Origin of the sequence: Kitasatospora sp. NPDC056651 (assembly GCF_042792155.1) — a bacterium.
GTDB lineage: Bacteria > Actinomycetota > Actinomycetes > Streptomycetales > Streptomycetaceae > Kitasatospora.
The window spans coordinates 1-83496 of sequence record NZ_JBHTWX010000021.1 but is presented as its reverse complement, the minus strand read 5'-3'; the positions used below and the strand labels follow the sequence as shown (position 1 = coordinate 83496).

The window sequence follows — 83496 nt, the reverse complement described above, 5'->3', positions numbered from 1 at the left end:
CGCTCCCGCAACTCAGCAAGATCATCACGCCTAACGCCCACGGTCCTCGCAACTCCCACAGATCGCGGGTGTTGCGAGGACCGTTAGAACCCAAGGACGGCCCTGGCCTTCCGGGTGGCGACGGTCCGCAGGTTCGCGTCGATGAACGGGATCACCTGGCCGAGGTGGAAGTTCTCCCAGTTCTGGGCCCCGGCAGGGGTGTTCTGGTCGCGCCAGTTGGCGTACCAGCTGCGGGCGCCGCCGTCCGGGATGACGGTGATCATCGCGTTCGAGGTGGTCAGCGCCGGGTAGGTCTGGTTGACGGGGTCGTCGGGCGCGCCGTGCAGGAAGTACAGCACCGGGTAGCGCTTGGCCGGGTCGCGGTAGTAGCCGCTCGGCAGAATGATTTTGATGTGGTGCGGGCCCGCGACCTCCCGCGTGGTCACGGTGAGGAGGAAGTCGGTGGGGCCGCCCACGGCCGGGGCGACCTGGGTCAGGCCGAACCCGTCCGCCATCGGGGGCGGCGTTCCGGCGCCGCCGCCGGCCCTCACGGTGCCCGCCGCGCCCGCGGTGCCGGTCAGGGCGGCCAGGAGGGCGGCCACCAGGGCCACCACCGCCGACCGCCACCGGCTCACTGTCCTCGTCACGGTGTTCTCCTTCGTGTGCTGGTCATCGGAGGTCACCGGACGACCGTCGCAGCGGTCGATGACAGGGCGATGACGCCTGCCGTCCGGGTATGAAACACCCGCTCGAATCATGCGATGGATCGTCATGTGTGTTCCAGAAAGGGCGACTTGTGGCTCGATGAGCCGGCTTCGGGGTTCGTCGTTCCCGTCCCGCGGCCGCTCCGGCGGGGCTAGGGTCGGAACACGGGCGGACGCGTGCCGGGGAGGAGCGAGCATGGTGGGCATCGAGCCGGCGGTCGGCTTCCCGTTCGCCCGGGCGCCGCGCGAGGCCGCCGCGGAGGTCCGGTCGGGCGACTCGGCCGGCCCGGCCGCCGGTGCGGGAACCGCCGGGACCACGGTGTCCGGGAACACCTTCCACGGGCCGACGGCGGTCTCGACCGGCGATCACAGCCGCCGGGAGAACCACGTCGGGGCCTCATGACCGGTGCGGAGCCGAACACCGGCCCCACGTACGGCTTCCACGGGCCCACCGCGATCAGCTGCGGCCCCAACAGCGTCCAGAACAACTACTTCGCCCTGCGTTTCCCCGACCAGGTGGAGACCCAGGCGCAGCGGCTGGGGGACGTGGTGCTGGCGCAGTGGCTCCGGGAGTCGGCGCTGCGCGGGGTGCGGGGTGCGGAGTCGATCCCGGTGCGGTGGCGCGAGAGACCGGACGGGCGGTTCGGTGACCATCCGGATCCGTCGGCGCTTCCGGGGGCACTTCCGGTGGCGGGTCCGGGGGCGGTTCCGGTGGCGGGCAACGCCGCGGATCCGGGCGCGTTCGCCGACGCGTTCCTGCGTCTGGGGCAGCGCAGGCTGGTCGTCCTGGGCGGCCCCGGCAGCGGCAAGTCGACCATGGCCGTGCTGCTGGTGGTGGAGCTGCTGCGGCGGATGCGCGAGGGGGATCCGGTTCCCGTCCTGCTGCCGCTCGCCTCCTGGCGGCCGCGGGTGGAGCACCTGGAGGCCTGGCTGGAGCGGCAGTTGCTGCGCGAGTACCCGTACCTGAGCGCGGGTACGGTCCGGCTCCTGCGCCAGGGCGGGCGGATCCTGCCCGTGCTCGACGGTCTGGACGAGCTGCCCGCCGACGAGCGGCCGCTGGCACTGGAGTGGCTCAACACGCTCGAGGTCGGGAACCCGCTGGTGCTGACCTGCCGGACGGAGGACTACGCGGCGGCGGTCGATCGCGCCGAGGTGCTCCGTTCGGCCACCGTGGTCGAGGCCGAGCCGCTGACCGCGGGGGAGGCCTCGGCGTACCTGCTCGGCAGCGCCACGCCGCAGCACCAGGAGCGCTGGCGCCCGCTCGCCGCCGCCCTCACCGCGGACCCGGACGGCCCCGCGGCCCGGGCCCTGACGGTTCCGCTGATGCTGTGGCTGTGCCGCACCGCCTACCGCCGTCCGGACCCCGGGCGGCGGCCCGAGGAGCTTGCCGAGCGGTGGCGTCTTCCGACGCCCGAGGCGGTCGAGGGCCATCTGCTGGACTCGCTGGTCCCCTCGGTGTACCCCGTGGGGCCGCTGCCGCCGCCCCAGCCCGGGCGCAGGGCGGCGGGCCGCTGGTCCCGGGAGGAGCGGAACCGGGATCCGGAACGGGTGTCCCGTTGGCTCGGTTTCCTCGCCCGCCACCTCGAACGGCGCCGCGGGCCGGGCCTCGCCTGGTGGGAACTGGGCACCAGCGTGCGGCCGGTGCCGCGCGTGCTCCTCGTCGGGCTCGCGGCCGGGGTGTTCGTGACCCTGCTCAACGGCGCCGTGAGCTGGCTCGAACACGGGTTCGCCGTCGCGATGCTGGACGGGCTGATCAACGGAATCCCGGCCGCCGTGACCTTCGGACTCCTGCACGGGATCGGCTTCGCGTCCCGGGGCGCGGCCCCGGAGCCGTCACGTGTGCGGATACGTCTTCGGGAGAGGGCCGGGCAGGCCCGGGCCAGGTCCGGTCGCGAGATCCTCGCACGCGCCGGCGCCGCGCTCGTGGCGGGGCTGGTGGGAGGAGCCGCTCTCGGTCTCATGGAAGGGGTCGGCAACGTCATGCGCTCGGGGAACGTGAGCTACCTCAAGGCCGGGCTGGTCGCCGCGGTGTACTACGGGCTCATCTTCGCCCTTTCCGGCGTTTCCACCGCGGTGCTGATCGCCTGGCTCGAAGCCCCCGTCACGATCGCGTCCGCGCCCGAACCCCGCGACCTGCTGGGCTTGAACCGTAGGGCCGTGCTCCTGCTGGGGCTCGTGTACGTGCCGGTGTTCGGCTGCCTGGTCTCGGTCGGACGCCTGCTCGTCATCGGGCTCCTCCACCACGGCCTCTGGGGCGTCAGGATGGTCTGGGACGACGAGACCGCGGTCAGGGCCGGAGTCCTCTCGACGCTCGGGATCGGGATCGGAGCCCTGTTCAGCCTGAGCGCGTGGGGCCAGTGGATCCTCTTCGCACGGTTCTGGCTGCCGCTGACCGGACGGCTGCCCCGGGCGACGCTGACCTTCCTGGAAGAAGCCCACGGCCGCGGTGTGCTGCGCAAGGACGGCGCCGTCTACCGGTTCCGCCACGACCGGCTCCAGCAGCACCTGGCCCGGAGCGCCGGCCGGCGCCGCCACTGAACCGCTCCGCGGTGGACCTCGACGCGATCGTCATTCCCGGTGACAGGTGGCAGGTGAGCGGGGGCCGGGGTCAGGCCCCGCTCTGCGACCTGGCCCGGTAGGTGCGCTTCTTGGCGAGGGCGCCGCAGGTCTTCATCGAGCACCAACGGCGGGCGCCCGCACGGGAGGTGTCGACGAACGGGGTGCCGCACGCGGGGTTTCCGCAGATGCGGACGCGTGTGCGGTGTTCCGAGCCGCAGAGCTCGATCAGGTCCCGCGCGACCATGGAGAGCACCCCCGCGACCCCGTTCCCGTGCCGGCGCACGGTGGCCGCGTCGGCCGAGAGTTCGGGTACGGAGGCGGGCTCGGCGGCGGCGCTGTTGATCAGCGCGATGTCCTCGGGGGCGGGCGCGGTCTCGTCGGCCAGGGCCCGGCCCGTGCGCTGGATCGCCTCGCGCAGCCGCCTGGCGCGGTCGAGGTCGGTTTCGGCGCAGGACGGCGCCACCGTGGTGCAGCCGCTCTCCACGCTCCAGCGGCCCAGGTCCTGGGGCCGGGCCAGCCGTTCGAAGGGCGTGTCCGTGCCGCGGTCGGCCAGGGTGCCGGCGAAGGCGAAGCAGAGCCGTGCGTCGTCGAAGCGGAAGTCGGCCTTGGCGCGCTGGCGCCCTTCGCGGCGACCGTCCTTGTCATCCATGTCCACCACTTTATGCGGTTGACATTGTGTCGGGCAAGCGCCTAGCTTCAAAGTCCACCGCTTGAACCGGTGGACTTTGAAGGTCTTCCGTCGCATCACGAGCCACCAGGAGGCCGCGTCCATGCGCGCCGCAGTCATCGAGGAACTCAACAAGCCGCTCGTCATCCAGGACGTACCCGACCCCGTGTGCCCGCCGGACGGCGCGATCCTGCGCGTCGGCGCCAACGGGATCTGCCGCACCGACTGGGCCCTGTGGGCCGGGAACTTCTGGACCGGCGGGCCGAGCGTCAAGCCCCCGTTCGTCCTCGGCCACGAGTTCGCCGGCACCGTCGTGGAGGTCGGCCGGGACGTACGGGACTGGCGGGAGGGCGACCGCGTCATCTTCCCGATGAACCCCGGCGAGGGCTCCTGCGAGATGTGCCGCAGCGGCAACCAGCAGGTGTGCGAGCACGTGGACTCGCTCGTGCCCGGGGTCTCCTACTGGGGCGCGTTCGCCGAGTACGTCATGGTCCGCTTCGCCGACGTCAACCTGGTCCGGGTGCCGGAGTCCGTCGGCTTCACGGACGTCGCCGCCCTCGCCTGCCGCTACATGACCGCCTTCCACGGCGTCGTCGACCAGGCGAAGGTCCGCGGCGGGGAGTGGGTCGCGGTGTACGGCGCCGGCGGCGGCATGGGCCTGTCGACGGTGGAGATCGCCGCCGCGACCGGAGCCAACGTCATCGCGATCGACATCACTGACGAGAAGCTGGCGGCCGCGCGGGCCCTGGGCGCGGTCCACACCGTCAACGCGGCGAAGGACGACCCGACGGAGGCGGTGAAGACCCTCACCGGGGGCGGAGCACACGTGTCGGTCGACTCCGTGGGGATCGCCGAGGCCTGCCGCAACTCCGTCCTGTCCCTGCGCACGCGGGGCCGCCACCTCCAACTCGGGCACACCACCGCCGCGGAGAAGGGAGACGTCGCGCTGCCGATCGACGTCATGATGGTCAAGGAGCTGGAGATCCTGAGCGCCTTCGGCATGCAGGGCCAGCGGTTCGGCACGATGCTGAACATGATCGCCGCCGGCCGCCTCTCCCCCGGCCGGATCGTGACCCGCACCGTAGGCCTCCACGAGGCGAGCGGGGTGCTGGAGTCCCTGGAGACGTACGGACCGACCGGCGTGGTCGTCATCGACGACTTCCAGGCCTGAGCCGTCCCGCCCGACGCCGCCGCGAGCGGCACCCCCATGGAAAGAAAGCAGGCACGACCATGCCCGTTTCCCGTCTGCTGATGGACCGGGAACTGAGCCGGGCACTCGACGGCGTCCCCATGACGCCCAACGGTGCGTTCGACCTCACCGACATCCCCGCGACGCGCGCGGCCTTCCGCGCACAGGCCGAGTCGACCGCCGCGAGCGAACCCGACGACCCGTCGGTCACCACCCGGGAGTACCGCGTCAGCCGCGCCGACGGCCCCGACGTGCCGGTCCGCCTGCTGCGTCCCGCCACCGCGCCGGGACCGCTGCCGGTGATGCTCTGGTTCCACGGCGGCGGCCAGGTACTCGGCTTCGCCGCCCAGGACGACGCCTGGCTCAAGCCGTTGTGCTCGCAGCTCGGCTGCGCCGTCGCCGTGGTCGACTACCGGCTCGCCCCAGAGACACCCGCTCCCGGCGCCGCCGAGGACGGCTTCACCGCCTACCAGTGGCTCGTCCGCGAAGCGCGGGATCTGGGCCTGGACGGCGCCCGGATCGGCATCGCGGGCCAGAGCGGCGGCGGAGGCATCGCCGCGGCCACCGTCTTGCTGGTCCGGGACCGCGGCGGCGCGGCACCCCTGTTCCAGTCGCTGACGTACCCCATGCTGGACGACCGCAACTCGACCGCGTCGAGCCACGAGATCACCGACATCGGCATCTGGGACCGCTCCACGAACCTCCTGGCCTGGCAGGCGATCCTGGGGGACCGCACCGGTACCGACGACGTCTCCCCCTACTCGGCACCCTCCCGTGCGAAGGACCTCGGCGCGCTGCCGCAGACCTTCATCGCGGTCGGCGAACTCGACTGCTTCCGCGACGAGGACCTCGACTACGCCGCGCGCCTGCGCGCCCACGGCGTCCCGGTCGAACTGCACCTCTACCCGGGCGCCTACCACGCCTTCGACCTGCTCGCCCCCGAGTCACGGCTCGCGGCCGCCTTCCGGCAGACCTGGCTCGACTACCTCGCCCGCCGGTTCCAGGACACCTCCGCCCCGTGACGCACTCGGGCCGGCTCGTACGCCGGTGCCGGCCCCGACCGAGGTCCTCGGCCGGGGCCGGCCTGTCCCGGAGCCCGGCCGAGGATTCCCGGAAAGATTTTTCGACCCACCTGCAACCCCCGGCGGGGACAGACGTCCATCAGGGTGAAGGCACGGAGAACGAGACCGGCGGAGCCGGGGGGTTCGTCCGCTCACGAGGAGTGGAGCCGGTCGTCTTCACCCGACAACACCGTCAGACACATGTCCCTGGGGGGTCACGTCATGAGCACGTCCGTCATCAACCGTTTTGCGAAGAACGACCGCTCCTTCGCCGGCCGCCGCCGCATCGCCGCCCTCGCCGCCACCGCCGTCCTCGCGGGCGGCGTCCAGGTCCTCGCGATGAGCGACACCGCCTGGGCCTGCGGCGCTCCGTCCAAGTCCACCGCTCCGTCCAAGTCCTCCGCTCCGTCCGCGACCGCACCCGCGGTCCGGCACGAGGGCACGGCCGAGGTCGGGTTCTTCATGACGCCGTCGCTGGCCATCACGGCCGGCGGCCCGAAGGTGGAGATCCCGATCGAGGCCGCCAACTTCACCGGCGCACCGTACCGTTCGGTCACGCCCGCGCTCTCCCTCTACAACGAGAAGGGCGCCCCGCTGCGCGGCGACTACCTGACCGTGGAGGAGGGCGGTCCCAAGGGCTGGGAGAAGGTGCCCCTCGTCCGCGGCTGCGACCCGGGCCTGTTCGCGATCGGCAGGCACGGCGAGCCCGTGGCCGACGGGCGGGCCACCCACTTCACCTTCCGGGTCGGCCTCTCCGCCGGAGCTCCGGCCGACCTCCGCGAAATCCGGGTCGGCATCACGGCGGACACCGAGGACGGCGGGCACGCGCCCTGGGTCTTCAAGACCATGTCGGTGTCGCTCCCCACGCCGAAGCCCCAGCAGTCCACCGCCACCGCGAAGCCCACCACCCCGGCCAAGCCCAAGCCCGTACCCACGAAGGCCGCCGAGCCGGCCGAGCCCGCGCCCACGAAGGCCGCCGAGCCGGCCGCCGACCGCACCCCGTCCGCCGCGCCGGCCACCACCGCGCCGGCCGGTACCCCCGAGCTCGCGCACACCGGTGCCGCCGAGACCAACACCTTCCTCGCCACCTCCTCCGCCGTGCTGCTCGCCCTGGGCGCCGGCGTGCTGCTCACCGTCCGCCGCCTCCGCCGTCAGCGGTAGTCGGAGGACGGGGACGACGGATGCGGTGGGGTACCTACGGGTAGGGGTTGCTGTCACAGAGGATGCCGCGCTCCTCTCCGTCCTCACCGGTCCGGGCCCCGGACTCGGACGATGTCGAGGGCCGGGGCTCAGATCATGTGCATGCCGCCGTTGACCTGGATGGTCTCGCCGTGGACGAAGCTCGCCGCGGGGGAGCACAGGAAGGTGACGACGGAGGCGACTTCCTCGGGCCTGCCCAGCCGGCCCATGGGCGTGCTGGAGAGCGCGTCCTCGCCCCGGGTGGCGACGTAGTCGCGGGTCATGGGGGTCTCGATGATCCCCGGCGAGACCGTGTTGACCCGGGCGTGCCCGCCCAGTTCCCAGGCGAGGCTACGGGAGAAGGCGAGCAGGGCGCCCTTGGTGGCGGCGTAGTGGGCGTGCCGGACGCTGCCCCGGTGGCCTGCCATGGAGGCGAGGTTGACGATGGCGCCGTGCTTGTTGAGGTGCGGCAGGACGGCGCGGGTGAGGAAGAAGACCCCGTCGAGGTTGACGGACATGACGGTCTTCCACTGCTCGTCGGTCATGTCGGCGACGGCCTGTTCGGGGTAGATCCCGGCAGCGGGCACCAGGAAGTCGACCGAGCCGAACTCCTCGACGGCGGCGTCGACGAACGCGGTGTTGCTCTGCGCCGAGGCCGCGTCCAGGTGCCGGGTCAGCACCCGGCCCCCGCCGGTCCCGAGTGAGGCGGCGAACTCCTCCAGGGCCGCGGGGTGCAGGTCGCCCAGCGCCAGGTGGGCGCCGGCCGCGTGGAACTGGCGGGCGACCTCGCGGGCGATGCCGCCGTTCGCGCCGGAGAGCAGCAGGGTCTTGCCGTGGAAGGGGGTGGGGTCACTCGGCGGTGTCATTCTCGTCCTCGCGAAAGAGTTCGGGGTGTTGTACCAGTTGGAGGCGCGTGCGGCGGATGTGTCCGGTGAGGAAGCGTTCGGCGTCCTCGGGGTCGCCGCGCCGGATCGCCTCGATGATCAGGCGGTGTTCGGCGTGGATCAGCTCCCAGCCGGTGGTGTCGGTGATCCGGGCGAACGCGCGGCGGTAGTGCTGCGTGGTGTTCCAGAAGCGGTCCACCATCTCGGTGAGCTGGCCGACGGGGCAGCCGGCGTAGGTGAGCAGGTGCAGCCGGCGGTCCAGGACGAGGAAGCGGTCGACGTCGGTGCTGGCCTCGATCTGCGCCGCGAGGTCGGCGAGTTCGGCGATCTGGACCGCGGTCAGGTGCGGGATGCTCTCGCTCAGCGCGAGCGGTTCGAGCCGTTCCCTGATCTTGTAGACCCCCTCGCACTCGCGCATGTCCATCTTGGAGACCCAGGCGCCGCTGTTGGACTTGACGACGGTCAGTCCTTCGGCGGCGAGGATCCTCAGGGCCTCGCGGACCGGCAGGCGGCTGGCGCCGAGCCGTTCGGCGACCTGTTCCTGCATGATCCGCGCCCCGGGCGGCAGTTCGCCGTTCAGGATGGCGGTGCGCAGGTGGTCGGCGACCCGCTGGCTGGCGACGGCGGAGGCGCTGGGTCCGGTTGTCGGGTTCTGGGGCACGGCGGGTTCGGCTCGCTTTCCGGTGCGGGGGCGGTGTTCAGTCGGAAGGCTGCCACAACGGCACGGGCGCGCCGTCCCCGCACCTCTTGCCGTGCGGATAGGAGACCAGCTCCAGCTGCATCCCCCAGGGGGTGAGGAAGTAGACCCAGCGCTGGCCCTCGCTGGGGCCGCTGCTCGCGGTCGGCTCGCCGAGGATCCGTACTCCGTGGCGGCGCAGGTGGTCGACGGCGGCGTCGAGGTCGGTGACGTAGAAGGCCAGGTGGTGGCCGCCGATGTCGCTGTTGCGGGGCTGGTCCGTGTGTCGGCCGGGGGCCTCGTACTCGAAGATCTCGAAGTCGGGGCCGCCGGCGCAGCGGAAGAAGCGCAGCTCGCGCATGACGGCACGCGGGTGCACGTTCAGGTGCTCCGCCATCCAGGTGCCGTCGGAGCGGAACGGCCCGAGCGAGTAGACGTACCGGCAGCCGATCACCTCGACGAAGAACCGCGTCGCCTCGTCGAGGTCGGGGACGGTGAAGCCGATGTGGTCGACCCGGGTCAGCCCCGGCAGCCCGTGCCGCGGGGTTTCCTCGCCCCGTTCTCGCGATGAATGGATCCATTGGTCTGGCATGGATATCACCCTGATCCGCAACAGGCGCCATAGTCAAGGGGTTTCACCGGCACCGGAACATCACACTCCGGTAACGAGGGCTTGGCTATGGATCCATTCGCTGCGACAGTGCTGGTCGAAACACCAAGGGGAGTTCACATGCCTACACACCGGAAGCTGGCCGCGGCATCGCCCTGGACACAGCTGACAGCGACCCGCAAGGACTGGCAGGACGCCGACCCCGCGCTGCTGACCTCGATGTTCGCCCAGACCCTGCTGATCAGGACCTTCGAGGAGTACGTCCTCGACCTCGCGTCCCAGGGACTGGTCCACGGCCCGGCCCACTCCAGCATCGGCCAGGAGGGCGGCGCGGTCGGCTCCGTGCACGCGTTGACCAGCGCGGACTTCGTCGGCGGCTCGCACCGGGGACACCACCAGTTCCTCGCCAAGGCCCTGGGCCACGTCGCCCCGCACGGCATCGACCCGCGCCGACCGGTGAGCGACGACGTCCGTACCGTCCTCACCCGCAGCCTCGCCGAGATCTGCGGCCTGGCCCGCGGCTTCTGCCGGGGCCGGGGCGGATCCATGCACCTCCAGTGGCGCGAGGCCGGGGCGATCGGCACCAACGCCATCGTCGGCGGCGGCGTCCCGCAGTCCGCCGGGTTCGCCTGGTCGGCGCGGCAGGCCGGCACCGACGCGGTGTCGGTCGCCTACTTCGGCGACGGCGCGGTGAACATCGGCTCCGTCCTGGAGACGATGAACCTCGCCGCCGCCTGGAAGCTGCCGGTCTGCTTCTTCATCGAGAACAACCGGTACGCCGTCTCCACCCACGTGGACGAGGTCACCGCCGAACCCCGGCTCTCCGCACGCGGCCTGGGCTTCAACATCCCGGCCTGGCAGGTGGACGGCATGGACCCCCTCGCCACCCACCTCGCCATGCGCGAAGCCGTCGCACACATGCGCGCCGGCGACGGCCCCACCATCGTGGAGGCCGAGGTCTACCGCTACTACCACCAGAACGGCCCATTCCCCGGCAGCGCGTTCGGCTACCGCACCAAGGACGAGGAGAAGGAGTGGCGGGCCCGCGACCCGCTGGCCCTCCTCGCCGAACGGCTCACCGAGCGCGGCATCCTGGACACCGCGGCCGTCGAGGAGTGCACGGCGCGGGCCAGGGAACTGCTGGCCGGCATCGGCGACGAACTGCTGGAACCCGACCCGGACGGCAAGCCCGGAACGCGCCGGATCAAGCCCGCCGAGTGGCCCGACCCGTCCTTCCGCGACGTGGGCGTACGCGGCGACCTCTCGGAGTTCGACGGCGTGCGCCAGGCCGACCTGGACACCTTCACCGGCGCCACCGCCGACCGCAGGTTCATCGACGTCGTCTCCGAAGTGATGCGCCGTCGGATGGCCCAGGACGACTCGATCGTCGTCATGGGCGAGGACGTCCACCGTCTCAAGGGCGGCACCAACGGCGCCACCAAGGGCCTCGCCGAGGCCCACCCCGACCGCTGCCTGGGCACGCCCATCAGCGAGAACGCCTTCGCCGGACTCGGCTGCGGCATCGCGCTGGACGGCCGCTACACACCGGTGGTCGAGTTCATGTACGCGGACTTCATGTGGGTCGCGGCCGACCAGATCTTCAACCAGATCGGCAAGGCGCGGCACATGTTCGGCGGCGACGGCGACGTGCCGCTCGTGCTGCGCAGCAAGGTCGCCATGGGCACCGGCTACGGCTCCCAGCACTCCATGGACCCGGCCGGCGTCTTCGCCACGGCACCCGGCTGGCGGATCGTCGCCCCCTCCACCCCCTTCGACTACGTCGGCCTGATGAACTCCGCGCTGACCTGCAAGGACCCGGTCGTCGTGCTGGAGCACGTGGACCTCTACAACTCCACCGGCACCGGCCCGGTGGACGACCTCGACTACTGCCTGCCGGTGGGCAAGGCCGCGGTGCGCCGCACCGGCTCGGCCCTCACCGTCGTCTCGTACCTCGCGATGACCGGCCACGTCCTGGAGGCCGTCGAACAGCTCGGGCTGGACGCCGAGGTGATCGACCTGCGCTGGCTGGACCGGGCCAGCCTGGACTGGGACACCCTCGGCGCGAGCATCCGCAAGACCAACAACGTGCTTCTCGCCGAACAGGGCCCCCTCGGCACGTCCTACGGCGGCTGGCTGGCCGACGAGATCCAGCGCCGCTACTTCGACTGGCTCGACCAGCCGGTCCAGCGCCTCACCGCCGGGGAGTCCTCGCCCAGCATCAGCAAGGTGCTGGAGCGCGCGGCCATCGCGCGGACCCCGGAGGCCGTCGCCGCGCTCCGCCGGGTCACCGAGCACTGACCCCGACCCCACGTGACCCAGGAGGGTTCCCCATGGCTGAACTGTTCCGCATGCCGGCGGTGGCCGCCGACGACACGACGGGGGTCCTGTCCGCCTGGCAGGTGGCGGAGGGCGCCGCCTTCGCGGCGGACGACGCGCTGATCTCCGTCGAGACCGACAAGGCGGAGGTCGACGTTCCCGCCGAGCGCCCCGGCGTCCTGCTCAAGACGCTGTACGAGCCCGGCGCCGAGATCGAGGTGGGCACCCCCGTCGCGGTCCTCGGCGCACCGGGCGAATCCGTCGGGGACCTCGACGCGCTGCTCGCCGAGCTGGGCGTGGCCTTCGCCGGCGGGGCGGGCGTCATCCGTCCCGAACGCCGGACCGTACCGGACACCCCGGCCCCGGCTGCTCCCGGCCCCGGCCCCGGGACCGCGCCGGACGCCGGACCGCGGCCCCCCGCGCCCGCCGCGCCCGCCGCGCCCCCGGCGACGGGAGCCGGACCCGCGCCCGGCGCGCGGCTGTTCACCAGTCCGCTCGCCCGCCGGCTGGCCCGCGAGGCCGGGCTGGAACCGGCCGAGCTGACCGGCACCGGCCCGGGGGGCCGGATCGTGCGCCGGGACGTCGAGGCCGCCGTCGCCGCCCGGCCGCACCGGCCGGAGCCGAGCACCCCGCCCCGGGAGCCGGCCGACCGGGCCGCGCCCCCGGCTCCCCCGCAGGTGCGGGCCCCGGCCGCCCCGGCCGCCCCGGAAGGCGCCGGCCACCAGGACATCCCGCACACCCGGATGCGGCGGGCCATCGCCGCACGGCTGACCGAGAGCAAGCAGCACACCCCGCACTTCTACCTCCGCGCGACCTGCGAGGTGGACGAACTGCTCGCCTTCCGGCAGCGGATCAACGCGGCGAGCCCGGTCAAGGTCTCCCTCAACGACATCCTGGTCAAGGCCGCCGCGCTCGCGCACACGGCCGTACCCGAGATGAACGCGACCTGGCACGCGGACGCCGTACGCCGCTACGAGAGCGTGGACGTCTCGATCGCCGTCGCCACCGACGGGGGACTGCTGACGCCGGTCCTGCGGGGCGTCGAACGCATGTCGCTGTCGGCGGTCGCCACCGCGACCCGGGACCACGCGGAGCGGGCGCGCTCCGGCACCCTGCGGCAGGCCGACCTGGAAGGCGGCTCCCTCACGATCTCGAACCTCGGGATGTACGGGGTCGAGGAGTTCGCCGCCATCATCAACCCGCCCCAGGCCGCCATCCTGGCCGTCGGCGCGGTACGGGACGCGGCCGTGGTCCGCGACGGCGCGGTCACGGCGGTCAAGGCGATGACCGTGGTCCTCTCCGTGGACCACCGGCCGGTGGACGGCGCCGTCGCCGCCCGCTGGCTCGCCGCCTTCACCGGCGCGCTCGCCGACCCGATCCGGATCGTGATCTGAGCCCGTCCCCTCCCCGCCGGGCGGTGCCGCAGGCTCCACCCCCCACGCCTGCCGCACCGCCCGGCCCCCGGCCGTGGTCCCGCCCCCGCGGATCACGGACCCCAGGCCGCTGACCACGGACCGTCTGGACCCTCCCTCACTCCCCTAAGGACACCGATGTCTTCGCCCCCCGCCCCCACACCCCGCGACACCCTCGGCGAGCTGGACAGACGCAACCTCCGCCGGCTGATGCCGCTGCTGCTGGCGGCCTACATCATGTCGTTCCTCGACCGGACCAACATCGGTCTGGCCAAGGAACGGCTGGAGGTCGACCTCGGCATATCCGCCGCCGCCTACGGGCTCGGAGCGGGCCTGTTCTTCCTCACGTACGCGGTGTCCGAGATACCCAGCAACCTGGTCATGCACCGGGTGGGCGCCCGCTGGTGGATCACCCGGATCATGCTCACCTGGGGCGTCATCTCGGCCTGCATGGCGTTCGTCCGGGGAGAGAAGTCCTTCTACGCGATGCGGCTGCTGCTCGGCGCCGCCGAGGCGGGCCTGCTGCCGGGCATCCTCCTCTACTTCACGTACTGGTTCCGCTCCGGCACCCGGGGCCGGGCCATCGGCCTGCTGCTGCTCGGGGCGTCGATCGCCAGCGTGCTCGGCAACCCGCTGGGCGGCCTGCTGCTGGAGATGGACGGGATCGGCGGCTGGCACGGCTGGCAGTGGATGTTCGTCATCGAGGGCCTTCCCTGCGTCCTGCTGGCCTTCGTCGTCCTGCGGTACCTCCCGGACGGCCCGGCCACGGCCCCGTGGCTGACCGCCAGGGAGGCGGCGCTGGTCAGCGAGGCGGCGGCCCGCGAGCAGGAGGAAGGTGCCAAGGCCGCCGGGACCAGCTCGGGTTCCCTGCTGACGGTGCTGCGCGACAGGCAGATGCTCATCGCGATCTTCGCCAACTGGACGCATCAGGTGGCGCTCTACTCCGTCGTCTACTTCCTGCCCGGCATCATCGGCGGCTGGGGACACCCGTCACCGTTCACCATCGGGCTGCTGACCAGCCTGCCCTGGGTGACGGCCGCGATCGGTGCCGTCATGGTGCCACCCCGTGCCACCACACCCCTCCGCTCCCGCAACTTCGTGGTGACCGGCCTGCTGATGATGTTCGTCGGGCTCGTCGTCGCCACCGTGTCCAGCCCCGTGATCGCACTGCTCGGCTTCTGCTTCACCGGCCTGGCGTTCTTCGTCGTCCAGCCGCTCCTGTTCAACTTCCCCGGCACCCGCCTGGAGGGCAGGACCCTCGCCGGCGGCCTGGCGCTGCTCAACACGGTCGGCATCACCGGTGGCTTCGTCGGCCCCTACGTCATGGGCTGGGCCGAGGAGAGCACCGGCAACCACCTGGCCGGCCTGTGGATCTCCATCGTGCTGCTGGCCCTCGGCGCCGCGGCCGCCACCCGCCTGCGGTTCTCGCCCAAGGGCGGACGGGGCGAGGAGGGCTGACCCCTGACGTGCTGCCGGGTCAGCACCCGCGGGCCCGGCACGGGAGTGGGTCCAGCCCCACCCCACCGTACGGACAGACCCATGTCGGGCCCGTTCCGTGATCCGTAGCGTCAGTGGCACAACGACACGAGGGAGTACGGACCATGGCGAACACCGACGATCCCACCGGCGCGGCCACGCGGCTCGGCGACTCCAGCACCCGTGGCGCGCTCGACACCGTCAGGACCTGCGTCACGCTGTTCGGCGCGATCGGCGCGATCGTCCTCGGCACCGTCGCGGTGATGGCGTTCACCGGCCACGAGGCGACACCCTTCATGTGGATCCGGGGCGCGATCCTGTTCCTGGTCACCTTCCTGCTCCACCGGTACGCGAACCGCGCCGCGCGGGGCGACCACCGGAGCTTCGACCGGCTGCGCACCCTGTCCGCCGTCATGCCGATCGCGATCATCGCCGTGGACCTGGTCCCCGGCCTCTGCCCGGCCTGGTACGCGGTGATCCAGGGCCTGTCCGCGCTCGCCCTGGTCGCGGTCGCCCTCCTCACCCGCGGTGCCGCGCTGAGCGCCGCCTTCCCCGCCCCCGCCAGGAAGAAGTGACGTGCGCAGGACCTGCCTCCTCCGCACCGGATGGCCGGACCGCCCGCGGTGTCCGGCCGTCAGGCGTACCTCGCCGACTCCCGAACCGGTCCCGGCTGCCACAATCGATCACCGCTGCGAAAGGAACTGGCCGATGAGCGGAGCGTCGAGGGGCAACCTCGCGGGGTGGGTCGGGGAGATCGGGCGCGGGCTGTGCCGGTCCGTCGTGCTGACCGGGCTGACCTGCGTGATGGTCCTGGTCACCGTGCCCGTGGGCTGGGCCGGCTCCGCCCTGGCCTACTCCTGGTCGGACGAGATGACCGTCCCGCCGGCCGTCCGCGCGCTGGCCGTGGTCGGCGAGACCCTCCTGGTGGTGCTCTGGGTGGCCGTGGCCGCGTGGACGGTCCACCCGCTGACCAGCCGGGCGCTCGCCCGGACCGCCCGCCGGTGCGCGGCGAACTGGCTGGGCCTGGACGTCGAGGTGACGTACCGTACGGTCCCGCCGGTGACCCGGATGGCCACCGGCTTCTGGTGGGACGGCCACGAGTACCACAAGTCCGAGCGGGAGGCCCGCCGCCGGGCCAGGGTGCACGCCCGGTTCCACGACCCGCAGCTGCACTGGGACGGCGTATGGGCGCTGGCGGCCGCGGTCACCGTGCTGCCGGTCGCCGCGCTGCCGCTGCTGGCGCTCGGATACGGCGGCTACATGGCGGTGACGCCCGGTCTGACCGGCTACGGCGTCGCCCTGGTGGCGGCCGGCCTGGCCGGCGCCCCGTTCGCGTGGCGGATCCTCGGCCCGGTCGGACAGCGGCTCCTCGGCCCGGTGCCCAGCACCCGCCTCGGCCGGCAGGTCGAGGAACTGAAGGCCATCCGGGCCGATCTGACGCAGACCCAGGCCGCCGAACTGGAACGGATCGAGCGCGGCCTGCACGACGGCGCGCAGGCCCGGCTGGTGGCGATGGGCATGTCGATGGGCGCCGCCGAACGGCTCGTCGACACCGACCCGCAGGCCGCGAAGGCGATCCTCGCCGATGCCCGCGCCACCTCCGTCACCGCGCTGGACGAACTGCGCTCGCTGGTGCGCGGCATCAACCCGCCGGTGCTCACCGAACGCGGCCTGGTCGACGCCCTGCGGGCGCTGGCCCTGGACTCCTCGGTGAAGGTCGCCGTGCGCAGCCAGGTGCCCGCCCGGCCGGAGCGCCCGGTCGAGTCGGCGGTCTACTTCTCCGTCGCCGAACTGCTGGCCAACGTCGCCAAGCACGCGCGCGCCGAACGCGTCACGGTCGAACTCGGTTATGCGACACGGATACTCACTGTTACCGTGAGCGATGACGGAATCGGCGGAGCCACCGCCTCCACGGGGTCCGGCCTGACCGGCGTCGAGCGCCGCGTCGCGGCCTTCGGCGGGCGCCTGGAGATCGACAGCCCCGCCGGGGGACCCACTCGTATCACCGTGGCGGTGCCGTGCGAATTGTCATAGCCGAAGACCTCTTCCTGCTCCGGGACGGGCTGGTGCGCCTCGTCGAGGCGTACGGGCACACCGTCGTCGCGGCCGTCGGCTCCGGGCCGGACACCCTGGAGGCCCTGGTCGACCACCGGCCGGACGTGGCGATCGTCGACGTCCGGCTGCCGCCGACCTTCTCCGACGAAGGGCTCCAGGCCGCCCTGGCCGCGCGCCGGACCGTCCCCGGTCTGCCGGTGCTGATCCTCTCCCAGCACGTCGAGCAGTTGTACGCCCGGGACCTGCTCGCGGACGGGCACGGCGGCATCGGCTACCAGCTCAAGGACCGGGTACTGAACGCCGAGCAGTTCATGGACGCCGTCCAGCGGGTCGCCGACGGCGGCACCGCGCTCGACCCGACGGTCGTCGCCAAGCTGCTGGGCCGGCCGATGCGGGCCGACCCGCTGGGCACCCTCACCGAGCGGGAGCGCTCGGTGCTGGCGCTGATGGCCGAGGGCCTGTCCAACGCGGCGATCGCGGCCAGGCTGTTCCTCTCCGACGGCTCGATCAGCAAGTACACCACCACGATCTTCGCCAAGCTCGGCCTGGCCGAGGACGACGACACCAACCGCCGGGTCCGGGCCGTCCTCGCCTACCTGGGGGCCGACGGCCAGGACGAGCAGTGAGCGCACGCCCCGGCGGCCCGGTGCCCCGGCGGCCATGGAGGCCACGGCCGACTCGCCGGTCGTCGGCCCGTCCCGCGAGCGGGGACAGACCGACGGTTCTCAAGGAAGTCGGCTGAACCAGCGCACGATGGCCGCCGTGCCGGCGACGTTGGAGCCGAGGTGCCTGGAGCCGGCGAAGTCCGGGGTACCGAGGTCGACGACCTCCGCGTTCGCTCCGTGCGACCGCAGCGCGGCCTCGCAATGGTCGGTGTTGGCGTTGGCCGCCTGCTCGTCCGCGTCGGCCGCGTACAGCCGGACCGGGACGCGTGGTGCCCAGTCGCAGGTGCCGTCGGCGACCCGGAGTGCCTTGGCCAGACGGCCGGTCGGATGGCGCAGCATCTCGAAGCCGCGTGGGGTGAGCAGTGCGTCGATGGTGTCGGGCGTGCCCGCGAAGAGCTGCGGGCCGGTGTGCGAGCCGTCGAACAGCGACTCGATCGTGCGGTCGTACGGCGCCTGGAAGACGTCGCCCGGGGAGTCGTACAGATGGTGCAGCCGGTTCCACGCGACCAGAAGGTACGCCGCGTACAGCACACTCGACTTCGGTTCGAGAGAGCCGTCGAGCAGTGCCGGCAGCTCGGCGGACCGGAAGTCATAGGCGCCGCTGACCGGTGCGACGGCCCGGAGCCGGAACCACCGGTCGTCGCCGGCCTGGAGTGTCCGGGCGAGTCCCATCGCCGCCGAGGCCCCCTGGGAGAACCCGGTGACCAGCACGTCGTGGCCCAGCGCACGGCCCGTGCCCGAGACGAAGGCACGGGCGGCCCGGAGCATGTCCAGGGAGGCGGTCGTCTCCGACGGCACGTCCATCCAGGGGTGGGGCCCCGGGCCGGCGCCCAGACCGACGTAGTCCGGGGCGACGGCGGCGAACCCGGCGGACGCGTACGTGAGGGCGGGCGAGGACACGAACCCGGCCGTGACCATGGAGGAGGGGGCGTCGGAGCGGTAACTGGTCGTGCCGTGGGTGAACGACACCGTCCGCAACTCGTGTTCGCCGCCGCGGGGCAGCACCAGCAGCCCGCTGGCGGTGATCGGCCGACCGTCGGGGTCCACGGTTCGGTACACCAGTCGGTAGGCGTCCACTCCGAACCGGACCGTGCTCGCGTCGTACCTGGCGCCGGCCAGTGCCGCGGCGACGTCCTCCTTCGTGGCCAGGGTGGTCCTCTGCTGAGCGGAGACCAGCCGCCCACGGTCGCTCGGGTGCGCCGGGTCCGCCGACGCGGCCCCCGTCGTCACGGTCGCGGCGGCCAGGACGGCCAGGGCCGCCCCGGCGTTCAGCCGACGACGCGCGGACCGTAATCTGCCTGCCTGGTAGGTGGGTTCCATGTCGCCGACGCTACGTACGGTGACCCTCGTGCCACAGTCCGGCCAGCAGGCGTATCGGTCCTGGGGTTGTCCCTACCGCGAACAGTGGCGCCCTCAGGCGCCTGCCTAGGAAGAGCCCGCCGGTCGCGAAGCGTGGTTCACGGCTGGGTCCCCGGCCCGGACCGGGGACCGTCAGCACACGGGCCCGGACCTCGCTGCCCCACCCTGTGCCCCGGTCGCTCCAGTCGCTGGGACGCGGCTGGGCACCTCGCGCTGTCGTGGCCGCGGGGCCGCTGCGGTCTGCGGTCTGCGGTCAAGGTCGCGCGGGTCGCGGGCGGGTACCGGCGGCGCGGGACCCGCGCCGCCGGGGTGCGGCGGGGCTGTGAAGCGGTGTCCGGGCAGGTCGGCGGCGGCCGGGCGCGCTTGCCCGGGCGGCCGTGGCGGTTCCGGTGCCGGCCCGTGCGTGGCCGCTCCCTGCGGTGCCGTCCGGCCCGGTTGCCCACGGCCCGGCGTGTGTCATCCCGCGTTCCGCGGCCCGGCAGCCGGCGCGGACAGCGCGTCGAGTTCGTGGCCGATCGCCTCGCGCCAGGCGTCATGGCGCGGTCCGAGCGCGTGTGCGGGATCGCGCCAGTTCTCCGCGGGATACAGCCACACCGGGCGACGGACGAGATCCGGGCTCTCCCACTCGAACCGGGGCCACACGTGCGCGTGCAGGAAGCCGTCGGTGTTGCCGAGGATCTCCAGGTTCACCCGCCGGAACCGCGGGTCCAGGCGCCGACAGGCCCGCTCCACGGCCTCACCCAGCCGGTCCATGTCCGCCAGGAAGGCCATTCGCCTGCTCCGCGGAAGATCGGACAGGCGCTGCACGTCGGGCTCGTCCGTCAGCAGAACCGAATACCCCGGCAGGAACTGCACGTCACCGATCACCGCAAACCCCGCGTCAAGCCGCCGCAGCACCGTGGGGTTCACGCCTCTCAGGGCGCTGCCGATCCTGTCGTCCCGCCAATCCTCAGCCATGACAGCGCACCCTACACACGTGTGGTCACCCGGGTGTGGCCGCCGCCCTGTCGCAGGGCTCCGCTACGGTGCCGTCCATGACCAACCACCCCACCGCCGTCGCGGGTGCCCACTGGGACCACCAACTCGCCCACGCCTTCGGCGTCCTGATCGGCCGTCCCCTCGCGGAGTTCGACCCGGAAGCGGTCTACGTCGCCCGCGTCGGCGGCAACTACCCCGACGAGAGCGGCCTTTGGGCCGAGCACGCCTGGGTTCGCCCGGCGGCGCTGCGCGGTGAGGAGCCGTTCGTGTCCGCGCTCCACCTGTTCGACGAGGCCGAGGGCACGCCGGTCTTCGACCCGAGCGCATCCGTCTTCGAGTTCCGGCCCGCCGACGGCACGGCGGAGCTCCCCGAGGGCTTCGCCGCCGCCGTCAAGGCCGCCTGCTTCAGTGGCCGGCTCCTGCGCGGCGCCGACCTGGCCCCGCTGCTGGAGCGGTACGGCGTCGACCTCACCGCCCCCGGGTTCGCGGGCACCTGGCAGGTCTTCGCCGCCGTGCTCGTCAGTGACGGCACGCTCCTGGACGCCCTGCGCGCGGCCTTCGCCACCGGCCGCACCCCCGAGGAACTGACGCCCTTCACCGCCGAGCCCGACGAGGAGTGGATGCGGGAGCTGGCCGCGATCCCCGATCCCGCACTCCGCGCCCACCTGGGCTACTTCTGCACCGATGGCGACGAGGGTCTGATGCCCGTCCTGGACGACACCACGGCCCATGGCCTGGAGCACGCGGGCTGCGAGGCGGTCGTGGGCTGGGAGGACGGACACGGCCAGGTCGAGGTCACCGTGATCCGGCTCGGCGACCTCGTCACGGGCGCACGCCGCTGAGTGTCCTCGCCGACGGTCGCCGACGGTCGGCGTCCCGGTCGGCTCGAACAGGAGGATCGAGGCGCCGGACGGCCCCGGCTGGCCGTGGACCGCCCGAAACCCTGCTTGTCATGGCTGCCGCTGGAATTGATGATGTTGCCAGGGGAACCCCGCCGGCTCGGCGGAGGAGTGCATGCTGGGGGTGGAGATGACGGCGGCGGATGTCGTCCCGGGTGCTCCGTGGGACGAGGGCGTGCCCGCGAAGGACCGATTCGAGTGCTGGCGGGACCTGATGGGACGGACCCGGGAGTGCGATGCGACCAGCGCTCACGCAGACAGCTTCGAGGCGCAGCTGCAGCGGTCGGAGCTGGGGGCGGCGACGATGTTCTGGACATCGTTCCGCTCGGCCCGCTTCGTCCGCAACGAACGGATGGTGAGGCGCTCGCACGGCCCGGAGCTCTACCACCTGTCCCTGATGACCTCCGGCGCGGCGGCGTTGAAGCGCGGGCAGGACCAGCGAGAAAGACCCAGGTCCGGGGAACTGTGGCTGACGGACAGCACCACCCCCTACGACGTCCGGCTCTTCGGCACCGGCGCCGAGGACGCCCACGTGGTGGGACTGGGCATCGACATCCCCCAGCCACTGCTGCCGGTGCCGCACCGCCTGGTGCGCAGCCTCCTCGGCCGGTCACTGGCCGCGAACTCGGGCTCCGGTGCGCTGCTCACGGACTTCCTGCCAAGACTGGGCCGCCAGGCCCACACCCTGCGGCGGGCGGAGGCCTCCCGGCTCGGGACGGTCGTCGTCGACCTGGTCGCCGCCTGGGTCGCCCAGGAACTCGACGCCGCCCCCGCGCTTTCCCAGGAAGCCCGGCGGCGAGCCCTGATGGAGAGCGTCCGGGCGTTCATCCGGCACAATCTCCACGACCCCGGCCTGACCCCGGCCGTGATCGCCGCCGCCCACCACATCTCCGTCAGCCACCTGCACCGTGTCTTCACCCACGAGTCGCAGGGCGAGACCGTCGCCGCGGCGATCCGCACCCAACGGCTGAGGAAAGCCCGCCGCGAACTGGCCGACCCCGCGCTGCGCACCGTCCCGGTGCACGTCGTTGCCACCCGCTGCGGCATCCCGCGGGCCGCTGAGTTCAGCCGGGCCTTCAGGAACGCCTACGGGCTCTCGCCGCGTGAGCATCGCCACCGGGCTCTGACCGGGCCCGGCGATGCGTAGCCGCGGAACGTACGGACCGGCGCGGTGGGCGCCCGGGCCCGGTCTCCGCTTGCCCGTCTCGCTGCCCGCCGCCCAACCGGGCGCGCGACCTCGGCCGCTCTCTCCGGTCGTGACGGCGGGGGTGCGGTGCGGGCGGACGTCCTGCTCGGAGGTCCGCACCCCCGACTGACCCGCCGACTCCCGGATGCCCCAGGAGACAGCCGTGTCCGCCCCCTGGTCGGCCCGGCCGTGCCCGTGGTTTCGGTTGGCGCTCCGATGCCGGTTGCTCCGGGGGTTCAGAGCCAGCCGCGCTGGGCGGCTTTGATGCCGGCTTCGAAGCGGCTGCTGGCGCCGAGGCGTTCCATGATCGCGGACATGTGGCGGCTGACGGTGCGTGAGGAGATGCCGAGGCGCTGCCCGGCGGTGTCGTCGGTGAGGCCGGAGCCGAGCAGGCGCAGCAGCTCGCGTTCGGTGGGGGAGAGTCCGGTGCGGGTGTCCTCGGGGTGGGTGGCGCCGAGGGGGACGGCGGTGTTCCAGGCCTGTTCGAAGAGGTCGGTCAGGGCGGCGAGGATGCCGGGTTCGGTGATGTGCAGGGCGCCCTTGCGGTTGTCCTCGGGGTCGATGGGGACGAGGGCTTCTCGGCGGTCGATGATGACCATGCGGGGTGGGATGGTGGCTGCGGTGCGGACCTCGCCGCCGTGGCTGAGGAGCCACTGGGCGTAGGTGGCGACGTGGGGCTGGTTGCGGGTGGAGTCCTGGTAGAGGGTGCGCATGGCGATGCCGCGGGAGAGTGCCTCGGTGTCGGTGGGCCGCGCGGTGGCGAGGTCCTCGGGCCGCTGGTTGCCGGGCTGGCTGGCGAGTGCCTCGGCGGTGGCGTCGTGGCCCATGCGTTCCAGCCGGGCCTGGATGGCGTCGAGGCCGAGCAGGCGCTCGCCGTGGGCGGCGCGGTGTTCGGCGCGGTCGGCGACCATGCGGGCGACGGCCGCCCTCGATGCCGCTAACTGTGCCTGGCGGGAGGCGAGTTCGGCTTCCTGAGCGGCGAGCATGTCGGCCAGGCCGATGTCTGGGCTGACTGCGCGCAGCTCGCCGGGGCGCTCCAGGGAGGCCCGTACGAGGGTGAGGCGGCCGAGCTCGTCGAGGTGCTCGTGGACGTCGGCGGTGCTCAGGCCGCAGTGCGCGGCGATCTCGTCCACGCCGTGGGCGGGGTGGTCGAGCATTGCCTGGTACACGGCGGTGGCCCCGGCGGTGAGGCCCAGTACTTCCAGCATGTCGCGCCCCCCGGCACTCGTTGGCCGTCCCCCGGTCGGGCGGCCCGGCGTATCCAAACAGAGGCGCGACGGCCCGCTCAAGGCCCGGATGGGGGCCTTCGGTGGGATTTGCGGGTTCTTGAGAAGGGTTCCTGATGCTGCGTGCTCATGTCCGTGTATGCAGAGCCAAGAAATCTTGGCATGCACTCGTCATCGTGTCGAGGGTTCGCCAGGCGACCGGGCGCCAGCGGAAAGCCCTTCCAGTCGCACCGGAGAGCGACGAGAGTAGTGATCGCCGCCAGGCAGGCCCGACAGAAACGGCCCGGCGCGGCAACCGGACGCAGCGTCAACCGCGGGACGCCTCGACCGGATCGGCACACTTCTCCCGTCAATCCCAGAAGGGCCCAGTCATGATCCGCACTCGTATCGCCCAGGTCGCCGCGGTCGCCGCCGTCTCGCTCACCGCCCTCCTGGCCGTCCCGGCCACCGCCTCCGCCGCTGCCGACACGGCCCCGGCCACCGGCGCCACAACCACCGCCACCGGCTCCGACGGTTTCGGCTGGAGCGGCGCCCCCACCGCCACCACCACGCCCGCCTCCACCGACAGCTTCAGCTGGGGCGGCTGAGAGCCCCCGGTGGAGATCGTCTATGCCAGCCTGAAACGCCGGCAGCCGGCTGCGGCGGCCGGGGCGACGGGAGAGGCCGAGGCGGCTGAAGCCGTGGACGCCCTCTGGGCGCACGCCGAGCCCGCCGACGGACTCCAGCACGCCAGCGCACAGCCCGCCGGCGACCGGATCGACCTCCTGCTCTACCTGCTCAGCCGCGACCCGTTCGACCCGTTGGGCCGGCTCGACCCCGCCGCCGCCGTCTTCCGCGCACACGGCCTGATCGCCCGCAGTCACCGCACCTCACCGACGCTCAGGCGGCGCTACCTGCCCCCGGAGCCCCCGCAAGCCACGGACCACACTGCCCGGTGACGGCCGCACCGGCTGTGCATCCGTCGCACCGCCGGCTGAACACTTCCGCCCTCGCACTGCCGCGCCGCGCGGCCCGTGACGGCGTCCGCCGAACCGAGCCTCCGCCCTCGGTCGGCAACCGCCCTCGGTCGGCAATCGCTGCCGGACGACATCGATGCGCCGGCGCCTGAACTACCCGCTGCCCGCCACCCCGACCCATGTCAGGCGTGCGCGTAGCGGTCCGACTCGCCCACACCTATCGCTCTGGAGATCCCACATGTCCCGCGTCCGTACCCGCCTCGCCTCCTCCGCCGCCGCCGTCACCCTGGCCGCCTCCGGCCTCGGCATCCTGGCCGTCCCCGGGGCCCACGCCTCGGCGCTCACCGACGGGATCGTCCAGACGGCCACGAGCCAGCTCGACAACGACGCCTGCGGCAACGGCGGCTACTACGCCTCCGGCACCGACCAGCACCTCAGCTGCTCCGGCGGCTACCAGGCCCACGCCTGGTGCGCGGACTTCGCCGGCTGGGTGTGGCAGAAGAACGGCGTCCAGAACCTCGGCATCCTGAACGACCTCGCCAACAGCTTCCAGACCTACGCGGACAAGTACCAGGGCGGGCTGTCCAGCACCCCGCACGTGGGCGACGCCGTCTTCTTCCACCCGAACGCCTTCAGCGGCACCGACTACGACCACGTCGCGATCGTCACCGCGGTCAACGGGGACGGCACCATCGACTACATCGGCGGCAACCAGGGGAAGACGAGCCCGAAGACGGTCACCCGCAACGCCCACATGCCCTCGCGCCCCGGCTCGGTGGTGTGGGAGACCCGCGGCTACAACGTCAATCTCCAGGGCTACGCCAGCCCCGTCGGCGGGAAGACCACGCCCCCGCCGGTCACCGACCCGGTCGGTTCCCAGGTCTCGGGCATCGCGCCGGCCACCGTCTACAACCCCGACAACGGCACCGCCGAGATCTTCGCCATCGGCACCGACGGCGTCCTCTCCCACGCCTACATCACCAACGGCGGCCAGTGGACGGACTGGTACCCGATCGACCCCTCGTTCCACTTCACCGGCAAGCCCACCGCCGTCTACAACCCGAGCAACAAGACCACCGAGGTCTTCGCCATCGGCACGGACGGCGTCCTGTCGCACGCCTACATCACCAACGGCCAGTGGAGCTCCTGGAGCACCATGAACTCCAACTGGCGCTTCACCGGCTCCCCGACCGCGGTCTACAACCCGTCGGCGAACGCCGTCGAGCTGTTCGCGATCGGCACCGACGGCAAGCTCAACCACCAGTACTACGCCGGCGGCCACTGGTCGGGCTGGATCACCATGGGCGACGCGACCTTCATCGGCTCCCCGACCGCCGTCTACGAGTCCGACCTCAACTCCGCCGAGGTGTTCGCCATCGGCTCCGACGGTGTCCTGTCCCACAGCTACAGCGTCAACGGCTCCCGATGGAGCGACTTCGCCCAGCTGGACCCGAGCTACCGCTTCACCGGCGCGCCCGCCGTCGTCTACAACCCGAACAACAGGACCGCCGAGGTGTTCGCGATCGGCGCCGCCGACGGCGTCATGTCGCACGCCTACAGCGGCAGCGGCGGCCAGTGGAGCGGCTGGAGCACCCTCGACGCGGGCTACAGGTTCGCGGGCGTGCCGTCGGCGGTCTACAACTCCACCACCAAGGCCGTCGAGCTGTTCGGCACCGGCACCGACGGCGTCCTCAACCACAAGTACTACCTGGGCAACTCCTGGTCGGCCTGGGAGTCGCTCGGCAACTGGAAGTTCGCCGGTGCGCCCGCGACCCTCAACGAGCCGAACACCAACGCCACCGAGGTCTTCGCCATCGGCCAGGACGGCACGGTCGGCCACGCCTACACCAGCAACGGCAGCCCCTTCAGCAACTGGTACGCCGTGGGCACCCGGAAGTTCAACACCCACTGATCCCGGGCCATCCTCCACCGCGGCCGGGTCCACCCGGGCCCGGCCGCCGTGGCCGGTTCATCCGACCCCACGATCAACCGGCCGGCCGACAGGCCACCTCGCAACAGGAACCTGGACACCGACCGAACCGCACGGAGGCCGTCACCCTACGGTGACGGCCTCCGCCGCTGTCCCCGGGCCGCGGGGAAGAGTGTCCATCCCGACCAGGCCCGGGCCGGCTGCGCCCACTCCACCCCGTGCTCGGTGCCGGCCATGGGGCAGCAGAGGGGACAGGGGTGAGGGCCGCCCTTGTCCTGCCGGCCCTCGAAGCTGTGGTGCGGGTCGGATGCCGCTCAACCGGAGTTCACGCCGGTCAAGACCGCCTGTCAATCGGTCAAGGTCACCTGTCAAAGGACATGGGCACCGGACACGGGCACCGCCACCGACCTGCGGTCGCTCATGCGTCGCGAGACGGGCGTCACGCCGTCGGCCGTCGGAATACAAGCGCCGGTTCGGGCCCGAGGCACGCTGACGGCCGGGACGCCGGCCCGGTTCGCGCACAGCAGCCGATCCGCCGGGACGCGGGAGGAGCGCGGCGTTCGCGGACCGGCCACCGGGAGCCATAGGTCCCGCCACCGGCAGGCAGGTCGGCTCGACCCGGTGTTCAGCCCTCCGGGAAGAACCGTTCGACGGCCGGTCGCAGCCGGGTCGTTTCGAAGTCGTCGGTGGGAAGCGCGAGTTGTTCCAGGAGCAGACCGTTGATGATGGTCAGCAGGTCCGCGGCATCGGCCTCGGGGGCCGTGGACCCGGCCCCGCGCAGTTCGCCGGCGAAGGCCGCCCGCTGGGCGACTCCCCAGGCGTCGAGGGTGGCCTGGAGCTGGGGGCGGCGGGCGGCTTCCAGGAAGAACTCGTACCGGGCGATGCCGGAGTCCCGGTCGCGGGCCAGGGATCCGGTCACGTACCGCACGATGCGGGTGATCCGCTGCGGAACGTCGACGTTCGGCAACCGGTGGAACAGCGCGTGCACCTCCTCGATCTGCCGGGTGGCCAGACGCCGCATGGCTTCGTCGAGCAACTGGTCGAGGGTGCCGAAGTAGTAGCGGGCGATGCCGTGGGTGGTGCCCGCCTCCGCCGCGATCGCCCGGTGGGTCAGGGCGCGCGCGCCTTCCCGTGCCAGCAGCCGGGTCGCGGCGTCCAGGAGGGCTTCGCGGCGGGCGAGCCCTCGGTCCATCTGCGGCTCACGCGCGGGCGTTGTCACGGAGCTCATCGTACCGGCGTGGGCGGCGAGCGATTTTCTCCATATGGAGAAAACCTCTGCTACGGTCAACCCATCAGGCACCACCGTCGATTACGGAGGAACGCTGTGACCAGCACGATCATCACAGGCGGGCGGGTGCGCACCCTCGATCCGAGCGCACCCGAGGCCGAGGCACTGGTCCTGTCCGGCGGGCGCGTGCTCGCCGCGGGTGACCGGGACGACATGGTGCGGGCGGCGGGGCCCGGCGCCCGCACCATCGACGCCGAGGGCGGCGTGGCCATGCCCGGCCTGATCGACACCCACCCGCACGTCGCGCACTTCGGGATGCTCGCGGGCGGACTCGTCGACCTCACCGACGCCGTCGACCACGCGGACATCGTGGCGCGCATCCGGGCCAAGGCCGCGACCACGCCGCCGGGGGAGTGGATCATGTGCACCCCGGTCGGCGAGCCGCACTACTTCATCCGCCGCTCGGAACGGGACCTGGCCGAACGGCGCCTGCCCGACCGGTGGACCCTCGACGCGGCGACCGACACCCACCCCGTCCTGATCCAGGCATGGGCGCCGCGCATGCCCAACGTGGTCGCCTTCAACAGCGCGGGCCTGCGCGCCGTCGGGCTCACCGCCTTCATCCCCGACCGGGTCTGCGACGTCGAGATCGACAAGAACGAGGCCGGCGACCTCACCGGGATCCTGCGCGGACCCGTCACCAACTACTACACCTACGACCCCTTCTGGGGTCAGATCCTCACCAAGCTGCCGAAGCTCAGCATGGCGAACGCCGTCGCCGGCACCACCGCGGAGCTGGCTCGCTACACGGCGCAGGGCGTGACCACCGTGTACGAGGGCCACGCGATGGAGCCGGAGCACATCGGGCTCTACCGGCACCTGCGCGCGACCGGCGCCCTGCCCCTGCGCGTGCAGGCGACGCTGGACGTCGAGTCGGTCATCTTCCACCCGTTCGACCCCCTGTCGCACGAGGAATTCGCCGACCGCCTCGAACAGTTCGCCGCCCAGACAGCCGACGGCGGCGACGACGTGCTGCGGCTCGACGGGCTCACCCTCAGCCCCGGCGGCCCCTGCTTCTCGGGCCACTTCGCGACCTACGAGTCCTACCAGGACCCCTTCGGCCGCCCCACCCGCGGCAATCGGTTCGTGTCCCTGGAGAAGGAGGAGACCTTCGTCAGGTTCTGCGCCGCCAACGGCATCCGGGCGAACCTGTGCGTCGGCTCCTACCGCGAGCACGACGACTTCCTCGACATCGCGGAACGCGTCGTGCGGGAGCACGACTTCCGCGACCGGCGCTGGATCCTCCAGCACGCCATGACGATCACGTCGCAACAGGCCCGCCGCTACGCGGACCTCGGCTTCCAGGTCACCACCAGCGCCGGATTCGCCTGGGGCAAGGGCACGATGTACGGCGAGCGCATGGGCACCCACGTCTGGCGCGACCTCGAACCGCTGCGCCGTCTCCTCGACACCGGGCTCGACCTGGCGGGCGGCTCGGACTGGGGCCCGAAGAACCCGTGGGAGCAGATCGAACTGGCGCAGACCCACCGCTTCGCGGGCAGCGACCACCGCAACGACGGGCCTGACCAGAAGCTCACGCGCATCGAGGCGCTGCGCATGTGGACGACGGGGGCGGCGAAGGTGCTCGGCTGGTCCGGGATCGGCTCGCTCACACCGGGAAACCACGCCGACATCGCGATCGTCGACCGCGATCCGGTGACCTGCCCGGAGGACGACCTCCCCGGAACCAGGGTGCTGCGCACGCTGGTGGGCGGCCGGACCGTCCACGACAGCGGCGAGCTCTCCGGTCCGGCCGAGGAGACGCCGGCAGTGACCTCATGAGACCCGACGCCACGGATCGGGTGCTCGCCCGCATTGACGGCATGCGCGAGGAGATGGTGGCCACGCTCGCCGAGGCCGTCTCCATCCGCAGCGTCAACCCGACCTATCCGGACCAGGACCACGACGAACCGGTCGGAGGCGAGACGGAGGTCTCCCGGCTGCTGGCACGGCAGTACCGGCAGGCCGGCGCGGAGACCGAGCTGTTCGGCGAGGTACCCGGCCGGGACAACGTGGTCGGTGTGCTGCGCGGCGGTGGCGGCGGGCGCTCGCTGATCTTCAACGGCCATGTCGACGTCGTACCGGCGGACGACTCCGCGCGCTGGTCCCACGACCCCTTCACGGCGTTCACCGACGACACCCACGTCTGGGGCCGGGGAACGGTGGACATGAAGAGCGGACTGGTCGTCCAGGCCTTCGCCGCCAGAGCACTCACCGAGACCGGGACACGCCTGCGCGGCGACCTGGTCCTGCAGGGCGTGGTCGGCGAGGAGAACCTCGAACACCACCTGGGAACCTCCGCCGTCCTGGACCGCGGCCACACCGCCGACGGGGCGATCGTCGCCGAGCCCACCGGCGCCGACCGGCCGTTGACCGTCATGCCGGCCACCCCCGGCGTACTCGCCCCGGCCTTTCGGCCAGGACCATCGTCCGCACATCCTCGGTGGCCGACTCGAACTCGACCTCGCCACCCTCTCTCTACGGCAGGGGGTTTCGGAAGCCCACACCCGCACGTCCACAGAGGCCGTGCGGTGTGGTCGGCGCCTGAGCCTGCATCGCGTCTCACTCCCTCTTCCCGCCCTCCTTGCCCTCCGCCTCGGGCAGCGCGGGCCGCTCCGCGCCCTCGATCCCGGTCCCCCCGCGCAGGTTCTGCATCCGGTCCATCAACGCCTCAAGACGGCTGATCGGCAGCGTTTCGAGGAACGCCGAGAGATCGCCCCCGCTGAGGAACTGCGGAACGGGTGCCTGGGCGATTTCCCTGAGCATCTTGAGCACCATGACGTTCTCCAGGCCGAGGGACTCGATCTCGGCCTCCAGCGGCAGCCTCAGACGCCGCCGCTCCGCTTCCACCCGCACCTTGTCGATCGCGTCCTCGCGTTCCGCGTTCTCCAGTTGCAGCGCGAGCTTCTCGCTCTCCATCTCCTCGTTGGCCGTCCGCTTGAGCATCTCGTTGAGCGTCTCGTCCTCGGCCCGGAACTCGCCCAGGTGGGTGCGCGCGGCCTCCACCCCCCAGTCACGGAGTTCGTTCTCCACCAGGGTGGCGAGTTCGAGCCGGTTCTCCCGGTAGTTCTTCACGAACTCCAGCACGGTCGACGCGGTGGCGATCTGGTTGAAGTACGAGGTGACGATGGGACCCAGGACGCGTTGCACGAAGCGCTGGACGGGCAGCCGGTTGGGGTCGAGGCCACCGATGTCCGAGATCAGGGCTCCGCCGTTCCTCCGGACCAGTCCGGGAGCGGACTGGGCGGGAATCCGGATGACCTGCTTCACATCCACGAACAGCCGGTAGCCCTGCACGGTGACCGTGATCCTCCCCAGGTGCACGTCGTAGTTGTCCTGCTTCTCGGGCGTCTTCTCGTCCCACTCCAGGACGAGGAGGTTCGTCGGGATCAGCATGACGCGGACGAAGTACGGGTTGAGCGCGGAGACCGTTCCCCCGCTCAGGGTTTCCTCCTGCACCCCCCGTCGGCCACCGTTGCGCAGGAACACCCAGGGCAGGTGAAACCCCTGATGGCCCGGCACATGCGGCCCCGCCTGGTCGTCCTTCCCCGGATTCGCGCCGTCGAGCGTGATCACCACGCCGGTCCGGTCGGCGGGAATGGAGATCAGCTTCAGGTGCCTTGCTTCCAGCGGTCCGCCGCGTGCCGCCACATTGTGCGTGCTGATGACGTCGAACAGGGCCGGGTTGATGTCGTAGTAGGCACCGCCCTGGAGAACGGCGAGCTGCTTGCCCTGCTGACCGCCGCCGGCGAGGAACCGTTCGCCGTCCTGGAAGTCGTCGCACTCCACATGAGGACCGAAGAGCGCCCCGGGCGGCCGGTTCCCGCCGGCCTTCGCGTCGACCAGGCCGATGGTGCCCGCCGGGATGTGTACCCGGTCCACCAACCTCACCTGGAACAGCTCCGTGTTGATGGAGTAGGACTGTCCACCTGCGAGCACGCCGACCTGTGCGCCCTGTTCCCCGCCGTTCAGCAGGAAGTTCACACCGTCCTGGAAGTCGTCGCAGGGGACCGGCAGTGCCAGCGCCCGGCTCCCCGGCCGGGTCCGGCCCGCCTTCGCCGTGACCAGACCGATCTTGCCCTCCGGCACCTGCGTCCGGGGGACGATCCGGACCTCGTGGACGAACGGTGTCATCCAGTGGCGCCCGGGCAGGAGCGTGCGGGCGAGAACCCCGTGGGTGTCGTGCGGGGTGACCAGCGGGAAATCCGGATGGGTCGCGCCGGTCCGGCGCCGCACGATGCCGATGTGGCCGGGTGGCACGTAAAAGAGGCTGGTCCGGCTGATGATACCGGAGACCACCAGGAGGAGCAGGACGACGACGACGATACCCATTTTCCATACCTCTGCAGCGGTGATGTAGACCAGGAGGACGAGGAGCAGACAGCCCTTGGGGGAATCGGGCTTCTCCTTCCTGCTCTTCTCCTTGAGCGTGTCCGTCTTCCGCGAGACGCGGGGGTAGAGAGCCAGGATGCCGAAGACGTTCACCGACGCTTGGATGTAGAGCGCCAGTTGATCGTCGATAGCCCGCGAGCACAGCGCGGCCAGGCACCCGGTCAGGTAGATCGCCAGATCCACCCGGTCCGCCCACTTCACCGGCTCACCTCCTGTCCCCTCTGCGCAGGTGCACGGCCAGAACCGTGGAAGTCCACTCGTCGTACCAGTGGTTGAACGGCTCGTTCTGCGGATTGCGCAGCGTCGGGTAGTACGCGCCGCGGGGGCCGGGCCCCGCCCGCTCCGTCAACTCGTGGTAGAAGCGCGGCACCAGCGCGTCGGCGGAGCTGCGCCAGCCGCAGGCAACCGACAGCGCGAGGAAGTCCGCGTGCCGGTTGCCGCGCACCGCGGCCCGTTCCGCCTGGGCGCTCCAGCCTTGCCGTCCGTGGGTGTGGTCGGCCCACATGCCGTCGACGCGGGCCAGGACCTCGGCGGGGATCCGGCGCGCGTGGCGGGTGCCCAGCCAGCCCTCGTCGAGACGGCCGGCCGCCTCCAGCACGATGGCGGTGGTCTGGAGGTCCGCGTGCACGAAGTTGTGCTCGGCGAGATAGCCGTCGAGGCGTTTGAGGGAGACGGCCTCCGGCACCCGCACCGCCTGCACCGCGGGCCGCTGGAGCGGAGCCGGGAACAGGGAGGACATCTCGTCCGGCGAGCTGCCGTTGCGGGAGGCGGTGTCGATGTCCCGCAGCCGCCCGAGCTCCGCCGTGCTCAGCAGCCGGCCGTCCCGGGCGTCGGCGTACCAGGTGTGTGCCAGGAGGTAGTTGCGCTGCCCGTCGAGCAGGACCGGGAAGAAGGGGCGCTGGTGGTGCATCGCCTCCAGGATCATGTCCGTGATGTCGTCGGAGTCCTGGGAATGCGGTGACATCAGCACGATCACGGCCGTCGCGAAGTCCAGTTGCTGGCGCCTCACCCAGACATGCGAGTCCCCGGCCCTCAGGTCCGCGACCGACCAGACCCGCAGTCCGGCTCCTCTCACCTGGTCGGCGAGCGCGTGGGCGTACGCCGTGTCGGCCTTGTCGTAGCAGAGGACGACAGCGGGCCGGTCCGGCGGCACCAGGGGCCGGGGCGGCGAAGGCTGGGCCGACGCGATGTTCTCCGGGTGTCCCGGTGCGACGGATCCGCCGGGACCGTGCCGGACGCTCTCGCCGCGGATGGTGGCGACAAGTTCGTCGACCTTCCGCTCGTAGTCGGCGGCGTCCGGGGTCCTGAAGTCGCGCCAGACCCGGCTCGCGGCCAGGGGCGGGAGAGGGGCGTCCCCGATCAGCAGCGGAATGAGCCGCAGCTGCCGCCGCGCTCCGGCCGTGACCAGGGCCGCGTACTCCTCGCGGGCCCAGGGCGAGGTGCGCGAGGCCGGGCTGATGATGACCAGGGCACACCCGGCGTCCTCGATCGCGGCCTCGGTGTAGTGCACGCCCACGTCACCGGGCAGCACGTCCCACTCGTCGAAGAGGACGGTCAGGGCGCTCTGCCCGAGACGGGCTGCCAGCGCCCTCGCCCAGTCGGCGTCCTCCCTGGCGTAGGAGAGGAGCACATGGGTCATACGGCTTCGCCCGGCGGCCGTACCGCCCGCACCAGCGCGGCGAGGCTCGCGTCGTAGGGCGCACTGCCGGGATTCCGCAGGTCCGCGGGCCGGCGGATCCTGGCGAAGGGCGGCAGCTCCACGTCGTCCACGAGCACGGGGATGAACCGCCGTCCACCGGTGTGCACGCGCTGGAGCAGCACCGCGTACTCGTCGCGGATCGCGGCGTTGTTCATCGTCGCGCTGCTGAAGAGCAGGATCCCGTTGGCCGTGACGCGCAGGGCCGCTTCCTTCTCCAGGCTCTCCACCAGACCCGGGCCGATCCACTCGGCCAGAAAGACCCGCAGCCCTTCGGCACGCAACCGGGTGGCAAGGGTCTGCGCCGCCTCGGCGTCCACCTCTGCGTAGGAGACGAACGCGTCGTACCTGTCGCCGGGTTCGGCGGCGCCATCGGGGGCGGGTTTCACCGCGGGCGGGGGAGCCGGAGGACGCCGCAGCCGTGACAGCCGCTCACGCACATCGAGTCCGGTCGAGAGCACGGTGGCCCCGGCCGTGAGCAAGGCGGCGGCTGCGCCACCGATGGCGATCGCCAATTCCCATGACCCCATGAGCTGAGGCTAGCCCCTCATCCAGGAGCCGCCGGTGCTTTTGCCATTACTGAGCGTCTTCGAGGTGGCCGCCGACCCGGTCCGGTGATGGTTGGGCGAGGTCGCAACGGGGGAGACGGTCCGGGCAGGTCGATCGAGGCGTCCGACGTCTCAACGACGTTGCTTGAAAGCTTTATTGATCATCCGTCATGCTGCGGCCGACCTGCCCCGGACACTCGCGGAGTGGGCGCCATGCTCATCGTCACCCGTAAGAGTGGCCGGCGCCACGAGTGCCGCCCGTCTCGCTGTGTGATGGTGGTACCGGTGTACCCGCGCGAACACGTCACCCCGGCGAAGACCGCCGCCTGGTTCGGGATCCCGCGAAGGCCGTACCAACGGCCCAGGGACACTAGGACGAGCGATCGTCGTGGCCCGGCGCCAGGCCGGCTGCCCGGGTCATGCCCCCGGAGCCTCCGTCACGGGCAGGCACTCGGCGAGCAGGTCGACGACGTCGCGCCAGGCCCGCTGCGCGTGCCGTGGGTGGTAGCCGACGCCGGGGACCGTGGGGTGGTCGACCGTGGGGTGGTGGAAGGCGTGCAAGGCGCCGCCGTAGACCGTGAGGCGCCAGTCGACGCCTGCAGCCTGCATCTCGGCGGTGAACGCGTTCCGTTGCGCGGGCGGCATGATCGGGTCTTCCGACCCGACCCCGGCCCACACCGGGCAGCGAATGCGCGCCGCCTCGCCCGGCCGGCCCGTGGTAGTTGCGTTGACCGTCCCGATCGCGCGCAGGTCGGCGCCGTCGCGCCCGAGTTCCAGCCCGACGGCGCCCCCGGTGCCGTAGCCGACGACGGCGATCCGGTCGGGGTCGGTCCGCGGTTCGGCGCGCAGCACGTCGAGCGCGGCATGGCCGATGCCCCGCATCCGGTCCGGATCGGCGAGCAGCGGCAGGCACCGGGCCAGCATCTCCTCGGGGTCGCTCAGGTAGCGCCCGCCGTGGAGGTCGAAGGCCAACGCTACGTATCCCAGTTCGGCGAGAGCGTCGGCCCGGCGGCGCTCGACGTTGCTGAGCCCCGTGCCCTCCGGTCCGAGCAGCACCGCGGGCCGGCGGTCGGCACCCGCCGGGAGAGCGAGGTGGCCGGTCATCGTCAAACCGTCCGCCGGGTATTCGACCGTGCGCGTCGTGATCGTCCTCATGGGATTGGACTGTAGTGATCGTCGAGCCCGGTCCGGCCGGTGTTCTGCCGCTGGCAGAACGGCGCGCGCCCGTCTGCGTGCCGACGGCTTCGGCAACGTCGACGTTGCCGAAGCCGTCGACGAAGCCGCCGAACTGAACAGGCCGGACCCGCGGACGTCGAAGGGGAGGTCAGCCGGCCGTCCGCGCGCGGGCCAGCTGTGCGCCGGCGGCGGTGAGCCAGTGGGCCGCCCGGTGGCGGGCGTCGGCCGGGTCGCCGGACAGCCCGGTGAGGGTGAGTGCGCCAGCGCCAGGGTCGGAGGCCTCCCCGGCGACGACCCGGGCGGGGACGCCGGCCCGCTCCGCGCGGGCGAGGACCTCGCCGACCGCCTTGCCGAGCAGGCTGGTGCGGTCGAACCGGCCCTCGCCGGTGATCACCAGGCCGGCCCCGGTGAGGGCTTCGTCGAGGCCGGTCAGCTCGGCGACCGCCGCCGCGCCGGGGACCATCCGCGCACCCCAGGCGGTCACCAGGCCGTAGGCGGTGCCGCCGGCCGCGCCGGAGCCGGGGAGGGCCGGGTCGCCCCCGAGCAGGTCGGCGAAGCGGCGCAGCCCCGCCTCCAGGACGGCGATCCGGGCCGGGTCGGCCCCCTTCTGCGGCCCGTAGACCGCGGCCGCCCCGCTGGGGCCGAGCAGCGGGTTGGTCACGTCGGTCAGCAGCCGGACACCGCCGGGCGGGGCGGCGCGCAGGGCGGTGCGGTCGAGCCGGGCGGCCCGGGTGAGGGCGCCGCCGCCGTCCGGGAGGTCGGCGCCGGTGTCGTCCAGCAGCCGCAGGCCGAGGGCGGCCAGCAGCCCGGCGCCGCCGTCGGTGGACGCGGAGCCGCCGAGCGCGACGGTCACCTGCCGCGCGCCGGCGTCCAGCGCGGCGGCGATGGTCTCGCCCGTGCCGCGGGTGCCGGCGGTGAGCGGGGCGAGGGCGTCGCCGAGCAGCGGCAGTCCGCCGGTGTCGGCGAGTTCGACCAGCGCGGTGCCGTCCGGCAGCAGCGCGTAGCGGCCGGTGACCGGCCCCCCGTCGGGGCCGGTGCAGTCGGGGACCGGGTGCGGGACGGCGCCGGGGAGGGCCGCCACGAGCGCGTCGAGGGTGCCCTCCCCGCCGTCGGCCATCGGACGGAGCAGCAGTTCGTCGTCCGGCCGCACCGAGCGCCAGCCGGCGGCCAGCGCCCGGGCGGCGTCCCGGGCGGTGACGGTGCCCTTGAAGGAGTCGGGCGCGACGATGACCCTCACGGCGAGGCCAGGTGCGTCAGGTGCCGCTCGATCAGGGTGCGCAGCGTCAGCTCGCCCGGGGTGTCCCAGATCTCCTGGTTGAAGATCTCGACCTCGATCCAGCCCTCGTACCCGGCGGCGGTGACCAGGTCGGTGAGGGCGCGGAAGTCGATGTGGCCGTCACCGACGTGGCCCCGGCCGAGCAGGGCGTCGGCGGGCAGCGGCAGGGTCCAGTCGCACACCTGGTAGGAGGCGATCCGGTCCTCTCGACCGGCGCGGGCGATCTGCTCGCGCAGCGCCGGGTCCCACCAGACGTGGTAGCTGTCGACGACGACGCCGACCTGCCGGGCGGGGTGCGGGGCGGCGAGGTCGAGCGCCTGGGCCAGGGTGGAGACCACCGCCCGGTCGGCGCAGAACATCGGGTGCAGTGGCTCGATCGCCAGTCGCACACCGAAGTCGCCCGCGTGCGGGGCGAGTTCGGCGAGCAGGTCGGCGACGGCGGCGCGGGCGCCGACCAGGTCGCGGCTGCCGGCCGGCAGGCCGCCGACGACCAGGACCAGGGTGTCGGTGCCGAGTTCGGCGGCCTCCTCGATGGCCTGGAGGTTGTCGGCGAGCGCGGCCCGGCGCCGCTCGGGGCCGTCGGCGGTGAGGAAGCCGCCCCGGCAGAGGCTGCTGACGGCGAGTCCGGCGTCCCGGCACAGCTTCGCGGAGCGGGTCAGGCCGGTCTCGGCGACCTTGTCGCGCCAGAGCCCGATGGCCGGGATGCCGGCGTCCACGCAGCCCCGCACGGCCTCCGGAAGGCTCCAGCCCCGGGTGGTGATCTGGTTGAGCGACAGCCTCGCGAGGCCGTTCGCCGGGCCGGCGCCGCTCATGCCGCCACCCCCGCGACGGCGAGCAGCCGGCGCATCCGGTCGGCCGCGAGATCCGGGTCGGGGAGCACCCCGGCGGCGTCCGCGAGCCGGAACAGTTCCACCAGGTGGGGCAGCGAACGCCCGCTCTGCGCACCGCCCACCATGGTGAAGTGGTCCTGGTGGCCCGCCAGCCAGGCGAGGAACACCACACCGGTCTTGTAGTGGAAGGTCGGCGCGGCGAACAGGTGCCGGGCCAGCGGCACGGTCGGCGCGAACAGCTCCTCGTAGCGGTCGAGGTCGCCCTCGTCGAGCGCCCGCAGCGCCGCCGCGGCGGTGGCCGCGATCGGGTCGAAGACGCCCAGCAGGGCGTGGCTGTGGCCGTGTTCGTCGCCGCGGATCAGCTCGGGGTAGTGGAAGTCGTCGCCCGTGTACATCCGCACGCCGGCCGGCAGCGCGCGGCGCAGGGCGATCTCCCGGTCGGCGTCCAGCAGGGAGATCTTGATGCCCTCGATCCGGTCGGCGTGCGCGCCGATCAGCTCCAGCACGGTCGCGGCGGCCGTGTCGAGGTCGGCGGAGCCCCAGTAGCCGGCCAGCGCCGGGTCGAACATCTCGCCGAGCCAGTGCAGCAGCACCGGCCGCTCGGAGGCGGCGATCAGCCTGCCGTAGACCTCCAGGTAGTCCTCCGGGCCGCGCGCGGCGGCGGCCAGGGCGCGGCTGGCCATCAGGATCGGCTGCGCGCCGGCCTCCTGGACGACGGTCAGCTGCTCCTCGTAGGCGGCCCGGACGGCGTCCAGCGGGTGGGGGCCGGGAGCGAGCTGGTCGGTGCCGACGCCGCAGGCCAGCAGGCCGCCGCAGGCGCGGGCCGCGGCCCCGGAGCGGGTGATCAGTTCGCGGGTGGCCGGCCAGTCGAGGCCCATGCCGCGCTGGGCGGTGTCCATCGCGTCGGCCACGCCGAGGCCCAGCGACCACAGGTGCCGGCGGAAGGCGAGGGTGGCGTCCCAGTCGACGGCGGCGGGTGCGCCGGGGGCGTTGTCGCCCAGCGGGTCGGCGACCACGTGGGCGGCGGCGAAGGCCGTCCGCGAGCGGGCGGGGGCGGGCGGGGCGGGCAGGACGGCGGGCTCGCGCAGCCGGAGCCGGCCGTGGCCGGGCAGGTCGATCTCGGTCATGGTGTCAGCGCATTCGTCTCGTCGGCGGGCGGCTGCGGGGCGGTCGGTACCCCGGGGGCCGGGTGCTCGGTGGCCGGCCGGGATGCGGCCGGCGGGCCGTCACAGGGACAGCTCGGGGACGTCCATCCGGCGTCCCTCGCGGGCGGAGCGCAGGCCGAGTTCGGCGAGCTGCACGCCCTTGGCACCCTCCAGCAGGTCCCAGTGGTACGGGGAGCCGGTGGTCACGTGGCGCAGGAAGAGCTCCCACTGCGCCTTGAACCCGTTGTCGAACTCCTCGTTGTCCGGCACCCGCTGCCACTGCGCGCGGAACGGCTCGGTCGCCGGCAGGTCCGGGTTCCAGACCGGCTTGGGGGTGGCCGCGCGGTGCTGGAAGCGGCACTCGCGCAGCCCGGCGACCGCGCTGCCCTCCGTGCCGTCGACCTGGAACTCCACCAGTTCGTCGCGGTCCACCCGGACCGCCCAGGAGGAGTTGATCTGGGCGGTGATGCCGCCCTCCAGCTCGAAGACGCCGTAGGCGGCGTCGTCGGCGGTGGCCCGGTAGACCTGCCCGCGCTCGTCGGTCCGCTCGGGGATGTGGGTGGCGGTGTGCGCGTACACCGAGCGGACGGGGGCGATGATGCCGTCCAGCACGTAGCGCCAGTGCGGGAACATGTCGAGGACCATGCCGCCGCCGTCCTCGGCGCGGTAGTTCCAGGACGGCCGCTGGGCCTGCTGCCAGTCGCCCTCGAAGACCCAGTAGCCGAACTCGCCGCGCACGGAGAGGATCCGGCCGAAGAAGCCGCCGTCCACCAGCCGCTTGAGCTTGCGCAGGCCGGGGAGGAAGAGCTTGTCCTGGACGGCGCCGTTGCACACCCCGGCGTCGCGGGCGAGGCGGGCGAGGTCGAGCGCGGCCTCCAGCGACTCGGCGGTGGGCTTCTCGGTGTAGATGTGCTTGCCGGCGGCGATCGCGGTGCGCAGCGCGGTCTCCCTGGCGGGGGTGACCTGGGCGTCGAAGTAGATCTCGGCGAGCGGGTGGGCGAGGGCCTCGTCGAGCGAGGTGGTCCAGTGGGTGAGGCCGTGCCGGTCGGCGAGGTCCTTGAGCTTGTCGGCGCTGCGGCCGACCAGGATCGGCTCGGGCCACAGCGTGTCGCCGTCGTCGAGCGGCAGGCCGCCCTGGTCGCGGATGGCCAGGATGGAGCGGACCAGGTGCTGGCGGTAGCCCATCCGGCCGGTGACGCCGTTCATGACGATGCCGATCACCCTGCGGGGCATGGGGTTCTCCGATTCGTTGCTGGTGCGGGGAGCACGTGGTGCGAGGGGCGTGCTGTGAGGGGGCGTGCTGCGAGGGACGTGCTGAGAGGGACGTGCTGAGAGGAGCATGCTGCGGGGCCGCGCGGCACAGGGGCGCGGCGCGGCATCACGCGGTGCGGTGTTCGTCCTCGGCGAGGACGGGGTGGGCGAACGGGTGCCCGGCGGTGTAGCGGGCGAGCTCGTCGGCGGCGGCGGCCGCCATCCGGTGCAGCTCGCCGCCGAGCGAGCCGGCCACGTGGGGGGTGAGGAAGACGTTCGGCAGCTCGTAGAGCGGGGAGTCGGCGGGCAGCACCTCCGGCTCGGTGACGTCGATGACGGCGTCGAGGCGTCCGGAGGCGGCCTCGCGCACCAGTGCTTCCTGGTCGACCAGGGAGCCGCGCGAGGTGTTGACCAGGGTGGCGCCGTCGCGCATCAGGGCGAGCCGGCGGCCGTCGATCAGGTGCCGGGTGGCCGGCAGTTCGGGGGCGTGCACGCTCACCACGTCGGAGGCCGCGCAGAGTTCGTCCATCTCCACGGAGCGGGCGCCGAGCCGGGCGGCCTCGGCGGGGTCGACGTACGGGTCGTGCAGCAGCAGGTCCAGGTCGTGGGGGCGCAGCAGTTCCATCACCCGCCGGCCGATCCGGGAGGCGCCGACGATGCCGACGGTGCGCCGGTAGTTGCCGGCCGCGGCGTACGCCAGCTGCCAGTCGTACGGGGCGCGGCGGCGCCGGTACTCCTCACGGATCGGCAGCAGCCGCTTGTTGGCGAGCAGGACGACGGCGACGGTGTACTCGGCGACCGGCAGGGCGTTGGCCCAGGCCGCGGAGGTGACCTGCACGCCGCGGCGCCAGCAGGCCTCGGTGACGTGGTGCTTGACCGAGCCGGCGGCGTGGATGACGGCGCTCAGCCGCGGGGCGGCGGCCAGCACCTCCTCGTCTATCGGCGGGCAGCCCCAGCTGGAGACGATCACCTCGGCGTCGGCGAGCGCGGCGCGGGCCTCGGGGGTGGTGAAGTCGTCCAGGACGAGCGCCGGGTCGAGGTCGGCCAGGGCGGTGAGCCGGGCCATGGTGTGCGGGTCGATCAGGCGCCCGGCGAGCTCGCGGTGCATGGCGAGGACGGCGCGGGGGCGGCGGGCGGGCCGGCCGTCGGGCACGGTGGTCTCCCGGTCGGGCGTAGGGGCGGTCACGGTCATGGCGGTGGTGCCGGTCTCGGTGGTGGTGCCGGTCTCGGCGGTGGCGGGGTTCGGGTTCACTTGACGCTCCCCGCGGTCAGACCGGCCTTCCAGTGCCGCTGGAGCAGCACGAACGCGAGCACCAGCGGCACGACGGCGAGCAGCGAGCCGGTGATGACCAGCGGGTAGTACTCGGGGAAGGCCTTGGTCTGGGCGTTCCAGCTGAACAGGCCGAGGCTGACCGGGAAGAGCCGGTTGTCGGAGAGCATCACCAGCGGCAGGAAGAAGTTGTTCCAGATGGCGGTGAACTGGAACAGCAGCACGGTGACGAAGCCGGGCATCACCATCCGCAGCCCGATCGACCAGAAGGTCCGCAGCTCCCCGGCGCCGTCCATCCGGGCGGCCTCCAGGACCTCGTTCGGCACGTAGCCGGCGCAGAACACCCGGGCCAGGTAGACGCCGAAGGGGTTGACCAGCGAGGGCAGGAAGACCGCCCAGAAGGTGTTGACGATGCCGAGCTCGGAGGCCAGCAGGTACATCGGCAGTGCGAGCGCCGTGGTGGGCACCAGCACGCCCAGCAGCACCAGGCCGAACACCTTCTCCTTGCCGGGGAAGCGGTAGACGTGGAAGGCGTAGCCGGCCGCGACGCACACCAGCGCGCACAGCAGCGAGCCGATCCCGGCGTACAGCAGCGAGTTCAGGTACCAGCGGAAGTAGATGCCGTCGCCGGTGGTGGCCAGGTCGTGCAGGTTCTGGCCGAGCCGGAAGTTGTCGGCGTTCAGGGCGTTCCCGCCGAGCAGGTCGGCGGTGTTCTTGGCAGAGGCGGTGAGCAGCCAGCCGAGCGGCCACAGGGTGTAGACGGTGGCCAGGACCAGGGTGCCGTTGACGGCGGCCTTGGAGAGCGTCCAGGGGCGGCGCGGCCGGCCGGCCCGGGGTTCGCGGCGCGGCGGGGCGCCGCTGGGGCGGGTGGCGGTGGTGGTCATGCGTCGGCCTCCCGCCGGCGTTCGGTACGGCCCCGGGTGAGCCGGGTGACGGCGAAGGAGAGCCCCGCCGCGGCGAGGGCCAGCAGCACCGAGGCGGAAGCGGCGAGCCCGTAGTCGTGGCGTTCGAAGGCGGCCGTGTAGGCGTACATGTTCGGGGTCCAGGAAGAGGTGACGCCCGGTGAGGTGCCGTAGAGGATCATCGGCTCGGTGAACAGCTGGAGCGAGCCGATGACGGTGAACAGGCCGACCATGGCGATCGAGGGCCGGATCAGCGGCACCTTGATGTTCAGGGCGGTGCGCAGCGGTCCGGCGCCGTCGACGACGGCGGCCTCCAGCACCGAGCGGTCGATGGCCTGCAGCGCGGCGTAGAAGATGACCAGGTTGTAGCCGGTCCACTGCCACAGCGCCATGTTGACCACGGCGGGCAGCGGGTGGCCGAGCGGGTCGGGCTGGGTGCCCAGGGCCTCCAGCGCGTCCAGCACGGGGCTGATGCCGGGGGTGTAGAGGTACATCCACAGCAGCGCGGCGATGATTCCGGGCACGGCGTGCGGGATGAACAGCGCCAGCTGGAAGAAGCGCCGGGCGCGGGCCAGCGTGGAGTCCAGCAGCAGGGCCAGGACGAGCGCCAGACCGGTCATCAGCGGGATGTAGATCAGGCAGTACTGGGCGGCGGTCAGGAAGCCGTCCCGGAAGGCCGCGTCCGACAGTGCCCGGGTGTAGTTGCCGAGCCCGGTGAACACCGTCTCGGCGTCGCCGAAGCCGAGGCCGGAGCGGCGTTCGGTGAACAGGCTGAGCCGGATCGCGTAGCCGATCGGGATCAGCGTGCACGCGGTGAAGAGCAGGAGGAACGGGGCGAGCAGCACGGCCGGTGCCCCGTACCGCCCGCGTCGCCGCCCGGCGACGCGGGCGGTACGGCCGGGATGGGCGCCGGAGGTCACTGGGCGACCTTCAGTCCGCGGTTCTTGAACTCGGCGAGGGTGGCCTGCTGCGCGGTGTCGAGCGCCTGGTCGATGGTGCCGCTCTTGTCGGCGACCTTGCCGAAGGAGTCCTTCAGCGAGCCGTTGGTGAGGCCCATCGCCGGGCCCCAGGTCCAGCCCGGCTTGATCGACTTGGCGGCGTCCGAGTACAGGGCGTAGAGGTCCTGGCCGCCGTAGAAGTCGGTGTTGAAGGCCTGCTTGGCGACCGGCACCAGCTCGGTGGCGGCCGGGTAGGCGGAGGAGGTGCCGGAGGAGATCCGGGCCTTGAAGCCGTCGGCGGTGGTGGTCGCCCAGGTGGCGAACTCGACGGCGGCCTTGGCCTTCTTGCTGTCCTTGGACACGGCGAAGGTGGTGCCGCCGAGCATGCCGCTGGCGGGGGTGCCGTCCCAGCTGGGCATCGGCGCGGCCGCCCAGGTGCCGTTGACCTCCGGGGTGGTGCCGACGTTGGCCTTCAGGACGCCGCCGCCCCAGGTGGCGCCGAGGTAGCCGGCCGTCTCGCCCTTCTGCAGGGAGGCGGTCCACTGCTGGCTGAAGGACGGCATGACGCGCACGAGGTCCTCGTCGGCCAGCTTCTGCCAGTACTCGGAGACCTTGCGGGTCTCCGTCCCGGTCAGGTCGGCCTTCCAGGACTCGTCGGCGGCGGTGAACCAGTGGGCGCCGTTCTGCCAGGCCATCGCCTCGAGGGTGGTCGGGTCGTCGGGGAAGAAGGTGGCGATGCGGGTGTCGGGCTGGGCGGCCTTCAGCTGCTGCGCCGCGGTGCGGAACTCGTCCCAGGTCTTGGGGACGGTGATGCCGGCCTTGGCGAAGAGGTCCTTGCGGTAGTAGTAGACCTGGGGGGAGGCGTCCAGCGGCAGGGCCCAGGTCCGGCCGCCGAGCGAGGTGAGCTCGACGGCCTGCGGCAGGTACTTGGCCTTGAGGTCGCCGCCGACCAGCTTGCTGATGTCCTGGACGGCGCCCTGGCTGACGAAGTCCGGCAGCTGCGGGTACTCGACGTTGAAGACGTCGGGGGCGTTGCCCGCCTTCACCGCGTTGGAGAGCTTGGCGTAGCCGCCGGCCGCGCCGGCCGGGATCTCCTCGAAGGTGACCTGGATGTTCGGGTGGCTCGCGTTGAACGCGGCGACCACGTCCTTGGTGCCCTTCGCCCAGCCCCAGAAGGTCAGGCTGACCGGCTTGCCGTCGTCCGCGGCGGTGCTCGCCGCCCCGTCGCCGCTGCTGCCGCAGGCGGCCAGCAGGGTGACGCAGAGCGCGGCCGAGGTGGCCGCGGCGGCGGCGCGGAGGGCTCTGCGCCGGGAGAGGGGGGTCGAGCGCATCGGTGGGCTCCTTAGGACGAGGGTGCGCGGGGCCCGGAACGGTCGGCTCCGGCCGGGACTCGCAGGGTGGGGGCGATTGGCTGTCATCCTGAGCAGGTCGGCGATCGGAGTCAAGAGATTTGGATCAAATGATCTGACCTGATCGACCCGCCGGGCCCTCCGTGTCCCCGTCATGACCACCGGAAATGGCGAAAAATCGGGGCAACGGTCCGCCGTTGCGCCAACATCACAATCCGATCAAGCCGCTCATTTGATCGTGTCAGCTTGACGAATGATCAGGTGCTGCCTAGATTCCGGCTCACCACCCGATCACGGAGGACCTCATGCGCCTGCCCCCGGAGGACCGCGACCTCAGCCCGCACACCGGCTGGACCAGGGAGCACTGGGTGGCGGTCGCCGACGGCCTGCTGACCGCGGTCCGCCCCCACGCCAGTCCCGCCGGGGCGCTGATCGACCTGCCCGGCCCCCGCCCGAGCCGCTCCGGGCGCCGCTCCGACGGCCTGGAGGGCTTCGCCCGCACCTTCCTGCCCGCCGCCCTGCGGGTGGCCGGCGCGGGCGGCGCCGATCCGCACGGCCTGCTGGCGCACTACGCCGCCGGACTCGACGCCGGCACCCGCACCCCCACCGGCGAGCGCGACCTCGCCGACGGCGACCGCGAGTCCTGGCCGCTGATCACCGACCGGGGCCAGGCCATGGTCGAGGCCGCCTCCATCGCCTTCGCCCTGCGCCTGACCCGCCCCTGGCTCTGGGACCGGCTCTCCGGACCCGTCCGCGACCGGGTCGGCCGCTGGCTCGCCGACGCCCTGCACCGCGTGCCCAACGACAACAACTGGCAGCTCTTCCCGCTGTCCGTCGGCGGCTTCCTCGCCGAGGCCGGCATCGCCGAACCCGAGGCCCGCGCCGCCGTCCGCCGCGGGCTGGAGCACATCGACCGCTGGTACCTCGGCGACGGCTGGTACACCGACGGCCGCCCCCGCGCCTTCGACCACTACAACGGCTGGGCCCTGCACCTGTACCCCGTCCTGCACGCCCACCTCGCCAGCGACCGGACCCTGCGCGCCGAGTACGGCGAACGCCTCGCCGCCCACCTGGCCGGCTACGCCCACACCTTCGGCGCCGACGGCGCGCCCGTCCACCAGGGCCGCTCCCTCACCTACCGCTTCGCCGCCACCGCCCCGCTCTGGGCCGGGGCCCTGACCGGCCACACCCCGCTCGCCCCCGGCACCACCCGCCGCCTCGCCTCCGGAGCCCTGCGCCACTTCCTCGACCGCGGCGCCGTCGACGACCGGGGCCTGCTCACCCTCGGCTGGCACGGACCCGACCTCCGGCTCGTCCAGGACTACTCCGGCCCCGCCTCCCCGTACTGGGCCGGCAGCGCCTTCCTCGGCCTGCTGCTCCCGCCCGGCCACCCGGTGTGGACCGCGCCGGAGGCACTCGCGCCCGTCGAGGAGCGCGACACCGTCCTCGCCCTGCGCGGGCCCGGCTGGCTGGTGCAGTCCACCGCCGCCGACGGCCTGGTCCGGCTGCACAACCACGGCAGCGACGACCAGCCCGCCGACGCCGTGGGCCCCGACGACCCGTACTACGCGCGGCTCGCCCACTCCACCGCCACCGGGCCGGCCTTCGAGGGCCCCGCCGACAACCACCTCGCCCTGCTGACCGACGCCGGACCCACCGAACGCGGCCGCGTCCACCCGCTCGGCACCGGGCCCGGCTGGGCCGCCTCCCGCTGGCACCCGCGCGTCGGCGGCCGTGAACTGCCCGGCGTCACCGTCACCTCGCTCACCCTGGCCCACGGCGCCGAGGAGTTCCGGGCCCACCTGGTCACCGGCGGGCCGGCCGGCACCCCGGTCACCCAGACCGGCTGGGCCGTCGCGGGCACGCGCACCGAGCCGCACCGCGCCGGCGTCCGGGCGGACGGGCGGCTCGCCTCCGAACTGCACGCCCTACACGGCTTCACCGCCGCCGACAGCGTCCGGGTCCCCGGTGGCACCGCCTTCGGCCCCGAGGCGGCGCTGCCCCGGCTCACCGGCGAACTGCCCGCCACCGGCCCCACCCTGTTCGCCTGCGCCGCCCGCCTCACCGCCGTCCCCCAGCCGCCCGCCCTCGCCGGCACGCTCAGCCTGGAGGCGCGGCCGGACGAGCGGGATCCGCAGGCCGTCGAGCTGACCGTCCGCCCCGCCGGCGCCCCGGCCCTGCGGATCCGCCTGGCACCGGCCGCCGTCACCGTCCACCCCGCCGAAGGGGACTGAACCGCCGTGCCCCTCGCCCTCGCCACCCTCGGCCTGCCCGGGCTGCCGCTCGACCGGGCCGCCGCCCTCGCCGCCGAGCACGGCTGGCACGGCCTCGAACTGCGCTGCGCCGACGACCAGCCGGTCCGCCTCGCGCTGGACGCCGACGAACGCCGCCGCGCCGCCCGCCTGCTGTCCACCGCCGGGGTCCTCCCGCTGACCCTCGCCTCCTACGTCGGCGTCGCCGCGCCCGGGCCGGACGCGCCGGTGCTCGCCGCGCTGACCGTCCACCTGCGGCTGGCCGCCGACCTCGGCTGCCGCCACCTGCGGGTCTTCCCGCACGGCGGCCCCGGCCCGGCGGCCGAGGCCGACGAGCGCGCCGTCCGCCGCCTGCGCGCGGCGGCCCCGCGGGCGGCGGCCCTCGGCGTGCGGATCCTCGTCGAGACCCACGACTCCCACCGCGCCGGGGCAGCCCTGGCGCCACTGCTGAACCGGGTGGACCACCCCGCGGTCGGAGCGCTCTGGGACCTGCTGCACACCTGGCTGGCCGGCGAGACCCCGGCACAGACCCACCGCGCGCTCGGCCCCCACCTCGGCTACGCGCAGGTCAAGGACGTCGCCTCGGCGGACGACCTCACCCCGCTGCCGCTCGGCACGGGCGTGCTGCCGATCGCCGACTGCCTGCGCCTGCTGGCGCCCGGCACCTGGGCGGCCTGGGAGTACGAGGCCCCCTGGCACCCGCGTGCCGCGCCCCTGGCACCGCAGCTGGGCGGCGGGGCGCGCCACCTGTCCGCGCTGCTGGCGGGCTGAGGCCGCACACGGGCTTCTCCGGCGGGCGCCGCGCCCTCACCCCAGGAGCGCGGCGCCCGCCCGCGGGGCCGTCCGCTCGGCCCCGCAGGAGGCGCGCACGCGCAGGACCGGGAGCAGCGCCGTGCGGTGCACCGGCAGCTCGGCGCCCGCCGCCAGGCGGCGCAGCAGCAGGTCGACGGCCGCCGCGCCCACCGCGTGCTTGGGCGGGGCGACGGCGGTCAGCGGGGGCGCGGCGAGCGCGGCGAAGACGTCGTCGTAGGCGACCAGCGCCACGTCCGCGGGCACCGCCAGGCCGTGCGCGCGCAGCAGCGGCGCCAGCCGCAGCGCGTCCTGGTCGTTGTGGACGAGCACCGCCCGGGTCCCGGACCGCACGGCCTCGGCGATCCGCGCCACCAGTGGCTCGGGATCGGCCGGCAGGTCGCCGGGCCCGAGCATGTCCAGCGTCGGCAGGTCGGGCAGTCCGAGCAGCCGGGTGCCCTCCCGGTACCCGGCCCGCACCTCGGCGGCCGTCCAGGAGTCGCCGCGGGCGGCCAGCAGCACGCTCCCGTGGCCGAGCCCGGCCAGGTGGCGCAGGGCGCTCAGTACCCCGTGCCGGTGGTCGGAGGCCACGGTGTCCAGTCCGGACCCGGGGCCGTCCGGCGTGGGGGAGCGGCGCTCCACCAGCACGGCGGGCACCGGCAGGGCGTCCAGCCAGGCGTAGTCCTCGGCCGTCCGGCCCGGGACCAGCCCCGGGGCCAGCAGCAGGCCCTCGGCGCCGGACTCCAGCAGGCGTTCGGCCTGCAGCCGGTCGCCGCCCGCTCCGTACGGGGCGATGCCCAGGACCAGCCGGGCCCCGGCGGCCGCGGCGGCGGCCCGGGCCCCGGCGATCACCTCGTCGAAGTAGGAGCCGACCGAGGGCACCAACAGGCCGAGGGCGCGGCCCTCCCCGGGGCCGGGGGCGAGCGGCGGCCCGGCGCCGTCCGGGCGTTCCAGGGAGACGAAGCCGTGCGAGCGGGAGAGCCGGCCGGCGTCGGCGAGCGCGGCGACGTCCCGGCGGACCGTCACGGCCGGGATGCCCAGCCGGTCGGCCAGTTCCGTGAGGCGGACCCGCCCGCCGAGCTCGCCGACGGCCGACACGATCAGCCTGCGGCGCTCTTCCCCCGAGATGGCCATCCTGGCCTCCATCTGTCGTGCCCGCCGACGCGTCGTCCGGAAGCGGTCAGCCGATGATTTTCCGATCGAAGAGTATCGTTCGATCGAAAATTGATCAATAATGCCGATGATCGCCGATCGATTGACCGTGCGATCACAGAACTCCTAGGGTGACCACGGTGGCCGCCGCCGATCCGCCCGCAGCCACCCGCGCAGCCGTGCGCCCGGACCCACCGAGGTCCCACCCCCCTCACTCCCGCTCCCCTCCCGCGGAGGACCCGATGGCCGACCAGGCCCCCCACCCCGCCCTCACCACCGACGGCGACACCTTCCTGCGCGGCGGACACCCGCACCGGATCGTCTCCGCCGCCGTCCACTACTTCCGCATCCGCCCCGAACAGTGGACCGACCGCCTCACCCGGCTGCGCGCCATGGGCGTCAACACCGTCGAAACCTACGTCGCCTGGAACTTCCACCAGGCCACCCCCGACCGCGCCGACTTCACCGGCGACCGCGACCTCGCCGCCTTCGTCCACGCCGCCGGCGACCTCGGCCTCGACGTCATCGTCCGCCCGGGCCCCTACATCTGCGCCGAATGGGAGTTCGGCGGCCTGCCCGGCTGGCTGCTCGCCGACCCCGCGATGCGGCTGCGCCGCCTCGACCCGCCCTTCCTCGCCGCTGTCGACGCCTGGTTCGACCACCTGGTGCCCGTGCTGCTCCCGCTGCTCTCCTCCCACGGCGGCCCGGTGGTCGCCGTCGCCGTGGAGAACGAGTACGGCAGCTACGGCAACGACACCGCCTACCTCGAACACCTGAGGGACGCCCTGGTCACCCGCGGCGTCGACGTCCTGCTGTTCACCGCCGACGGCGCCGAGGACGGCTTCCAGCTCGGCGGCCGGGTGCCCGGACTCCTCACCACCGGCACCTTCGGCTCCCGCCCCGAGGAGTCCCTCGCCTGCCTGCGCCGCCACCAGCCGGTCGGCCCGCTCGTCACCATGGAGTACTGGTGCGGCTGGTTCGACCACTGGGGCACACCGCACCACGTGCGCGACGCCGAGGACGCCGCCGAAGTCCTCGACGCCCAGCTCGCCGCCGGCGCCTCGGTCAACCTGTACATGGGCCACGGCGGCACCAACTTCGGCTGGTGGAACGGCGCCAACCACGACGGCACGAGCTACCAGCCGGACGTCACCAGCTACGACTACGACGCCCCGGTCGGCGAGGCCGGCGAACTCACCGAGAAGTTCCACCTCTTCCGCGCGGTGATCGAACGCCACCTCGGCCCCAACCCCCACCCGCTGCCGCCGCTGCCCGCCCGCCTCACCCCCCGCCGCGCCCCCGTCACCGCGAGCCGCCCGCTGCTCGGCGCCGACGGCGCCCTCGGCGAACTCTCCACCGCGCACCACCTCCCCGAGCCCAGCCCGATGGAGCGACTCGGCCAGAACCTCGGCCTCATCCACTACCGCACCCGCCTGCGCGGCCCGCTCGCCCACGGCGAACTGCGAGTGGACGGCCTCGCCGACCGCGCCCAGGTCTTCCTCGACGGCGAACCCCTCGGCGTCCTCGACCGCAACCACCCCGAGCAGGCCCTGCCACTGCGGGTGCCCGAGGGCGGCGCCGTCCTGGAACTGCTCGTCGAGAACCTCGGCCGGATCAACTACGGCCCGCTGCTGCACGATCCCAAGGGCATCACCGGCGGTGTCCGCGTCGACCGGCAGTACCAGTTCGGCTGGGAGGCACGCCCGCTGCCCCTCGACGACCTGACCACCCTCGCCCTCGGCGCGCCCTCCACCGCCGACGGCCCCGGCTTCCACCGCGCCGAACTGACCGTCGACACCCCCGCCGACGGCTTCCTCGCCCTGCCCGGCTTCACCAAGGGCATGGTCTGGCTGAACGGCTTCGCGCTCGGCCGCTACTGGGACCGCGGCCCGCAGCGCACCCTCTACGCCCCCGCGCCGCTCTGGCGGGCCGGCGCCAACGAACTGCTGATCCTCGAACTCCACCGCCCGGGCGACCACGTCGAACTGGTCGAGGGCCCCGACCTCGGCCCCGTCGTCCCCGAGGAGCGCTACGGCTCCTGACCCCTCCCGCCCCGCGGGCGCCGGTCCCGGCCCCGGCCCGCGCCCGCGGGGCCCCGCACCGGCCGTCCCCCCGGTGACCGAATGGTAGGTTCCTGTCCACCTCGACAGACCGGCCCACCGACAGACCGGCCCACCGACAGGGAGTGCCATGCCGATCCCGGCGGACGATCGCCGCGCCCGCATCCTCGACACGGTGCGCGGCCTGGGCACCGTCCGGGTGGTGGACCTCGCCGAGCGGCTCGGCGTGCCCGCCGTCACCGTCCGCCGGGACGTCGCGAGCCTCGCCGACGCGGGCCTGCTCCGCCGCACCCACGGCTCCGTCTCCTTCGGCGGCCCCGCGGACACCCCCGCCCCTGCCCTCGCCCCCGTGCCGCCCCGGCCCGCCGAGGCCCCCACCCTGGGCCTGCTCGTCCCCGCCGTGGTGCAGTACTTCGACGAGGTCATCGCCGGCGCGCGCACCGCCGCCGCCGAGGCCGGCGTGCACCTGGTCCTCGGCATCTCCTCCTACGAAGCCAGCGCCGACCGCGTCCAAGTCGACCAACTCCTCGCCTCCGGCGCCCAGGGCCTGCTGCTCGCCCCGAACTGGACCGCCGCCGACCACCCCGAGGACCACGCCTGGGCGGCCGAACTCCCCGTCCCCGCCGTCCTGCTGGAGCGACGCCCGGCCCCCGGCAGCCCCGCCGCGGCCCTCGACGCGGTCGGCTCCGACCACCGCCACGGCGTCCTGCTCGCCCTGCGCCACCTCACCTCCCTCGGCCACCGCCGGGTCGCCCTGGCGGCCCGCACCGACACCTGGACGGCCCACCAGGTCCGCCTGGGCTACGCCGACGCCTGCCGCACCCTCGACCTGCCCGCCGAACCCGTCATCGACGTCCGCACCCCGGCCGCCGGCGTCGACACCGTCGCCGCCCGGCTCGCCGAGGCGGTCGCCGACGGGGTCCGCGCCGCCCTCGTGCACAACGACCAGGACGCCCTGCAACTGCTGCCCCTGCTGCGCGCCCGCGGCGTACGGATCCCCGAGGACCTCGCCCTGGTCACCTACGACGACGTGTTCGCCGCCCTCGGCGCCCCACCGCTGACCGCCGTCGCCCCGCCCAAGCGCGCCGTCGGCGCCGCCGCGGTGGACCTCCTGGTCCGCCGCCTGGCCGCCACCGGCCCCGCCCTGCCGGTGCACCACCTGGACCTCCTGCCGGACCTGACGGTGCGCGAGTCCTCCGGAGCCTGACCGCGCCCGGGCCCCCGCGGTGTCACGCCGAGCGCGGCAGCCGGAGCACGGCCCGGTCCGGGACCGGAGCCCGTCGCCCGCTCCTCGAACCCGACCCGCCTCGCCGGTGAGGGAGGTCTCCAGCCGCCGCGGGGGCGCTGCGGTAGAGGCCTTCATCGCAGAACGCGTCGTCGAAGGCGAAAAGCCACAGCTGCTGACCGGCGGCGAACTGCGCGCGTGCGACGTCGGTAGCACCAGGGGTGACGCGGGTGCGGAGTTCACCGACGCCGATGCTTTCCAGACGGTGGAATCGTGCGGCGTCGGTGGCCAGGTCGAACTTCTTCATCCAGGCGATGGACGAGGCTCCCCTTTCTCGCCGCGCGGGATTGACGGCTTCGGGTAGCGGACACCACAGCGATGGGACGGCCAAGCGGTCCGACGCCTTCCGGCGTACGCCGGCCACGAGGCCGCCCACGCCGCCGCGGCCGATGCCCCGGCCGAGCGGCAGCACGCGCGCGACCGCCCCGCCGCCACCCGGGCCGAGCGCTACGACACCGTCCTCCGGCACACGCCGCGCCGTGAGCGCCACCGCCAGGACGTCGCCGCATGCGCCCACCCGGGGCCGCCCACCAGGCCGCACGGAGCCCGACTGCCCTGCACCCCTGGGGCCGACGGCCGATACCACTCACACCGCACGCCGTGCCCGGCCGCCGAGCCCCACCGACCCTCGGGGGCTACGCCGCCGCCTCGTCGTCGATGTGCTTGAGCCGGCTGCGGGCGATGACCCGGTACGTGCGACCCGACCGCCGTTCGGCCGAGCCTCGCCGCCGGCCCGACCTGCCGGCCCGACCTGCCTGCCCGACCGGGTCGGCCTCCAGGGCCTCGCCGCCGCCGGCCGACCGCCGCTGGCGAGGCTGCCGGTCGGGTTCCCGGGCCGACTCGCCCCGCTCAGTGATGGTTCTCGTAACGGGGGACGAACTCGCCGCGCCAACGCTCGTGCAGGCGCTCGGCCCCCTCGATGCCGACACCGGCCGGGTCGCCGTGGTGAGCGTGCCGCAGTTCCACGTCGGCCCGGCGCCTCCCGAGTCGTAGGCGCACGCATGCGGCCGGGCGGCCGGCAACGTGTCAGCGCATGTCAAGCAGCTTCAGGTCCGCGGCCCGGACCGCCTCGGTGGAACTCTGCACGAGTACCGACATGCCGCTCGATTGGGTCGGATGGCCAATCGGCACCCGCAGGGCCGGCGGACACGAAAGGGTGCCCCGCGCGTGGATCCGTGCGGGGCACCCGCTCGTGCGCTGGAGGTCAGGCGGGGCGGATGTTCTCCGCCTGCGGGCCCTTCTGGCCTTGCACGACGTCGAAGGTCACCTTCTGGCCCTCCTGGAGTTCGCGGAAGCCCTGGGCCGCGATGTTCGAGTAGTGGGCGAAGACGTCGGGACCGCCGCCGTCCTGCTCGATGAAACCGAAGCCCTTTTCGGCGTTGAACCACTTCACCGTGCCGGTAGCCATGCGCTTCTCCCTCGGGGGAACTGATCGGGTCCCACGGTTGCGGGCCCGGAGGTGATCGCCTTGGTCCGGAGAGACGCTGAACAGCAAAAACGCCCACGGATGCAACCGCAGACGAGAACTTCGGCACCACGACTACTTGATCAAAACGTTACACCGCAGGGGCCCCCGTAACCAGGGAGCCGAGAAAGACACGCGGCGGCGTAGCCGTTGCGCCCACACAGGCGCCTCGGCCGACATCGTGCCGCCAACCGCGTGCACGGGGCCGGAACCCTCCGCTGCCCAGGTGCGGCAGGCGGCACCGGCCGACTCCCGGGAGGTAGCCCGGCTGCCCGGACTGGCGCGTCCCGCTCGACGCCGACGCCGACGCCGTCCCGCGCGGCCTGTCGGCCGCGCCGGGCCCGGACATGCGTGGAGGCCATGTCCGCCGCCCGGGCCGGCGTCAGCCGCCGGGTGGCGTCGGTGCCCGCCCCGGCGGCGTGCCGGAGCCCGTTGTGCAAGCCGATGGCAGGCCAGTGCGACGCTGCACGCCGCTCTCGCCCAGCACCCCGCTCCGGCGGACGCGCTGTCCTGGCGATCATGAACGAGGCCAGATGACGAGGGCTGCCACAGTGAGGGTGCTGAGGTGGACGTGGGCGCGTCCATCGAACCTCGCGGCGACGGCACAGGAAGACCTTGAGCCTGTTGATCGCTCGTCCGACGGTGTTGCGTTTCTTGTACCGGTCCTGGTCGAAGCCTGGCGGCCGACCGTCGGCACTGCCGCGTCGGGTGCGGTTGACCGTCTGGCCGGCCTTCTCTGGAATGACGTGTGGGATACCGCGTGCAGGACCCCGTTCACCACCTGCCGGGGATCCCGGCACCGCCCACACCGCCCGCTGCTCACCGGCAGCAGTGACTCGATCCGCGCTCACTACTGTCCGCGTACTCGTTAAAGTGCTCAGTCGGGTGCGGATGAACGGGCTCTGTCGCTGATCTTGTGACGTCTAACCGAGCGAGTCCATCAGTGTGCACAGCTCATTCATGAACCGGCTCGGCGGCGAGGGCCTGAACTGGGCGTCATTCCACTGGTGCCACAGGCCTCCGGGGGCGAGGAAGCGGCTGGCGTGTTCGGTTCCGGCCTGACTGTCGATGTGGAGGAGCGCGCTGATGGCCCAGTGCTGGTCGTACTGACAGTCAGGCTGCTGGAGATAGCGTTCCAGGTAGGCCGACAGGTGCAGGGCGTCTTCCTCCGTGCAGAAACGTGCGAGAGCGAAGCAGTAGCCCTGACCGGAAAAGCACAGCTGGCTGGCGACAAGCAGGTCACCCAGAACGTCCCGGAAGTGCTGACGGCGGTCCACACCGATCAGCCAGGCAGCGGTGAGGCGGGAGCGCCATTCGCTCTCCAAGAGGACTTCGAGTTCCCCATCGGTGATCGCCTGGGCGGCTGAGCGCAGTGACTGGAGGAAGGGTCTGCGCTCACACTCGTCGTCACGGGTGAAGTTGGCGTGGAGGAGGTGGAGGTAGCGCCCGGTGTCGTTGGCTGTGGGCTTGACGTAGCGCTCGATGACGTCGAGCAGTTCGGGGTCCGAGGAACGAGGAAAGCGCATGACAGCATCTTCCCGTTCGCCGTTGGTCTGCGGCCAGCCGATTCCGGGGTCCGGCTCGGTGGGCGCCGTGGGCTCATGTGCAGGTACTCCTCAGGCTCGGAGGAGGATCCGGGTGCGGAGGAGGTCGAGTTCGGCCCTGCCGTAGCCGGCGCGTTCGAGGAGCTTGACCCTGGTCACCTGGCCTTCGACCTGGCCGGAGCTCCAGGGGCTCGACCCTGCTCCAGTAAGCGGACGTAGGAGTTGACCACGCTCCGGTCTCCTGGGAAGCCCTGGTCGCGTACCTCCCGGTGGAGCCGGCTGGCGTTTCGGCATCCCTGGGTGAGGCGCTGGTAGATGCAGGGCTTGTCATCGCCCAGCAGGGTCCGGCGCTGGGTGACCTTCACCGGCAGCTCGTCGGTGTCCGCCGCTTGGGCGTATCGGCGGACGGCGTGGTGGTCGAGGTCCAGGTTGGCTCTGTTCACGGGAACGGACAGCACATGTTCAGCACTTCGGGAGTCGGTTGACTGCCTGCCGGAATCGAACTACACGGCTGCCAGCGGCCCTTCAGGTCGCGCTCAGGCGAGCGCCAGTCGTTACCCGAGTGACAGTGCCGCACCCAGCCCCCAAAGCTTCTGCAGTCGGCAACCGACGCCGGGATGGCTCCGACGTCGGACACCACCCAGAGCTCACCGCGGTGGGGTCCTGTCGTCACCAGCAGCCGGAACGATGGCCCGTCCTCGGCTCCGAGGACGACGGACCCACGGGTGAAGACGGCATCGATGCGTGGATCGTCGGCATCGGCCGTCTCGTCATCCTCCCACGCCCATGCCTCATCCAGAGGGAACGGTTCTCACGGGTGCCGCAGGCCCATGTCCGGCCAGCCCGCCGGCAGCCAACCCAGCGGCTGAAGGCCGCCATCCTCCGGGGGACCGAGGCTGCTGCCGTTGCTGATCTCCGCGATGAAGGTCCGGTAGGGCTCCGGAAGCGTCACCCGGTTCTCGGCCTCCCAGGCCGCGACTCCATCGTGGCCCAGGGCCGGCTCGCGCCACTCAGGTGCGAACGCCGAACGCAGGAAGTCGAGCGTGGCCTCATCGGGACGGTGATCAGGTGTGGTTGTCACGCGAGCATGCTGGCATGGCCGTCCGACATCTTGATCTTGCGGCGTGGATTCAAGCGGTGCTGCCCACTCTGGCGAACATCGAACAGGCGCTGACCGTAGCGACTCCCGAAGCGCTGAACATGTGCTGTCCGTTCTCGTGAACAGAGCCAGGAATCGAGATCCACCAGGTGTGGATCTCCCTGCGGGTGGCCACCGACGTACTTCCTCTCCTGGTCAACGCCTGCTCCGAAGCCTGTGTGCAGGCTCTTCCCACGCCTCCGGGGGACTACGTCCGAACCCCCCCACGTGGGTGGGCCCGGGATTGCCCAACCCACGGGGGACTACGCCTGACTTCCCGTCACGGGTGTGAGCCGCAGCTGAGGTGCCCGATGTAGCCACTCATGGTGTGCGGACACTCAAGAGGAATAGTGCGTGGTCGAAATGACCTCCCGCCAGTAGGAAGGGATCAGGACGCTTCTCCGTCCAGTCGGCTGAGGAGCCCATCGAAGATCTGCTCGCGGGCGACCTGTCCCTTGGCCGCGGCGTCGTCCCGTTGGCGCTCGAGGGTGGGGCGGAATTCGATGGTGGTCACGAAGAACGTGCAGGACTCACAGATCGACTCGAAGTGGCAGTCCATCTCGACGGTTCGCACACCCCGACCACTCCGACACCGTCCACCAGGAACTCCTGGCCAAGGCAGCCGACTTGGTCGAGTCGCTCGGCCTGCACCACCGCATCACCCGCCTCGCCGCCGAGGACACCAGCGCCTCGATGGCCAAGACCTTCGACGTCGAGGTCTGGCTGCCCAGCATCGACGGTTACGTCGAAGTGAGCTCGGTGTCCAACGCCCAGGACTACCAGGCCCGGCGCGGCAACATCCGCTACCGCCCCGCAGCAGGCAAGGCCGCCTACGTGCACACCCTCAACGGCTCCGGGCTGGCCACCAGCCGTCTGGTGCCGGCCCTGCTGGAACAGCACCAGCAGCCGGACGGCACCGTCACGGTACTGGAGGTGCTGCGGCGCAGGCGCGGGCGCGGGCGCGAGTCCTTGGCCCCGGCAACAGCCGGATAGCCGGACCGGACGCCGACGCCCCACGTCCGGTCCGGCGACGTGCTGTCCGGGCAACCACGGCCGCGGTGGCCCGGACAGCCCTTGGGCACAGCGTACGGAGCGCCCGCCGGGCGGGAAGGCCGACAGCATGACGGAGACTCCGGTGCGCGGTTCCTACGGGATCGGCACGGTGCCGATACGCGGCTCGTGCGGCTGGTGGCCAACCACTCGCTCGCCCTGCTGGAGGCTGAGGAACGCGGGCTGCGCGAGACCCTGGAACGGGAGTTCCCGCTGCTCGACGACCAGGTGCTGGTGGACGCCCTGACTTTCTGCGACATGACCACCACTCCCGACGGCATGCCCACCAGCGCCGGCGAGCGGGTCGTGGAGATCCTCGCCCGCTACGGAGCCGACACGCTGGTGGGACGGTTCATCCACCGCGCGCAGCCGGAGATCGAGGCAGCGGTGGCCCGCACCGAACACCGCGTCACCGCCGCGGCTCAACCGAGGTAGGGGCACCTGCCGCTGAGGTAGTGGCCGATCTGCTGGCGCATGCTCGGGTGGATGTCGTACTCGTCCAGGTCGCCCGGCCTCACCCAGCGCACACCGTCGGCCTCGTCGTTGACCGTCGGGGTACCGCCGATCGGGCGGCCGATGTACGCCACCTCGAACTGCTGGCGGGCTTCGCCGTTGCTGCTGTACACGACGATGTGCTCCGGGTTGGAGTAGACGCCGAGGAGCCCGGTGATCTCCGCCTTGATCCCGGTCTCCTCCTCACACTCGCGCACCGCGCAGTCGGCCGCGGACTCGCCGATGTCCTGCTTCCCGCCGGGCAGTGCCCACTGCCCGGTGTCGCGGCGGCGCTGCAACAGGATCTCACCGGCCTCGTTCTGCACGAGCAGGTTGCTCGCGGGCACCAGCGAGTTCGCGGCCGGTGCGTCCGGATCGCCGTAGTACTCAGTCCTGCCGGCCACGAGGCTGGCCTCCCTGCGCGTCGTCGGTCCACGGCCGGGCCAAGTCCCAGACCGCCTCGAAGCTCGAAGCGTAGCCGCCGAACCAACCGAGGTCGCCACCCTTCCGGAGCTGCAACAGCGGGTTGGCGGACGCCGGCTGACCCCACACGTGCGGGTTGACCAGCAGGTCGTCGTCGTAACGGAACAACGAGTTGTAGAGCGTGGTGTCGTGCAGACGGATCTCACAACCGGGCGTGCCCAGCAGCGGCCGGTAGCAGGTCAACGAGGCGCCGGTCTTCGCCGCGAGCGCGTCGCCGATAGCGGTGTCCTTTGGCTCCGGCCCCGGCGGACAGCGTCTGCCAGGCCCGCTTGGGGAGCTTCTTGGCCAAGGTGTCCGCGCGGAACTTCCCGGCTCCGGTGGTGACCTCGTGGGTGCAGGCCACGGCGAGCACGTATCCGGTAGCGCGGGTCTCCACGGCGGCGCGCTGGGCGGTGGCCCGCAAACCGGCCGTTCTGCCGCAGATTTGAGCTGATGCCCCTCGTCCCGCCCAACGGGTTATGGCCCAGATCAGGGCAGCCGCTGACCCGAAGTGGGCAGCAACAGCAGTGTTGCACTTCCTGGTGATGGGTCTGCCCCTCCAACCCCCTGCCCACCCGGCACAGGCGCCGCACGGCGTCGCGCATCGGGACGATCGGGGGTGCAGGTGCTGGGGGAAGGTTCCTCCCGCTGCTTGGTGGCGGCCATGCGTGCTGTCAAAACCGAGCCTCAACGGGCAGCTGGCGGGGCGGAGGTGACCGCGTCCGGCGAGAGCGGGCCGCTGGCTGACCAGGCCGTGGTGGTCACCCGTTCCATGGCCGGCAGCCTGACAGCCCTGTCCCGCAACGAGATGAACGACCTGATCGGGCGGGCAGGCGTCCTCCTCGGTGTCCAAGCGCACCAGACCTGAGGAACTCGGCATCCGCATCACCCCCGACGAGTTCGCCAAACTGGTCTCGGAGTACCTCCTGGCGGCCTGACAGCGAGGGCGGTCAGCGAAGCGCACTGCATCCCTCTGGAAGATGGTTGTGCGGTCGGAGGGCCACCGCAGGCGGCCGGGCCCGGAAGCGACGGGGACGCGCGTGGGGCTGAGCTGGTGGGAGTCCAGCCGTGCCGGGGCATAGTACGGCTGCTCCGCCCGGTGGCCCGGGCTACCGTGGCGGTAGTGCGGAGGCTACGCGGGGATGCCCCCGCCGACAGGCGCCGAGGGGGATTCGGGGGTGGGCTGATCGTCCTGGCTTTCACGGTGCCCACCGAGTCGTTCGCAGCGCCAGCGCTCGGCCCATCGGGGGTGGAGCGCGTGGAGGAGGGATTCCTGGTGGGCGAGTTCGCGCTCCGTCGGACCGCCGCCGAAGGGGTGATCGCGGGCCCGGGTGTAGGCGGTGTAGCGGGTGGCGTCCACGAAGACCCAGTAGAGGAACTCGTCGCTGTCGCGGGTGTCCCGTTCGGAGAGCAGTTCCCCGCGCTCGAAGTAACCCTGGGACAGGGTGCCGTCCGGTCCCACCGACAAGCACCCGCTCGGGCCCTCCAGGTACTCGAAATTGGGGACAGCGTAGGGAGGCACGTTGATGATCGCGCACAGCCGTTTGATCTCGGCTTCCAGGAAGGCCTGTATCCGGTCGCGTTTGTCCATGCTCATGTCGCCGCCTTCTGCTCGGGACGTGATCGCTGATACTGCGCGGACGGGCGTGCCGCGGTGCCCGGAGTTCGCGCTCACCAGTCGCGCTCGGAACCGTAGCCGGAACACCTGATTATCGTCAATCTGACATTAAGGCGGGTCGGTCGAGGCCCGGTCGTCATCGGGCGAATCTGCCGGGGTGGCCGGCCTCCAACTCACTGACCTGCGCCTTCAGCGCGGCGGTGACTCCAGAGCCCCCGAATTACGCGGAGCGCAGGCCCGTCAGGGCAGTTGCTTGGGCCGGCGGGGCGCGACCCGGACCTTGGCTGCGGCCTTGGCGCCCTCGGTGACGGCCTGGAGTTCAAGGCTGAGAAGGTTGACGGCCGTGGAGTAGAGCTGCAGGCGATCTTCGAGGACTCTCGTGTGCTTCAGCAGGTCGCTGTACTTCTTTTTCAGCGCCTGGTGGGAGTCCTGCTCCCGAACGTGCGTCACCTGTTTGACTTCGTCTTCCGCTGCCCGGGCCTGGAAGAGGTCTTTGAGGTCGCGGCGCTGGTGGGTCAGGTGCGCAGCTGGGTCTGCAGTCGTCGGCGTCCGGGGTGACAGGCGGATCGTCAGCGTCGCCGCGGAGTTGACATGCAGCTGTGTCCGGGTTGAGGACGCAAGTCATACCTTCGCCGTGGTGGATCTGCAGAAGCGGGTTGCCGATCAGGTCCAGGGCTTGGTGCTCGTTCTTGAGTACGCGGCCGGCGAACTCGCGGTTTGCCGCGGTGACCGTGCGCGGTAAGCGTCGGCTGCCGGTCCACTGACATGCTCGCCCGCGGTCAGTGAGGATTCGTCCTCGGTGAGGCATTCGAGCCGGTAGAGCCAGTCCTGGAAGGCGTACTCGTCCGGGAAACCGGACTCGTATGTGCCTACTGACTTCGGCTTGTCAGGGTGATGTTGGGGGTCGAGGGTCAGGCCGGTACCGGCTATGAAGCCGTCCTCGGCTGGTTCCTGAGCGGTCACCTCCAGTGCCGGAAATCCGCTGGCCACAGCCGCCCCCGGCGGCCAGACTGCATCGGTGAACTCCGTGACCACTTCTCGTGGCCCACTCCGCCTGGCGCCGCCGGACCCACGCAGCGAGTTCCTCGTCCCCGACTTCGAGGACATGGAGGAGCTGATAGCCGAACTGGTCGTGCCCGCGAACGCACCGATGGCCGTGATGAGCGCCCTGGGGACCAGCCGTGAACTGCTCCGGTTCTCCTTCTACCGGTACGAGTTCGCCACCGTCGCGGTCACCCACTCGCTGGTCGCGCTGGAGCTCGCCCTCACCGAGGGGCTGGCCGACCGCGGGCCACTGCCGGACCTGGTCGAACGGGCCGCGGGGGAGGGCCGCCTTACGGCGGACCTCGCCGATGCGCTGGACCGAGCGCTGGCGCTGCCCAGCGATCTCGCCAGGGCCGAGCGGACGAGCGCCGCGTGTCACCCCAGCGGCGCAGTCACCAGCGTCCGGGCCGTCTTCGACGCGGTGGCCGCACTTCTCGGGCCAGTGGCGGAGCCGGCGGACGCGAACGATGACTCCCTGGTCCGGCTGCGGGACGAACACCGGCGCATGCGGTTCCCGCCGGGCTTCCAGGGCGCGGAGCCGGCCGGGGTGGATCTGGTCCGCGTGGATCTCTGGGTGGCCGGCCTCGTCGACCGCGAACTGAAGGACACCCTCGACGAGACCTGGACGGGCGAGCTCTGGGGCTCCATCAACGCCCTCGACAAGGCAATACCCCTGATGCACGAGCCCTACTGCGCTTCCTATTTCACCAAGCTACGGAGGTTGGCGATGGCCGTCGTCGAACGCCACGTCCCTGGGGCCGTCGGAATGCCGCGAGGGACCGGAGGCCCGGTCGAGCGGGAGCCGGAGCAGGCGGACCGCGACGGCCGGGAGTCCCTGGTCGAGGCGTTCCCGCACGAGCTCGCCGCTGATGCCCGCGCCGTGCTCGCGCTCCTCCCGAAGGCGAAGCACCGGTCTTGCACCTTCACGGTCCGGGTCGGCACGGAGGACCTTGCCATCCCTTCGCGGATCTACCACGGCGAACTGCCATCCACTATGGTCGAGTTGCTCCCGCCTCAGCAGCGTCAGCTGCTGCACTGCCTCTACACCCGCCACCACGACGGCCGGGTCAGACAGCGCCACCTCGCGCAGCTCCTCACCTCCACGGCCCCATGGGTGGCGCCCTACACCGTGCAACTGCTCGGCGAGTACGTGCTGGAGATCCTGACCGATCTCCGTGATGGTTACCGGGAGTTGCTGGTTCCGGGATCTGAAGGCCACTTCGTGTACGGGCAGTTCGTGGTGGACAATCCGGAGTTCTTCGCCCGCACCGAACACCGCGTAGTGAGCTACTGGAACGAGTACCACCGCCGGTCCTGGTACGCCGACTTCCGGGGCTACCCCGGCGGCACCGCGCTCGACCACCTGCGCGACGCCGCCTCCGACCAGGCCCGCCGTCGCTGGCCCGACCACACGCCCGGCCGGCGCACCCGCCTGGACGGCTACTGCTGAACCCTCGGAAGGGAGTTTGAGTCGGGCCGCCTGCCGCAGCAGGTGTTCCCGCTCAGCCAGGTTGGGCGCCCGGCGGGCCGCCTCGCTCCGGCGGGTGACGGTTGGCCAGCACACCGTGCAGTCCACAGGCCGGTGGGCGTCCTGTGCCGGGCCGAAGGCGTCGGGCGGGTCACCTTCGCGCCGGCGGGGAGGATGAAAGCGCTCCAGGTCTGCCCCGGAATGGAGAGATCGCACCGAACACCCTCACGAAGGCATGCACCGAGGCCGGATACTTCGCCCGCAACGTCCGCACGGTCGAGGTCCTCGTCGACCGTGACGCCGTCACCTCCGGGGCTGCGGCCACCAGCGAACCATGGCAGTACTACGATCTCGGTCACGGGCTGTGCTTCTACTCGTTCTTCGAACAGTGCCGGCACCGGATGGCCTGCGCCCGGTGCGACTTCTACACCCCCCAAGGAATCGACGAAAGCCCAACTCGTCGAAGTCAAGGCCAACTTGCAGCGCATGCTTGTGAGCATTCCGCTCACCGAAGAGGAACGCGCCGCCGTCGACGACGGCCAGAGGCCCTCGACCGCCTTCTCGAGCGCCTCGCCGAGGTGGCCACCCCAGCCGGCCGGACCCCGAGCGAGCTCCGGGCCGAACCCGGTCGGCCCCTGCCCCTGACTGTCCGATCACCACCCAGCTCCCCCGACCGAAAGTGCTGCTGACATGCGACCCGCCCTCTTCACCCTCGACCTCCCCGGGCCCGGACGACTGAGCACCATGGCCCGACCCCGCGGCAACGACTGGCTTGAAGACGAGATGGCCGCGCTGAAAAACTACGGCGTCGACATCCTGGTCTGCGCGCTCACCGGCCCCGAACTCAACGAACTCGGCCTCGCAGACGAACCCCGGACAGCCACAGCAGCTGGGCTGCAGTACGTCGCGATACCCATCCCCGACCGCACCGTCCCCGACCGCACCGCGATCCTGCCCACCCTGCACAGACTCACCGAACAGCTACGCGAAGGCGCACACGTCGTCACCCACTGCCGAGCCGGCATCGGCCGCTCATCCCTCCTCGCGGCCGCACTCCTCATCCTCAACGGCGTCGATCCCGACACCGCCTGGAGCCACATCGAACGAGCTCGCGGACTCGCCGTCCCAGACACCACCGAGCAACGAGAGTGGACAATGGAACTGGTCAAACAGACATGATGCTGACAAATCAGATTCCACAGAATGACTTCGGTTGACGTGCCCTTCGACGACGCCGGAGTTCCAGGGCAGGGCGAGGTCGGCGGTGACGGCGTCCCAGTCGCGATCGATGCCGGCGGCAAGGGTGTGGAGGCTGGGCAGGTGGTCCTGCCGGACGGCTTCGAGCCACTCCGGCAGGCGCTCACCCCGGCGTTCGGTGAGCATGGCCCCGAAGGAGCGGACATGCCGGGTCAGAGCGTCCAGTTCGAGGCAGTTGGCCAGGACGTGCTTGAGCTGAAGTTGCTCGTGCTCGGGCAAACTCTCGGGTCGCCGAAGCAAGACCACCCACCTGCCGAGTCGGTTCCCACCTCCAGTAGCTCAGCTCAGCTTCCGATCTGACCGCCGATGGGAACGGCATGGCGGAGCGGGACCAGGTCGCCAAGCAGCGCGGCGTGCACCGCGGCCGCCAGCTCCCGTGCGCGCTCGAGGTCGGCGACACCGCGCAGGGTGATGTGGACCGGGCCCGGCGAAGAGCCGCTGCTCAGTTCACCACTGGCCACGAGCCTGACCGCAGCCTCGGAAAGCGCGACCTGCACCTCGTCGTCGACCTGGTGGCCAAGGGCGGTCAGGGTGTCAGCCCGGACCGTCCACGACCGGCCGACCCGCTCGACCGCCACAAACACCGCATCTGCGGCCTTCGCGGCCTTGTACGCGGCGTTGAAGGTCGTGATGTCAGTGATCAGCGGCACCAGGTGACTGGGGCAGGGGGTGAGGCTTTTTGTCATGCCGGAGGACCTACCCGGCACTCGGCACACCAATCCGGGGGACTGCCCGCTTCCTTGATCCGCCGAAAATGGCTCGCAGCCGCATGATCTGCTCAGGACTCGGTGGTAGGTCACTCGCGGAGTCTCTCTCCACGAGTGCCATCCCTGCCTCATCGAGGATTTTCCTGCGTTCTTCAGCACGCACGTCGGAACCCCTGGTTAGTACGGCCACAGCTGTTAGAAGCCGTTGTCCGGACCATGCGAGCGGCCGCACTGTGCCGGAGGTGGTGAAGCGTCCAGTCCGCGCCGAAGCCGGCGTTACTGATCTCGGCACTTCAAGGTGATTGGCCTGTTCGTGTAGCTGACTGCCAGTCATTTGCGCGTTGTGCCGGTGGTATGCGATATGCGGATGGGGGCGGGCTGACGGCGAAGGCGCGTCAGCGCCGTGAGGCGGTGCGGCTGGAGGCCGCCGCGTTGTTCGACGAAGGTGTCCCGCCGAGGGAGGTTGGCCGCAGGTTGCGGGTGACCGCGAAATCGGCCTGCCAGTGGCACCAGGCCTGGCGGGAGGACGGGATCGGGGCACTGGCCTCACGGGGGACCGGGCAGGCAGCGATGCAAGCTGTCGGCGCGGTGCCGGGAGAAGCTCGCCGAATACCTCGAGCAGGGGCTGGCCGTGCACGGCTGGGACCAGGACCAGGTGTGGACCGGTGCGCGGGTTGCGACGCTGATCGGCCGCAAGTTCCACGTGTCCTACAGCGTCTCGGGGGCCACCCGTCTGATGCGCCGGCTCGGCTTCACCCCGCAGGTCCCCGTGCGGCGGGCCGCTGAACGCGACGAGCAGGCCGTGGCCGCCTGGAGGGAGGCGACGTGGACGGAGGTAAAAGCGCCCGGGCGGCCTGCGACGGCCGGCTCTGCTTCGAGGACGAAGCCGGGTTCACCCGCGGACCGCCCAAAGGCCGCACATGGGGACGCCGCGGCATCACTCCGATCGTGAAGGTGAGCGGCAGCCGCTCGGGGAGGATCTCCGTCGCCGGACTGATCGCGATGCGACCGGGCTCACGGACCCGCCTGTGCCACCGGCTGCGCCGCCACACCGGGCGCAAGGGCGAGCGCCGCAGCCTGTCCGAACACGACTACAGCGGGCTGATGGACGGGATCCACCAGCTGGTCAGGGCACCGATCGTGCTGGTGTGGGACCGGCTGAACACCCACGTCTCCCACGCGATGCGCGACCTGATCGACGCGAGGGACTGGCTGACGGTGTTCGTGCTGCCCGCCCACGCACCCGAGCTGAACGCGGTCGAGTACCTGTGGGTCCACGTCAAACGCAGTCTGGCGAACCTCGCCAGTGTCGCCCTCGACCGGCTCGAAGCCCTCGTCCGCAACCGCCTCAAACGGCTGCAGTACCGCTCCGACATCCTCAACGGCTTCCTCATCGGGACCGGACTCTCCCTCGACCTCCCACCGCCATCACCTTGAAACGCCGAGGTCAGTAATCGAACGCCCGTCTGTCGGCGTACACGTCGAAGTGCCCAGGCAGGTACACCCGAGCATGCTCGCCGCGTCGCAGACGATGACAATTTCGGGCCCGCCTTCTTGGCCGTCGAATCCGGGCCCGCCGTTCTACGGCTCCGGCAGTATGGCCGGCGCGGGAAGGTCGAGAACCCGGGCGAGGGCGGCTGTGACGGGGACGCAGTGGCGGGGCAGGTGCCTGGAGGCCCAGTCGGCTGCCAGTGCGAGGAAGTCGGCCAGGTCGCGCTCGGCACCGGCGAGCAGGTGGCGGAGCTCGGTGATGGACAGCTCGATCACCAGACTGTCGCTCTGCTCGGCGTTGACGGTGAGCCGGACGGTGTCGCCGAAGCGCTCCGCAATCGGTGACACGGGGTCGTGACCGAAGCCGAGGAGGCTGCCTTCGTCGACGAACTTGTGCCAGTCGCGCCAGTCCTCCAGTCCGTCGCAGCAGCCAGGCAGGAAGGTGACACGTGTGGAGTTGTCGGTGACCCGCAGGCCGCCGGCCGCGAGGGGGTAGTCGGAGGTCAGCAGTCCGTGGAGGAACGAGCCGAGTGCGTCGGCCGGACACGGCGGGCGGTCGCCGTCGGGGTCAATGTCATTGCAACGCGCGATGAGCATCACCGCCGTCCCGACCTTGGTCGGTGAGAGCTCACCGCTGAGAGGCAGGAAGCCGAACGGCGCGATCTCGGCGACAGGCCAGAGGTCGAAGCCGTGAGGGGTGGAGATCTCCAGGACGGGCTGCATCTCGATCACTTGGCGGAGTATTCCGGATCCCCGCCTGTATCGCCTCCCGATTACGCCGAGCACCCTCGTCTCTCGGCCGAGGGAGGCGAGCACTTTCGGTTGTACCGTCCTGAGCAGATACGGGTGTACGCCGACACCGTCTTCACCGACTCGCTTGAATAGTGCAGAGAAGCGTGTTCGCCTCGGCCGGGTAGGAGGCGTTCTTCGCGGGCCACGTCCACGCTCTCAACGTGCTGGGCGGAGTGCCGACCGGGAAGGTCCGCTACGACAACCTTAAGGCCGCCGTCGCCCAGGTCCTGGGGTTCTCCCGGCAGCGGGTGGAGACCGAGCGGTGGACCGCATTCTGCTCGCACTACGGCCTGGACAGCCTCTACTGCCAGCCCGGCATCCGCGGCGCCCACGAGAAGGGCGGAGTCAAGGGCCAGATCGGCTGGTTCCGCCGCCGTTCGTATGGTTGGGCCGCCCGGGGGTGCCGGGTGGGCTGGCCCCTGCTGTCGGTAGCTGGTGACAAGATCACCGGTATGAGTTTCGTACGCACCACTCCACCGCGGCCTGTCGAGGTGACAGCGGTCTTCCCCGAGCTGGCGCCGCTGGCACGCACCGCGATACGGCTGCATCCGCGTCCGGGGTCTCCTTCGGTTCGGGACAGCTCGGTCGGCGGGCCGTTGCTGTGGCCGGCGGGAGAGCCGTGGCCGCACTGCGAGGACGCGCACCTGCACGTAGACACTGGATTCCGCCGGTCACCGACCGAAGTGCGGCTCGAGAGAGCCTTGCGGTACCGGTGGCGCCCTGACCTCGAGTCCACGCTCACGCCCGAGGAAGCGGCTCTCAAGGAGCGTAATGCCGCTTGGCTTGCCGAACGGTTCGAAGCCGGCCTTCCCGGTCCGGCGGAATGTTCGGTCCCGATGTTGCCCGTGGTTCAGTTGTTCCTGCGCGATGTACCCCTGTTGCGGCCGCCTGGGCAGGCTGATCTGCTTCAGATTCTCTGGTGCCCGTATGAGCACGATCCGGACTACAAGCCGGCGACCGCACTGTTCTGGCGGTCCGCCGCGGACGTCGGCGACGTCCTCGTCGCACCACCGGAACCGTACGAGGCCGACTATCCGGGTTACGTGCCGCAGCCGTGCCTGCTGGCACCGGAAGCGATCACCGAGTACCCCAACAGCCTTGATCTGAGCCCGGAGCTGCAGGAGATGCTGGAGGACTGGAACAGGTGGCAGGCGGGCGGCGCCGACCTGGCCAGCTCCTACGCGGCGTATCCGCGCGACTTCTACTCCATGCATCTGGGCAACGCACCCGGCTGGAAGGTCGGCGGCTGGCCCCCATGGGGCCGCACCGACCCGATCGACCTGTACTGCGCTCTATGCGAGGCGCAGATGGTCCCGCTGCTGACGATCGCTTCCTTTGAGTGGGACGGCGGCGAAGGCTGGGTGCCGCAGGAGGACCAGGCCAACGCCGCCGGCGCTCACTACGCGGGCCAGAACCCCTCGCAGCCGACGGGGGTAGAAGTAGGCAGCACGGACAACATGCAGATCTACGTCTGCCCGACCTCCCCCGAGCATCCGCACACCGAGTTGATCCAATGAGCTGCCCCGGCCGGCCTTACAACCCCGTGAGCTTCCCCCGTTGTGCGGGAGGTGTTGATTACCTGGTCAGGACGGGTGTGGGTGGTTCGAGGGTCACTGGTTCGGCCGTCGCCTGGTCGGCGTAGTACTTCGCCTCGTACTCGTCGGGGCTGAGCCAGTCGAGGCGCTTTTGGATACGGCGGGTGTTGTGGAAGCCGTCGATGTAGGCGAACAGGGCCAGGTCGGCGTCAGTGCGGGTCGCGAAGGTCGTGCGGCGCACGCACTCGGTCTTCAGGACGCTCCGGAAGTTCTCCGCCAGCGCATTGTCGAACGAGTCGCCGATGGTGCCCGTGCTCGGCTCGATTCCCGCTTTCAGCAGGCGGGTTGTGAGCTTGATGGACGTGTACTGACACCCGTGGTCGCTGTGATGGATCAGCGTTCCGGGCTCGACGGGCCGGCCGTGCAGGGCATATTCCAGGGCGGTGAGGGCCAGGTCGGCGTCCGCCCGCTCCGAGGCGTGCCAGCCGCACGACGTCGGCCATAAGCCGGTGGGCGCTACGCAGCCCGGCCTGGACCGCGGCGGCGTCGGTGCCCATGAGGTGGGCGGCGTCGGCCGCCGACAGGCCGAGCCGACGGTGAAGGAGCGCGGCGTCGGCCAGTGGATCCGGCAGGTACCGGTGCAGCATGTCGACCGGCTTCGCCGCCGAATGCCAGCCGTCGTCAACGGGCCGGTGGGCGGTGACCGCGTCGCGCAGCAGGCGCCAGGCGTCACCGGCAGTGGACGGGCCGGCAAGGAGGGCCGTCCAGCTGGAGCGAACGCGCTCCAGCGCGTGCTCGACCGCAGCCGAGCCGCTCACGCCATCCGTGAGCCTGGCCGTGGCGTAGGCCAGGTAGTGGCGGTGTACGAGCGTCACGAACTCCCAGAAGCCGGCGTCGGGGGTTCGGCAGTGGTGTGTCAGGCCCGGTGCGGTTCCGGGCCCAGCGTGTAGTGCCTCTGGCATATTCTCGCAGTCCCTGGATGTGCCTGTCTGCGTCCGGCGCACGGGGCCGGACCAAGGGCGCGGTCACGTGCGGGCCCGGCTCTCACCGGGCCCGCACTACAGCGTCAACGCAGCGTCAGCCGCCACCAGGTGAAGCCGGTGCCACGCGCGCGTGCACACAGCAGCAGCACCACGACGTCCCGCTCGAAGCCGCCCAGCGCGAAAAGAGCCCAGCACAGGGCCGGCGCGTAGAGCAGCGCGTCCGCCGGAAGGTGCGCCCCGCGCACCTCGATGACCCGCTCGCGCGGGCGCTTCGATCCCACGGGCGAGAGAACGGGACTGATAGCGTTCACCACCGCGGGGCGCGCGTTCGCGCACCGCCGGGAGTCGGCCGGGCTTGGTCATAGTCAACCTACAGTTTGATCGACGAACGGGCCCTGGCCAGCGGGTCACGTCCGCTGACCAGGGCGGCTCTCAAGGTCACGGGAGCCACAACAAACGCTACTGCCCGCTAGGGACGGTGCACCTCCTGTAGTGGGTGCTGCAAAAACTGCCCCGGGGAACGTCTCACCCTCTCCTTGGACAATCAGGACAACTCCCCGCACTACGCACCTCCGTGAACAGCCCGGAGTCTCCGCCGTCAGCCAGATCAGTCGAATGTGCATACGGGTACAGGGTGGTGCGTTCGAGGCGGCCCCATCGGGCCGGCCGGGCCCTGCTACCTATGGTGATCGCGGGTGGCGGAGCACCCCGCGGGGAGGGGCTGTGCTGTCCGCCGACACGACAAGCCGAGCCTTCAGGTTCAATCCTGTCGATCGCCAAGCACGCGCTCCCAGTCCGCCGGAAGAGCAGAAAGGCCCTCGAAGACTGGGCGCTGGACAAGAAGTTGGTGGATACCGCCCGCCTGATCACCAGCGGGCTGGTCGCGAACGTCGCCGGGTGCGTGGAGGTGCTCTCGCTGACCGCCAAGGTCGTACTGGGCACGGAAGACGCCGAGTCGCCGTCTGCGCCCGCGAGGCACGCTGAGAACGGCGAGGCCGCCCAGCCAGGGTGGCCTCGCCGTTTCAGCCTGCGGGCAGCACGGCGACGATGCTACGAGGCGGCCTGGTGTCGGTGTTCGGTTCGTTCGAGGGCATGCTGGAGCTGGTCGCGGGTCATGGCGCCGCAGGGACTTCCACGAGGACTGGCCGCCCGACTGCGGGCATCTGCCGGGCTGGGGCGCCCTGATCCGTGCGCCGCAATGTTCTCAGGGGAGCCCATGGCTCGCCGTCCGCCTCAACCCCTGTGAACGTCAAGGGAATTGGATGGGGTGAGCGGCGGAGTCGCTGCAAGCAGGGAGTGGTGGAACCGCTGCCGGTACTCGCTCGGCGTGGTGTCGAGTTTGCGCCGAAACGCCCGCGCCAGCGTGTCCGTGGTGTTGAATCCGCACACCGTGGCGATCCGGTCCAGTGTGTCATCCGTGGCCTCCAGCCGGGCCCGTGCCGCCTCCACCCGTGCCGCCTCCACGTACGCCGCCGGTGTCGTCCCCAACTCCGTACGGAAGATCCGCGTCAGCTGCCGCTCGCTGAGGCTCGCCGCCTGTGCGAGATCGGTCAGCCCCAGCGGCCCCGCCAGGTTCGCCGCGATGTGGTGGCGCAAGCCCTCCATGCGCCGGGTCGAGGACACCGGCTCCAGCGGCACACTGAACTGGCTCTGCCCGCTGGTGCGCTTCAGATACATGACCAACTGCCGCGCCACCCGCAGCGCAGCGGCCTCGCCGAAGTCCTCGGCGATCAGCGCGAGGGACAGGTCCAGGCAGGCGGTGAGCCCCGCCCCCGTCCAGATGTCCCCCTGGCGGATGAAGATCGGGTCCGGGTCCACCTGGACCTCCGGGTGGTCGGCGGCGAGCTGCTGGGCGGTGGACCAGTGGGTGGTGGCACGCCGGCCGTCGAGGAGCCCGGCGGCGGCGAGCAGGTGCGCGCCGACGCACACGGACGCGACGCGGGCCGACCGCTCGGCCAGGACCCGGGTCCACCCCACCACCTCGGGGTCGGCGTCGGCACGGACCTGGCCGTCCGGGCCGACGGTGACGGACCCGGGGACGATCAGCGTGCCGATGCGGCCGGCGGCCAGCGCCTCGAACGTGGTGTCCGGCAGCACCCGGACCCCGGCCGAGGTGGTAACCGGTTCGAGCGTCGGGGCGGCCAGGACGACCGTATAGCCCGCGACGTCGGGCAGTTCGCGGCGCAGCAGGGCGAAGGCCTCCGGCGGGCCGGTGACGTCGAGGAGGTCTACCCCGGGAAACAGCATGATGGCGACGAGTTGGCCTGCGGGTTGCACCTGGTTCTCCCCCGAGTCGAGTGCATGTCAGGGCGTCAACGGGATGTCCGTATCTGCGGGTTGAACGTCCTGGCCGTCAACACTTTGTTGATCATAGCGTTGGTCACGTCCGATCGAACCAATGCTCGAAAAAGGTGCAGCCATGGCGACGACGACCCTGCGTGACCTCAACAGCTTCGACCAGAGCCCGGCCCAGCTGGCCGACTCCACCCTGATCCTGATCGACTACCAGAACACCTACACCCAGGGTGTGATGGAGCTCGACGGCTGGAAGGACGCCCTCGACGCGGCGGCCGACCTCCTGGCCCGTGCCCGTGCGGCCGGTGCGAAGGTCATCCACGTCATCAACGACGGCGGCGAGGGCACCCCGTACGACATCCGCGTGGAGATCGGCCAGATCCACCCCAAGGTCGCCCCGGTCGAGGGCGAGCCGACCGTCGTCAAGGGCAAGCCGAACGCGTTCCTCGACACGAACCTCGGTGAGCTGGTCGACGCCGCCGCCAAGGGCAAGGTGATCATCGCCGGGTTCATGACCCACATGTGCGTGGCCTTCACCGCCCAGGGCGCGTTCCTGCGCGGCGACCACGCCACCGTCGTCGCCGACGCCTCCGCGACCCGCCCCCTGCGTACGGCCGCCGGTGAGGTCAGCGCCGCCGACCTGCACCTGGGCGCGCTCGCCACCATCGAGGACCTGTACGGCGTTGTCGTCGCCAAGGGCGCCGACCTGGCCTGACCAGGCCCCGGCAGTCGTCCGACAGTCGTCCGACAGTCGTCCGCTGCGGAGTTCGCGGCGCGCACCCACCCCCGAACAAGCCCGTCCTTCGCAGCGGACGCAACGGCCCGGGGAAGGAATCCGTGCGCCCCGTGACTACGTGAGGAAGCGCCCCGCCGCCCACCGCGGCAGGGCGCTTCCTCCTGCACCACCAGGTACAGCGCACATCGAGCGAGGGGGCGGGCCGACCACGGCCCGTGCTCGCACCATCCGAGGGGGATCAAGAAAAGTGCCTACCCGTAGAACCGTCCTGAGCGGAGCGTCCGCCATCGGCGCTGCCGCCGCCCTGACCGGCCTGACCACCCGCACCGCGTTCGCCGACGGCACCACCGTCAGCGCCACCACCGCCGTCAGCGCCACCCCGGCCCAGGCCCGTACCAACATCCTCGCCGTGGACGCCGCCATGCGCGGCAACTACGACACGCTCCGCGCCAACGTCGTCAACCAGCTCGACCCGGTCATCGTCGTCGACAACGACATGACCGGCGGCACCTACTACCTGGTCAGCAAGGGCACGGTCGTGGAGCAGGTCCAGCCCGTGGACCCGGTCTTCGCCCTGGCGAAGTCCATCGCCCACACCCCGCTCGGGATCTTCTCCATCTGCTCCCCGTCGCTGGACCCGAACAACATCCTGCCCGCGCAGGCCCAGTACATCGACCCGCACGACCTGAAGATGGTCGCGTTCAACGGGCCGGGCAACGTCTCCTGGGTCTCCGCCCTCCAGGCGTTCTCCACCACCCTGGACACCGCCCGCCAGACCCTGGACTCCGCGAACCTCCCGTCCGACACCACCGGGGGGAGCCTGCGCGACTCCTGCGCCTACATCCTCGACAAGGCCCACGCCTACATCGCGACGACGATCCGCACCCGCGAGTTCGACATGGCCGGCTTCGAGGCGTTCACCGCCGACGTGTACCCGTCGATCCGGACGAACATGTACTGGGCCTCGCGCATGCAGATCGACGGGGTCTCCAAGCTGATGACCCGATGGCGCAACCAGATCGGCGGGGCCTGGTCCGGCCTGTACGTCGTCGTCCTGTCGATGTGGACCACCTACGTCCAGAACCAGAACAGCATCATCCTCAAGAACTTCATGGACCAGAAGCAGGTCACCACCCACCTCATCGACCTGATGACCGCCCAGACCCCCTCGGACCCGGTCCACGTCGCCCTCGACAACCTCGCCCGCATCGTGCAGGACAACATCGCCGCCGAGATGGTCTTCGCCTCCGACCAGCCCACCGCCGACGCCCTCAAGGACCGGCCCGACCTGCTCTCGACGGAGATCCTGAAGCTCCTCGGCACGAGCACCACCACCGCGACCACGGCCTCCCTCACCCAGGGCCAGGTCACCCAGCTCGCCTGCCCGTTCCACAACCGGGCCTCCACCATGGCCGTCTGAGGCCCGCCCGAAGCCGCTGCGCCCCCGGCCGCACCACGGGGGCGCAGCACCAGGGCCTACCGGCAGCCTCAGGAAGGACCGTCGGCGGACGCCTGGTTCTGAGCGGCGCGCTTGCGGCAGTTCTTCTGCTGGCAGGCGGGCGAGCAGAACTTCTGGGGCCAGCCCCCGTGCCGGGTCGCCGGTGGGATTTTCAGTTGCTCGCACCATTCGCAGGCGCGCAGCATGCCGCGCTCCACAGCGGTGATGTCGGCTTTGGTCTCGGCTGGCAGGCCGTCGGCCAGTTCCCTCAGCTCGTCGAGCGCGCGCCGGGCCTGGGTCGCGTCGATCCCGAAGCCCCTGGTGCGTTGGAACTTCCAGCGCCACAGCAGGTGGGACCGTGATTCGCCGGTCTGTCGGCGGACTTCGGCCTCGGAGAGGTCGAGGGTGGCCATCAGGAGGATCAGGGTGTCGATGTTCTTCTGCGCCCGCCCGCTGAACCGCAGGGTACTGGTGGTCGCGGCTCGGGCGGTGGGGTCGGCGGGGACCTGGCGGCGGGTCACCGGGCGCCGCCGGCGGACGGCGAGGTGGCCTTGGTCTCGGCGGCCTGGCCGGGGACGGCCGGGAACCGCGGCGCGGGAGCGGGCTCGGAACTGGCCTGGAGTGCGTGGAGCGGGGCCGCGATTTCGCGCACTCCCTGACGGCGGGGGGCGGGCCTCTCCAGCGCGCCGACCAGGCCGGTGAGCTCGTGGACGAGGGCGGGGACGTCCGTGGGCCTGGTCCGGGCGACGCACGCCCGCACGACTGAGCGGACGAGCAGTGCCAGCACGGTGGCGCGCCCGATGGCGCGTGCGAGGGAGACGACCGCGAGGATCGTGATGAAGTCGGCGTCCAAGGTTTTCCTCCGGAAACGACAAGAGGCCCCGATCTTGGGTTCAAGGGGTCGTTGCAACACCGCTTGGTTTCAGGTGGTGAGTAGATCACGTAGACGCTCGGCGGGGGTATCCCAGCCGAGGGTCATGGGTGGGCGGCCGTTGTTTTACGTGGGGACGGGTTGGTGGTCTTTGGGAACGGGGAGGGGGTGGTGGGTGGCCGTCGGGAAGTACTGCCGCAGCAGCCCGTTCGTGTTCTCGTTGGAGCCGCGTTGCCAGGGTGAGGCGGGGTCGCAGAAGTAGACGGGCATGCCGGTGGCCATGGTGAACTGCTTGTGGCGTGCCATCTCGCTGCCCTGGTCCCAGGTGAGGGAGCCGCGCAGGTGGGCCGGCAGGGTCTGGACGGTGCGGACGAGGCCGTCGCGGACGGTCTCGGCGTCGTGGGCTCCGCCCGGCAGGTGGACCAGCATCGTGTAACGGGTGCTTCGTTCGACCAGGGTGGCGATGGCGGAGCGCCCGCCCGCGCCGATGATCAGGTCCCCTTCCCAGTGGCCGGGCACCGCCCGGTCCTCGACGTCGGCGGGCCGGTCGCTGATCATCACCATCGGATCGATGAACCGCGGGGTGCGCCGCTCGGGGTCGCGGCGGGGTTTTCGGCGGGTCCGGCCGGAGCGGACGGCTGCCTGCACTTCCCGTTTCAGGCCGCCGCGGGCCTGAAAATACAGCGCCTGATAGATCGTTTCCACGCTCACCCGCATGCTCTCGTCGTCGGGATGCTCCGTCAGTAGAGCGTGGCAGATCTGTTCCGGTGACCACCGCCTGCGCAGTCCGTCCTGGACGAAGCGACGCAGCCGTCCCTCGCGCAGCAGCTTGCGCTCCTTGGGCCGGGGCCTGCGCGCCGCCGCCGCCCGGTGGGCCGCGTAGGGCTGATAGCCCTCGCTGCCCGCGTTCGCGTCGATCTCCCGCTTGACCGTGCTCGCCGGCCGCCCCAGGTCCCGTCCGATCGCCCGCAGCGACTGACCTGCCGCGTGAAGATCGCGGATTCGTTCGCGCTCGGCCAGGGTCAGGAACCGCGGGTGCAGTTGCTTTTCCAGGGCTTGCAGGCCCACTGGTGCTGTGGTCACGCCGCCCATCGTGACGGTCCCGGCGGTGTAGTCGACACGGCGGCCGTCGGTGTAGGTGCGCGTGGTGCGGGTCTTCTTGACGCCCCAGTCCCAGTCCTTGGCCGTGCGCTCGTTCACGCCGACCTGCCCGGCCGCCACCCGGCGTGCGACACCGGCGGCCCGAAGCCGCTCGTACTCGTCCCGCCCGGGATGCCGCCGCGGCAGGCCTACCGAACTCCGTCCGGCCTTCCGGGCCCACCCGAAGGCAGTGTTCCGGTTCACCCCCAGCTCACACGCCACCAGGGTCACGCTCCCCACGACATCCAGCCGCGCAAGGAAGCGCTCCCTCAAGCCCGAAAGATCATCGCGTCCAACGGCCACGGTCCTCGCAACTCCCACAGATCGAGGGTGTTGCGAGGACCGTTAGAACCTAAGGATGGCGGAGGCCTTGCTGTGTGCTGATGTGATCGGGCATGCGAAAAGCGGCTCTTGTGCTGGATCTGTGGGTCGGATCATGTGAGTTGGCGTCGGGGCAGGGTGGGGCGGTTGCCGCCGAGGCAGAGCATGACGAGGGCGATGACGGCCTCGGCGGAGCGAAAGCCGAAGCCTCTGCGGATGATGAGCCCGGTCTTCGTGTTCGTGGACTCGATGAGTCCGTTGCCCAACTCCTCGACGATCGCGTGCAGGATGGCGTCGTGGTGGCGTTGGACCTTGCGGGCGAGTTCGACGAAGACCGGAGTCCGCGACCGCCTCGCCCGGGACAGCCAGTGGTCCAGCGCCTCGGCCGCGGCAGGCGCGCCCTCTGTTCCGGAGATTCGGTAGATCGTGCGCAGTCCCTCCTTGAGGAGGTACTGGAACACGCTCCCGCCGACCGTGCTGCCCTCTACCCGGTTCGACACCCTGCTGGCCCCGCCCGTGTCCCTGCTCTGCCTGGCCGTGCCGGTTGCGCGGATGCCGCCGGGTTCGCTGTCCCCGGCCGAGCCGGGCGCGGCCGGTGCGGTGCGGCGGTCGTTCTCGGCGGGCGGCTCGGTCCCGGTACCGGGGGACGGGGTCATGGCCTGCTCCGTCGCGGGCCGACGGCCGGACGCCGGTCTCCACCGGGCCCCGCGGCCGGGGTCGCGCCCCTCGCCGCCGGTGGGACCACCACCGCCCCGGGGCCTGCTTCGGCTGTCGGGTGCGGTCCGGCCGCTGGTGTCCGTGCTTCTCGACGCATCCCGCGCCCCCGCCTCGCTGTCTCGCCCCGTGCGCGGGACTGCCCCCCCCGCGCGTGGAAGGGGATTCTTCCACCCGCCGCCGCACCCGTGCAGGGCAAACACTGAACACCGAACGCCGGTGCTCGGAGTGTGTTGCCCGCACTCCGGCGGCCGCCGGCGCTGTCGCGGCTGCCGGGGTGCTACTCCGGCAGCACCAACCGGGCCTGTGCGGTGCCGGTCGGCGGCCCCGGCACTCGGGGCCTGTCTACGCCCACTCCATGCTGTGCTCGGCGAGCCGCGCGAGCTGGCCGGGACGTCCCCTCACCGACAGTCAGATCGGCAAGCGTCTTCATCAAATCGGGATCCGTCCCAAACAGGACCGCTCCACCGCGTTGTTCACCCTCGCCACCGAAGTCCCGGCCGCGATCCTCGCCCGGATGCTCGGGGTCCACATCAAAGTCGCCGTCCAGTGGCAGCAGGGCATCAGGCGGAGACTGGGCCGCCTACGCCGCCGATGTGAGTAGCCGGACATCTCTAACTCGCAATCGGTGAGGGCGGGCTGTGCCTGCCCGCCCTCACACCAGCTCCGAAAAATCGCTAGGACTCCGGAGACGTTGACTTCGGACTTGATTTCCGGGCCGGAGCCTCAGCCGTTGGCCAGGGTGCGGCCGAGGAGGGGCAGCAGGCGGTCCCAGTGGCGCTGCAGTGCGGCGGGGTTGAAAGCGTCGGTGTCGGACATGGTGAAGCCGTGGATGGTGCCGGGGTAGATCTCGGAGGTGTAGCTGACACCTGCGGCATCCAGGGCCTGGTTGAGCCCGCCGAGGGCCTCGGGCGTCAAGTCGCTCTCGGCGTGGCCGAAGTGGACCACGGCGGTGAGCTTGGAGAGGCTGTCGGGTCCGTCGACTCCCACCGGGCCGTGGAATGCGGCGAGGGCAGCTACCTGGCCTGGGTGGGCTGCTGCGGTGCGCGTCGCCAGGAGGCCGCCGATGCAGTAGCCGGTCACCGCGACCGGTCCGGCACCGACCTCGGGCTGAGCGGTGAGGAACCTGAGGTAGGCGTCGGCGTCGCTCAGGACACGTTCTGTGGTGTGCGCCTCGATCAAGGGCATCAGCTGGGCGAAGACCGCGGGCCGGACCTCTTCTCCGATGTGCTCGGGAAGTTCGATCACCGGTGCCGGGCCGTGCCGGTAGAAGAGGTTGGGGACGAGCACGTAGTACCCGTGCCCGGCCAGTTCGCGGGCCATCTCCCGCAGCACGGGCCGGATGCCGAAGCCGTCCGGGTACATCAGCACCCCCGGGTGCTGCCCGCCACCGTCGGGGAAGGCGGCGAACGCGTCGGCCTGGCCGTCCGCGGTGGGAATCTGCAGCATCTTGGTGGGCATGAATTCTCCTGTCGTGGTTGACGTGTCGAGCCTGTGATCAACACGACGGAGGTGGAGCCCGCGCAGCAGCGCAAGATCCTCGATCGAACAGCGGGCCGGCACCGGCCCGTACGGCGCTCAGAAGAGCACCGGGTCACCAATCCGTGTGTGGCGCAATGCCGTCCCGGTAGTCATGGCTGCCAACGTAGCCTCCGGGTAAGGCCGATGCCAGCCCCCCAGTCCACAGTGCCGTTCGCGAGAATGATCTCGGTCAACACCTCGGGATCCTGAACCCGGTCGACGCGCTGCCCGTGACAGGGATGCCCATCTTGTGGCTGCGCGGTCCTCACCGCACTTCGAAACACTCCCTTGCCGAACGCTCCGGACATGGCCGAACCGGAGCCACTCTTCCGGTCCGGGTTGGCCATGATCGTAGGCTTCCACCGTGAAGGTATTCCGGCAGTTCCAATACCCGACTCCACCGTTGGGTACCTCCGACTCCGGGTTCCGCGACGAGGTCGAATCCGAGGAGGCTATCGCCCGCGGCGAGAAACTCGGCGACCTGATCACCAGCGACGAGTTCCACTGCCTCACCGGGCCGGCCCGCCCGACGCGTACCACCCGGCCGCTCCCGCGCGATCTTGACGTCTCGTCAGCCGAGCGGAACGGTGGAGGCGCAAGGATCCGCAACCGGCTTGGCACCTGCGCACTGCGCGAGGTCCCCCACGCCTGGATCCGCCAGGCCCGTCCCGGCGCCCTCATCCTCACCCCCTGGGGCACCCACTACAGCAACCTCGACGTCCTGCTGCGCCTGACGGTCCACGGCGACGGCACCGCGTCGGGCAGCTTCCTGGCGCCGGTGGAGTTCATGAAGCTGCGCTCCCAGCGCCTCACCTGGCCCGAGCCGCCTGGAGGCGGAGGCACCCTTGCCGAGAGCAGCACGGCGACCACGCCGCCCGAGCACGGCCGGCACGCGGCCTTCACCTTCCTGATGGGCTTCTCCTGGACGGCGTCACGCACGCGGTCCAGCCGCACGACGACGGCGCCCGCACTCTGTGGCTGTACTCGCTGACCGAACCGGCCTGGTCGGCGACGACGTTCCGCGACGGCGAGCACGAGCACCAGGTGCGCCAGTACGGAGCCCGGCGGCTGTGGGAGGAGTTCGAGAGCGCCTACGCCTGGTGGACCGCAGCGGCATCGCGGCCAGGCTCACCGCCCGGTCCTCGGCACGGGGATGACCCGATGAACAGCCGGTTCCCCACCGCCTCCGCCGGTGCGGTCCGCTCCTTCGGGCAGTCCCCGGCCGAGCTGGCCGACGTGCTGCAGACCCGCCTGGCCGGCTGGTTGTCGGCCAGGCGCGCCACCGGCATCGGCCGCGGCTACGGGACAGGGGCGAAGGCGCGCGCCTGGGTGGTCCACATCGCCGCGTACTCCCCGCCGGCGGCCAACAGTTCGTGGTGCCCGCCCTCCTCCAGGATGCGGCCGTGGTCGAGGACGACGATCCGGTCCGCGTGCTGGGTCGAGCCCAGGCGGTGCGTGATCAGGATGACGGTCCGGCCGGCGGCGAGCTCGCGGATACGGTCGTAGGCGGCCTGCTCCGCCCGTGGGTCGAGCGCGCTGGTCGGTTCATCGCAGATCAGCAGCGGCGCGTTGCGGGCGTAGGCGCGGGCGGCGGCGATCCGCTGCCACTGCCCCCCGGAGAGGTCCCGGCCGCCGGACTGGGAGGGCCGGATGTGGGTCTCCAAGCCATCGGGCAGCGAGTCGATGACCTCGGTGGCACCCGCGGCGCGAGCTGCGGCGAGAACGGCCCCGTCGCCCTGGTCGCCCTGGCCCAGGGTGATGTTCTCCCGGAGGGTGGCCTGCCAGCGGGCGATGTCCTGGGGCAGCATCGCCACGCGGGAGAACAGCTCGTCCGGATCGACAGCGGTCAGGTCGGTGCCGTCCCAGGTCACGGTGCCGCTGGTCGGCGGGTAGAGGCCAGCGAGCAGCTTGGCCAGGGTCGACTTCCCGGCGCCGTTGTGGCCGACGATCGCCAGGACCTCCCCGCGGCGGACGGCCAGGGAGATACCAGTCAGCACCGGAGCGGCTGCTCCCTCGTACGCGAAGGTGACCCGGTCGGCGCGGATGACGGCGGGGTTCACCGGGACCGGGGCGGGGGCGGCCGGAAGGGCGGTGCGGGCCTTCGCGTCGGCGAGGAAGTCCGCCCAGTCGCCCAGGTAGAGGCCCATGCGGTAGGTGGTGGCCAGCCCGGTGGCCAGGCCGTTCAGGAGCGCCCGGCTGGTCTGGACGGCGATGAGGGCGGTGGCGGCGTCGGCGGTGGGAACCCGGCCGTGGACTGTGAGCCACAGCAGCGCCCCATACACCCCGAGCGCGGCGGCGCCGGCCAGGGCGTCGCCGCCGAGCTGGCGCAGCGCGGTGTCCCGGCCGATCCGCGCGGTGTGGTCCTCCAGGCGGCGGCTGACGTCCCGGTACTGGCCGAGCAGCCATGGCCGCATAGTGCCAGCGCGCACGTCGAGCGCGGTGCTACGCCCGGACGCGAGGTACATCAGGATGTGCCGGGTGCGGCGGTCGCCGACGGCGTGCCGGTCGGCGCGGTGGGCGGCCTGGGCGGCGCCGGCGGCGGCCCAGGCCCTGGGCACGACGGCGAGCAGCAGCAGGGGCAGCAGCAGCGGGTCGAGGCCGGTCAGGATGCCGCCGGCCGCGGCGATGCCGAGGACCGCGCCGGTCACGGAGGTGAGGGAGTCGAGGACGGTGTGTGCGTCCTTGGCGGCCCTGTTGGCCGCTTCGCCGTGGTCGCACCAGGCGGTGTTGTCGTAGGCGGCGAGGGGGACGCGGGTGGCGGCCTCCAGGTAGGCGAGTTCGGCGCGGCTGTCGACGGCCGGGCCGAGCCGGGCGGCCTGGGCGAGGGTGCCGGCGGAGGCCAGCGAGCGGGCGGCGGCCACGGCGGCCAGCGCGAGCAGGGCGCCTTCGGCGCGGCCGAGCCGGTCCAGCGGGGCGCCCACCGCGAAGAGCACCGCGAGCGCGGTGCGGGTGAGGTGGAGGGCGGCGGCGGTCAGCGCCCCGGCGGCGAGCTGGAGGTCGAACAGGCGCAGCAGCGCGGTGCGGTCGGCCTGCCAGGCCAGGCCCAGGGCGATGCGGGCCAGGCGGGGCAGGGTGCGGGTCATGGTGAGCAGGCCGTCGGCGCGGTCTTCGTGCCGCTCACTGCCGAGCGTCCAGGCGGGGAGCGGACCGGGTGCCGGGCGCCGGCGGCGCAGCAGGTTTCCGATCCGCTCCAGAGCTGGGGTGCGGGGGGCGTTGGTGTGGAGCTGTGTGTCTGTCACATCTGCCGCAACGCTTCACCCATACGGGTGGACACGGCCATACCCCCGTTCCATCGCATGTTCGATCAGCCGGTGGTGAGGACGGCCAGGTACGGCCAGACGCGGTCCGCTTCCTCCTGGCCGATCACGTGCCCGTCGGCGACGACCCAGGCGTGGGCGCCGCGTGGCGCGAACCGGACCCCCAGCACCCAGCGGACGGGCCGGCCGGTGAGGGCAGAGCCGAGGTGGACGGCGAGGGATTCCTCCAGGCAGGCGACCCGGCCGGGCCGCCAGGTCCCGGCGGCGCGCACCCCGGCCAGGACGGATTCGGTGTCGGCCACGCGGGCCGGGCGCCCGGGAAGGCGGGCCGCGGCGCGCGAGGGCGACAACGTGCCGGATCGGAAGCAGCCACAGGAGCAGCAGGGCGGCGGCCAGGCCGGGCACTGCGGCGGTCCAGCCCCGGAGAGAGGGGCGGGCGGCGGGGGTGAAGCGGACCGGCGGGACCGTACCGGGCGGGGTGCGGTGGAGGGGGCGCCCGGCGAGCAGGCGGTCCAGGTCGCCGGCGACCCGCACCAGGTCGGTCCGGACCCGGTCCACCATGGCCGCCGCCGCGCAGAAGCTGGAGGCCATGCGCGAGCGTGAAACTCAGCCGTCCACGGTCCACCTCGGCATGCCCGACATCCGACGCGACACCGGACGAAGCAGCGCCGACGTTGAGAGATCCTTCCCATCGGATCCTAAGCTTCGCGGATGACCTACGAAGAGTTGTGCTGGGAACCGATAGCGGCGCTTCCAGAAGGCGAGCCCGAGACGTCCTTCGGCGGGCGTTGGGAGGACCGGCTCTGGTTGAACGTTCCTGGCCCCTTCTACACCGGCATCGCCGACAACTGTTGGACGGGCCGGCTGCACGCACCGCGTCATGTGCTCTACGGCGGCGAGTACTTCGGTGAATATGTGTATCGCCAGCCGGTGACCACGGCCGAGGTCCTGAACCTGGTGACAGCAGCCCAGGAAGATCCGTACCGCGGCTATGCCTGCGACGGTGACAGCCGATGGACATCCGAGGCTGTTCGGGACTGGTGGCGCGACCGTGGGCGGGTCACCGAGTACCTGGAGTCCCTCCTGCCCAGATGGTCGTCCAGCGACAGGTCCGACGAGCGGGAAGCCGCGGAGGGGCTGAGGGACTTTGCCGCCTACATCACTGAAGGGCTCGGCTCGGACCTCCGGAAGTACCTCTTCCGGCTTGAAGAGGGCTGCTACCCGAAGAACTCCGGGCCACTGCCTGAGCTCCGATAAGCAATGACGGCCATGGGTGCTCGGTGCTCTCGTACCTGGACACCCGTGAAGTGGGCTCAGGCGCAAGGTGGCGCGACCTCGATGACCGTGGCCGTGCCACAGCGCGACACGCTCGGATGCCGCCAAGTACCAAGATTTCCGCCCACTACTTTCAGTAACTCGACTGCGATCCGTCCAACCAGTCAGCCAGTTGGTTTAGTTCGGATAAGCCTGCATTCGCTGCCCCATGTTCCAGGTCAACCCCGGGATGTTCCCCAGGCTCGCCGAGATCGAGAAGGGTCTGATCCTCCGCCGCAAACGCGCCGAGGACGAGCAGTGGCTCGGTGAGATCGAAGGCATCGACCTGACCCTGACCTTCGTCCGCACCAAGCAGGCCGAAGCCGCGTGGCTTGCCCGCCGGTCTATGGTCACCCTCGGAATGCCCGGAGTGGGTCACCCAATTTGATGAAAACGACCGAACCTCGAACTTTCCGCATGGCAGGGCCGTTTCCCCGTCGGAGCTCGATGCTCCACTGATCCGGATAGATCAATTCCATATCAACTGCCTTACTTGGGAGGTGAGTTCACTATGGGGAAGATCCACATGCTTGTCGCAGTCGGTTCCACCGGCACCGCCGTCTTGGGGTTTGTCACGCAGCTTCTGGGGGACAGGGTTCAACGGCGAGAGGCCGCCCGCCGTCGGCAGCGAACCATCGTCGCCGAGCTGGCTCGTGACCTGCGGCAAGGGGAGCGATGACACGAAAGCGTGAAGACCAGGAACTCTGGGACTTTCTCGAGAACAAGGTGAAGCCCAGCGGTCTGAACGGCGCCGGCAAGGCCAACATGATCCTGGCCTGGAACGATGAGCGGCAGCGACTGCACGAGAGGGACGAGCGAATCCATCAGTGCTTCGACTCCGTGCTGGCCTATGTCGCGATGACCACCGTGCTCGGAGTCGCCTACCTGCTGGGCAAGGACGGCAACACCGCGAAGATCTGGCTGGCCTTCGCGCTCGTCGCTCCGGCTGTCGCCATCGCAGGCAAGTTCCTCAACCGGCCGGTCACCCAGACGGAGGCGAACATGGTTTCAGCCGGGCCCAGGGGCAGAGTCGGCGCCCTCCCCGGAGCCACGGGCGGCTCGCCCGTTCAGCCTTCGGCGCCAGTTAGCCCTTTGGAGCTCCTTCCCGATGCTCTCAGCGGGGCGGAGCAGTAGAAGCGCGTCAAGGCCGGGGCGGGGGAGAACTTCTTGGGTTCAAGGGGTCGTCGCAACACCGCTTGGTTTCAGACGGTGAGTAGATCACGTAGACGCGCGCCAGCGGATTACCACCCCTCGGAAGATGGTGGGCCGCCCTGGTCC

At 71.7% G+C, this 83496-nt stretch carries 77 protein-coding genes and 7 pseudogenes; 37 read left to right on the top strand and 47 right to left on the bottom strand.

The annotated features are described in order from the left end of the window. Positions 1–89: 89 nt before the first annotated feature. Positions 90–626 (bottom strand): annotated as a pseudogene (locus ACFRAR_RS11735) (alpha/beta hydrolase-fold protein); the annotation flags it as partial. 253 nt (positions 627–879) lie between these two features. On the opposite strand from ACFRAR_RS11735, the gene ACFRAR_RS11730 reads away from it, so the two are divergent. Together ACFRAR_RS11730 and ACFRAR_RS11725 are read left to right on the top strand one after the other, a co-directional pair. Beyond that, complete coding sequence (locus ACFRAR_RS11730) at positions 880–1086, top strand: hypothetical protein (protein ID WP_380697388.1); 207 nt, start codon at positions 880–882, stop codon at positions 1084–1086. Beyond that, positions 1083–3221 (top strand): NACHT domain-containing protein, encoded by a 2139-nt coding sequence (locus ACFRAR_RS11725; RefSeq protein WP_380697386.1) that lies wholly within the window; start codon positions 1083–1085, stop codon positions 3219–3221. The genes ACFRAR_RS11730 and ACFRAR_RS11725 overlap by 4 nt, the downstream gene beginning before the upstream one ends. A 70-nt stretch (positions 3222–3291) precedes the next feature. Here the strand turns inward: ACFRAR_RS11725 and ACFRAR_RS11720 are convergent, their stop codons facing one another. Next, complete coding sequence (locus tag ACFRAR_RS11720) at positions 3292–3891, bottom strand: CGNR zinc finger domain-containing protein (protein WP_380697384.1); 600 nt, start codon at positions 3889–3891, stop codon at positions 3292–3294. Between the two features lie 121 nt (positions 3892–4012). On the opposite strand from ACFRAR_RS11720, the gene ACFRAR_RS11715 reads away from it, so the two are divergent. From ACFRAR_RS11715 to ACFRAR_RS11705, 3 genes are all read left to right on the top strand, one after another. After that, positions 4013–5080: an alcohol dehydrogenase catalytic domain-containing protein gene (locus tag ACFRAR_RS11715; RefSeq protein ID WP_380697382.1), complete on the top strand. Its 1068-nt coding sequence runs from the start codon at positions 4013–4015 to the stop codon at positions 5078–5080. Between the two features lie 59 nt (positions 5081–5139). Continuing rightward, positions 5140–6120 carry an alpha/beta hydrolase gene (locus ACFRAR_RS11710; RefSeq protein WP_380697380.1) on the top strand — a complete coding sequence of 327 codons (981 nt, stop codon included), beginning with the start codon at positions 5140–5142 and terminating at the stop codon, positions 6118–6120. Between the two features lie 261 nt (positions 6121–6381). Next, positions 6382–7320 (top strand): hypothetical protein, encoded by a 939-nt coding sequence (locus tag ACFRAR_RS11705; RefSeq protein ID WP_380697378.1) that lies wholly within the window; start codon positions 6382–6384, stop codon positions 7318–7320. Between the two features lie 128 nt (positions 7321–7448). Here ACFRAR_RS11705 and ACFRAR_RS11700 read toward each other — a convergent pair whose 3' ends face one another. The 3 genes from ACFRAR_RS11700 to ACFRAR_RS11690 are packed head-to-tail and all read right to left on the bottom strand — an operon-like array spanning position 7449 to position 9490. After that, complete coding sequence (locus ACFRAR_RS11700) at positions 7449–8204, bottom strand: SDR family NAD(P)-dependent oxidoreductase (protein WP_380697376.1); 756 nt, start codon at positions 8202–8204, stop codon at positions 7449–7451. Then, the gene (locus ACFRAR_RS11695; RefSeq protein ID WP_380697374.1) at positions 8188–8883 is read right to left on the bottom strand and encodes a GntR family transcriptional regulator; all 696 of its coding nucleotides are present in this window, start codon (positions 8881–8883) and stop codon (positions 8188–8190) included. Before ACFRAR_RS11695 ends, ACFRAR_RS11700 begins: the two co-directional genes overlap by 17 nt. 37 nt (positions 8884–8920) lie before the next feature. After that, positions 8921–9490 (bottom strand): VOC family protein, encoded by a 570-nt coding sequence (locus ACFRAR_RS11690; protein WP_380697372.1) that lies wholly within the window; start codon positions 9488–9490, stop codon positions 8921–8923. Positions 9491–9628: 138 nt separating this feature from the next. Here ACFRAR_RS11690 and ACFRAR_RS11685 point away from each other — a divergent pair, with 138 nt between their 5' ends. The 6 genes from ACFRAR_RS11685 to ACFRAR_RS11660 all read left to right on the top strand — a co-directional run bounded on the left by ACFRAR_RS11685 (position 9629) and on the right by ACFRAR_RS11660 (position 17393). Continuing rightward, positions 9629–11806, top strand: a complete 2178-nt coding sequence (locus ACFRAR_RS11685) for a thiamine pyrophosphate-dependent enzyme (RefSeq protein ID WP_380697370.1) — start codon at positions 9629–9631, stop codon at positions 11804–11806. Between the two features lie 32 nt (positions 11807–11838). Then, positions 11839–13218 carry a dihydrolipoamide acetyltransferase family protein gene (locus tag ACFRAR_RS11680; RefSeq protein ID WP_380697368.1) on the top strand — a complete coding sequence of 460 codons (1380 nt, stop codon included), beginning with the start codon at positions 11839–11841 and terminating at the stop codon, positions 13216–13218. A gap of 156 nt (positions 13219–13374) precedes the next feature. Further along, positions 13375–14694 (top strand): MFS transporter, encoded by a 1320-nt coding sequence (locus ACFRAR_RS11675; RefSeq protein WP_380697366.1) that lies wholly within the window; start codon positions 13375–13377, stop codon positions 14692–14694. 143 nt (positions 14695–14837) lie between these two features. Then, positions 14838–15287 (top strand): hypothetical protein, encoded by a 450-nt coding sequence (locus tag ACFRAR_RS11670; protein ID WP_380697364.1) that lies wholly within the window; start codon positions 14838–14840, stop codon positions 15285–15287. Positions 15288–15420: 133 nt separating this feature from the next. After that, positions 15421–16746: a sensor histidine kinase gene (locus ACFRAR_RS11665; protein ID WP_380697362.1), complete on the top strand. Its 1326-nt coding sequence runs from the start codon at positions 15421–15423 to the stop codon at positions 16744–16746. Then, positions 16731–17393, top strand: a complete 663-nt coding sequence (locus ACFRAR_RS11660) for a LuxR C-terminal-related transcriptional regulator (protein ID WP_380697360.1) — start codon at positions 16731–16733, stop codon at positions 17391–17393. The genes ACFRAR_RS11665 and ACFRAR_RS11660 overlap by 16 nt, the downstream gene beginning before the upstream one ends. Positions 17394–17492: 99 nt before the next feature. Here the strand turns inward: ACFRAR_RS11660 and ACFRAR_RS11655 are convergent, their stop codons facing one another. Continuing rightward, positions 17493–18752: an alpha/beta hydrolase family protein gene (locus ACFRAR_RS11655; protein WP_380697358.1), complete on the bottom strand. Its 1260-nt coding sequence runs from the start codon at positions 18750–18752 to the stop codon at positions 17493–17495. Positions 18753–19247: 495 nt separating this feature from the next. After that, positions 19248–19748, bottom strand: coding sequence for a diadenosine tetraphosphate hydrolase (locus ACFRAR_RS11650; RefSeq protein WP_380697356.1), 501 nt, complete (start codon positions 19746–19748; stop codon positions 19248–19250). 77 nt (positions 19749–19825) lie between these two features. On the opposite strand from ACFRAR_RS11650, the gene ACFRAR_RS11645 reads away from it, so the two are divergent. Next, entirely contained in the window at positions 19826–20611 is a 786-nt protein-coding gene (locus ACFRAR_RS11645; protein ID WP_380697354.1) for a hypothetical protein, read from the top strand. A gap of 172 nt (positions 20612–20783) precedes the next feature. Beyond that, positions 20784–21815: an AraC family transcriptional regulator gene (locus ACFRAR_RS11640; protein WP_380697352.1), complete on the top strand. Its 1032-nt coding sequence runs from the start codon at positions 20784–20786 to the stop codon at positions 21813–21815. Between the two features lie 275 nt (positions 21816–22090). Here ACFRAR_RS11640 and ACFRAR_RS11635 read toward each other — a convergent pair whose 3' ends face one another. After that, entirely contained in the window at positions 22091–23062 is a 972-nt protein-coding gene (locus ACFRAR_RS11635; protein ID WP_380697350.1) for a LuxR C-terminal-related transcriptional regulator, read from the bottom strand. A 389-nt stretch (positions 23063–23451) separates the two neighbouring features. Here ACFRAR_RS11635 and ACFRAR_RS11630 point away from each other — a divergent pair, with 389 nt between their 5' ends. From ACFRAR_RS11630 to ACFRAR_RS11620, 3 genes are all read left to right on the top strand, one after another. Continuing rightward, complete coding sequence (locus ACFRAR_RS11630; RefSeq protein ID WP_380697348.1) at positions 23452–23667, top strand: hypothetical protein; 216 nt, start codon at positions 23452–23454, stop codon at positions 23665–23667. A 9-nt stretch (positions 23668–23676) separates the two neighbouring features. Continuing rightward, entirely contained in the window at positions 23677–24018 is a 342-nt protein-coding gene (locus ACFRAR_RS11625) for a hypothetical protein (protein WP_380697346.1), read from the top strand. A gap of 256 nt (positions 24019–24274) precedes the next feature. Next, entirely contained in the window at positions 24275–25948 is a 1674-nt protein-coding gene (locus ACFRAR_RS11620) for a CHAP domain-containing protein (RefSeq protein ID WP_380697344.1), read from the top strand. Positions 25949–26591: 643 nt separating this feature from the next. On the opposite strand, the gene ACFRAR_RS11615 is transcribed toward ACFRAR_RS11620, so the two are convergent. Next, positions 26592–27185: a TetR/AcrR family transcriptional regulator gene (locus tag ACFRAR_RS11615; protein WP_380697342.1), complete on the bottom strand. Its 594-nt coding sequence runs from the start codon at positions 27183–27185 to the stop codon at positions 26592–26594. Between the two features lie 105 nt (positions 27186–27290). Between ACFRAR_RS11615 and ACFRAR_RS11610 the strand changes: the two genes are divergently transcribed. Next, positions 27291–29036, top strand: coding sequence for an amidohydrolase (locus ACFRAR_RS11610; RefSeq protein WP_380697340.1), 1746 nt, complete (start codon positions 27291–27293; stop codon positions 29034–29036). Further along, positions 29033–29608: pseudogene (locus ACFRAR_RS11605) on the top strand (M20 family metallopeptidase); the annotation flags it as partial. The gene ACFRAR_RS11610 and the pseudogene ACFRAR_RS11605, both read left to right, overlap by 4 nt. Before the next feature lie 208 nt (positions 29609–29816). Here ACFRAR_RS11605 and ACFRAR_RS11600 read toward each other — a convergent pair. From ACFRAR_RS11600 to ACFRAR_RS11545, 12 genes are all read right to left on the bottom strand, one after another. Further along, entirely contained in the window at positions 29817–31847 is a 2031-nt protein-coding gene (locus ACFRAR_RS11600; protein ID WP_380697338.1) for a hypothetical protein, read from the bottom strand. 4 nt (positions 31848–31851) lie between these two features. After that, positions 31852–33285 carry a TIR domain-containing protein gene (locus ACFRAR_RS11595; protein WP_380697336.1) on the bottom strand — a complete coding sequence of 478 codons (1434 nt, stop codon included), beginning with the start codon at positions 33283–33285 and terminating at the stop codon, positions 31852–31854. Then, positions 33282–33857: a toll/interleukin-1 receptor domain-containing protein gene (locus tag ACFRAR_RS11590; protein WP_380697334.1), complete on the bottom strand. Its 576-nt coding sequence runs from the start codon at positions 33855–33857 to the stop codon at positions 33282–33284. Before ACFRAR_RS11590 ends, ACFRAR_RS11595 begins: the two co-directional genes overlap by 4 nt. Positions 33858–34307: 450 nt before the next feature. Then, on the bottom strand, positions 34308–35045 hold the full coding sequence (locus ACFRAR_RS11585; protein WP_380697332.1) for a dienelactone hydrolase family protein: 738 nt from the start codon (positions 35043–35045) through the stop codon (positions 34308–34310). Between the two features lie 169 nt (positions 35046–35214). Beyond that, positions 35215–36303, bottom strand: coding sequence for a glycerate kinase (locus tag ACFRAR_RS11580; protein WP_380697330.1), 1089 nt, complete (start codon positions 36301–36303; stop codon positions 35215–35217). Continuing rightward, a complete protein-coding gene (locus ACFRAR_RS11575; RefSeq protein ID WP_380697328.1) occupies positions 36300–37154 on the bottom strand; it encodes a sugar phosphate isomerase/epimerase family protein in 855 nt (284 codons plus the stop codon). Before ACFRAR_RS11575 ends, ACFRAR_RS11580 begins: the two co-directional genes overlap by 4 nt. Further along, positions 37151–38299, bottom strand: coding sequence for a dihydrodipicolinate synthase family protein (locus tag ACFRAR_RS11570; RefSeq protein WP_380697326.1), 1149 nt, complete (start codon positions 38297–38299; stop codon positions 37151–37153). The genes ACFRAR_RS11575 and ACFRAR_RS11570 overlap by 4 nt, the downstream gene beginning before the upstream one ends. A gap of 99 nt (positions 38300–38398) precedes the next feature. Next, positions 38399–39550, bottom strand: coding sequence for a Gfo/Idh/MocA family protein (locus ACFRAR_RS11565; protein ID WP_380697324.1), 1152 nt, complete (start codon positions 39548–39550; stop codon positions 38399–38401). Between the two features lie 145 nt (positions 39551–39695). Next, the gene (locus tag ACFRAR_RS11560) at positions 39696–40676 is read right to left on the bottom strand and encodes a hydroxyacid dehydrogenase (protein ID WP_380697394.1); all 981 of its coding nucleotides are present in this window, start codon (positions 40674–40676) and stop codon (positions 39696–39698) included. Between the two features lie 140 nt (positions 40677–40816). Beyond that, a complete protein-coding gene (locus ACFRAR_RS11555) occupies positions 40817–41722 on the bottom strand; it encodes a carbohydrate ABC transporter permease (RefSeq protein WP_380697322.1) in 906 nt (301 codons plus the stop codon). Next, on the bottom strand, positions 41719–42660 hold the full coding sequence (locus ACFRAR_RS11550; RefSeq protein ID WP_380697320.1) for a carbohydrate ABC transporter permease: 942 nt from the start codon (positions 42658–42660) through the stop codon (positions 41719–41721). The genes ACFRAR_RS11555 and ACFRAR_RS11550 overlap by 4 nt, the downstream gene beginning before the upstream one ends. Then, positions 42657–44009, bottom strand: coding sequence for an ABC transporter substrate-binding protein (locus ACFRAR_RS11545; protein ID WP_380697318.1), 1353 nt, complete (start codon positions 44007–44009; stop codon positions 42657–42659). Before ACFRAR_RS11545 ends, ACFRAR_RS11550 begins: the two co-directional genes overlap by 4 nt. Before the next feature lie 323 nt (positions 44010–44332). Between ACFRAR_RS11545 and ACFRAR_RS11540 the strand changes: the two genes are divergently transcribed. After that, complete coding sequence (locus ACFRAR_RS11540; protein WP_380697316.1) at positions 44333–46261, top strand: DUF2264 domain-containing protein; 1929 nt, start codon at positions 44333–44335, stop codon at positions 46259–46261. A gap of 6 nt (positions 46262–46267) precedes the next feature. Next, positions 46268–47050: a sugar phosphate isomerase/epimerase family protein gene (locus ACFRAR_RS11535; protein WP_380697314.1), complete on the top strand. Its 783-nt coding sequence runs from the start codon at positions 46268–46270 to the stop codon at positions 47048–47050. 36 nt (positions 47051–47086) lie between these two features. Here ACFRAR_RS11535 and ACFRAR_RS11530 read toward each other — a convergent pair whose 3' ends face one another. Then, a complete protein-coding gene (locus tag ACFRAR_RS11530) occupies positions 47087–48202 on the bottom strand; it encodes a substrate-binding domain-containing protein (protein ID WP_380697312.1) in 1116 nt (371 codons plus the stop codon). Positions 48203–48462: 260 nt separating this feature from the next. On the opposite strand from ACFRAR_RS11530, the gene ACFRAR_RS11525 reads away from it, so the two are divergent. Beyond that, a complete protein-coding gene (locus ACFRAR_RS11525; RefSeq protein WP_380697310.1) occupies positions 48463–50262 on the top strand; it encodes a beta-galactosidase family protein in 1800 nt (599 codons plus the stop codon). 148 nt (positions 50263–50410) lie between these two features. After that, on the top strand, positions 50411–51487 hold the full coding sequence (locus tag ACFRAR_RS11520; protein WP_380697309.1) for a substrate-binding domain-containing protein: 1077 nt from the start codon (positions 50411–50413) through the stop codon (positions 51485–51487). Between the two features lie 22 nt (positions 51488–51509). Here ACFRAR_RS11520 and ACFRAR_RS11515 read toward each other — a convergent pair whose 3' ends face one another. The 5 genes from ACFRAR_RS11515 to ACFRAR_RS11495 form a co-directional block, all read right to left on the bottom strand. Further along, positions 51510–51812 (bottom strand): hypothetical protein, encoded by a 303-nt coding sequence (locus tag ACFRAR_RS11515; RefSeq protein WP_380697308.1) that lies wholly within the window; start codon positions 51810–51812, stop codon positions 51510–51512. Between the two features lie 957 nt (positions 51813–52769). After that, complete coding sequence (locus ACFRAR_RS11510; RefSeq protein ID WP_380697307.1) at positions 52770–52973, bottom strand: cold-shock protein; 204 nt, start codon at positions 52971–52973, stop codon at positions 52770–52772. 980 nt (positions 52974–53953) lie between these two features. Further along, a complete protein-coding gene (locus ACFRAR_RS11505) occupies positions 53954–54556 on the bottom strand; it encodes a DUF6000 family protein (protein WP_380697306.1) in 603 nt (200 codons plus the stop codon). A 173-nt stretch (positions 54557–54729) separates the two neighbouring features. Further along, positions 54730–55017: a hypothetical protein gene (locus tag ACFRAR_RS11500; RefSeq protein WP_380697396.1), complete on the bottom strand. Its 288-nt coding sequence runs from the start codon at positions 55015–55017 to the stop codon at positions 54730–54732. 368 nt (positions 55018–55385) lie between these two features. Beyond that, positions 55386–55655: a hypothetical protein gene (locus ACFRAR_RS11495; protein ID WP_380697305.1), complete on the bottom strand. Its 270-nt coding sequence runs from the start codon at positions 55653–55655 to the stop codon at positions 55386–55388. 14 nt (positions 55656–55669) lie between these two features. On the opposite strand from ACFRAR_RS11495, the gene ACFRAR_RS11490 reads away from it, so the two are divergent. Next, on the top strand, positions 55670–55795 hold the full coding sequence (locus ACFRAR_RS11490) for a hypothetical protein (protein WP_380697304.1): 126 nt from the start codon (positions 55670–55672) through the stop codon (positions 55793–55795). Between the two features lie 305 nt (positions 55796–56100). Here ACFRAR_RS11490 and ACFRAR_RS11485 read toward each other — a convergent pair whose 3' ends face one another. Then, positions 56101–56286, bottom strand: coding sequence for a hypothetical protein (locus ACFRAR_RS11485; protein ID WP_380697303.1), 186 nt, complete (start codon positions 56284–56286; stop codon positions 56101–56103). A gap of 53 nt (positions 56287–56339) precedes the next feature. Between ACFRAR_RS11485 and ACFRAR_RS11480 the strand changes: the two genes are divergently transcribed. Both ACFRAR_RS11480 and ACFRAR_RS11475 read left to right on the top strand, forming a co-directional pair. Beyond that, a complete protein-coding gene (locus tag ACFRAR_RS11480; protein WP_380697302.1) occupies positions 56340–56705 on the top strand; it encodes an aminoacyl--tRNA ligase-related protein in 366 nt (121 codons plus the stop codon). Positions 56706–56900: 195 nt separating this feature from the next. Continuing rightward, positions 56901–57197 carry a hypothetical protein gene (locus ACFRAR_RS11475; RefSeq protein ID WP_380697301.1) on the top strand — a complete coding sequence of 99 codons (297 nt, stop codon included), beginning with the start codon at positions 56901–56903 and terminating at the stop codon, positions 57195–57197. On the opposite strand, the gene ACFRAR_RS11470 is transcribed toward ACFRAR_RS11475, so the two are convergent. From ACFRAR_RS11470 to ACFRAR_RS11445, 6 genes and pseudogenes are all read right to left on the bottom strand, one after another. Further along, entirely contained in the window at positions 57185–57658 is a 474-nt protein-coding gene (locus ACFRAR_RS11470) for an NUDIX hydrolase (RefSeq protein ID WP_380697300.1), read from the bottom strand. The genes ACFRAR_RS11475 and ACFRAR_RS11470 overlap by 13 nt on opposite strands. Further along, positions 57642–57920: a hypothetical protein gene (locus ACFRAR_RS11465; protein ID WP_380697299.1), complete on the bottom strand. Its 279-nt coding sequence runs from the start codon at positions 57918–57920 to the stop codon at positions 57642–57644. The genes ACFRAR_RS11470 and ACFRAR_RS11465 overlap by 17 nt, the downstream gene beginning before the upstream one ends. Before the next feature lie 34 nt (positions 57921–57954). Next, positions 57955–58122: pseudogene (locus tag ACFRAR_RS11460) on the bottom strand (IS701 family transposase); the annotation flags it as partial. Between the two features lie 726 nt (positions 58123–58848). Further along, positions 58849–59313, bottom strand: a complete 465-nt coding sequence (locus tag ACFRAR_RS11455; RefSeq protein ID WP_380697298.1) for an Imm63 family immunity protein — start codon at positions 59311–59313, stop codon at positions 58849–58851. Between the two features lie 261 nt (positions 59314–59574). Then, positions 59575–59784 (bottom strand): hypothetical protein, encoded by a 210-nt coding sequence (locus ACFRAR_RS11450; protein ID WP_380697297.1) that lies wholly within the window; start codon positions 59782–59784, stop codon positions 59575–59577. 213 nt (positions 59785–59997) lie between these two features. Then, a complete protein-coding gene (locus tag ACFRAR_RS11445) occupies positions 59998–60369 on the bottom strand; it encodes a hypothetical protein (RefSeq protein ID WP_380697296.1) in 372 nt (123 codons plus the stop codon). On the opposite strand from ACFRAR_RS11445, the gene ACFRAR_RS11440 reads away from it, so the two are divergent. Both ACFRAR_RS11440 and ACFRAR_RS11435 read left to right on the top strand, forming a co-directional pair. Further along, positions 60362–61828, top strand: a complete 1467-nt coding sequence (locus ACFRAR_RS11440) for a hypothetical protein (RefSeq protein WP_380697295.1) — start codon at positions 60362–60364, stop codon at positions 61826–61828. The two genes, ACFRAR_RS11445 and ACFRAR_RS11440, sit on opposite strands and share 8 nt — an antisense overlap. Positions 61829–62536: 708 nt before the next feature. Next, complete coding sequence (locus tag ACFRAR_RS11435; protein WP_380697294.1) at positions 62537–63025, top strand: protein-tyrosine phosphatase family protein; 489 nt, start codon at positions 62537–62539, stop codon at positions 63023–63025. 93 nt (positions 63026–63118) lie between these two features. On the opposite strand, the pseudogene ACFRAR_RS11430 reads toward ACFRAR_RS11435, so the two are convergent. Continuing rightward, a pseudogene (locus tag ACFRAR_RS11430) lies at positions 63119–63349 on the bottom strand (ISL3 family transposase); the annotation flags it as partial. Positions 63350–63387: 38 nt separating this feature from the next. Next, complete coding sequence (locus tag ACFRAR_RS11425) at positions 63388–63789, bottom strand: hypothetical protein (protein ID WP_380697293.1); 402 nt, start codon at positions 63787–63789, stop codon at positions 63388–63390. 375 nt (positions 63790–64164) lie between these two features. Between ACFRAR_RS11425 and ACFRAR_RS11420 the strand changes: the two are divergent. The 3 genes and pseudogenes from ACFRAR_RS11420 to ACFRAR_RS11410 form a co-directional block, all read left to right on the top strand. Continuing rightward, positions 64165–64293: pseudogene (locus ACFRAR_RS11420) on the top strand (hypothetical protein); the annotation flags it as partial. A gap of 148 nt (positions 64294–64441) precedes the next feature. Continuing rightward, a pseudogene (locus ACFRAR_RS11415) lies at positions 64442–64573 on the top strand (winged helix-turn-helix domain-containing protein); the annotation flags it as partial. A gap of 62 nt (positions 64574–64635) precedes the next feature. Continuing rightward, positions 64636–65247: a transposase gene (locus tag ACFRAR_RS11410; protein ID WP_380697292.1), complete on the top strand. Its 612-nt coding sequence runs from the start codon at positions 64636–64638 to the stop codon at positions 65245–65247. 144 nt (positions 65248–65391) lie between these two features. Here the strand turns inward: ACFRAR_RS11410 and ACFRAR_RS11405 are convergent, their stop codons facing one another. After that, complete coding sequence (locus ACFRAR_RS11405) at positions 65392–66024, bottom strand: hypothetical protein (protein ID WP_380697392.1); 633 nt, start codon at positions 66022–66024, stop codon at positions 65392–65394. Positions 66025–66254: 230 nt separating this feature from the next. On the opposite strand from ACFRAR_RS11405, the gene ACFRAR_RS11400 reads away from it, so the two are divergent. Further along, on the top strand, positions 66255–67610 hold the full coding sequence (locus ACFRAR_RS11400; RefSeq protein ID WP_380697291.1) for a hypothetical protein: 1356 nt from the start codon (positions 66255–66257) through the stop codon (positions 67608–67610). Between the two features lie 58 nt (positions 67611–67668). On the opposite strand, the gene ACFRAR_RS11395 is transcribed toward ACFRAR_RS11400, so the two are convergent. The 3 genes from ACFRAR_RS11395 to ACFRAR_RS11385 form a co-directional block, all read right to left on the bottom strand. Next, on the bottom strand, positions 67669–68361 hold the full coding sequence (locus ACFRAR_RS11395; protein ID WP_380697290.1) for a transposase: 693 nt from the start codon (positions 68359–68361) through the stop codon (positions 67669–67671). A 333-nt stretch (positions 68362–68694) separates the two neighbouring features. After that, positions 68695–68892: a hypothetical protein gene (locus ACFRAR_RS11390; protein ID WP_380697288.1), complete on the bottom strand. Its 198-nt coding sequence runs from the start codon at positions 68890–68892 to the stop codon at positions 68695–68697. Positions 68893–69844: 952 nt separating this feature from the next. Continuing rightward, entirely contained in the window at positions 69845–70858 is a 1014-nt protein-coding gene (locus ACFRAR_RS11385) for a GlxA family transcriptional regulator (RefSeq protein ID WP_380697390.1), read from the bottom strand. Between the two features lie 172 nt (positions 70859–71030). On the opposite strand from ACFRAR_RS11385, the gene ACFRAR_RS11380 reads away from it, so the two are divergent. Both ACFRAR_RS11380 and ACFRAR_RS11375 read left to right on the top strand, forming a co-directional pair. Further along, the gene (locus ACFRAR_RS11380) at positions 71031–71621 is read left to right on the top strand and encodes an isochorismatase family protein (protein WP_380697286.1); all 591 of its coding nucleotides are present in this window, start codon (positions 71031–71033) and stop codon (positions 71619–71621) included. Positions 71622–71889: 268 nt separating this feature from the next. After that, positions 71890–73062, top strand: coding sequence for a hypothetical protein (locus ACFRAR_RS11375; protein ID WP_380697284.1), 1173 nt, complete (start codon positions 71890–71892; stop codon positions 73060–73062). Positions 73063–73130: 68 nt separating this feature from the next. Here ACFRAR_RS11375 and ACFRAR_RS11370 read toward each other — a convergent pair whose 3' ends face one another. From ACFRAR_RS11370 to ACFRAR_RS11350, 5 genes and pseudogenes are all read right to left on the bottom strand, one after another. After that, entirely contained in the window at positions 73131–73601 is a 471-nt protein-coding gene (locus tag ACFRAR_RS11370; RefSeq protein WP_380697282.1) for a hypothetical protein, read from the bottom strand. Then, a complete protein-coding gene (locus ACFRAR_RS11365) occupies positions 73598–73933 on the bottom strand; it encodes a hypothetical protein (protein ID WP_380697280.1) in 336 nt (111 codons plus the stop codon). The genes ACFRAR_RS11370 and ACFRAR_RS11365 overlap by 4 nt, the downstream gene beginning before the upstream one ends. Before the next feature lie 69 nt (positions 73934–74002). After that, positions 74003–75043 (bottom strand): annotated as a pseudogene (locus tag ACFRAR_RS11360) (IS30 family transposase). Positions 75044–75525: 482 nt separating this feature from the next. Beyond that, a complete protein-coding gene (locus ACFRAR_RS11355; protein WP_380697278.1) occupies positions 75526–76068 on the bottom strand; it encodes a transposase in 543 nt (180 codons plus the stop codon). A 784-nt stretch (positions 76069–76852) separates the two neighbouring features. Continuing rightward, positions 76853–77587: a dienelactone hydrolase family protein gene (locus ACFRAR_RS11350; RefSeq protein ID WP_380697276.1), complete on the bottom strand. Its 735-nt coding sequence runs from the start codon at positions 77585–77587 to the stop codon at positions 76853–76855. 463 nt (positions 77588–78050) lie between these two features. On the opposite strand from ACFRAR_RS11350, the gene ACFRAR_RS11345 reads away from it, so the two are divergent. Further along, complete coding sequence (locus ACFRAR_RS11345; RefSeq protein ID WP_380697274.1) at positions 78051–78638, top strand: hypothetical protein; 588 nt, start codon at positions 78051–78053, stop codon at positions 78636–78638. A 307-nt stretch (positions 78639–78945) separates the two neighbouring features. Here the strand turns inward: ACFRAR_RS11345 and ACFRAR_RS11340 are convergent, their stop codons facing one another. Then, positions 78946–80886: an ATP-binding cassette domain-containing protein gene (locus ACFRAR_RS11340; protein ID WP_380697272.1), complete on the bottom strand. Its 1941-nt coding sequence runs from the start codon at positions 80884–80886 to the stop codon at positions 78946–78948. 65 nt (positions 80887–80951) lie between these two features. After that, positions 80952–81596 carry a lasso peptide biosynthesis B2 protein gene (locus tag ACFRAR_RS11335; protein WP_380697270.1) on the bottom strand — a complete coding sequence of 215 codons (645 nt, stop codon included), beginning with the start codon at positions 81594–81596 and terminating at the stop codon, positions 80952–80954. A 19-nt stretch (positions 81597–81615) separates the two neighbouring features. On the opposite strand from ACFRAR_RS11335, the gene ACFRAR_RS11330 reads away from it, so the two are divergent. The 3 genes from ACFRAR_RS11330 (at position 81616) to ACFRAR_RS11320 (ending at position 83352) form a co-directional block, all read left to right on the top strand. Further along, the gene (locus ACFRAR_RS11330; protein ID WP_380697268.1) at positions 81616–82161 is read left to right on the top strand and encodes a hypothetical protein; all 546 of its coding nucleotides are present in this window, start codon (positions 81616–81618) and stop codon (positions 82159–82161) included. A gap of 226 nt (positions 82162–82387) precedes the next feature. After that, entirely contained in the window at positions 82388–82606 is a 219-nt protein-coding gene (locus ACFRAR_RS11325) for a recombinase (RefSeq protein ID WP_380697266.1), read from the top strand. A 287-nt stretch (positions 82607–82893) separates the two neighbouring features. Beyond that, positions 82894–83352: a hypothetical protein gene (locus tag ACFRAR_RS11320; protein ID WP_380697264.1), complete on the top strand. Its 459-nt coding sequence runs from the start codon at positions 82894–82896 to the stop codon at positions 83350–83352. The last annotated feature ends 144 nt before the right edge of the window (positions 83353–83496 follow it).

Excerpts from the sequence above, each read along its gene's own strand:
- ACFRAR_RS11380 (WP_380697286.1), top strand. The coding sequence starts at position 71,031 with ATGGCGACGACGACCCTGCGTGACCTCAACAGCTTCGACCAGAGCCCG.
- ACFRAR_RS11640 (WP_380697352.1), top strand. The coding sequence starts at position 20,784 with ATGCTGGGGGTGGAGATGACGGCGGCGGATGTCGTCCCGGGTGCTCCG.
- ACFRAR_RS11720 (WP_380697384.1), bottom strand. The coding sequence starts at position 3,891 with ATGGATGACAAGGACGGTCGCCGCGAAGGGCGCCAGCGCGCCAAGGCC.
- ACFRAR_RS11705 (WP_380697378.1), top strand. The coding sequence starts at position 6,382 with ATGAGCACGTCCGTCATCAACCGTTTTGCGAAGAACGACCGCTCCTTC.
- ACFRAR_RS11520 (WP_380697309.1), top strand. The coding sequence starts at position 50,411 with ATGCCGATCCCGGCGGACGATCGCCGCGCCCGCATCCTCGACACGGTG.
- ACFRAR_RS11565 (WP_380697324.1), bottom strand. The coding sequence starts at position 39,550 with ATGCCCCGCAGGGTGATCGGCATCGTCATGAACGGCGTCACCGGCCGG.
- ACFRAR_RS11635 (WP_380697350.1), bottom strand. The coding sequence starts at position 23,062 with ATGCTGGAAGTACTGGGCCTCACCGCCGGGGCCACCGCCGTGTACCAG.
- ACFRAR_RS11525 (WP_380697310.1), top strand. The coding sequence starts at position 48,463 with ATGGCCGACCAGGCCCCCCACCCCGCCCTCACCACCGACGGCGACACC.
- ACFRAR_RS11355 (WP_380697278.1), bottom strand. The coding sequence starts at position 76,068 with ATGACCCCGTCCCCCGGTACCGGGACCGAGCCGCCCGCCGAGAACGAC.
- ACFRAR_RS11570 (WP_380697326.1), bottom strand. The coding sequence starts at position 38,299 with ATGACCGAGATCGACCTGCCCGGCCACGGCCGGCTCCGGCTGCGCGAG.
- ACFRAR_RS11700 (WP_380697376.1), bottom strand. The coding sequence starts at position 8,204 with ATGACACCGCCGAGTGACCCCACCCCCTTCCACGGCAAGACCCTGCTG.
- ACFRAR_RS11330 (WP_380697268.1), top strand. The coding sequence starts at position 81,616 with ATGACCTACGAAGAGTTGTGCTGGGAACCGATAGCGGCGCTTCCAGAA.
- ACFRAR_RS11530 (WP_380697312.1), bottom strand. The coding sequence starts at position 48,202 with ATGGCCATCTCGGGGGAAGAGCGCCGCAGGCTGATCGTGTCGGCCGTC.
- ACFRAR_RS11645 (WP_380697354.1), top strand. The coding sequence starts at position 19,826 with ATGACCAACCACCCCACCGCCGTCGCGGGTGCCCACTGGGACCACCAA.
- ACFRAR_RS11725 (WP_380697386.1), top strand. The coding sequence starts at position 1,083 with ATGACCGGTGCGGAGCCGAACACCGGCCCCACGTACGGCTTCCACGGG.
- ACFRAR_RS11325 (WP_380697266.1), top strand. The coding sequence starts at position 82,388 with ATGTTCCAGGTCAACCCCGGGATGTTCCCCAGGCTCGCCGAGATCGAG.
- ACFRAR_RS11385 (WP_380697390.1), bottom strand. The coding sequence starts at position 70,858 with ATGCTGTTTCCCGGGGTAGACCTCCTCGACGTCACCGGCCCGCCGGAG.
- ACFRAR_RS11350 (WP_380697276.1), bottom strand. The coding sequence starts at position 77,587 with ATGCCCACCAAGATGCTGCAGATTCCCACCGCGGACGGCCAGGCCGAC.
- ACFRAR_RS11560 (WP_380697394.1), bottom strand. The coding sequence starts at position 40,676 with ATGCACCGCGAGCTCGCCGGGCGCCTGATCGACCCGCACACCATGGCC.
- ACFRAR_RS11515 (WP_380697308.1), bottom strand. The coding sequence starts at position 51,812 with ATGAAGAAGTTCGACCTGGCCACCGACGCCGCACGATTCCACCGTCTG.
- ACFRAR_RS11620 (WP_380697344.1), top strand. The coding sequence starts at position 24,275 with ATGTCCCGCGTCCGTACCCGCCTCGCCTCCTCCGCCGCCGCCGTCACC.
- ACFRAR_RS11545 (WP_380697318.1), bottom strand. The coding sequence starts at position 44,009 with ATGCGCTCGACCCCCCTCTCCCGGCGCAGAGCCCTCCGCGCCGCCGCC.
- ACFRAR_RS11680 (WP_380697368.1), top strand. The coding sequence starts at position 11,839 with ATGGCTGAACTGTTCCGCATGCCGGCGGTGGCCGCCGACGACACGACG.
- ACFRAR_RS11650 (WP_380697356.1), bottom strand. The coding sequence starts at position 19,748 with ATGGCTGAGGATTGGCGGGACGACAGGATCGGCAGCGCCCTGAGAGGC.
- ACFRAR_RS11320 (WP_380697264.1), top strand. The coding sequence starts at position 82,894 with ATGACACGAAAGCGTGAAGACCAGGAACTCTGGGACTTTCTCGAGAAC.
- ACFRAR_RS11335 (WP_380697270.1), bottom strand. The coding sequence starts at position 81,596 with ATGGGAAGGATCTCTCAACGTCGGCGCTGCTTCGTCCGGTGTCGCGTC.
- ACFRAR_RS11555 (WP_380697322.1), bottom strand. The coding sequence starts at position 41,722 with ATGACCACCACCGCCACCCGCCCCAGCGGCGCCCCGCCGCGCCGCGAA.
- ACFRAR_RS11405 (WP_380697392.1), bottom strand. The coding sequence starts at position 66,024 with ATGCAGCCCGTCCTGGAGATCTCCACCCCTCACGGCTTCGACCTCTGG.
- ACFRAR_RS11655 (WP_380697358.1), bottom strand. The coding sequence starts at position 18,752 with ATGGAACCCACCTACCAGGCAGGCAGATTACGGTCCGCGCGTCGTCGG.
- ACFRAR_RS11575 (WP_380697328.1), bottom strand. The coding sequence starts at position 37,154 with ATGAGCGGCGCCGGCCCGGCGAACGGCCTCGCGAGGCTGTCGCTCAAC.
- ACFRAR_RS11505 (WP_380697306.1), bottom strand. The coding sequence starts at position 54,556 with ATGCGCTTTCCTCGTTCCTCGGACCCCGAACTGCTCGACGTCATCGAG.
- ACFRAR_RS11715 (WP_380697382.1), top strand. The coding sequence starts at position 4,013 with ATGCGCGCCGCAGTCATCGAGGAACTCAACAAGCCGCTCGTCATCCAG.
- ACFRAR_RS11685 (WP_380697370.1), top strand. The coding sequence starts at position 9,629 with ATGCCTACACACCGGAAGCTGGCCGCGGCATCGCCCTGGACACAGCTG.
- ACFRAR_RS11710 (WP_380697380.1), top strand. The coding sequence starts at position 5,140 with ATGCCCGTTTCCCGTCTGCTGATGGACCGGGAACTGAGCCGGGCACTC.
- ACFRAR_RS11585 (WP_380697332.1), bottom strand. The coding sequence starts at position 35,045 with ATGAGGACGATCACGACGCGCACGGTCGAATACCCGGCGGACGGTTTG.
- ACFRAR_RS11595 (WP_380697336.1), bottom strand. The coding sequence starts at position 33,285 with ATGACCCATGTGCTCCTCTCCTACGCCAGGGAGGACGCCGACTGGGCG.
- ACFRAR_RS11510 (WP_380697307.1), bottom strand. The coding sequence starts at position 52,973 with ATGGCTACCGGCACGGTGAAGTGGTTCAACGCCGAAAAGGGCTTCGGT.
- ACFRAR_RS11630 (WP_380697348.1), top strand. The coding sequence starts at position 23,452 with ATGATCCGCACTCGTATCGCCCAGGTCGCCGCGGTCGCCGCCGTCTCG.
- ACFRAR_RS11730 (WP_380697388.1), top strand. The coding sequence starts at position 880 with ATGGTGGGCATCGAGCCGGCGGTCGGCTTCCCGTTCGCCCGGGCGCCG.
- ACFRAR_RS11455 (WP_380697298.1), bottom strand. The coding sequence starts at position 59,313 with ATGAGCATGGACAAACGCGACCGGATACAGGCCTTCCTGGAAGCCGAG.
- ACFRAR_RS11670 (WP_380697364.1), top strand. The coding sequence starts at position 14,838 with ATGGCGAACACCGACGATCCCACCGGCGCGGCCACGCGGCTCGGCGAC.
- ACFRAR_RS11425 (WP_380697293.1), bottom strand. The coding sequence starts at position 63,789 with ATGACAAAAAGCCTCACCCCCTGCCCCAGTCACCTGGTGCCGCTGATC.
- ACFRAR_RS11690 (WP_380697372.1), bottom strand. The coding sequence starts at position 9,490 with ATGCCAGACCAATGGATCCATTCATCGCGAGAACGGGGCGAGGAAACC.
- ACFRAR_RS11490 (WP_380697304.1), top strand. The coding sequence starts at position 55,670 with ATGGCCGTCCGACATCTTGATCTTGCGGCGTGGATTCAAGCGGTGCTG.
- ACFRAR_RS11435 (WP_380697294.1), top strand. The coding sequence starts at position 62,537 with ATGCGACCCGCCCTCTTCACCCTCGACCTCCCCGGGCCCGGACGACTG.
- ACFRAR_RS11675 (WP_380697366.1), top strand. The coding sequence starts at position 13,375 with ATGTCTTCGCCCCCCGCCCCCACACCCCGCGACACCCTCGGCGAGCTG.
- ACFRAR_RS11540 (WP_380697316.1), top strand. The coding sequence starts at position 44,333 with ATGCGCCTGCCCCCGGAGGACCGCGACCTCAGCCCGCACACCGGCTGG.
- ACFRAR_RS11665 (WP_380697362.1), top strand. The coding sequence starts at position 15,421 with ATGAGCGGAGCGTCGAGGGGCAACCTCGCGGGGTGGGTCGGGGAGATC.